The organism is Rhizobium mesoamericanum STM3625 (assembly GCF_000312665.1).
GTDB classification, from domain to species: domain Bacteria; phylum Pseudomonadota; class Alphaproteobacteria; order Rhizobiales; family Rhizobiaceae; genus Rhizobium; species Rhizobium mesoamericanum.
In genome coordinates this window covers 2725344-2838289 of record NZ_HF536772.1, presented here as the reverse complement: position 1 = coordinate 2838289, position 112946 = coordinate 2725344, and the positions used below count along the sequence as shown (strand labels likewise).

Below are 112946 nucleotides of genomic sequence, written 5' to 3'. Positions count from 1 at the left end.
CGATTGCCGCGTCCTGGCCGAAAGGATCAAAGAACACCGTTGCCTCGGGGAAGATACCGTCCTCGTGCTCGTGACCGCCTTGTACCGATGCGGACGCGCCAAACCGCAACTCGTCAAAAATCTGCTCGCCGGCATGAGCCGGCATGCCGGCGACATTGGCAACGATTGCCGTCAGAAACGCGATTGACGAAGGTCGCACAATCTTTCGAAATCTAATCGCCATTCAATTCCCGTCCGACTCGCGCCAGGTTTCTGATCTGAATTTCGTAGCATCGTTGCGGCCTCGTAAAGCGACTTTTGCTGGCGGTGGTGGTTTTATTTCAGACTGCGGCCTTTCTGCCGCAGTCTCAGATCTCGCCGTCATAGCCGGCGCCGCCGCTTTCTAGCAGACGTCGCAATATCATCAGGCCCGCAACCAAGCCTTCGCGATTGCGGGGCGAGGAGAAGCCTATCCGCACACGATGGTAGACCTTCTCGGCGCGCGCCGCTTTAAATTCATCCTCGTCATCAATCAGGACCCCATCTCTAAAGGCTGCGTTCTTGAATGTCCCGGAGAGCCAGGGATCGGGCAGCTTGAGCCAGAGAAAGGGCACATGCGGATGTGATATGAAGTCGTATCCTTGCAGTTGTTCCCGTGCGAGGCGCTCGCGGATGGACAGTTCCGCCGTGCTTGCCTTGCGAATTTCATGTGCCTGGCCGCTTTCAACGAGACGAGCGCAAGCCTCGGCGAGAATGAAGGGCAGCCCTCCAGTGATCATCTTGTGCGTTACCTTGATCCGCTGCGCAAAATGCGGCGGGCAGGCAACCCAACCGCCACGCACTCCGGCAGCAACCGACTTCGAAAGGCCGCTGATAAGAAACGTGCGATCAGGTGCGAGCGATGCAAGCAGAGGATTCTCGTCTCCGGTCATTCCACCGTAAAGGTCATCCTCGATCAGCCAGACACCGTGGCGACGTGCGATTTCCGCAATGCGCGCCCGGCGCTCATGCGGCATGGTTGCCAGCGTCGGATTGTGGGCGGTTGGCATCAGGAATGCAAGTTTCGGATGCTGCTGAAGGCAGAGGCGCTCGAAGTCGTCGGGGATCACACCATTCTCGTCAGACTCCACGGTAATGGTGCGCCGCCCAAGAATGCGAGCGCTGCGACTGACCTGCGTATAGCTCAGATCTTCGAAGACGATCTTGTCACCTGGCGATGACACGGCCGAGATGACCGCGACAGCTGCCGCATGTGCCCCCAGGGTAGGGACGATGTTTTCCGTCTCTGGTGTCCAATCGTTCCTGGCAAGCCAGCGCCGGCCGGCTTCGTACCAATTCTTTGGAAAGACGCGGGAATAGGAGGAGATCTCGGAAAGCTGCTCCTCACCGATCGCCGCGAGCACGCTGCCAATGATCTTGCCTTGACCGAGATCCGGAGCGGCCGTGGTATCGAAGCGGATCTTGCCAGCGGGCGCATCAATCGCACGCGTGCCGCCGAGTGCGATGGTCAGTGGATCTGCCTGGTTGCCGGGTGCGGTCTCGGCCCGATCCAGCACGTATGTTCCGCGGCCAACCTCGCCCGCGACCAAGCCGCGCTCATGCACCAGCGCATATGCTCGGCCGATTGTCCCGATTGTTACGCCAATATCGTAGGCGAGGTTTCGCTGCGGCGGCAATTTGCTACCAGCGGGCAAAGTGCCGCTGGCAATGGCTGATTCAATACTGTCCGCAATCCGGAGGTAGACCGGACCGGAACCGCGCGAAATGTCTGGTAGCCAAGTTGTCATGATGACAATTCCCTATATTGTCACCCTCAACCCGTCAAGATTATCTAAACGACAGATACAATCCGCTTGGAGAATGATATGTCTGCCGTTCAAGAGAACGAGCCGCAGATTGCACCTTTTTCTTCTCAGGTTCAATCGATGCAATACCGCGTTTCGGAACGCTCGGACGTCCTGAGTTACACCTGGAGTCTGCTGCAATTCCTATGGCAACGGCTGTCACTGTGGCACGAGAAACGGCAGAGCCGCAGGACCCTGCTTAATCTGACGGATGACGAACTGTTGGACGTCGGTATTACGCGTGCGGATGCACGCAAGGAGGCCAGCAAGTCGTTCTTCTGGGATTGATCAGCCGCAAGCCTTGCCGCCGGAGGCCCAGCGGGTGACATCCTTAACGATCCGCGGTCCCGAAGCGCCTTCCATCATCGGACCGAAGGCATCGAGCTTGGATGGATTGCCTTCCGCTTGAACGACGAGCAATGGGCGGCTCTCTGGGCTTCCCTTGTGCACAACGAGAATGCGCGGGCGACCGGAGAAGGAGTTCAGCTCCGGCGCCAGCCTGTATGCGGCAAACGCTGCGTCGCCCGATTTGAACCAGCAGGCGTTCGCCCCAACAGCTACGCGTTCCATGGTGGAAAGCGCGCTGCGATCAGGACCCTTGGCCGGCGTGTTCGATTGGCAGGAGGCGACCAGCGTTGCAGTTGCGGCAATCGCGAAAACACGTGTCGTCGGAAGGCGAAGGCGCATCAACTTGCTCCAATGGACGGATGGATGGCCTCTTACGTGCCGAAGGTTAAGCAGCGATTACCTCAAGGGCGGAAGCGAACAGACCACGACCGTCGGAACCGCCGTGCGCTGCTTCGATGAGGTTTTCGGGGTGCGGCATCATGCCGAGGATGTTGCCCTTGTCGTTCATGACGCCGGCAATATCGTTGATCGAGCCGTTCGGGTTGGTGCCTTCCGCATAGCGGAAAACGACCTGACCGCGGCCTTCGATCTTTGCCAGGGTCTCGGCGTCGGCGAAGTAGTTGCCGTCGTGATGGGCGACTGGGCTGCGGATGATCTGGCCCTTGGAATAGGCACGTGTAAAATCCGTGTCAGCGTTGACAACTTCGAGCTTGACCTCGCGGCAGACGAATTTGAGGGAAGCATTGCGCATCAGCGCACCCGGTAGCAGCCCTGCTTCGAGCAGGATCTGGAACCCGTTGCACACGCCGAGAACCTTGACGCCCTTGCTGGCCTTTTCGATGATTGCCTGCATCACGGGCATGCGCGCGGCTATGGCACCACAACGGAGGTAGTCGCCATAGGAAAAGCCGCCAGGAATGACGATGAGGTCGACGTCCGGAATGTCCGTCTCCGTTTGCCAGATTGTCACCGGTGCGTGACCGGAGATTTTCGTGAGAGCAGCGATCATGTCGCGATCGCGATTGAGACCCGGAAGTTGAACGACGGCTGATTTCATGAGTGCGACTAAAACCTTGTTTGTGCTTCTGCAAGTTCTCTGAGTACGAGACGCTTTTCAATACGCTCCAGCCGGCCTTCGTGCCGACCAAGGACACCGTAAATGCTGTGTATTTCCTGCTGCATCGAGGTCATTGTGTCGCGCATGCAATGCATTTCGCTCCTGATATCATCAAGAGAGGCATCCAATATATCGATGTGCTCGTGCATTTTCGTCAACAACTCAAGCATGAGCTCTTGCGTTAATTCAGCCATCGAGTGCGCTCCACGACCAGATTAGTCGACGGAAATATTATAGTTCTCGATCACGGTATTTGCGAGGAGTTTCTCGCACATTGCCTTAAGGTCGCTCTCCGCTTTCGCCTTGTCAGCGCCATCGAGTTCGACGTCGAAAACCTTGCCCTGACGGACATGGCCGACACCATCGAATCCGAGCGCGCCGAGAGCGCCTTCGATTGCCTTGCCCTGCGGATCGAGAACGCCGTTCTTCAGCGTGACGGTTACACGAGCCTTGATCACTTTATCTTCCCTGTCTTATCTGGCCTGAGAGTCTTACTTTACGAGCACCGGACCGGTGCCGCGCACAGGCTCGTTCTCGTTGATGATGCCGAGGCGGCGCGCAACTTCCGAATAGGCTTCGAGAAGCCCGCCCATGTCGCGTCGGAAGCGGTCCTTGTCCATCTTCTCGCGGGTATCAATATCCCAAAGACGGCAGGAGTCCGGCGAGATCTCGTCGGCCAGGATGATGCGCATCATGTCGCCTTCGTAGAGGCGACCGCATTCGATCTTAAAATCGACAAGCTGGATGCCAACGCCCAGGAAAAGGCCGGTCATGAAATCGTTGACGCGAATGGCGAGCGCCATGATGTCATCAAGCTCGGCGGGGTTTGCCCAACCGAATGCCGTAATGTGCTCTTCCGAGACCATCGGATCGTCGAGCGCATCGGACTTGTAGTAGAACTCGATGATGGAGCGCGGCAGAACCACACCTTCCTCGATGCCGAGGCGCTTGGACAGAGAGCCGGCGGCAACGTTGCGCACGACGATCTCAAGCGGGATCATTTCCACTTCGCGGATCAGCTGTTCGCGCATGTTAAGACGGCGAATAAAGTGCGTGGGAATGCCGATCTTGTTCAAATGGCTGAAAATATATTCTGAAATGCGGTTGTTCAGAACGCCCTTGCCATCGATAACTTCATGCTTTTTCTTGTTGAAGGCTGTGGCATCGTCTTTGAAGAACTGGATCAGCGTGCCCGGTTCGGGGCCCTCATACAGAATCTTTGCCTTGCCCTCGTAAATACGGCGGCGACGGTTCATTGCAATTGTTCTCTATCGTTGGCGCTCTTGGGATAGCGCGAGTGGATCGATCTCGTGGCGTCCCCTTAAAGGAAAAGCGAGGGTTTCACAATCCGCCTGTCACTCCTTCCCCGGAATCCGGGACTGCCGGAGTACCGCTAAGAGAATCGAAGACTTTCTGCAAAGCAGTCTACAGGTTTTTTGCGATCAACGGAATGTGACCCGTTCCTGTCGAGACAGTCATGCAGGCCTTTATCTTTGGCCGGAGCCGCTGACCGACTTACGCAGGTCCAGCTGCGAGCCGGCGACCGGGCCATCTGCGCCCCGCCAGGACGCGGCCCGGACGAAAGGCGCTATCTGTAGGGCGGGCATCGGACGGGCTAGCGCGTAACCCTGAAGCATATCGCAACCGAGATCGTAGAGAATGCGGACGTGGTCCATTGTCTCAACTCCCTCCGCAGTGACGAGGATATTCAGCGAACGGCCGATATCGATGATCGAACGGACCAGTTTCCGCTGCTCTGCCGAATGGGGCAGCATGCGGATCAGTTCGCGGTCGATCTTCAAGGTTTTCGGGCTCAACTTCAAAAGGCTGACGATGGACGCATGGCCGGTGCCGAAATCATCGATCTCTATATCGATACCGAGACGGCGCAGGTGCCGGAGATTGGCAATTACGGCTTCATCACAATCGTCGAGCGAGATCGATTCAAGCAGTTCGAATGAAATCGCGCGAGGTTCGATCTTCAGGCCGCGAAGTTTCTTCGAAAGATTTGGATCTGCAAGGCGACGCGACGAGACGTTGACTGCAATCTTCGGGATGCGGAGCCCCTCATCCTCCCATCGCTTCCGGTCAGCCAGTGCTTGCTCGAGGATAAGACCGTCGATCATGGAGACAACGTCCAGATCCTCGGCAATCGCCAAGAAGCGGTCTGGCGTCAGCAAGCCGTGTTCCCGGTGCTGCCAACGTGCCAGCGTCTCGACACCGGCAACATCGAGCGTTCTGGCATGAAACTGTAACTGGTAGAACGGAACAAATTCCCCACGTTCCAGACCCAACAGGATTTCGTCCGCCAGACGCTTGCTGGCAATGATGCGGCGTCGCTCATCGGTCGAGAAGAATTCGTGGCGATTGCGTCCATCGCTTTTTGCACGGTAGAGCGCGATATCTGCGTTGAGCAGAAGTTGCTTGGCATCCAGTGCTGGGCCACTATCCGTGGCGATGCCGATGCTTGCACCGAAACGGCAATCGTGACCCTCGTAGCGAATAGGCTTGCAGAGCTCGCGGATTATGCGCTCGGCAAGATTTGAGATCTTCTTGGGCGTGACGTCGAGGTTGCACAGGACCACGAATTCATCGCCACCGATGCGAGCGACGAAATCGGTCGAGCGGACATTTCTCTTCAAGACCTGTGCTGCATGCTTCAGCATCGCGTCACCGGCACGGTGACCGAGCGTGTCGTTGATCTGCTTGAATCGATCGAGATCGATGTGGAGGATCGCGAGCGTCAAGCCGGTCCGGCGACATTCGGCTGAGCGGTCGTCCAGCATACGGTCCAGATATCGGCGATTGGGCAGGCCAGTGAGATAATCGTGCAGCGCCAGGTGCTCGATGCTCTCCTTGGCACTTTCGAGTTCTGTGTTTCGGGCTTCTGCGAGATCCTTGGCGCGCTGCAACTCGTTATTGAGCCGCACTTCGGCGGTGACATCCCAATTTGCACCGATCAGCTTGCGGCGCCCATCGCTATCAAGGAAGAAGGCCGCCTTTGCGCGGATGACGCGCTCGATGCCGTCTTGCCTAATAATACGGAACTCATGCTGGAAATCAGTATTAGTAGCGACACATTCATTGATCGTCGCCAAGACGCGGTCTCGATCTTCGGGATGCAACGAGGCCTCCCAGGCACTCCCCGTGCCGGCCGGTGACGTATCAGTGATGCCGTAGATAGACAGAAGTCGGTCGTCCCAGTCGACCGTGCCGTTCTCAATGTCGGCCTCGAAGACCCCGATGTTGGAGATATCGAGGGCAAGATCGAGGCGTCGTGACACGTGTGCAAGCCGCTCCTGCGCCCCTTTGCGTTCGGTAATGTCGGTATCTGTGCCGACCAGGCGGGCAGGGGTGCCGGTTTCATCCCATTCCACGCACGCACCACGGCACTCGATCCAGATCCAGTGGCCATCCCTGTGGCGCTCTCGGTACTCAAAAATCCGGTAATTCGGATCGCCGGCATTCTGCCGATCGACGGCCTTTATGACAAAGTCCCGGTCGTCGGGGTGGATCAGTTCGATCCACGTGTCGAAGTCGCCGTCGGCATTCTCGTCGGGGGCCATGCCGCGTATGATCTTCCAGGTATCGGAATAGTAGCGTTTGCCAAGACGAAGGTTATGGTCCCATACGCCGAGGCCCGATCCGACGAGAGCGTAATTCCAGCGACTTTCGCGTTCCGAGAGCTCAGCACTGTTCGGCGGCACCGTGGCGCCGTCAACCGCCGCGGCGTCGACCTTCGTCTTGGATTTATCGGGCGACGCATGCTTCAATCTGAATACTCACATCTTCAGCGCGCATCTATTTTGCATCCGCTAAATTAAACAAGCGATTAATGCCGTGAAAATAATAAGCTAGAAAAAACAGTCACGTAACCGTTATAGGCTTGTGTTTGTGGCGCTATATGCGTGTAACTTTTCCCTAACGTGCGTACACTTGGCTGGGAGCACCCGAGATCGGATCGATTGGGGAGGGACCAGCGTGTCTCCAGAATGGCCAATGTTTATACTGCAATGCATTGTTCTTGTGGGCTTGGCGGGCGTTCTCTTCATTCGCGGCGAAGGCGACTGAGGCCGCCATTTTCTAGGTAGCCGCCTATTCCAGGGATGCTCGAACCGAGGCTCCTCGTCAACGGCGTTGCTGATCGCACAAAACCTGTTCTGTCCAGCAACTCAGCCGGTGCTCTCAGGATCGAACGGGTGTCTAGGACCGCTTCAAGCGGCTCAAGAACTGCGCAAATACCATTGTGCCTTCCGGCCAGGGTCCGTGGCCGGATTCGCTGTTGATGTGCCCGGCCTCACCGGCGTCGATGAGGAGCGAACCCCAACTGGCCGCAATGTCATCGGCGTGCTCGTAACTGCCGAAGGGATCGTTGCGGCTAGCGATCGTGATAGTCGGAAATGGAAGTGGATCGCGCGGATAGGGGCCAAACGTCATCAGATGCTTCGGCCGTATTGCAGGATTGGCAACATCGGGGGGGGCCACGAAGAACGCCCCTGCCACTTCATTGCGGAAATGGGGGATAGCGTGGATGGCAGAGGGAATGCCAAGCGAATGCGCAACCAGCACGACAGGTCGCGTAGCTGAGTTCACTTCTTCGGCAATACGCTTCACCCAATCGTCGCGGACGGGCTTCGACCATTCAGCCTGCTCGACGCGACGAGCGGTGCTGAGCTTGGCTTCCCAGCGGCTTTGCCAGTGGTCGGGACCGGAGTTCGTATAACCGGGGATGATGAGGATTTCGGCGTCTGAAGCTTTCATGATGGCCCGATGTGAGAAAGCTTGGCGGCGATGTCAAGGGAGGGTGGGACAAGGCCGGCGAAATTTGTTATGTTTTCGGCGGTGCCGGTTGCGTCTCGTATCGGTGATATCGCCGATCCCTTCGCTGCCGGCTATCTTGGCTGAGGAGGAGAAAGCCATGACGGCATTCCATGTTATGTCGGGTGCAAGCGATGTCTACACACGCCCGGTCGTCAACAAGATCAGCGTTGCGGATGTCTTTGATGCGCTTAGGCGCGGGCTCGACGATTTTCGAGAAAAGCCATCCCACTATGTCTTTCTATGCCTGATGTATCCGATTGCCGGTATTTTCCTTGCGCTCGCAACATCAAGTGCCAACCTCCTGCCGATGGTATTCCCGCTGATATCAGGCTTCGCGCTGATCGGTCCCATCGCCGCGATCGGGCTCTATGAGATCAGCCGCAGGCGCGAAGCCGGCATGGACACCTCGTGGAAGCATGCTGTCGATGTCACGAGATCGCCGGCCTTCCCATCGATCGTTGCCGGCGGATTGCTGCTGTTCGGCTTCTTCGTCGTCTGGCTCGTCGCAGCGCAGACCCTTTATTCCAATGTCTTTGGCGATGTTTTTCCGCGCTCGATTTCCCTCTTTCTTTCCGAGATCTTCGGCACGCCTCAGGGTATGCAACTGATCATATGGGGACACGTGCTAGGTCTTGGCTTTGCCATCATCGTTCTGGCGACGACCGTCGTTACCTTCCCCTTGCTGCTGGATCGGGACGTTGGCCTCGTCTGTGCGATGGAAACTTCGGTGAGGGCAACCGTCGCTAACCCGATCCCCGTCTTCTGCTGGGGACTTATCATCGCCGTTTCCCTCATAGGCGGTACGATCCCGCTGTTTGTCGGACTAGCTCTGGTGATGCCAGTGCTCGGCCACGCCAGCTGGCACCTCTACAGGAAGCTCGTCGCCCCACCGGTCGTCTGACCGTCTGGACCGGGGAACTGGACCACCTCCCTTGGAGTTTCGCTGAGGCGAATACCGAGGAGGTTATGCATGGCTACGTCGCAACATCTGTTTACCCGCTTTGCCAGCAAGACGTCTGATTGGGCAGGGAGGCCGGTGGCGTTCGTGCTTGCCGTCGTGCTCGTCGCCGTCTGGGCAGCAACAGGCCCACTCTTCGACTTCTCGGAGACTTGGCAGCTGGTCATCAATACAGGAACGACGATCATCACGTTTCTGATGGTGTTCGTGTTGCAGAACGCACAGACCAGGGATGCTCGTGCCGTCCAGGCGAAGCTCAACGAAATTATTCTGACGAGCCACGCCGAAAACAAGTTCATCGGGATCGAGCACCTCGACAACGAGGATCTTGAGCGCTTGGATAGCCTTGTCGCCAAGGCCGCGAAGGGAGTGCAGGACGAGCGGACGAAACGAACGTCGGAAAAAACGAATGCCGGAAACGAGGCGAACGACCAAAGGGCATCGGCAAAGTCCCGTAGCCCAAACGGAAAACGGCGCCCTGGCGGACGCCGTTCCGGAAATTCAACTTAGGCAGCCCCGAAGACGCGCCGGAAGATCGTATCAACGTGTTTCGTGTGGTAGCCGAGGTCAAACTTCTCGCGGATTTCCTCTTCGGATAGCGCCGCCCGAACTTCCTGGTCCGCCAGCAGTTCCTCGAGGAAGTCCTTGCCCTGTTCCCAAACCTTCATCGCGTTGCGCTGAACGAGCCGGTAAGCGTCCTCACGCGAGACGCCTGCCTGCGTCAGCGCCAGAAGCACGCGCTGCGAATGCACAAGGCCACGGAATTTATCGAGATTCTTCATCATGTTGTCGGGATATACCACGAGCTTTTCGATGACCCCGGCCAAACGGTTGAGGGCGAAGTCGAGCGTGATCGTCGTATCCGGCCCGATAGCGCGCTCGACGCTCGAATGGCTGATGTCGCGCTCATGCCAGAGGGCGACGTTCTCCATGGCCGGAACCACGGACATGCGGACCAGGCGTGCGAGGCCCGTGAGATTCTCGGTCAGAACCGGATTGCGCTTATGCGGCATGGCCGAAGACCCCTTCTGGCCCGGCGAGAAGTATTCCTCGGCTTCCAGCACTTCCGTGCGCTGCATGTGGCGGATCTCGATCGCGACGTTCTCGATGGAAGACGCAATAACACCGAGTGTGGCAAAGAACATCGCGTGACGGTCGCGCGGGATGACCTGCGTCGAAACCGGCTCGGGGATCAGGCCGAGCTTGGCACAGACATGTTCCTCCACGCGTGGATCGATATTGGCGAAGGTGCCAACGGCGCCTGAAACCGCGCCAGTTGCGATTTCCGCACGCGCGGCCACCAGGCGCGCGCGATTGCGGCTCATTTCGGCATAGAAGCGGGCCAGCGTCAGGCCCATCGTGGTAGGCTCGGCATGGATGCCATGGCTGCGACCGATGCGGACGGTGTCCTTGTATTCGAAGGCGCGCCCCTTGAGCGCGGCAAGCAGGCGATCCATATCGGCAAGCAGAATATCGGCTGCGCGGACGAGCTGTATGTTCAGCGTGGTATCGAGAACGTCCGACGAGGTCATGCCCTGGTGAACAAAGCGGGCATCGGGTCCGACGATTTCCGAAAGGTGCGTCAGGAAGGCGATGACATCGTGCTTGGTGACGGCTTCGATTTCATCAATGCGCGCAACGTCGAACGTGGCCGCGCCGCCTCGTTCCCAGATCGTCTTGGCAGCGGATTTCGGAATGACGCCCAGTTCGGCGAGAGCATCGCAGGCGTGAGCCTCGATCTCGAACCAGATGCGGAATTTGCTTTCGGGCGACCAGATGGCGACCATCTCTGGCCGGGAGTAGCGCGGGATCATGGCTTCCTGCTTTCGTTCACAAAAGAAATGCTGGCGCCCCTGTAGCAAAGACAGGCGGCAATCTCAACGCATGCGTTTGGCAAGCGCAACACTGGTGCCGAAAAGGCAGAGGAGGCCTAGCGGAAGAAACAGGCGAATTCCGAGCACCGCAAACTGATAGACGGCGCTCGCTGCGGTGAAGACGAATTGGAAAACCCATGTCAGGGATCCAAAGGATGCGTGCCACGCTGAGTAGAAGACCCGGTAGTCCATAGCAAAAAGAAAGGCCGTCATCAGAATGGTGCCTGCGGCAAGTGTCAGGAAAAAGGCGGCAAACCGCGTTTCCAGGGGCCGTCGATGCGCAAGGAAACGCCCCAAGGGCAACATGAACAGCCAAGCGAGCAGCCCGCCTGCAAAATAGAGGATCGCGAGGTCGCGTACATGCGCCGTCTCCATCCCATTTCGCAGATAGAGCGCAGCCATAGCAGACGCGAGCATCTGCATGCCCCAGAGAATGGCGCCTGCGAAGAGATCGGAAAGGGGCGGACGAGCCGCCTTGAGCCGCTCTGAGATCAAGGACGGCTCACTTTCGTCACGGCTTGGTCTTGCCTTCGGCGGCACTGCGCAGCGCGCTGATCGCGGACTTGTAGGTGTCGACCGAACCGCCCTTGAAGATCGCCGAACCGGCGACGAGAACGTTGCCGCCGGCCTTTCCGATGATTGGCGCGGTGTCGACCGTCACGCCGCCATCAACCTCGAGATCGATTGGCCTATCACCGATCAGTGACCGGGCGGCGGCGATCTTGTCGGCCATTGCGGGGATGAATTTCTGCCCGCCGAAGCCAGGATTGACGGACATGATGAGGATCAGGTCGACGTCGTCCAGCACGTTCTCGACTGCCGAAAGCGGCGTGGCCGGATTGATCGTCACGCCAACCTTCTTGCCCAGGCTTCGCACCGTCTGCAGCGAGCGGTGGAGATGTGGCCCGGCTTCTGCATGGACGGTGATGCGATCGCATCCCGCCTTGGCGAAGGCCTCGAGGTATGGGTCGACAGGGGCAATCATGAGATGGCAATCGAAAACCGCATCCGTGTAGGAACGCAGCGACTTGATCATATCAGGACCGAACGAAATGTTGGGCACGAAATGACCGTCCATAACATCGAGATGGATCCAATCGGCGCCGGCCGCTACCACGTCGCGGACTTCCTGGCCAAGTTTGGCAAAATCGGCAGCCAGGACGGATGGCGCGATGCGAATGGGCGTAGTCATTGAAGTCTCTCCGTATGACCGATGTCGCGGTGAAACGTCCTATTCGATCGGCGCACTTGGCGGGACGAACGAACCGGCGTGCCACTGCAGCATACGGTAGGGGTTATCGGCCAATTCATGGCCGGCATTGAAGGCAACTTTTCCGATGACCGTCTCGAAGGACGTGCCGCCAATGTGCTGCGCGACGGGCCGGTCGTCCGCGCTTGCGTCCTGGGCAGCTTTCGCAGCGATCTCCACTGCGGCATAGGCAGGCAGCACATAGCCCTCGGGCTCGACACCGCTCGCTCGAAACGCATCGACCACCGGCTTGGCTTCCGGTCGGGCGGAATAGTCGGGTAGTACCACCGCGAGAACGCCATCGGCAAGCGAAAGAGGCTGGTCGGCCGCACGCATGGTATCGCCGCCAAGAATATCGAGATGGATCTTTTCCGCCAGCGCATCACGCGCAATGACGGCAACGTCGCTGCGATCGCCGCCGACAAACACCTTTGTCGCCCCGGCTTTCTTCAGTCGCCGCACGAGCGCGACCTGCTGCTCCTGGCCAGGTCGATAGGTGTCGGTGAAGACGGGTTTGAGGCCCTTTTCCTCAAGGGCGTTGCGGATTGCTTCCGTAAGTTCCCGACCATGGATTGTGCCATCCTCGATCAGGGCGATCGGAAAGGCCGCCCATTCGCGCAAGATCACCTCGATGATCTTCTCGGCTTCGGCGCCATCGGCTGGCGTCAGCCGGTAGACCGGCCAGCCATTTTTTAGGGCATCTTCCATGAGGATGCGTGAGCGTACGGAGACGGTGATCGCCGGAATATTGGCGTCCTTCAACTTCGGCAAGGCGCCCTCGAGCGTCTCGCTGCAGAGAAAACCGATGGCGACCTGGACCTTCGCATTGATCAGCGCATCGGCAATGGCCGCACCGCTGTTTTCCTCGCAGGTCTCTCCGACCGTAACGATCGCGTTGCCGTCCTGCTTTATCTTGGCAGTGGCACCCGCGATGATCTGCGCTCCAATTGGCGCGAGGTTGCCACTCTGTGGCGCTACGACACCAATCGTAAGCCCGGCGGCATGGCATTCTGCGGCCGCAATGAGCAGCATCGGCAGAAGTGCTAGGCCACGCATAGTATTCATAAAAGCTGCAGGTCCCTGTCGTTTGTCCTGCTCTTTTATCCGTCCGGCATCGATCGTCAAAGAAAAACGCACAATTGGCAAGCTTTTCGCCCGGCTTTTGTAGAAAAGGTAACCGATCACCTTCATATTACGGGAAACAGCAAGCTGGCGAACGCCGGATGGAGAATGCATTTGTTGAATAAGCAACCAATCGATCCGCGTCTCTACCGGGATGCGATGAGCCGTTTTGGAGGCCACGTGCAGCTCGTGACGACCGCAATCAGCGAGGAGCGCCGGGGCGTTACGATCACCGCCGCTTGCTCGGTAACGGATAGCCCTGCCACCGTCCTCGTGTGTCTAAACAACAGCAATCCGAAAAACGACATCTTCTTCCGCAGCGGTATCTTCGCATTGAACACGCTTGCGGCGCACCATCAAGCGCTTGCCGACGCTTTTTCCGGCCGTATGCAGATCACAAATGAAGAGCGTTTCGCGACGGGCGTCTTTGACAAGCTCGTCACCGGCGCGCCCATTCTTCACGACGCTCTTGCCTCCTTCGATTGCCGCGTTAGCGAAATCAAGGAAATGTCGACACACCATATCATTTTCGGTGAGGTGGTGGCGGTGCGATACAACGAGGCGAAGCCGGCGCTTGTCTATATGAACCGGGACTATCACACGCTATAACTCCTTACAAAAAGGGAGGAAACATGCCGGATCAAGCGTGTCAGCCGCTGCCTTCGTCGATCGACGAGACGATCGCGATGCTGGGTGATCAGGACTATTTGGCAGGGCGGGCGCTTGGAACGGTGCTCTTCCTGGCCCTAAAGATGAAGCGGCCTCTCTTTCTTGAGGGGGAGGCGGGCGTCGGTAAGACGGAGATTGCCAAAGTTCTGTCGAAGGCTTTAGGGCGACCGCTGATCCGCCTGCAATGCTACGAAGGGCTGGATATTTCATCCGCTGTCTACGAATGGAACTACCCCGCACAGATGCTGGAAATTCGGTTGGCCGAAGCGTCCGGCTTGACCGACCGGGACAGAATAGAATCCGATATCTTCTCCGAGCGATACCTGATCCGCCGGCCCGTGCTGCAGGCTTTATCCAGTGCCGATGGTCGGGCACCCGTCTTTCTAATCGATGAGCTCGATCGTACCGATGAGGCGTTCGAAGCCTTTCTGCTGGAGGTTCTTTCCGACTTTCAGGTCACGATCCCCGAGCTTGGCACCATCCGCGCCGCCGAACCGCCGATCGTCATCATCACCACGAACCGGACGCGCGAGGTCCACGACGCTCTAAAGAGACGTTGCCTCTACCATTGGGTCGATTATCCCAATGCGCCGCAGGAGCTGGAGATCATTCGCCGGAAGGTACCGGATTGCAATGCCGCACTGTCCGCGCAGATCGTTGCCTATGTGCAGAAGCTTCGGACATTGGATCTTTTCAAAAACCCCGGAGTTGCCGAAACGATTGACTGGGCGACGGCGCTGACGGAACTCGACCGTCTTGCGCTCGATCCGGAAACGATCTCCGATACGATCGGAACACTGCTCAAATACCAGGACGATATCGCGCGCATTCAAGGCAGCGACGGCGTCAAAGTTCTGGACGATATAAAGAGCGAACTGCAGGCGGCAGGGTAGCTGATGGATCCGACAAGCGGACAGGATGTGATCGCCGTTGCGCCCCTTCCGGTCGGCGACCGACGGTTTGCCGACAACGTCGTTTTCTTTGCCAGAGCATTGCGAAAGGCCGGCATGAAAATCGGGCCGGCGGCGATCGTCGATGCCATTGATGCGGTCGAGGCAATCGGCATCGGGTCGCGCGAGGAATTTCACGCCGCCCTGTCGTCCGTCTTCGTTAAGCGGCACGAAGACAAGCCGGTCTTCGACGAGGCGTTTCGCCTTTTCTGGCGCTCGCGCGACCTTGTCGAAAAGATGATCGCGATGATGTCACCACGGGCGCCGGATACACGCGCAAGGGAGAAAGCAAAGCCCGGCGCAAGCCGCGCCGCGGACGCCTTGCTCGGCGAGCGTCGGGACAACAAGCCGCCGCGCGACGAACCCGACATCGAGATCGACGCGCGCTTCACCATGTCCGGCAATGAGGTCTTCCGGCGAATGGATTTTGCCCAAATGTCCGCGTTGGAGACTGCTGCTGCCAAGAAGGCTCTCGCGAAACTGCAGTTGCCATTGGATAAGGTGCCCACTCGGCGCTTTCGGCCATCGCATGTCCACACTCGTGTCGACCCGCGTGCGACAATGCGGGCCGCACTGCGCAGCGGGGCAGGTCTCATTCTTCCGCGATATCGTGAAATCCGCGAGGTCCAGCCGCCCTTGGTGGTTCTTGCCGATATCTCCGGCTCCATGAGCCAGTACACGCGAATCTTTCTACACTTTCTCCATGTCCTGACAGAGAAGCGCCGGCGGGTTCATACCTTTTTGTTCGGTACACGCCTCACGAACGTCACCCGGCAGATGCGACATAAGGATCCCGACGAGGCAATGGACGAATGTGCAGCTGCCGTAAAGGACTGGTCCGGAGGAACTCGGATCGGGGAGACGCTGAAAGAGTTCAATCGGCTCTGGGCTCGGCGTGTCCTCGGGCAAGGCGCGATCGTGCTGCTTATCACCGACGGGCTGGAGCGCGAGGGAACGGATATGCTCGCAACCGAGATTGACAGGCTGCATCGTTCCTGCCGGCGTCTCATCTGGCTCAATCCACTGCTGCGCTTCGATGGCTTCGAGCCGCGGGCACGTGGCGTGCGCGCGATGCTTCCGCATGTTGACGAATTCCGACCGGTTCACAATCTATCATCCTTGAGCGACCTCGCGGCGGCACTCGGCGCGACCAGATCGACCACGTACGATCCGCGCCGGTATCTTGAAACCTTGAAAGGCATCGCATGACAGTGACGTCCTTTGACCTTGATCCACTGATGTTGGCGGAAGCCTGGCAAAAGGGCGGCCGGGACGTTGCTGTTGCCACGGTGATCGAGACGTGGGGCTCGGCGCCACGTCCGGCGGGAAGCCATCTGGTGATTGACCGCGATGGCAATTTCGAAGGGTCTGTATCTGGCGGTTGCGTCGAGGGTGCCGTTATTGCCGAGGCTCTAGACGTGATCGCCGACGGCAAAGCAAAGATGCTCGAATTTGGCGTGGCGGATGAAACTGCATGGCGGGTCGGCCTTTCCTGTGGTGGCCGTATTCGCATTTATGTTGAAAGGCTCGATTGATGGATGCCGCAAATCTTGCGCGGCTCAATGACGCTCGGCGGGCTCGCCGGGCTGCCATACTGCTGACCGATCTCGATAGCGGTCGCGACAGCGTCGTCATCGAGGGAGATTTGGTAGAGCCTCCGCTACAGGATGCCGTCGAGGCAGCCTTGCGCTCCGGTAGATCGACGGCAATCGACGTCGAGGGACATCGCTACTTTCTGAACGTGCATCTGCCGCCGGCCCATATCGTGATCATCGGTGCCGTTCATATCAGTCAGGTCCTCGCGCAGATGGCATCTCTCGCCGGTTTCGATGTGCGGATCATCGACCCGCGAACGGCATTCGCCACGCCAGAACGGTTCCTCGGCATCGATCTGACTGCGGATTGGCCCGTTGATGTGCTCAAGGATCGTCCGCTGGACGCCTATAGCGCGCTCGTCGCAGTGACGCATGACCCGAAGATAGACGATTACCCGATTGCCGAGGCGTTGCGGATCGGCTGTTTCTACGTCGGAGCCCTCGGAAGCCGCAAGACGCACGCGGCGCGATTGGAACGCCTGCGCGCCGATCGCGTAGACGAGGCGGCACTTGGCAGGATCAGCGCGCCGATCGGGCTGAACATCGGTGCGGCGAGCCCCGCCGAAATCGCGCTCGCCATTCTCGCCGAGATCGTCCAGACGCTGCGGACACGGGCCATATCGCCAATTGGTGACAAGAAATGAAATTCGGTTCGTTTTCCGTCGACGTCGCAGACGGCTTGATTCTCGCGCATGCGCTGAAGCTTGCAGGCGGCAGCTTGCCGAAAGGTCACAGGATCGACGCCAGTGATGTCGCCAGGCTGCGCGGCGAAGGCATAGAGCATGTGATCGCGGCGCGCATGGAGCCGGGCGACATCGGCGAGGACGAGGCGGCGAAACGACTTGCCCAGGCCGTTGCGCCCGACCACCTGCGCTTCTCGGAGGCCTCCACGGGGCGGGTGAATGTGTATTCGACCGTTGACGGGCTGTTCATTGCAAGCCGCACTTCGGTTGACCGACTGAACAGGATCGACCCGGCCATAACGCTTGCCTGCTTGAACGACCATGTGCCCGTTCGGAAGGGCGATATGGTTGCAACATTCAAGATCATTCCGCTCGCCGTTTCCGGCGCAAAACTCGAAATTGCGTGCGAGGTACTGCGGGCCACATCCGCATTCGAGGTGAAACCCTTTGCCAGTCGATCAGTCTCACTGATTGCGACCGAGCTGCCATCGCTGAAGCCAGCGGTGATGGACAAGACGGCGCGGGTGCTTTCCCGCCGGTTGATTGCATCCGGCAGTCATCTCGTGAGGGAAGCCCGGGTCGCTCATCGAGTGGAGCCGGTTGCAAAGGCGCTACGAGACGTCGTGGGTGTGCCCGATGAGGCGCCAAAACTGCTCGTCCTTTTCGGAGCGTCCGCCGTAATCGACGACGAGGATGTAATCCCCGAGGCTATTCGACAGGCGGGGGGCGAAGTGGTGCAAGTCGGCATGCCTGTGGATCCGGGTAACCTCCTCGTTCTCGGGCACATTGGCGACATTCCCGTAATCGGGGCACCGGGATGTGCACGCAGCCCGAAAGAGAATGGCTTCGACTGGGTACTGGATCGGATCCTGGCCGGTGAACAACCGAGCGCAATCGACATCAGCGGCATGGGCGTGGGAGGTCTTCTGATGGAAATTCAAACACGGCCGAGCATTCGCGAGGCAGAGGCGCGCTTTGTCCCTGCGGGCAATGTTGCGACGGTCCTTCTCGCCGCAGGCAAAGCCAGCCGGATGGGCGAGGGCGGTCCACACAAGCTGCTCGCAGAGTTTGACGGTGTGCCGCTTATTCGGCGATCGGCGATGAACGCGATCGGCAGTCGGTCGTCGTCGGTCATCGTCGTGACCGGACATCGCAAGAACGACATCGAAGCGGCACTGTCCGGGCTGAAGGCGACGACAGTCCACAATCCGGACTATGCCTCTGGCATGGCTTCGTCGCTCGCCACAGGATTTTCCGTTGAGCAGGCGCGGGAGGCGGATGGAATCCTGGTTATGTTGGCCGATATGCCGGGCGTCTCCAGTGGCGATCTCGATGCACTGATTACGGCATTCAGGCAAGCAAACGGCCAGTCGATCATCCGTGCCGTCTCGCGCGGCAAGCGGGGCAATCCCGTGATTATCCCGAAGTCGCTATTCGATGAGGTCATGAGGCTGGAAGGTGACGTCGGGGCGCGACACATCATCGAAACGTCGGGAGTGCCTGTGGTAGACATCGACATCGGCGACGCGGCTCATCTGGATGTGGACACGCCCGAGGCCGTCATTGCGGCAGGTGGAATTTTGAAGGGTTGAGGGATGGACGCGGCGGCGATCGAAGAAATATTTCAGGGGCTTGGCCCCGTCACTATCAAACGGATGTTCGGCGGCAAAGGAATCTACCACATGGGCCGGATCGTTGCAGTCGAGGTGCGAGGCGAGATGTTGCTGAAAGCCGACGAGCAGAGCGCGCCCGAATTCGCCGCGGCAGGGGCGACGCAATGGGCTTATGATGGCAAGAAGGGAAATCCGGTGAAAATGCCATACTGGTCGATCCCCGATGATGCCTATGACGACCCCGATCTTATGGCGCGGTGGGTACGCCTTGCCTATGAGGCAGCGCTCCGGTCGGAATGAGGCCTAGAGAAGTTCGTCGGCTTTCAGTCTGGCCATGGCGGCCGCCGCGAATGCGGAGAGAGGCTGAGGGAGGTCGGAACGGCTGAACCAGCCGAAGTCAGAGAGCTTTTCTGGCTCTGTGAGATTCGGTTCGCCGTCGAATTCTGAGGCAATATAGAGCAGGGAAACCCAGTGCTGTCCATCGGCGTTGCTGATGACTTCCGCGGGGCCGAGGAGACTGACGCGGCCAATCGATAGGCCGGTCTCTTCTTCCGCTTCACGACGCGCCGCCTGCTCGGTCGGCTCCATGTGATCGACCTTGCCGCCCACGATGCTCCAGTGGCCGGCCTCTGGCGGGCGGATACGCTTGTAAAGCAGGATCTTGCGGTCACGCAAAATCACAAGGCCAACACCGACCCCTGGAAAATCGATGCCTGGCGTGCCCATAACGCGTCAGATCTTGGCGTTAGCCGTGATCAACATGAAGGCAGGAATTTCATCGCCGAAGCCGACTGGCGTCGGGCCGTCGTCGTGGTCGCGGTAGCGGCGGCGGTCTCGATTGTCATCATTTGCCGGGTAAGGACGGCTGACGCGCGAGCTCTGCTGCGGCTTGTTCTGTTCTGCTTTGCGCTCTTGCTTCACGCTTTCGACCTTTGCTGGTGCTGCTGTTTCCATCGTCTCGACGTCATTATCCGCGACGCCGATATCAGATTTATGACCTCCACGGCCCTTGCCGCGGCCGCGGTCCTTGTCTCGACCCTTGCGACGCGAGCGATCGTCGTCGCGGCTAGGTTCGGCAGGGGGCAAGGCAGATAGGTCGCCGTTCAACCACTCGACCTTCTCGCCGATCAGCTTTTCGATTGCGTCGGCGTGCTTCTGGTCGTGGCGGGTGACGATGGTGAATGCAGCCCCGGAACGGCCTGCGCGGCCGGTACGGCCAATGCGATGAACATAGTCCTCAGAATGGATCGGAACATCGAAATTGAAAACGTGGCTTACATCAGGGATGTCGAGACCGCGAGCGGCGACATCGGAAGCCACAAGAAGCTGGAGATTACCGTCCTTGAAGTTCTGCAGCATGGTCATGCGCGAGCGCTGATCCATGTCACCGTGCAGAGCGCCGGCAGAAAAGCCATGACGATCCAGGGACCGGAAGAGATCGGATACGTCCTTCTTACGGTTGCAGAAGATGATCGCGTTCTTCAGATCGGTCTGCGACTTGACGAGGTCGCGCAAAACGGCGCGCTTCTCGTAATCCTTGCCATGCGAGGCAACGAAACGCTGCGTTACGGTCTTTGCGGTCGACGCCGGCTTGGCAACCTCGATGCGTTCCGGATTCTGCAGGAAGCGATCGGCCAGCTTCTGAATCTCAGGCGGCATGGTGGCTGAGAAGAACAGCGTCTGGCGGGTGAACGGAATGAGCTTGGCGATACGCTCGATATCGGGAATGAAACCCATGTCGAGCATGCGGTCGGCCTCGTCGATGACCAAAATCTCAACACCGCTCATCAGGAGCTTGCCGCGCTCGAAATGGTCGAGCAGGCGGCCAGGTGTGCAGATCAGCACATCGGCGCCGCGCTCAAGCTTGCGATCCTGATCTTCGAAGGAGACGCCACCGATCAGCAGGGCGACATTTAACCGGTGATTCTTGCCGTACTTTTCAAAGTTCTCCGCGACCTGCGCAGCCAACTCGCGTGTCGGCTCAAGGATGAGCGTGCGCGGCATTCGGGCGCGGGCACGTCCCTTTTCCAACAGCGACAGCATCGGCAGGACGAAGGATGCGGTCTTCCCCGTTCCGGTCTGTGCAATACCGCAAATATCGCGGCGCTCGAGCGCAAAAGGAATCGCGCCAGCCTGGATCGGAGTTGGCGTCGTGTAGCCCGCGTCAGTCACAGCGGAAAGCACTTTTTGGCTCAAGCCAAGATCAGCAAATGTCGTCAAAGGGAAAACTGTTTCCGTTCCGGTTCGGCCGTACTCTGGTTGAGTCGGCATGATTGCGTGCCGCAATGCAGCGCGACATAAGCCGAAACTGCCCTTAAGTCAAGGAATACAGGCTTTGCGACCAGTGCAGAGGTAAAGACGTGGTTATTGCGTGTCGTTACTTCATGTAACTGGCAAGCTTCAAGCCCGCATTCATGAAGTAAATAGGGTCGAGGGCGCGCCCATCTTGACGGACCTCGTAGTGCAAATGCGTGCCGGTGGAGCGGCCGGTGCTGCCGGCGAGGCCGATCACGTCATTGCGGTCTACCTTGTCGCCGACTTTCACGAGAATTTCCGACATATGGCCATAGCGGGTGGAAATGCCGTTGCCATGGTCCACCTCGACCATGTTGCCGTAGCCACCCGTCCAGCCGGCGGCGATCACCTTGCCCGGCGCTGTCGGGCGCACTTTCTCGCCCGGGGTAAAGCGGAAGTCGATGCCGGAGTGCAGCGCCAGGCGCCCAAGGAAGGGATCGCGCCTGTTGCCGAACGAACTGGTGATCTCCTTTCCGACAGCAGGATTTTGGAAGGGCAGCGAATCCGCCGTGATGCGCACCATCTCCAGGCGCGTGAGGGCATCATCGAGCTGTGAAAGCGAGCTGTCGAAATCATCAGTGGTTTCCGGTTCGACATAGGGACCGCCGATTGCGCTGTCGTCTTGCTTCACGCGTTCGGCCGGCACCGAAATGCGGAAACGCGTGAGCACCCTGGATATAGCATCGGCTGCGCCTCCCGCATCGCTTGTCAGCTGCGCGATGCGAGTGCGCTGCTTCTGCTCGATGTCCTTCAACGACAGCGTCACCTTGGAGAAAACCCGGTCGGCACGATCGCCGACGGTCTCCCTTGGCGGCAGAGCGCCCAGCGTATCGTTGTCAGGCGTCACGTCGGCCGGTTCGTCATTGCCGGCAAGCTGATTTTCAATGGCCTGAACAGCCCCCGAAAGCGAGGCTCGCTTGTCTTTGGTTTCAGGAGCGTAGGACTGCAGTGGTGTCGTCTCCTTGCCACCCAGCCCAGAATTCTCGGCGCGATCGAGAAGGGAGTCCAGCTTGCCGTGGCGCGTGGTGAGCGCCAATTGCTGCTCCATGAGTTTGTCGACCTTGTCTTCGACAACCTGCTGATCGAGCAACTGACGCGACGTAACGCGGTCCACCTGAGCGCGCAGGGCGGCGATTCGGTCTTCGTAGTCATGCTGCATGCGCGCCTGTCTTGCCATCGTCGCACCGATCAGGTCGTCACGCAGCACGAGATAGGACGTGGCCAGAAGATAGCCGATTGCAAAGACGCCGACGAAGCAGACGACGAGTGCCACCATCCAGGGCCTGACAGTCAGATGACGGACCCGATCGCCGCTCGCCAGGATCAGTATATGCTGTTGTTTTCTCTGACCGAATACGCGGCTTTGCTGTGCATGCGTCACGGAGTATCTCCCAATTGACGGCTGATGCCTCAATTGCCGCAATTACGCATGATTATGGTTAATATTTACTTAGGTCAGCATGGCTGTCGCTATGAGATCAGGCGTTGCTCGTCGATGTCAGCGAACGATAGAACGACGGCGTCAGGCCGGCTTCGGCTCGCGCGATGTCGTTGAAGGGAGGCTTTAACGGACCACGGAAATTGGCGCGCACAAGTTCGTGGAATGTTCGTGCCGGATCCCGCCTTTCGCGTACGCAGAGAAAACGGAACCATTTGGCGCCAATCGCAACGTGACCTTTCTCGTCGTTGTAAATGACATCGAGCACAGCCGCACTCTCGAAATCTCCGGTTTCGCGCATTTTTGCTTGCAGCGACGGCGTCACGTCCAACCCGCGCGCCTCGAGGATGAGCGGGACAACGGCCAGTCGCGCCGTCAGGTCATTCCTGGTCGAATGCGCAGCCTGCCACAGACCATCGTGGGCGGGCAGGTCACCATAGTCTGCTCCCAGGTCTTTCAGGCGGGCACGCACCATGCGGAAGTGTTTTGCTTCCTCGAAAGCGACCTGCATCCACCCGTCGAAGAAGGAGTTCGGCACCGGTTCGGTCGCGAATCGCGCCACGATATCAAGCGCCAAGTCGACCGCATTAAGCTCGATATGGGCGATGGCATGCAGCAACGCGATGCGCCCTTTGACGGTATGCAAGGAACGCCTCTCGACCAGGGTCGGCGGTATCAGAACTGGCTTGTCTGGACGGCCTGGCCTCTCGGGAACCGGCGCGTCGAGCGGCGAACGCAGTGACAGCGTGCGACCGAACCAACGTATGGCGGTTTCCTGGGCAAGCGTGGTCTTCTCATCGAGATCCGCCGCGCCGATCGCACCGATCGCTCCCCCACGCAGGGATGTGATGCTGGAGCGAGGCGTCATTGCGACAGGTTCTGCACCGCGGCCAGCACGATTTCAGCGTGACCAGGCACCTTCACCTTCTGCCAGATCGTTCCTATCGTCCCGTCCTCGCGCACCAGAAATGTCGTGCGCTCCACACCCATGAAATGGCGACCATACATGGTCTTCTGCTTCCACACGCCATAGGCCTGAAGTGTCGTCTTTTCTTCATCAGACGCCAGGACAACCGCAAGATTGTGCTTCTTGATGAACCGGTCATGGCATTTCACGGAATCCGGGGACATGCCGATGACGGCAGCGCCAGCTTTTTCAAACTCATCAGCAAGTGCGGTGAAGGCAAGCGATTCTGCTGTGCATCCCGTCGTGTCGTCCTTGGGATAGAAGAAAAGCACCAGCGGCTTGCCGCGGAAATCAGCCAGCGAAACGCGGCCTCCACCGTCGCGCGGAAGATCGAAGTCGGGCGCCGCGGCGCCGATGCTGATATCCGCCATGGAGAGACCTTTCTTTTGCCGAGTTTATGGATAACAGGTGATTTGCCAGATATATACTGAACGAACAATCGTCCAGCCAGTCTGGTCCAGACCACAAATTGAGGCGTTAGGCGAGGCGCATGTCGGCGATCCGCGGCGAGAAAATTACATTCCGCAAGAAAGATATCGTCGCACTGCATGAGCTCCCCTCCGCGCAGGCCGAGGATCCAATCATTGTCAGCTGCCCGCCGTCGCGTTCGCGCATGCGCCGAACCGCCGGCGTTACGGGTGGTTGCGTTGCCGTCATCCTCTTCGTGCTTGCAGCGATTGTCTTCACGGTGGAAAGCGGCATGTTCGATGCGCCGCTCTCGCGTCAGGCGCAGGTTGCGCTGAACTCCGCCATCGGACCACGCTACCGGGCGGAGGTTGGCTCTACGGTCATCCGCTTCACATCGAACATGCGCCTTGCGCTAGAGGCACGCGACGTTAACATGATCGACGAGGAGAGCGGCCAGCACCTGTCGACGACGCATGCCATGCGCATCGCGCTCGACCCGCTTCAACTCTTTCGCGGTCGCATAGCGATCGCGCAGATCGAGGCGGAAGACATCGCGCTCGACACAGCGCTGCTGCCATCTGGAAAACCGCTCAAGCTCGATGATGTCAGGATCGACGAAATCCCAGCCGCGATGGAAGCTGCATTCGCTCAACTCGACATGATCGACAGCTTCGTCGAACGGGGCGGAACGCGGTCGGTGAAGCTCTCCGGTATCGACATCAAGCTGGCCGACACGGCAAACGGTCCGCTTTCAATCATGGTTGACGGTCTGGTTCTCTCGAGGACACGCCAGGGTAGCCTGGCGCTTGACGGCGAGGTTGCAATCAACGGCAAACCGGCAACGCTTAGAATTGTCGCGGAAAGGGCAAGTGGGCACACCTCGAAACTGACCGGGCAGATCTCCGGTGTCGATCTGGGGCCGTTCACGCTCAAGCGGAATGGAGAGGGTCAAATCCGGGAGGGGATTGATGGCTCTGGCGACCTGACGATTTCGGCCCTTCGCTCCGGCAATCAAGCTTCGCCGGCCCTTGGCGTCTCGATCGCGCTCGGACCGGGGCAGTTCTATATGGACGGCGACCAGCAGGAGCTCAGCGGCGGCCACATCAACCTCGCCTATGATTTCTCCAAGCAGACGCTTGAGATTGCCCAGTCGCGCGTGCAATTCGGCGCAACGTCCGTGCCGCTCAACGGGGCTCTTATCGATCTGGACAAGATCGATGCGTCCGCAGGAAAGGGTTTCGGCATCGATTTGCTAGTCAGCGGCGGTACCGCGGCGCCGAGCTCGTCGGGCGAGCAACCGCTCGCCTTCGACGTCCAGGCGACCGGTCGCTACCTCGTTGCAAGCCGCGAACTGCAATTCGAGAACATGCGGGTTTCGAGCCCGGCGGGTGGCCTATTCGGCTCCCTGCATGTCCGCTTCGGCGATGTTTCACCGGAGATCAGCTTTGCCGGTCAGTCAGAGCAGCTACAGACGACGGCGGTCAAGCAATTATGGCCATTCTGGATGGCATCGAAGGGCCGCGAATGGGTTCAACACAACCTCTTCGGGGGAACCGTCACAAACGCCTCCATCTCCGTCTTCATACCCTTCGGACGCTTGGACGAGGCTGTCGGCAAGGGGCTGAAACTCGACGAGAACCAAATTCGCATTGCGTTCGACATCGCCCATACACGGATGAACGTAGCCGGCGACATCCCGCCAATCCGTGATACGAACGCCCACTTTGATCTGAGTGGTCCGCGCGCGACAATCTCGATCAAGAGCGGGACCGCGTTCTTTCCCTCGGGACGATCGGTGAGCGTCGGTGAGGGAACCTTTATCCTGCCGTCGACGTACGACAAACCGCTCATGGCCGAACTCGATCTTTCGATATCCGGTGCAGCGGACGCGGTCGGCGAACTGTTGACCTACAAGCCCATCCAAGTATTGCAGCGCGCGGGCTTTATGCCCGAGGATCTGAAAGGCAAGGTGTCGGCGAAAGTGCAGGCCCGCCTCGGACTGATCTCGTCGCAAAATCCTCCACCGGCCGAATGGAAAGCTGTGCTGCAACTGCAGGATCTCGATATCGCAAAGCCGTTTTCGGGCCGCAAGATCACGGATCTCGACGGGGTGCTTACTGCCAATCCGAAGCAGGTGAGCGTTGACGGGAAGGGGCTGGTCGACGGTATTCCCGCTGGCATCAAGCTTGTCGAGCCGACAGATAAATCTTCGGACGTTCAGCCGCAACAGACTGTTACCGCTACCCTCAACAACGATCAGCGAAATAAGGTGCTACCCGGTCTCGGCGATATCATCGATGGCAGCGTGGATGTCGAGCTCAACCGTATCGATGAAGATCGACAGGCGGTCACGGTCGACCTTGGAAGGGCGCGGTTGTCTCTCCCTTGGATCGGCTGGTCGAAGGGAAGTGGCATCGGCGCGACAGCGACGTTCGAGGCTTCTGGCCCAACTGACAACACGGAGTTGAAGAACTTCGTCCTTAAGGGGGACGGATTCGGCGCAAATGGATCCCTTGTGATCGGCAACGGCAATCTCATGAAGGCGGATTTCGACAGCGTCAAACTGTCTTCGCTGGACGACTTTTCCGTTTCGGTGAAGCGCAGCAAGGGAGGGCTCGATCTTTCCGTGTCGGGCGATAGCGCCGATGCCCGTCCAATCATCGCCAGACTGAAAGCCAGCGGCGGAGGAGCCGACTCCGATCGCAGCGGCAGCGTATCCGTTCGAGCCAAGCTCGGTCGCCTTATCGGCTTCAATGACGAGAAGATGCGAAATGTAGACATGCTTTACGTTTCTGCAGACGGCAGGATGCAGGCCCTGAACTTTACGGGCGTCACCGACAGCGGCGAAGCGTTCGTGACCCAGACGAAAGGCAATGGGGTCATCAATGTCACGAGCGGTGATGCCGGCGCCGTTTCGCGCTTCGCCGACCTCTATCAGCACATGATGGGCGGCTTGCTCAATACGCAAATCCGCCTCGGCGCAGGCGATAGCTGGGACGGGTCGATTGACATCAGACGCTTCTCTCTGGTCAACGAGCAGCGCCTTCACTCGATCGTCTCGACGCCGGTCGGGAGCGAGCAACGGAGCCTGAACTCGGCGGTCAAACGGAATATCGACACCACGGCGCAGCGCTTCCAGCGCGGCTTTGCGCGCATTGTTTCGAAGAACGGGGTGATCAGCATCGAGAATGGCGTCGTGCGAGGCGATCAGGTCGGCGCCGTGTTCCAAGGCATGCTGCGGGACCAACGCGGTAATATGGACATGACGGGCACGTTCATGCCCGCCTATGGCCTGAACCGGCTCTTTGCCGAGTTGCCTCTTATCGGCATCATCCTCGGCAATGGCACGGACCGCGGCCTGATCGGCATTACGTTCAAACTGACAGGGAAATTGGAATCGCCCGATATGATCATCAATCCGCTCTCGATCATCGCGCCTGGGGTCTTCCGCAACATCTTCGAGTTCCAATAGGCACAAAAAAGCCGGCGCGAGGCCGGCTTTCCGCTTAAGAGGTCGGCCGCGCTCAGGCAGCGCGACGGATCAGGATGTGCTTCTTCTTGCCGAGTGAGAGCTTGATGACGCCATCAGCGGTGATCTCCCCGCTGCCAACGATTTTGCGCTCATCGCTAACGGCCTGGTCGTTGATGCGTACGGCACCGCCCTGAACGTGCCGGCGTGCCTCGCCGTTTGAGGCTGCAAGGCCGGCGCGGACGATGAGCGACAGAAGCCCAATGCCGCCGTCGAGTTCGGCAGCAGGGACGTCGACCGACGGAAGGTTCTCGGCAAGACCGCCCTCCTCAAAGGTCTTTCGGGCGGTTTCGGCAGCCTGTTCGGCGGCCGGCCGGCCATGCAGGATCGCGGTGACCTCCGTTGCCAGGATCTTCTTGACTTCGTTGATCTCTGAACCGGCAAGCGCAGAGAGGCGTGCAATTTCGTCCATCGGCAGCGTTGTGTAGAGCTTCAGAAAGCGCGAGACGTCGGCGTCTTCCGTATTGCGCCAGTACTGCCAGAAGTCGTAGGCAGACAGCATATCGGAGTTGAGCCAGACAGCGCCGGTCGCAGACTTGCCCATCTTGGCACCAGAAGCGGTTGTCAGCAGCGGCGAGGTCAGCGCGTAGAGCTGTTTCGTCCCCATGCGGTGACCGAGATCGATGCCGTTGACGATATTGCCCCACTGGTCCGAACCGCCCATCTGCAGTCGGCAGTCATAGCGCTTGGCAAGCTCGACGAAGTCGTAGGCCTGCAGGATCATGTAGTTGAACTCGAGGAACGACAGCGACTGCTCGCGGTCAAGCCGCGTCTTGACGCTGTCGAAGGACAACATGCGGTTGACCGAGAAGTGTCGGCCGACGTCCCGCAAAAACTCCAGGTAGTTGATCGAACGCAGCCACTCGGCGTTGTTGATCATCAACGCGTCCTTAGGGCCTTGGCCGTAGGTCAGATAGTTTGAGAAGACCCGCTTGATCGAAGCAATGTTGCTCTCGATGGTGTCAATCGTCATCAACTGGCGTGCTTCATCCTTGAACGAAGGATCCCCAACCATGCCCGTGCCGCCACCCATCAGCGATATCGCGCGATGTCCGGTCGCCTGCATCCAGTGCAGCATCATGATCTGGATTAGCGAACCGGCGTGGAGGCTGGGTGCAGTCGGATCGAAGCCGATATAACCGGTTACCGTTTCCTTGGCGAAGAGTTCGTCGAGGCCGGATTCATCGGAAATCTGATGAATGAAGCCGCGCTCTTTCAGCGTACGGAGGAAATCGGATTTAAACTCGGACATGACCTTTTGCTCTCGGATGCGGATTTTCGGATTGGCTATTGTTGAAGTGACGCGGCGCGTTTAGCACTGTTTTACCGAACAGTCACCATTTGGCGGGAATCTTCCAGTGCGAGGCTCCATGGAGAAGATCAGAACCGCGATCGGCTTGATGAGCGGAACATCGATGGATGGTATCGATGTGGCGCTGCTGCGCACCGATGGCCGCACCGTCGTCGAGCGCGGGCCGTTTCTCGGTATCCCGTACGAGCCCGCCTTCCGTGACAAGCTAAAGCTTGGGCTGGAGCAGGCGAAAGTCATGACGCAACGTGAGCGGCGGCCGGGCGATCTGGCATCGATCGAGCGCGAATTGACGCTACGTCATGCAATTGCCGTAAGGGAATTTCTCGCCGCGAACGCGCTGGATGCGTCTTTGATCGACATTATCGGATTTCATGGGCAGACAGTGCTGCACCGGCCCGATGAAGCACTGACTGTCCAGATTGGTGATGGGCCGCTCCTGGCGCGGGAGACAGGGATAACGGTCGCCTACGACCTCCGTGCCAACGACATGGTCCACGGCGGCCAAGGCGCACCGCTGGTACCAGTCTATCATGCAGCGCTCGCAGCCAACGTACCTGACGCCATCTTGCCGGTGTGCTTCGTCAATATCGGCGGGATCTCCAACCTGACCTATATCGGCGCGGATGGCGTGCTCGTCGGCTATGACAGCGGGCCGGGCAATACGCTGATCGACCAGTGGGTCGAGACCCACGCGGGTGTTCCGTTCGATCAGGGGGGCATGATCGCCTCGGAGGGGCGGGTTATCACAGAACTGGCAGATCGCTATTTGAATAGCCCGTTCTTTACCGCGAAGAAGCGGCGATCGCTCGACCGCAACGACTTTCCGCCACCATCGGGTGCAGACGCAGAGCTTGCCGACGGTGCGCGCACGCTCGCCTATGTCGCGGCCGCTTCGATCATCAAATCCGCCAGTCACTTGCCGGTGACGCCAACGCTTTATGTCGTTTGCGGCGGTGGTCGGCTCAATCGCGTGCTGATGCAGGATTTGAAGGATATCGCCCATCGCCAGGGCGCAGAAGTGACTGCAGCGGAGGAGGCGGGGTTCAACGGCGATTCGATGGAGGCCGAGGCCTGGGCTTACCTGGCGGTGCGGTCATTGGATGGCCTGCCGCTGACATTTCCGGGGACGACCGGCGTGCGCGCTCCAGTCAGCGGCGGTGTCGTGGCGGAGCCGTGATGCGACAGGTGATTCTTGAGACGCAGCGCCTGGTCGCGGTCATGTGGGAACCTGACGACGCTGGCTTGATCCAGGAACTTCACTCGACGATTGAGACGACGCGATATCTCTCAGGCGCGGCGCCATGGTCGCGAGAAAAGGCCGAGGAGCGGCTGCGCAGCTGGTTTGGTGAGCAGGCGCGGGACGGTACTACCAAATACAAGATCCTTAGTCGCGATGACGGCCGCTTCGTTGGTCGCGCGGGATCTCGCTGTTTTGCGGTGACCGGCAGGATTTTGAGCTCGGTTACTCGCTTCGGCACCCTGAATGGGGCAAGGGCTACGCGACGGAGATTGCGAACGGGCTGGCGGTTTTTTTGGACGCAACTTTGCCCAGCATTTCATCGCCTTCACGCAGCCGGACAATATCGCATCACAGCATGTCCTAACGAAAATCGGCATGCGAAGCCGCATGCCGATGGTCATTGACGGATTGTCCTGCCCGACGTTCGAACTGACCGCCGCAATGCGGTCGGCCTAGCGGATGCGCTTGGCGGCCGGCTCCGGCACCAGTTCTCCGTTCAGGCGGCGATCGAGGTAATCCTCGCATTCGCTCATTAAGCTCTCCACCTGGCCATTGAAGAAGTGGTTGGCGCCGGGCACCGTGCGGTGGGTGATCAGGATACCCTTCTGCGTCTTCAGCTTTTCGACGAGGCCGTTGACGTCTTTTTCGGGTGCAACCTTGTCGGCTTCGCCGTTGATGATCAGGCCGGAAGACGGACAGGGCGCGAGGAAGGAGAAGTCATAGGTGTTCGGCTGCGGCGCGATCGACATGAAACCTTCAATCTCCGGGCGGCGCATCAGGAGCTGCATGCCGATCCACGAACCAAAGGAATAGCCGGCAACCCAGCAGGTCTTCGAATCAGGATGCAGGCTCTGGACCCAGTCGAGTGCCGAAGCAGCGTCCGACAGCTCGCCCGCCCCGTGGTCGAATTCGCCCTGGCTACGGCCGATGCCCCGGAAGTTGAAGCGCAACGTCGTGAACCCGCGCTTCTGGAACATGTAGAAGAGCTGGTAGACGATCTGGTTGTTCATCGTGCCGCCGAACTGGGGGTGCGGGTGCAGAATGAGGGCAATCGGTGCGCTCTTTTCCTTGGAGGGCTGGTAGCGGCCTTCAAGGCGGCCTGCGGGGCCGTTGAAAATGACTTCGGGCATCGGTACTCCGGCGTTTTTATTTCTTCGGGTTCGCGCTGCGCAGACTTGACGAATGTTGTCAGCTTTTCTAAAACGCAGTTTAGAACAATTCGAAACTTGCATGGCGCTCCACGCATTGTGGGATGTGTCATAAGGCAAGCCCGGCCGAAATTTCAAGGAAAATGAGCCGAGCCGCCCAGCAAGGTTTTAGCGCAGGACGAAAGATCATGGCGCCGCCACGTCTTTATCTCGATTGGAACGCGACTTCGCCGCTGCATCCGCGTGCGCGCGATGCGGTTCTGTGCGCGATGGATCTGTTCGGCAACCCGAACTCGGTGCACCGCGAAGGCCGCGGCGCGCGAGCTGCAATCGAGCAGGCGCGTCGGCAAGTGGCAGCGCTTGCGGGCGCTGATAGCGCGAATGTGATCTTTACCAGTGGCGCCACGGAAGCAGCCAACATGGTGCTGACGCCTGATTTCAAGATGGGTCGGACGCCGCTTACAATCAGTCAGCTTTACTATTCGGCGGTCGAACATCCCGCGGTGCGCGAAGGCGGCCGGTTCGCCAAGGAACAGACGACAGAGATCCCGGTTACCCAAGCGGGCGTCGTCGATGTCGATGCGCTTGGCACCTTGCTTGCCGCTCACGACGCATCGACCGGACTGCCGATGATTGCGGTCATGCTTGTTAACAACGAGACCGGGATTGTTCAGCCAGTGACCGAAGTCGCAAATATCGTGCGGGCACATGGTGGTCTGCTCGTCGTCGATGCCGTACAGGCAGCAGGGCGCTTGGAACTGGACATCAACGCACTCGGGGCCGATTTCATGATCCTATCATCGCACAAGATCGGCGGTCCAAAAGGCGCGGGCGCACTCGTCACGCGTGGCGAAGCGTTGATGCCGCGGCCGCTGATTCATGGTGGTGGCCAGGAAAAAGGACACCGTTCGGGGACGGAGAATTCGCTTGCGGTGATCGGTTTCGGAGCTGCGGCCGAAGCTGCCGTCGCGGAACTTGAGACCCGCAACGAGGCCATTTCGGCGGTGCGCGATCGACTTGAAACCGGAATGCGAGGCGCTGCGCCCGATGTCGTCATCTATGGCACGGAGGGCCAACGCGTTTCGAACACGACGTTCTTCACCCTTCCGGGGCTGAAAGCCGAGACCGGCCAGATCGCCTTCGATCTCGAAGGTGTGGCCCTCTCTGCCGGATCCGCCTGCTCGTCCGGCAAGGTCGGAGAGAGCCATGTCCTGGTCGCCATGGGGCGTGACCCCAAGCTCGGCGCTTTGCGCATTTCGTTGGGCTTTGCCACGACCGAGGAAGAGATCGACAAGGCGATTTCCGTCTTTGCGAAAATTGCCGCTCGGCGCAAGCCGGCCGGAGAGGCGGCTTGACCGTCTCATAAATTTGCGGAAACGCAATTTTCCGCTTGCCATTCGGGCTGAAAAGTCCCTTTTGGCCACCTACATACGGGGCAAACGATACGCCCGAACGACAAGCTGCCGGACCTTTTCTCCGGCGAGATTGGAGAATGACATGCCCGCCGTCCAGGAAACGGTAGATCGCGTCCGCCAGATTGACGTCGATCAGTACAAATATGGTTTCGAGACCGTCATCGAAATGGACAAGGCGCCCAAGGGCCTGTCCGAAGACATCATCCGTTTCATCTCCGCCAAGAAGCAGGAGCCGGAATGGATGCTCGAATGGCGGCTGGGAGCCTACAAGCGTTGGCTGACGCTGGAAGAGCCAACCTGGGCGCGCGTTGATTACCCGAAGATCGATTTCAATGACATCTACTACTACGCCGCGCCGAAAAGCACGCCTGGTCCGAAGTCGCTTGACGAGGTCGATCCGGAGATCCTCAAGGTCTATGAAAAGCTTGGCATTCCGCTAAAAGAGCAGGAAATCCTGGCTGGTGTCGAGAAGCCGAAGATCGCGGTCGATGCCGTTTTCGATTCCGTCTCCGTCGTTACGACCTTCAAGGAAGAGCTGAAGAAAGCCGGCGTAATTTTCATGTCGATTTCGGAAGCCATCCGCGAGCATCCGGAACTGGTGCAGAAGTACCTCGGTTCCGTCGTTCCGACTACCGACAACTACTATGCGACCCTAAACTCCGCTGTCTTCACCGATGGTTCGTTCGTGTTCGTTCCGAAGGGCGTTCGCTGCCCGATGGAACTGTCCACCTATTTCCGCATCAACGAGAAGAATACGGGCCAGTTCGAGCGCACGCTGATCATCGCCGAGGAAGGCGCATACGTCTCCTACCTCGAGGGCTGCACTGCGCCGCAGCGCGACGAAAATCAGCTGCATGCCGCGGTCGTTGAGCTCGTTGCACTCGATGATGCCGAGATCAAGTACTCGACGGTCCAGAACTGGTATCCGGGTGATGCCCAGGGCAAGGGCGGCATCTACAACTTCGTCACCAAGCGCGGAGATTGCCGCGGAGCGCGCTCGAAGATCTCGTGGACGCAGGTCGAAACCGGCTCCGCGATCACTTGGAAGTACCCATCCTGCATCCTGCGCGGCGACGATAGCCGCGGCGAGTTCTACTCGATTGCGGTCTCGAACGGCCATCAGCAGGTCGACAGCGGCACCAAGATGATCCATCTCGGCAAGAATACGTCGAGCCGCATCATCTCGAAGGGTATTGCGGCCGGCGTCTCGCAAAACACCTATCGCGGCCAGGTATCGGCGCACAGGAAGGCGAGCAACGCGCGCAACTTCACGCAATGCGATTCGCTGCTGATCGGCGACAAGTGTGGTGCGCATACCGTTCCGTATATCGAGGCGAAGAACTCCACGGCGCAGTTCGAGCACGAGGCAACCACCTCGAAGATCTCGGAAGACCAGCTCTTCTATTGCCTGCAGCGCGGCATTCCCGAGGAAGCGGCGATCGCCCTGATCGTCAACGGCTTCGTCAAAGAAGTCCTGCAGGAGCTGCCGATGGAATTCGCCGTCGAGGCGCAGAAGCTCATCAGCATCTCGCTCGAAGGCAGCGTCGGCTGACGCAACACGACATTGAATGCGCGAGGGCGCGTGGATCGCGCCTTTCTCCGATTGCTTTATATGGGACAAGACCATGCTTGAGATTAAGAACCTGCACGCCCGCATCGCCGAAGACGGTACCGAGATCATCCGCGGCCTGAACCTTAGCGTGAAGGCTGGCGAAGTCGCCGCCATCATGGGCCCGAACGGCTCCGGCAAGTCGACGCTTTCCTACATCCTGTCGGGCCGTGAAGATTATGAAGTCACCGAAGGGGACATCCTTTACAACGGCGAAAGCATCCTGGAACTCGACGCCGCCGAGCGTGCGGCCAAGGGCATCTTCCTGGCTTTCCAATATCCGGTCGAAATTCCGGGCGTTGCCACGATGCAGTTCCTGAAGGTTGCGATGAACGAGCAACGCAAGGCGCGGGGCGAAGAGGAGCTGAAGACGCCTGACTTCATGCGCCTCGTCAAGGACGCAGCCGGCAAGCTCCAGATCAATACCGAAATGCTGAAGCGCCCGCTGAATGTCGGCTTCTCCGGCGGAGAGAAGAAGCGTGCCGAAATCCTGCAGATGGCACTGCTGCAGCCGCAGCTTTGCGTACTCGATGAAACCGACTCCGGTCTCGACATCGATGCCCTGAGGATCGTTGCCGATGGCGTCAACGCGCTGCGTTCGCCTGATCGCGCTGTCGTCGTCATCACGCACTACCAGCGCCTCCTCGACTACATCGTGCCGGATACCGTTCACGTTCTCTACAAGGGGCAGGTGATCAAGTCGGGCGACAAGACGCTCGCGCATGAGCTGGAAGCCAATGGCTACGCCGACATCATCGGGGCGGCAGCCTGATCGAGGCGGAAAGGACGAGTCTCATGAACATGCAGACGACGAGCCGCCAGACCGCCGCGGAAGCGGCGCTCATTGAGGCTTTCAACAACCAGATCGGCGAACTGCCGGGCGACGGTTCGGTCATCGCCATCCGGGACAGGCTGCTTGACGACCTGAAGAGGGCCGGTTTGCCGACGCGCCGCATCGAGGCCTGGCACTATACCGACCTCAAGACCCTGCTGCGTGCGATTCCGGCCCAGGCTGGCGATGCTGGCTCCGAAGCTCGCGACCCGCTGGTCGAACAGTCTTCGGTTCTGTCGGTTATTCAGGGCGTTCCCGATCTCAGGGCTTCGGTCGACGGCCTCGACATTTCCGACTACGCAGCGCTGCTCTCGAATGGGACGGCTGCCACCAGCCTTGGCGCACTCGGCAGTGACGATGCGATCGGCCGCATCAACGGCAGCTTCGTTCGCGACGGTTATGTCATTGACGTTCCAGCCGGAGCCGATCTTGAAGCACCGGTTGAGATCCAGTTCGTTCACGCTGGCGGGCAGACGCATACACGCCTGCCGGTCAACTTCGGAGCCAACGTCAAGGCAACTGTCATCGAACGCCACCTTGCAGTGACGTCAGACGCCGCTCTCGTGTCTCACGTCAGTGACATCACCGTTGGCGAAGGTAGCGAGCTTACCTGGATTATCATCCAGCAGCAGGGTGCAGACGATACGCACCTCGGCCAGATCCGCATCGATCTCGGCGCCGATGCCAAGCTGAAGCTTTTCGTCATCAATGCCGGTGGCAAGCTCGTTCGCCAGGAACTGCACATCAAGGTGACGGGCGAGGGCGCAGATCTGACGCTGCGTGGCATCAATCTGCTCGGTGCTGAGACGCATACCGACGTGACGATGGTGCTCGGCCATAACGTCCCGCATACTGGTTCCACCGAAGTGATCCGCAACGTCGTCTTCGACCGCGCCAAGGGTGTCTTCCAGGGCATGATCCGCGTCGCCCCCGATGCGCAGAAGACCGACGCGAAGATGGCCTGCAACACTCTTCTGATGTCCGACGACGCCGAATTTTCGGTGAAGCCGGAACTCGAGATCTTCGCTGACGACGTTCAGTGCGGCCACGGCGCCACCGTTGCCGACATCGACGACAACCATCTGTACTATATGATGGCGCGCGGCATTCCCCGGGCGAAGGCACGCGCCATGCTTGTCAACGCCTTCGTTGCCGAGATCGTCGAAGAACTGGAAGACGAATCCCTGGTCGAATCGCTGGAAGGCGTCATCTCGGCCTGGCTCGAAAAGCACGCCTGATCGGATTAGTGTCATGGACAAGATAGTTCCGGCCACAGCATTTGACGTCGAAGCCATTCGCAAGGATTTCCCGATCCTTGCGAGGGAAGTCTATGGCAAGCCGCTGGTCTATCTCGACAACGGCGCTTCCGCTCAGAAGCCGCAGGCGGTCATCGACGCGATTTCGCACACCTATTCGAATGAGTATGCGAACGTTCACCGTGGTCTGCATTTCCTCTCGAATGCCGCAACCGATGCCTATGAGGGGGCGCGCGAGAAGGTCAGGCGCTTCCTGAATGCCCCTGATGTCAACGACATCGTATTCACAAAGTCTTCGACGGAAGCCATCAACACCGTCGCCTATGGCTGGGGCATGCCAGAGCTCGGCGAAGGCGACGAGATCGTCATCTCGATCATGGAGCATCACTCCAACATCGTGCCGTGGCATTTCATCCGCGAGCGGCAGGGTGCCAAGCTGGTCTGGGTGCCGGTTGATGACGAGGGCGCTTTCCACATCGAGGATTTCGAAAGGAGCCTGACGGACCGGACGAAGCTCGTCGCCATCACGCATATGTCGAATGCGCTTGGCACCGTTGTGCCGGTAAAGGAAATCTGCCGTATCGCGCATGAGCGTGGCATTCCGGTTCTGGTGGATGGTTCGCAGGGTGCTGTCCACATGCCTGTCGACGTGCAGGATATCGATTGCGACTGGTACGTGATGACCGGCCACAAGCTCTATGGGCCCTCGGGTATCGGCGTACTCTATGGCAAGAAGGAGCGGCTTCGCGAGATGCGGCCCTTCCAGGGCGGCGGCGAGATGATCTTCGAGGTGACGGAGGATGCCGTGACCTACAACGACCCGCCGCATCGCTTTGAAGCCGGGACGCCGCCAATCGTGCAGGCGATCGGGCTCGGCTATGCGCTCGATTACATGGAGAAGGTCGGCCGTGAGGCGATAGCGCGCCATGAGGCAGATCTCGCCGCCTATGCCGCAGAACGATTACGAGCGGTCAATTCGTTACGAGTGTTCGGCACTGCGCCCGGCAAGGGCGGCATCTTCTCCTTCGAATTGGCGGGCCTTCACGCGCATGACGTGTCGATGGTGATCGATCGTCAGGGCGTTGCGGTTCGCGCGGGCACCCATTGCGCCATGCCACTCTTGAAACGCTTCGGCGTTACCTCCACATGCCGCGCGTCCTTCGGGATGTATAATACACGGGCCGAGGTCGATGCCTTAGCCGATGCGCTGGAATATGCGCGCAAGTTCTTTGCCTAAGGAGTGTCCATATGAGCCTGGACGAAAGCGAACAGAAGATCGACGTGCGCGAAGGCATCGTGCATTCCAGCATTCCGGCCGATGAACTGGCGCGTCTCAGCGACGATGTGATCTCGGCCCTCAAGACCGTCTATGATCCTGAAATTCCCGCCGACATCTTCGAGCTCGGGCTGGTCTACAAGATAGATATCGAAGACGACCGCATGGTGAAGATCATGATGACACTGACTGCGCCGGGCTGCCCGGTCGCCGGCGAAATGCCCGGCTGGGTCGAGAACGCCGTTGGTGCGGTCGAGGGCGTGTCCGGGGTCGAGGTTGAAATGACCTTCGATCCGCCGTGGACGCCGGAGCGCATGTCAGAAGAAGCGCAGGTCGCGGTCGGCTGGTACTGAGCATGATCCCGAAATGTCGCAGATTTTTCCGATCAGACCATGCGACGCGGCTGGTATTGATCGGTTAAGGTGCTGGCACTACATTTGAATCGTGAAACGCCGGACCTTTAATCCGTGCGCGGAAGGAGATGAAGCCGATGGGCTTTGCAATCATGAGTATGACGGAAGCCGCCGCGAGCCGCGTGAAGGCAATCGTTGAAAACGCCGGACCGGAGGCCAAGGGCATTCGCGTCGGGATCAAGAAGGGTGGTTGCGCGGGGATGGAGTATACCATCGACCTAGTGACCGATCCGAATGCAAAGGACGACCTGATCGAGCGCGACGGCGCCAAGGTCTGGGTCGAACCATCAGCGGTGCTCTACCTTCTCGGCACGGAAATGGGCTTCGAGAGCACGACGTTGCGGTCTGGTTTTACCTTTACCAATCCGAACCAGACGTCCGCCTGCGGCTGTGGGGAATCCGTCGAGCTGAAGCCGGCGGATCTCGCGGCGCTCGCCGCAAAGGGCAACGCTGTCGCTCCCGCGCACTGATTGTCACAATCTTCGAATTATCGATGAGGCTGTCGGTTTTCGGCAGCCTTTTTCATTTTACCTCTTCGCGATGGCGCTCTAAGGGCTCTTTTTCGAATAGTCCGCGGGATTGTCTCCTGCGGAAGGAAAGTGACTGAACAATGCTACTGCTGTTTGCGAAGGGCGCTCTGCTGGGTGTCATTATCACGGCGCCACTAGGGCCGATTGGTGTGCTCTGTATCAAACGCACATTGGAGCGCGGCTTTACCGCCGGCTTTTCCTGTGGCCTCGGGACTGCAATCGGTGATGCCACTTATGCACTGGTCGCTGTAACCGGCATTGCGGTTTTCGAACAGACCATGTCGGCAGCAACGTTGCCTTTGGCGATTGGTGGGGGCTTATTGCTCGTCGCGCTGGGCTATCGAGGGCTCACGCACGATCCGGTCCGGGCCGCAAATGTTAGGGCCGTGGGTCTGATGGGCACGACGCTTGCAACGTTCTTGCTGACCGTCTCCAATCCCGCCACGATTCTTTCGTTCGGCGCTCTGTTTGCCGGTTTCGGTTTGACAGAGGAAACACGACGTTTTAGCTCGGCTGTGATCGTCGGCGGTGTCTTCAGCGGATCGCTTGCATGGTGGTTCCTCTTGAGCGGTACGGTCAGCCTGGCCAGGGACAGATTGCCAAGCGATTTCACAGCAAAGGTCGTGCGGGGAACAAGCTACCTACTGATACTCTTCGGCCTCGCTGCCCTCGCTTCTGCAGCCTACTCGCTTGTCTAGCGGGCGGCCTTGTCTGCTCCCTTGAAGCCGATTCGATCCGCGATAGCCTGCACCGTCAGAAACAAGCGCAAGGCATTATAAGCAAACGCATTCTTGTTAGAGGGACCACCGGCTTCGGGGGCACGCATCTTTGCAACAGGTTGCTCGGCGGAGAAAAAGGGTTGTTTGCATGGACAATTTCGCGGGCCGGCTCCACGCAATACGAACATTTGGCCGTATGGCGCCGACTTGGTCAGCTCTTGAGGTCGATGCCTGCTTCGACAGCCGCTTCGATGAAGGCACGTCGGGCATCCTCGTTGGTGCGCTTGCCCTTGATGACATCAGCGCAGATCAACAGGGCGCGGTCGAGTGCCGGACCATCCTCGGTCGGCCAGTCTTCGATCATCGCCCATGAGGCTGCCTGAGTGGTCGCGATGGTCACGTATTTTCCCGGCTCTTCAAGAGCGAGCAGAACCGGCTTCGGCCACGGAGCCTGCATCACAGAATCGCTGTCGTCCTTGGGCATCCGTGTCTACCTCATTTTCAGTGTATATGGGAAAACGGCCCTCCCCGAAAAGGGAAGGCCGTTGGGGTGTTATTCAGCCGCTTCCGCGTAGCTCTCAACCGGCGGGCAGGTGCACACCAGGTTGCGGTCACCGAAGACGTTGTCGACGCGGTTGACTGGCGACCAGTACTTGTCGACGCGGAAGGCGCCGGGCGGGAAGCAGGCCTGTTCTCGCGAATAGGGGCGGTCCCATTCGCCGACAAGATCTTCCACCGTATGCGGGGCGTTCTTCAGCGGGTTGTTCGCCTTGTCGCAACGGCCTTCCTCGATGTCGCGGGCTTCCTGACGGATCGCCAGCATCGCCTCGCAGAAGCGGTCGAGCTCAGCCTTGGTTTCCGATTCTGTCGGCTCGATCATCAGCGTTCCGGCAACCGGCCAGCTCATGGTCGGGGCGTGGAAGCCGCAGTCGATCAGACGCTTGGCGACGTCGTCTACGGTCACGCCTGCGCTGTCGACCAGAGGGCGGGTGTCGATGATGCACTCGTGCGCCACGCGGCCAGCCTCGGACTTGTAGAGCACGTCATAGGCGCCCTTCAGCCGTGCGGCGATGTAGTTGGCATTGAGGATCGCAACCTTCGTCGCCTGCGTTAGTCCTTCGCCGCCCATCATCAGGCAGTAGCTCCAGGAGATCGGCAATATCGACGCCGAGCCAAAGGCTGCCGCAGAGACCGCACCTGAGCGTCCATCGGTTTCTGGATGGCCTGGGAGGTAGGGTGCCAGATGCGCCTTGACACCAATCGGACCCATACCGGGACCGCCCCCGCCATGTGGGATGCAGAAGGTCTTGTGCAGGTTGAGGTGGGACACGTCGGAGCCGATGTCACCAGGACGGGACAGGCCGACCATGGCGTTCATGTTGGCGCCGTCGAGATAAACCTGACCACCGTGGTTGTGGACGAGGTCGCAGATTTCCTTGACGGTTTCCTCGAACACGCCGTGCGTCGACGGGTAGGTGATCATGCAGCAGGAGAGGTTTTCCGCGTACTGCGCCGCCTTGGCGCGGAAATCGTCCATGTCGATATCGCCGTTCTCGCGAACCTTGACGACCACGACCCTCATGCCGACCATCTGTGCCGAGGCAGGGTTTGTGCCGTGCGCGGAGGTCGGGATGAGGCAGACGTCGCGGTGACCATTGCCGTTGGCGATATGGTAGTTGCGGATCGTCAGCAGGCCAGCATATTCCCCTTGCGCACCGGAATTCGGCTGCATGGAGAAGGCATCATAGCCGGTCACGGCGCATAGCTTCTCTGTCAGGTCATCGATCATCTCGCGATAGCCGAGTGCCTGATCGGCCGGAACATATGGATGGATATCCGAGAACTCGGGCCACGAGATCGGCAACATTTCCGCCGTCGCGTTCAGCTTCATCGTGCAGGAGCCGAGCGGGATCATGGCGCGGTCGAGCGCCAGATCGCGGTCCGAGAGCCGGCGGATGTAACGGGTCATCTCGCTTTCGGCGCGGTTCATGTGGAAGATCGGATGCGTCAGGTACTCACTGGTCCGGGCGAGGCCCTTCGGCAGGCGGTAGCTCGGCTCGAAATCGGCGACCGCGAAGTTGCCGCCAAAGGCACGCCAGACGGCTTCCAGCGTTGCGGGGCGGGTGCGCTCGTCAAGGCTCATGCCGATCTTGGTGCCACCGACCTTACGCAGGTTGACGCCTTCGGCGACGGCTGCGCGCAGGATGACGCCCTGCATGTGGCCGACATCGACGGTGATCGTGTCGAAGAAAGTCTCGGGCTCGATCGTATAGCCGAGCTTTTCAAGGCCCTTCGCCATCAGAACGGCCTTCTGGTGGACCTGCTGTGCGATCGCCTTGATGCCCTTCGGGCCATGGAAGACGGCGTACATCGAAGCCATGACCGCAAGCAGCACCTGCGCGGTGCAGATGTTCGACGTCGCCTTTTCGCGGCGGATATGTTGTTCACGGGTTTGCAGTGATAGGCGATAGGCGCGGTTACCGCGTGCATCGACCGAGACGCCGACGAGGCGGCCAGGCATCGAGCGCTTGTGTGCGTCCTTGACCGACATATAGGCCGCATGCGGGCCACCGTAACCAACAGGGACGCCGAAGCGCTGCGACGAGCCGATGGCAATGTCAGCCCCCATCTCGCCGGGCGACTTCAGCAGGGTCAGCGCAAGTATGTCGGCAGCGACGATGGCGACGGCGCCGGTCTGGTGCAGGCGCGAGATCAGGCCGGTGAAATCATGCACATGGCCGTGCGTGCCCGGATATTGGAAGATGGCGCCGAAGACGTCCACCGGATCGAGATCGGCGAAGGGGTTACCGACGATGACACTCCAGCCAAGCGGTTCGGCGCGGGTCTTGATCAGCTCGATCGTCTGCGGATGGCAGGCGGCATCGACGAAGAAGGCCTTCGCCTTCGATTTGGAGACGCGCTCGGCCATCGCCATGCCTTCGGCCGCAGCGGTCGCTTCGTCAAGCAACGAGGCGTTGGCGATGTCGAGACCGGTGAGGTCGCAGATCATCGTTTGATAGTTGAGCAGCGCTTCGAGGCGGCCCTGCGAAATTTCCGGTTGGTATGGCGTATAGGCCGTGTACCACGCCGGGTTTTCCAGGATGTTGCGCTGGATGACCGGCGGCGTGATCGTGCCATAATAGCCCTGGCCGATCAGCGAAGTCAGGACCTTGTTCTTATTGGCGGTTTCGCGCAGTTTGTCGAGTGCTTCGCGCTCGGTCATTGGCGCGCCCCACACGAGCGGCGCCTTCTGACGGATCGATGGCGGCACGGTGGCGTCGATCAGTGCGTCAAGGCTGCCGTAGCCAATGACCTTCAACATGTCCGTCATTTCGCTCGGGGAGGGACCGATATGGCGACGATTTGCAAAGTCGTAGGGCTGGTAGTCGGTAAACTGGAATTCGGTCGGCGTGGTCATTACGCAGTGAGCTCCTTATAGGCCGCTTCATCAAGCAGGCCATCGGCATCAGCGGCATTTGCAAGCTTCAGCTTGAAAAACCAGCCGGCGCCCTGAGGATCGGAATTGACCAGTGACGGATCGGCGACAATGGCCGGATTGACTTCGGTAATCTCGCCCTCAAGCGGACAATAGACGTCGGAAGCAGCCTTCACGGATTCGACTGTTGCAGCATTGTCGTTCTTTGAGAAGGTGGCGCCGACTTCCGGCAATTCGACGAAGACGAGGTCGCCGAGCTGTTCAACGGCGTAGGTGGTAATCCCAACCGTCGCAACCTCGCCTTCAATCTTCAGCCACTCGTGTTCTTCGGTAAACTTCAGCATGATTGTTCTCTCCGGAAAAATGTTTCAGCGTTTGTAGGTCGGCGTAATAAAGGGGAGGGTACTGACGGTGACCGGCAGAAACTTGCCGCGCACTTCAGCGTAGACTTGCGTTCCAACGCCTGCTTGGCCGACGGGGACGTAGCCCATCGCGACAGGGCCATCGACGGTCGGGCCAAAACCACCCGAGGTCACTTCCCCAATCTCAGTCTTCCCGTCGGGATCCGCAAAAAGCTTCGAGTGGCCGCGAACAGGGGCCTTGCCCTCGGGCCTCAGGCCGACGCGGCGGCGCGCAGCACCCCTTTCAAGCTCGGCCAATATGCGGTCTGCGCCGGGAAAACCGCCGGCACGCGCGCCGCCGGTCTTGCGAACCTTCTGGATGCCCCATTCGAGCGCTGCTTCGACCGGAGTCGTGGTGGTATCAATGTCGTTGCCATAAAGGCAAAGGCCGGCCTCGAGGCGAAGGCTGTCACGGGCGCCGAGGCCGATCGGCTGCACGTCCGGGTGCTCAAGCAACCGCTTGGTGACATCCTCGGCCTTGTCCGCCGGGATCGAGATTTCGAAACCATCCTCGCCGCTGTACCCGGAGCGCGAGACAAGACATGAAACGTCGTGCAGTCGGCAGTGGCGCACATCCATGAACTTCATCGCGGCGACATCGGCCCAAAGCTCCGCGAGCACTTCGACGGCGCGCGGCCCCTGCAGGGCGATCAGAGCACGATCGAGCAGCGTGATATCGCAGGTGTCACCCAGATGCTTCTGCAGGTGAGCAAGGTCGGCATCCTTGCATGCGGCATTGACGACGACGAAGAGGTGATCGTCAAGATGGGTGATCATCAGGTCGTCAAGAATGCCGCCGTTTTCGTCGGTGAAGAATCCGTAGCGCTGGCGACCTTCGCCAAGACCGAGGATATCGACCGGGACGAGGCATTCCAGAGCAAGAGCAGCGTCCTCATACTTTCCCGACTTTGCCTTGATGACGACCTGGCCCATGTGAGACACGTCGAACAGGCCGGCGGACGTGCGGGTCTGGATGTGCTCTTTCATCACGCCGGCCGGATATTGCACCGGCATGTCATAGCCCGCAAAGGGAACCATGCGGGCGCCAAGCGACAGATGCAGCGCGTGAAGCGGGGTTTTCTTGAGGGCAGCAGTATCGTCCAACGACGCCTCCGGGGTTTGCGCCTGGAATTCCATGCGCGGGCTCAAATCTTCAGACGCGGTTGCGCCTTGCTTTCGAGCCCCCTCTGTCCCTTTGCCTGAGATTGTTATCCCTTCGGCGAGCGTTTCGAGAACGCCTCTCTCCAGAGTTCCGTCTGCCCCTTGCTGGTCCTTTGGCCTGAGAGTTTCCGGGGCGGTTGCTCCTTCGGCACCGGTCACAGACGAACCGGCTTCTCCCAACAAGGTCGAGGGCAATTATCTGGCCAAGGCTATACTTGGCAAGGGGGGAATGTCGCCACCGAGCAAATTTTTGTCGCGTGCTTTTGACGGCGGCCGGCCGCGGGCGCGTCCACGAACGGTTCTCAGCTGTCGCTGTAGAGCTCTAGGGCCTGTTTCAGCCCAGCTTGCGGCTGCCTTTGTCCCATCGTCATAAGATCCAAGGCGACTTCCGTCGATCGGATAATATTGGCTGGCTCTTCCACGTCTTGGCCGCTTGCTGCTTTGATTTGACGATCGACAGCCCGACGCGCCTCCTTCGCAGCCGTACTTGCGGACACGCGCTGCGGAATGCGAAGTGTTTCGAACGCTGCGGCGGCGGTGTTCGCGGATATGCTACCTACCAAGACTGTCATATTGTGAGAATAGGACGCCCTACGTTCTTAACTCGCTAAATTAACCGCCGGCATTTTATCCATCTTGATCTTCTCCGGAGATGATCGGAGTTTCCGGCACGTAAGAAAGAGACGACTCATGATTCAGGCCATACTCGTCGCCGTCGGCGGCGCAATCGGTTCCGTCCTTAGATACTACGTCAGCCAGTGGGCTCTAAAGCTCGCAGGCCCGGCGTTTCCGTGGGGAACACTGACCGTCAATGTTGTCGGCTGCTTCGTCATTGGCGTATTCGCGGAAATGATCCTTAAACGCTTCGACGCATCGCCGGAATTGCGCTTGCTGCTGATCACCGGCTTCCTCGGCGGCCTGACGACATTCTCCTCATTCTCGCTCGATGCAATCACGCTTTTTGAGCGCGGCGCGGCGCTGTCGGGCGCCCTCTACATCGTTGCGAGCGTCGGCCTGTCGATGGCCGGTGTGATCTGCGGACTGGCGCTCATGCGCGCGATCTTGTGAATACGGTTTCCGTTTTCAGCGAAAATGCTCTAAAGCCAGCCGCAAAGTCCGCGTGGCGGGCGGATGACCATTTTCCGAAAGATGACGTATGGCGGGTATCGAACACATAAAGGTGGAGCTGGATGAGGCGGGCATGCGGCTCGATCGCTGGTTCAAGGTGCACTTCCCCGGTCTCGGTTTCGGCCCACTCCAGAAGCTTCTCCGATCTGGGCAGGTCCGCATTGACGGCGGGCGTGTGAAGAGTGACACCCGCGTGCAGCCCGGACAGATGGTGCGCGTGCCGCCCCTCGATGTCGACAAGGTGAAAACGGGGCCGATCGCCAGCCGCGATCTGAAGCACTCCGGCGATTTCGAACTGTTGTCGCGGATGGTGCTGCACGAAGACGACAAGGTCATCGTCCTCAACAAACCCGCCGGTCTTGCGGTGCAGGGCGGCTCGGGCGTGACGCGCCATATCGACAAGATGCTCGAAGCCTGGACCAGTGCGAAAGGCGAAAAGCCACGTCTGGTGCACCGTTTGGACCGGGATACATCGGGTGTCCTCGTCGTGGCACGTACCCGCGGCGCTGCACAAAAGCTCACAGCCGCCTTTCGTGAGCGCGATACCAAAAAGACCTACTGGTCGCTTGTTAAAGGCGTTCCGCGCAAGCACGAGGACAAGATCTCCACCTGGCTTGTCAAGGAAGCAACGCCGGACGGCGATCGCATGCGGATCGCCAAGCACGGCGAGGACGGCGCCGACCACGCCGTTTCTTACTACCGCGTCATCGAAACAGCGGCGCAGCGCCTCGCCTGGCTCGAAATGGAGCCCTACACCGGCCGCACGCATCAGCTTCGCGTCCATGCCCTTCATATTGGTCACCCGATCATTGGCGACCCTAAGTATTTCGACGACGATCCGAATTGGGACTTCCCCGGCGGCGTTCAAAAGCGACTGCACCTGCACGCACGTCACATCGATATCCCGCATCCGTCCGGCGGGCGCTTGCGCATAACCGCGCCCCTGCCGCCTCACATGCTGCAAACCTGGAATCTGTTGGGATTTGATGAGAACTCCGCCGACGGAGCCGACGACGAATGAAACTGGCACTCTTCGATTGCGACGGCACTCTTGTCGACAGTGCGGCATTGATCCATGAGGTGATGACGAGGACCTTCGTGCATTTCGGATACGACAGGCCTGATGTCTCGCTAACCAAGTCGATCATCGGGCTGACGCTTGATATCGCGATCACGCGGATGCAGGGCAAGCCCCATGTGGACGACGAAGCGATCGCGATGACGGAGCACTACAGGGCGATCTACTCCGGTGTCCGTGACAAATCCGGAATGGATGTGCCTCTGTTCAATGGCATCAAGCCGCTGATCGATGAATTGGCGCGCAATGATGATGTCCTGATCGGCGCGGTGACCGGCAAGTCGCGTCGCGGACTTGTCCATATTCTCGAAACACACGGTCTTGCCCCACATTTTATCGTTACCCGCACTGCGGATGACTGCCCATCGAAGCCACATCCGGCTATGGTAGTGGAGTGCTGCGACGAGACCGGTATGAACCCCACCGACGCCATCGTTATCGGCGATGCCGTGTACGATATGCAAATGGCCAAGGCCGCCGGCGCGAAAGCGGTAGGCGTATCGTGGGGTTATGCCAGCGTGAATGATTTGATGGCTGCCGGTGCCGACGGCATTGTTCACCACCCGAGTGACCTATTGAGCTATTTTTCCGAGGTGAAACATGCGTGATCTGTTGAACGACATGGCCGAAGGATTGAGCCATCCAGATCCGATCCGTCGTGCTCAGATCCAGATGAAGAAGCCGTTGCCGAAGCGCTTCTACAAGACAGTCACAGTTGCCAAGCTCGACGAAGGCTTTTTAATCGAACTGGATGGCAAGGCGATCCGAACGCCAGCCCGTAAACTGCTGGTCGTCGCAACCAAGCCGCTCGCAGAACTTGTTATGGGTGAGTGGGAAGCCCAAGCCGAGCACATAGACCCGTCGGCCATGCCCGTGACGCGGCTTGTCAACACCGCCATTGACGGGGTTGCGACCGACACCCAGGCCGTCTTTGAAGACATCCTCCGTTTTTCTTCGAGCGATCTTCTTTGCTATCGTGCGGACGGGCCAGAAGCGCTCGTAGAGCGTCAGAAGGAGCTTTGGGACCCGGTGCTTGACTGGGCCGCGAATGCGCTCGGTGCGCGCTTCATCCTTATTGAAGGCGTTATGCACCACGATCAACCGCGCGACGCCATTTCCGCATTTTCATCGGCATTAAGACGACACGACAACGCGACTGCGCTGGCGGCCCTGCATACCATCACGACCTTGACTGGCTCCGCACTGCTTGCGCTCGCCTTTGCCGAAGGCGTGTTTCCGGCGAAGGAAGTTTGGTCTCTCGCGCATCTCGACGAAGACTGGACGATCGAGCATTGGGGCAGCGACGAAGAGGCCGAGGAACGGCGCAAGAAGCGCTTCGAAGACTTCAAGGCCGCTGCCGACGTTTTTTTGGCCCTGAAGGGCTAAAACATGTTGCGTTGACGCCGGTTATCGCGAAAATCTGCGAGTCTATCGGGGGTGGATGCGGATAATCTGAATGAACTGGCTCAAGTCGTGCTTTTTTCGGGTTGCGCTTGTCTGCACCGCCCTGGCGTCCTGTTCGATCTTCGCAAAGCAGCAGCCCGGCCCCATCTATGATGTCCGCAGCGCCGTTGTGGTCAGCTCGCAGAAGATACCGCCGGCAATCCTCTCTGGTGTCGGCGACCGGGTAAATTCCGCAATCAACGCGACGGTGCGAACAGAGGTCTATCCGCGCGTCGTATTGACGATACGGATCCTCTACGTCGAAAAAGGTCAAGGCTTGGACAAGAGCCGGAATATCGCGAAGGTCAGCATTGATGCCGCTTCCGTCGACGATGGATCGGTTATTGCTGTTAGCTCGTTCGAAGTGACCAGCTTCTCCAACAGCCCGACAGCAGCCGATGAGATCCTTGCTGAAGATATCTCCGCTCGCATCCGTTCCGCTTTCTCACTGCGCGCCGGCAGCGCCTGAACCGGCCGCGAATTCCGCGGCGAGGAGTATCCATGAAGGAAATTCTTGAAGAACTCGAACGTCGCCGTGGCGTGGCTCGGCTTGGCGGCGGCAAGGCGCGCATCGATGCACAGCATCAACGAGGCAAGCTGACGGCGCGCGAGCGGATCGATCTTTTCCTGGATGAGGATTCCTTTGAGGAGTTCGACATGTTCGTTGAACATCGATCGAACGACTTCGGGATGGACAAGGCCCGAATTGCCGGCGATGGCGTGGTCACCGGCTGGGGAACGGTGAACGGACGAACCGTCTTCGTCTTCGCCAAGGACTTTACGGTGTTCGGGGGCTCGCTCTCCGAAGCACATGCCGAGAAGATCATGAAGGTACAGGACATGGCGCTGAAGAACAGAGCGCCAATCATCGGCATCTACGATGCCGGCGGTGCTCGTATCCAGGAAGGCGTGGCCGCGCTTGGCGGCTACGCCGAGGTGTTTCAGCGCAATGTGCTCGCCTCTGGGGTCATTCCACAGATTTCCGTCATCATGGGACCGTGCGCGGGCGGCGACGTGTATTCCCCGGCGATGACCGATTTCATCTTCATGGTCCGCGATACGTCCTACATGTTTGTGACCGGGCCAGACGTGGTGAAAACCGTTACCAATGAAACCGTTACAGCCGAGGAACTCGGTGGCGCATCGGTGCATACGACCAAATCTTCGATTGCCGATGGTGCCTACGACAACGATGTCGAGGCACTGTTGCAGGTCCGCCGGCTCATCGACCTGCTGCCACAGTCGAACACCTCGCCAGTCCCCGAAATTGAATGTTACCAGTCAGTGACGGACATCGACGCATCGCTGGATACACTGGTGCCGGCGAATGCGAACAAGCCCTACGACATCAAGGAATTGATCCTCAAGACAGTGGACGAGGGCGATTTCTTCGAGATCCAGTCAAGCTTCGCTAGAAACATAGTTTGCGGCTTCGGGCGGATCGAGGGATCGACGGTCGGCTTTGTGGCAAACCAGCCGATGGTGCTCGCCGGCGTGCTCGACAGCGATGCGTCGCGAAAGGCAGCAAGGTTCGTCCGCTTCTGCGACTGCTTTAACATTCCGATCGTGACATTTGTCGACGTGCCTGGTTTCTTGCCCGGAACCGCGCAGGAGTATGGCGGGCTGATCAAGCACGGCGCAAAGCTCCTGTTTTCCTATGCCGAAGCGACCGTGCCAAAGCTAACCGTGATCACGCGCAAAGCGTTCGGGGGGGCTTACGATGTCATGGCATCCAAGCATCTGAGGGGCGACCTGAACTACGCCTGGCCGACGGCGCAGATCGCGGTCATGGGTGCCAAGGGCGCCGTCGAGATCATTTTCCGCAAGGATATCGCCGATCCTGAAAAGATCGCCGCGCATACGAAGATGTATGAGGATCGGTTCCTTTCCCCATTCGTGGCGGCCGAGCGTGGCTATGTTGACGAGGTGATAATGCCGCATTCTACGCGGAGGCGCCTGGCGCGAGGCCTCAAGATGCTTCGCAACAAAGATCTGAGCAATCCCTGGAAGAAGCACGACAATATTCCGCTTTGAGAAGACGGGAGTGGGAAAGCTTGAGGAAAATCAAGAAGAAGTGATCGGCCGTCAATGATCCGTGTCTTCTTTCCTTTTCGCGAAGCATCTAACGCTCCGCTGTCTTTACTCAAAAGGAGAGTCTCCATGGAACGACTGAGCGCATATCAGCCCTACGGGCTTGCGGCTTTGCGCGTCATTGCAGCGCTGCTGTTTATCGAACACGGGACGATGAAGCTTTTCGCGTTCCCGGCCGCGCAGATGGACGGCCCGTTGCCGCCCTTGCTGCTGGCCGCGGCTTTGCTCGAATTGGTCGGTGGCCTTCTCGTGCTGATCGGCCTGTTTACGCGACCAGTCGCCTTCATCCTCTCGGGTCAGATGGCCGTTGCCTATTTCATGGCACACGGACAGAAAGCGTTCTGGCCGGCACTGAATGGTGGCGAAGCTGCAATTCTGTTTTGCTTCATCTTCCTGTTCATCTTCTTCGCCGGACCTGGCGCGCTCTCGATTGACCAACGCAAGGCGACCGCCTAACAGACAGTGCCGTGGTCGGCCTTGCCGATCACGGCACTGCGGCTCATGCTGTCGCCTTCAAGCCGGCGATCCCGGCGACAATCATTGAAATGCAGAGCAGACGTGGAGCAGTGGCGGCATTACCGAGCAGCCAGATGCCAAGCAACACCGTGCCAACAGTGCCGATACCAGTCCAAACCGCATAGGCCGTCCCGAACAGCAAATCAGATGCCCAGGACTTCGAAGCCGTTCAGGTAGGGTAGGAAACATAGTGGCGGAGCTACCAACCGTTTCTTGCGCCTTAAGCAAGCCGCTCGGCGTGCCACCTCATGTGATCATCCATGAAAGTTGAGATGAAGTAGTAGGAATGGTCATAGCGCTCATGCATGCGCAACGTGACCTTGATATCCGTATTCTTCACGGCGTCTTCGAACAACCAGGGACGCAGCCCGTTCTCCAGGAAACCATCAGCCTTCCCCTGGTCGATCAGGAACTCGGGAAAACGTGCTCCATCGCTTACCAAGGCACAGGCATCATACTTGCGCCATGAAGCGCGATCTCGGCCCAAGTACTTCTCGAATGCCGGTGCCGACCAGTCCGCGGTGCAAGGCTCCACGATCGGCGCAAAAGCCGAGCAGCTCTTGAAACGATCCGGGTTCTTGAGCGCAATGGTCATGGCGCCATGACCACCCATCGAGTGACCAAAGATGCCCTGGCGAGTCATGTCCATGCGGAAATGTTGGCTGACATAGGCCGGTAGCTCTTCGGCGATGTAGGTGTACATCTGGTAATGTTCCGACCAAGGTTCTTCGGTCGCGTCAAGGTAGAAGCCGGCGCCCTTGCCCATCTGCCAGTTCGTGAGTTCATCCGGTACGTCATTGCCGCGGGGGCTTGTGTCCGGGCAGACGATAATCAGGCCGAGTTCTGCAGCCATACGCCGATACTCACCCTTTTCTACGACGTTGGCATGCGTGCAGGTTAAGCCCGAGAGATACCAGACAACCGGGCAGGGCTCTTTGATTGCCTTTGGCGGAACGAAGACGGCAAAGGTCATATCGCACTTGCAGGCGTCGGATTCATGCGTGAAAACACCCTGCATGCCGCCAAAGGCCGTTGTCTGTGAAATGATGTTCATTCTTTTTAATCCATTCTTGGGGTGAGCGCCTTGGCCCGGCGGCACAGGCGGTCGAAGGTTTCGAGAAAACGGGAGCGATCCTTCGGGGCAAAGGCGGCATTGTACCCCTTGCTTTCGCCGGTCTCTCTTAAGTGAGCGCCGAGATCACGCATGGCACTCGCCAATCCGATATTCGTGTCGTCAAAGACCCGGCCTGTCGGGCCGCTAACCAGCGCGCCGGTCGCCACGCAGCGCACAGCAAGTGGGACGTCCGCGGTGACAACCACGTCACCGGCGCCGGCGTGCTCTGCGATCCAGTTGTCGGCAGCATCAAAAGAGGCCGAGACAATGACGTTATGCACCATCGGGTCGCGCGAGGGCCGCAGACCCGAATTTGCGACGAAGGTCACTTCGATGCCGTGGCGCTCGGCGACCTTGAGGATTTCCGGCTTCACGGGGCAGGCATCTGCATCGACATAAATCATGAATTTCAATCTTCGGCTGGAACGCTACGCGGCCCAAGGGCCGCGTAGCGGTGGTTCGTTCGGGTCTCATAGTCCGACGGCTGCCATGCGTTCAAGATGTCACGCTTCTCTCAGCGTGCCTGCCTTCTTCGCCACCCAGGTTGCAATCACATCCATCAGTGTAGGGTTCAGGCAATCATAGGGCGTCAGGCCGAGTTCGTTTAAGCGACTGCGGACGCCTTCCATTGCCGAAGGCGGGGTGCCCGATTCAATGATCGACGAGACGAAGGCGGCGAATGTTGGCTCCGGCCAACCACCTTCCTGAAATCGCTCCGGATGAATGAAGTCCAGCGCTTTGAATGCATGTTCGCGCTCCACCGGCCCGTACATGTGAACGCCACAGGCATTGCAGGCGTGGCGGCGGATCAATGCATCGGGATCGACGACCTGAAGCTTGTCGCCGTTCTCCAACACCGTGACGTTTTCGTGCGGGGTCACTGCGACGATGGAAAAAGCCGCTCCGTTCGGCTTCCAGCATTTCGTGCAGCCGCAGGCGTGATTGTGAGCGATGGCGCCCTTGATCGCGACCTTCACCGGACGGTCAATGCAGGCACAGACGAGCGTGCCGCCATTGAAACTGGCCTCGCCTTTCTTCACCCCGCCATCGAGCGCGGGATGTATCGATACTTGACTTGGCATGTTCAGCTCCTCCTCCTAAGCTGCCCACAGCTCCCAAATCAGGATCAATTTGCGCAAAAGCCGCGGGCCATTTCAAAGTTGCGCCGCATTCCGTCGTCTTTGCTCAATACAGTACCACGCTTCTGATGCTCTCGCCGGAATGCATGAGCTCGAAGCCCTTGTTGATGTCTTCGAGGGCCAGGGTGTGGGTGATCATCGGGTCGATCTCGATCTTGCCCTGCATGTACCAGTCGACGATCTTAGGCACATCGGTGCGGCCGCGCGCGCCGCCGAAGGCGGTGCCCATCCAGGAGCGGCCGGTAACCAGCTGGAACGGCCGGGTGGAGATCTCCTGGCCGGCGCCGGCAACGCCGATAACCACCGACTTGCCCCAGCCGCGATGCGAGGCTTCCAGGGCCTGCCGCATCACCTTGGTGTTGCCGGTGCAGTCGAATGTGTAGTCGGCGCCACCGATGAGGTCGGCACCGCGCTTCGTCATGTTGACGAGGTAGGGGACGATGTCGTCGCCGACATCCTTCGGATTGACGAAATGCGTCATGCCGAAGCGCTCGCCCCAGGCCTTCTTGTCGTTGTTTAGATCAACGCCGATGATCATGTCGGCACCAGCAAGCCTGAGGCCCTGGATGACGTTCAAACCGATTCCGCCGAGCCCGAAAACGATGGCGGTCGCGCCGATCTCCACCTTGGCGGTGTTGATCACCGCACCGATGCCGGTCGTCACACCGCAGCCGATATAACAGATCTTGTCGAAGGGGGCATCGGGATTGACCTTGGCAACGGCAATCTCCGGCAGCACTGTGAAATTGGCGAAGGTCGAACAGCCCATGTAGTGATGGATCTTGTCCTTGCCGATCGAAAACCGCGAGGTGCCGTCCGGCATCAGGCCTTGCCCTTGCGTTGAGCGGATGGCGGTGCACAGATTGGTCTTGCGCGACAGGCAGGACGGGCATTCGCGGCATTCCGGCGTATAGAGCGGAATGACGTGGTCGCCCTTCTTCACCGAGGTGACACCCGGGCCGACATCGACGACAATGCCGGCACCCTCATGGCCGAGGATTGCCGGAAACAGCCCTTCCGGATCGGCACCCGACAAAGTGAAGTCGTCGGTATGGCAGATGCCGGTCGCTTTCACCTCGACCAGTACTTCCCCGGCCCGCGGTCCCTCCAACTGCACGGTCATCAATTCAAGCGGCTTGCCAGCCTGAACGGCAACGGCGGCACGAACGTCCATGTCGAGTGTCTCCTGCTGATTTGATTGCGCCGACCTTCGCATGCAGGACGCGGCCGGCTCAAGGAAAAACTGCCCTCAAACGTGCGTTTCAGCCCCAAATAGGCTGATTGCGTCGGCGACTGCACAACTTGCGCCAGGGGAGCTTTTCAGTCGCGAAACTAATGGCATAGCCATGCACGGCAATCGCAGCGCAAAGGCCGAAGGCGACCAGCATACGTTCGCCATCCTTCATCTCATGGAGCATCTGGCGCGGTTTGAAGGGCCGCCACTGATGACGCTCACAATCGTAAAGACCCAGCAGGGCTACCGTCAGTATGTGGGCAGGCAGACCGATCTCCAATCCGATTCCGAGAATGTAGCCCCCTTGCCACAAAGATAGCCGCGACCTGCAGTCGTCTCGTGCGGAAAAACTGCCTCGACAGGTTGCTTAACAACGTCCTAGCGATCAATCAGTGCGCGACTTGCTTTTGGACCAGCGGGATTCCTCGCCTTCCACAGCATATCGGGAGCGCATCGATAGATACGGCCGAGAGGGATCGTTTCTGCGCGCAAGCGCTCGTCAGGCAAATTCGAGGATGATAGCGTCGACCGCCAAGCTCTCTCCCGGCTTGGCGTTTATCTTGCTAACGACAAGATCTCGTTCGGCGCGCAGGACGTTCTCCATTTTCATGGCCTCGACGACGGCCAGCGTTTCACCCGCCTTGACCTCCTGGCCCTCGACTACAGCGATAGAAACCACAAGTCCGGGCATCGGGCAGAGCAAGAGTTTCGACGTATCCGGCGGAAGCTTTATTGGCATCAGCTTCTCGAGCGCAGCATGGCGCGGCGTGAGCACCTTGGCTTTCAGGGATATTCCTTGCCAGTCCATCCGAAGACCGTTGAGAACGGGGCGGATCTGGGCAATCACTCTTTGGCCCGCGATCTTGCCACGCCAAACGGCGTCGCCAGGTCGCCAGTCGGTGACGACGTTGGAAACCTTGCCTTCGATCTCGATGTCCATGTCGAACGGGATCGTCACGAGGCCCTCCAGCAAACGCGCCTCGACGTAGTTGTCACCGAGTTTGATAGTCCATTCCTCGCGGCTCGCGCCAGATGAGGCGCGCAACCGGTCGATGAAACGTTCCCTACGATTTTTTTCGATGAGAGAGGCTGAAAGAGCAACGGCCGCCAAGACGGATTCTTGGCTCGAATCCGGGATCGGCGGGGAAAACCCGTCCGGATACTCCTCGGCAATGAAACCAGTCGACAGGTGTCCTTCCCGCCAGCGAGGATGCTTCATCAGTGCAGCGAGGAAGGGAACGTTATGTTCGATTCCGTCGACAACGAAGCCGTCCAGCGCCTCGCCCATCGCTTCGATCGCCTCCAGGCGTGTTGCCGCCCAGGTGCACAGCTTGGCGATCATAGGATCATAATACATCGAAATCTCGGCGCCCTCGAAGACGCCTGTGTCGTTACGCACGATGGCGTTGGCAGCCTTGCCTTCGGCGGGCGGGCGATATCGCGTCAATCGACCGATTGAAGGCAAGAAGTTGCGATAGGGATCTTCGGCGTAGAGCCGGCTCTCGATCGCCCAGCCGTTGAGCTTTATGTCGCTTTGGGCGAACGGAAGTTTTTCACCGGCAGCAACACGGATCATTTGCTCGACCAGATCGATGCCAGTGACCAGTTCGGTCACCGGATGCTCGACCTGTAGGCGTGTATTCATTTCCAGAAAATAGAAGTTCCGGTCGCGATCCACGATAAACTCCACGGTGCCAGCGCTCTGGTATTCCACCGCCCGGGCCAGGGCGACAGACTGCTCGCCCATCGCCGCACGTGTCCTGGCATCCAAGAAAGGCGAGGGCGCTTCTTCGACAACCTTTTGATTGCGGCGTTGGATCGAGCATTCGCGTTCGCCGAGATAAACGACGTTGCCATGTGCGTCAGCGAGCACCTGAATCTCGATGTGACGAGGCTCTACGACGTATTTCTCGATGAATACGCGATCGTCGCCAAAGGAGCTTCTCGCCTCGGAACGCGCCCGATCGAAACCGTCGCGCACTTCTGCTTCGCTCCAGGCGATGCGCATGCCCTTGCCGCCACCGCCGGCGGAGGCCTTGATCATGACGGGATAGCCGATCTCGGCTGCGATCTTTTCTGCTTGCTGCGCATCGTCGATCACGCCGAGATAACCGGGGACGGTGGAGACGTTGGCGGCATTGGCGAACTTCTTTGACTCTATCTTATCGCCCATCGCCCTGATCGCTTTTGGCTTCGGACCGATGAAAACAATGCCTTCCTTCTCCAACGCTTCACAAAACGACGCCCGCTCGGACAGAAAGCCGTAGCCGGGATGGACCGCTTCCGCGCCCGTCCGTTTGCAGGCTGCGATGATCTGATCGGCGACGAGATAGCTTTCGGCGGCTGCCGCCGGACCAATATGAACAGCCTCGTCAGCCATTTCCACGTGGAGGGCATCCCGATCCGCATCCGAAAAAACCGCCACCGTCGCGATTCCCATTCGGCGCGCGGTCTTGATAACGCGGCAAGCGATCTCGCCGCGATTCGCGATCAGGATTTTCTTGAACATGAAGACTCCACCCAAAACATGCGTTCCGGAGTTTTACGCATAAAATCCCGGCACGCACAATCAGCGGAAAGAATATCGACGGGCGTCAGGCGACGGCGGTTTCGTTTCCGAAGTTGTCGTCAACGATCCTCAGCCAACGGCTGCGCCGAGGGACTGTGGCATATTCCACGAGCTGGAGCGCCGAGAGGATGTCAGCCCAACGCGGATGATTTCCGGCCGGGAGCGTTTCCTCGGCGATTTGCATCAGGACGCTCCAAGTGAGAGGCGGAGCATGGATGACACCGCCATCGCTTATCCCACGCAAAACCCGCATCACATAGTCGATGTCCTGGCGGCTGATGCCCTTGCGATCGACCGCGCGCAACAGCTTGTAGCCGCCAATGTCTTCGCCCAACGCGAGACGCAGCTGGTCGAGTGCGAAGGCGCGCAGCTCATCCGGCACATTCGCGGAGATCTCCATCGCATGCAAAACCAATTCGAGCTCCAGGGCTGAATTGACTACGCCGGCGGTTGAGACCATGCGTATAAGCCAGGCCACGTTTATCTCGTCGAGCGATCCTTGAGGGTAGGTATAGTTGACGATGAAATCCGCGAGCTGCTCAACGAAAAAGGAGCTCCACTCCGGGCATTTCTCTGGGCAAGAATTGTTCAGCGCCAGCATGGCGACCACGTCGTCCGAGGTCCGTATCCCTTCCGGGAAGGTGTGCTTGCGCAGCAGACTGATATCTTCGGCCGTCAGCCGATGCTTCCCGGCAATCACACATGCCGGAAACGCGAGACGGAATTCGCTCATCTTTTATCTCCAGACCTCATCATGAGGCCGAAGGCCCTTCTACCGCGAGCGAATTGATGATCCCTCAATAAGCAGTGTTAACGGCGCGCTCAATCAGTCACGACGATTTTAGCGATCGCGCCTGCACGCGTTCCCGCCAGATGATGAAGAGACCGGACGCAACGATGATCAAGATGCCGATCCACTTCGAAAGGTTCGGAAAGTCGCCGAACAGTGCGTAGCCGAGCACCGTTGCGGAGATGATCTCGAAATACTGGAAGGGTGCAAGCAGCGATAACGGTGCCAGCCGGAAAGCTCGTACGATGATCATATGGGCATAGCCCGAAATCGTCCCAAGGATCAGCAGCAACGCGAGCGCCAGCGCGGAGGACGGCAAGGAGAGGTGAAAATCACCGACTCCGAGCCCATTGCCCACGATCAGTGCCGCCGCCATGAAGGCCGTGCCGCCAATGCCTGCCATCGTCTGCATCGTCAGCGGCGAATCGGCATTGCCGATTGCCCGGTTCAAAAAGAGATAAAGCGAATAGAGAAACGCACAGAAAACGGGCAGGAGCGCTTTCAGGCCAAAGATTTCGTAGCTCGGCTGGATGACGATCATCGCGCCGCCGAAACCGACGAAGATCGCCATCCACCGACGCCAACCGACTCTGTCACCGAGGAAGATCGCCGAAAGCGCAGTGAGCATGAGCGGCTCGACGAAATAAATCGCGAACACGTCCGCGAGCGGCATGTATTTCACCGCAACGAAGAAGAGCAGGCTCGCAGCACCGTGAAGAACTCCGCGCAACAGATTCATCCAGGGCCGTTTGGCGTGTAGAGCCTTGCGGCCGAAAATCAGGAATAGAAACGGCAGCGTGCAGACGAGCTGGAAGAAGAACCGGTAGAATGTCACCTGGCCTGGCGACATCGCCTCGAAGGTCGCCATGTATTTCGCGATTGCATCCATCGCCGGCAGCACCAGCATGGCGCCCGCCATCAGGGCCATTCCCTGGAGAGGATTATGATGTTCGGGAGGATTGCGCATCGGTAAGATTCTATATCAGGTCCAAGGCCCTATACAAAAAGTCACGGTTTGGGTGAAGGGTCGAAGACCCACTAACGGATGCCGTTCGGCGATTGGAACAACGCTCTTGGACTTCGACTATCGAGGGCCATCAATGGCTGGTGATGTCCTCCTCCGAGAGTGTAGATTGTCCCACTGCGCGCCCAGGCTGTCGATTCAGTTCGATTGAAGGAAATGGGTAGGCATGCGCAGAAGACCAAGAGGCAGAGCGCCGGCGACACGCCGAGGAGAAGTCAGCGGATGATAAGGGGGCGGTGAAGGAGCCTTAGCGCGGCGTCCCAGAGCATCAGGCAAGCAAGATCATCGGCAACGGGTAGAGCACGGCTACCGCCATGGCCTGAGTTACCACCGATGGCTGTCACATTCTCGGTCTTCGACCGCATACCGCATGGCCTGCTCTCGGCTACAGCCCAACTTCTGTATGTGATAGTCAATGAGAGACTGTCGCTGCCCTTCGCTCATGATCGAGAAGACTGCACGGAACCGACGTTCAGCCTCTGACGCGCTGGACTGCCTCGGTGCGGGAAGGCGCATACTCTGGAGCAACGGCGCAAATAAACAGAAAGCGAGGAAGCCGATACCCGCGCCGACCACGGCAGCCATCACGTATTGCATTGCGACCCTCCAACAACCGAGGAGGGTATCGGCATTTGCTAATTCTTTGGCAAGCTGCAATATCGAAGAGAATTACTGTCGCCTTAGTCCTGAAGTCTTATCGTGCTGAGCGATGAACCATCCACACACCATTTGCCACTGGGGCGATGATCTGTGGAGGCGTGAGCCGGATGCTCTCACGAGCTGCCGATGTCCTGAGAGAACCGACCCGTTGCAAGATGGCCGCATACCAGTCTCTCAGCTCCGCTTTGGCAACATCCAGGCTTAGCCGAGGTCTAAGGAGGCGTTCCCGTTGGGATATCATAGGTCAGCTTGTGCGCTTGCTTGATGTCAGCTGGCGCGTTTGTAGCACCCTTTGTAACAAGAGGGCGACGCAAGGCGCTGAAAGCCAATAAAGATTGATTGCCTCACCAATGTAAGTGAGATGGTGCGGTCGAGAAGACTCGAACTTCCACGGGTTGCCCCACAGCGACCTCAACGCTGCGCGTCTACCAATTCCGCCACGACCGCATCGTGGTAGGTGCCGATTTGTGCCGGCGGGGCAGCATGTAGCAAAAGCGTTTGGGGTACACAAGGGCGATATGACAGATTTTTTCAAAAGAAATCACAGCATTTGAATCGCCTGTGAAACGGGGCCATATAGAGCTCCGCAACGCTACCTATCGAGCGGCGGCGACAAGGAATGGCCATGCTACGCACAGATCTCGAATACTCCATGTTGCCACGGGAAGGCTCACGGCCGATCCGATGGCGCATCGCTGATGGCCTCGTACCTTATCAAGAGGCTGTGGAAAACATGGAGCGCGAGGTCGCCGCGATTGGCGAGGGCGGCGACGAGCTCGTCTGGCTCGTCGAACATCCGCCTCTTTACACTGCCGGAACCAGCGCCGACGCCAAAGACCTTGTACAGCCTGATCGGTTCCCGGTCTTCGCGACGGGACGCGGTGGCGAATATACCTATCACGGCCCTGGCCAGCGTGTTGCATACGTCATGCTGGACCTGAGGCGCAGACGCCAGGACGTGCGGGCATTTGTCACCGCGCTCGAAGAGGTGATTATCCGAACGCTTGATTCGATGAACGTCCGCGGCGAGCGGCGCGAGGACCGCGTTGGCGTCTGGGTGCGAAGACCTGAAAAGGCAGCTCTGCCCGATGGTACGATGGCAGAAGACAAGATCGCCGCGTTGGGCATCCGGTTGCGGAAGTGGGTGACCTTTCACGGGCTGTCACTGAACGTCGAACCTGATCTCGATCACTTCAGCGGAATCGTCCCGTGCGGAATTTCCGCCTATGGCGTCACGAGCCTCGTCGATCTCGGCCTCCCGGTTGTGATGGCTGACGTCGATATTCCTCTTCGGCAAGCATTCGAATCGGTCTTTGGCAAGACGGTCAGCGATCGCTGATACCAAGGCTTCGCGACGAAAGCCCCAAGGGCCGGATGACCGGCCCTTGGGAGTAAATTCTATTTGTCACCGACGTCACGGCAGGCGTCCGTATGTGATGCTCCGCTATCTCCACCGGCCGTATGCACTTTAGAGTTCGTCTTCATGTAGTCGCAGTCGGGTAGGGGCTTGATGCTGGCCGTTGTCATCTTGTCAACGGAAGGAGACATCCGGCTCGGGGCGAATCCATCGCTGTCGTTCGTGTAGTCGTCGGAATATTCCGGTGCCTTGCGATTGACATAGTGAACCGGCTTCTTAGGCGCTGTCTGGACGGGCGCAAACCCGTCGCTGTCGTTACCGTAGTCATTCGAGTACTGCTGTTGGGCGAAGGCCGCACTTGCAAGGCCGAAGGCGAGAATGGAAGTGGCGGCAGCAAATTTGAAGCGCATGGCAGATATCCTCAATTCTTCGTTGCGGTGACAACGATACCAAACCCTCCGGCAAAGGTGAGTTCGCTCTCGAATTGCGGCAAGAATGCGGGCAGAAAATCATGCAGACGCGGTAACTTTATCAAATGAAATCACAGGACCGCGACCAAATTTGACACCTTCGTGATGGAACTTTGTTTCTAAGTCCGCGACAGCCTTTGTCGATCTTTACGCAACTAACGGGAGAGATAATTCCCTGGAAAATAGTGTTTATTTTCGGACTTTATCCCAGCGTTTGATCAGTCGCTCGCGCTTCAGCCTGGAGAGGCGTTGTATCCAAAAGATACCGTCGAGCTGGTCGATCTCGTGCTGGATGCAGACTGCGCGGAAGCCCTCTGCTTCTTCCTCGCACTCCTCGCCGTTCAGGTCACGGTAACGGACTCGGATTGCTTTGGACCTCTCGACCTCGTCGGTCAATCCGAGCATTGAAACGCTCCCTTCGACGTGCCGAATCATTTGATTGGAAGCAAAAGTGATCTCCGGATTGACGTAGAAACACGCGCCCTCTTCGCGGTCCAGCTCGATCACGAAGAGCCGAAGGAAGACGCCGATATGCGCCGCTGTGATGCCAACTCCAGGCGCGGCTCGCATCGTTTCCAGGAGGTCATCCCCGAGCCGATGCAACTGCTCGTCAAAGACGTCTACGGGCTTGCAAGGGGTTCTAAGACCGACGCTTGGAAACTGCAATATGGGGCGGACGGCCACTGGGGGGATCCTGGTTTCAGTTACACGGAAGCTGTCGCTACGCGCGCGCATTGTCATCCACGCGATCGGCGTTTGCGGCTGGACTGGCTTGGAGGTTTCAGCTAGCACAAAACTCCTATATTTCGACGCTTAATCGTTGAACTTCAACCGGATGCGAGGGCGGCAAATCATGACGAACGATGCAGAAGAGCTCGTCCGCCCGCGGCCAGACAGCGGCGACGCCGATATCTACGACGAAGACGGCAACGTGCGAGGCGACTTCCTGGCGCTCGTAGGCGCAGCCATCGCTGATCGCGATACGATCTTCCTTCGCCTGCATGTCGCTCGCCTGCACGAATCTGAAATAGGCGATCTTCTCGAATCGCTGCAGCCAGACCAACGGCTCGCGCTTGTTCGTCTCCTTGGCGACGAATTCGACATGACGGCGCTGACGGAGGTCGACGAAACAATTCGTCGTGAGATCGTCGACCAGTTGCCGAACGAACAGATTGCCGCGGCGATCGGCGAACTCGACTCGGACGATGCTGTCTACATTCTCGAAGACCTCGATACCGAGGACCGCGAAGAAATCCTTGCGCAGCTTCCGTTTACCGAACGGGTGCGACTACGGCGCGCGCTCGATTATCCGGAAAGCTCGGCTGGACGCCGTATGCAGACGGAATTCGTCGCGGTGCCGCCGTTTTGGACGGTCGGCCAGACGATCGACTACATGCGCGACGAGGAAGACCTACCGTACTCCTTTTCGCAGATCTTCGTCATTGACCCGACATTCAAGTTGTTGGGTGCCGTCGATCTGGACAAGATTCTTCGTACAAAGCGACAGACGAAGGTCGAGTCTATTATGCGGGAAACAAACCATCCGATCCCAGCGGAGATGGACCAGGAAGAAGCGGCCCAGCTTTTTGAGCAGTACGACCTTCTTTCCGCCGCCGTCGTCGACGAGAACGACAGGCTGGTCGGTGTGCTCACGATCGATGACGTGGTCGACGTCATTCACGAGGAAGCCGACGAAGACATCAAGCGTCTGGGCGGTGTCGGCGACGAAGAGCTGTCGGACAATGTTTTCTCGACCGTCCGCTCTCGCTTTCTCTGGCTGGTGATCAACCTCGGAACGGCTTTGCTGTCTGCAAGCGTTATAGGGTTGTTTGACGAATCGATCGAGAAGATGATCGCGCTCGCGGTGCTAATGCCGATCGTTGCGTCGATGGGCGGCAATGCGGGCACGCAGACGATGACCGTTACGGTCCGCGCATTGGCGACCGGTGACCTCGACATCTATAACGCAGGGCGCATCGTCCGTAGAGAGGCGGGAGTCGGTGTCGCCAACGGTGCTCTCTTCTCGGTCATCATGGGTGTTATTGCAGCCACATGGTTTCACGACTATCAGTTGGGCTTCGTGATCGGCGCTGCGATGATTATCAACCTATTTGCGGCAGCTCTCGCCGGCATTCTGCTGCCTTTGCTGTTGCATAAGGTGGGAGCAGACCCGGCCATAGCGTCATCAGTTTTTGTCACGACGGTAACCGATTGCACGGGCTTTTTTGCCTTTCTCGGCATCGCCACATGGTGGTTCGGAATTTAGCCGGCCCGCGTATCGCCGCAGAAATTGACTATTACGTAAAAGTCAATATTATTGGCCGCCTTAATGGTGGGGAGCCTATGCCGGTCAGTAAGTACTATAGCATAACCGAATTGACGCGCGAGTTTGGAGTGTCGACGCGTACACTCCGGTTCTATGAAGACGAAGGTTTGATCCACCCCGAGCGGCGTGGACGCACACGGTTGTTCCGTCCGGCAGACCGCCGGCTGATCCAGGAGATTCTGCGTGGTCGACGCATCGGCTTCACCATCGCGGAAATCCGCGAGATCATTCAGGTTTACAAGGAGCCACCGGGCGAGTTGGGCCAGCTGAAGCTCCTGATGAAGCGCGTCGACGAGAAACGGGAAGATCTGCGCCGGAAGCGCAAGGATATCGACGACACCCTGGCCGAACTCGACAACATCGAAGAGGCATGCCTCGGTCGTCTGGCCGATATCGGCGTCGGCACCTGAATTATTGCGTGTTGGCGCTGCATTCACTCGCCAGCGCCAGTATCCGCCCGTCATCCGGCTTGACGGTACCAGACCGGAATTCGGCAAAGAGATTTTGGGTCTGCAGCTTGTCGAGTGTGCATTGGCAGAAGCTGCGGCATAGTGCTTCGCCTTCCTGCATGATGCACGAAGCATTGCATTGCTTAAGGTAGGTTTCGACGGGGTTCGGTTTTTCCGGCGGAACGATCACGAACAGTCCGTAGGCAATTGCGATCAGCACCGGCTGGTGAATGAGGTAAAAGGCGAGGCTATGACGCCCCGCTTTTGCTGGCAGGCTTGAGCCCGTGCCAAGTTTCGCAAGCCTCTCGAGGATCCGCGTCCTCATTGCGATCAAGGTCGCCGTCATGCCAAGCAAAAATGGCACAGCCCAAGGAAAGATCGGAACATAGTCGTTCGATCGCTGCGGCATCTCCGCCAGACCGATCCACGCAAGGTAACGCGGATTGAAAATCGGGGAACGCAACAGAGCCGGGTCAATCCAGGTATCCACCACCCATGCCACTGTAAGAGCAGCGGTCGCGGCGACGGTGACAGGCAAGGGCAGACGCAGGAAGACAAGGCCAAGCAGGCTGAGGACCGCGATGCAATGGAGAATGCCGAAGAATATCCATTCCCCGGGAAAGACGAACCGCGTCACCACGGAGATTGCAAGCGCGGCAGCAGCGATCATGGCAAACCGCTTCCAGAACGAGCGCCAGCGAATCTCCGGTGTATTTGCAAGGACCAGGCTGACGCCGACAATGAACAGGAACGTCGACGCGATAGCGCGGGCATAGAGCTTCAGCCAGCCGGTTTCGGCAGTGCCTGGCGCAAGGTAGCCCATGAACTCCATATCCCAGGTGAAATGATAGGTCGCCATCGCCAGCAGGGCGACACCGCGTGCGGTATCCAGCAAGCCGATGCGAGGCGGCTTGACGCTCGCATTTGTTTCCGTCGCCAGAGCCGTCATTCACAATCCCTCGGATGGTTCGTTGCCATCATTCGATGGCACGGCGCGGGGAATAGGAGAAAGGTGGAGATTTGATGGCGGCTGGGCGTCCATAATCGCCAGACGCGCCTCCGAGAAGAACTGCCGCCTCGTCAGGACGACAATGACAACTGTCGTCGTCAGCATGAAGACATACGGGTTGATGAACCAGCCGAGGTAACCAATCGAAAGGAAGATCGCGCGCAGCCCCTCATTGAAATGGCCAGCGGCAATAATGTTCATGCGGATGACGCGTTCGGCCGCCCGCTCAGCGGCAATCACATCCTGTTCGCTGTCACGCATCATCGGGATCGAGCCGAAAAGAATGGTGCAGTAGTTGAAGAGGCGATATGACCAGCCGAATTTAAAGAAAGCATAGCCGAAAAGCGCTGCCAGACCACCGACCTTCATTTCGAAGGCGGCGTGGCCGCTGTGAAAGACGAAGGGCAAGTCGGCAAAGACCGCGTCGACCTTCTCTGTTGCGCCCAACAGGGCAAAGCAGCTGCCTATGGCAAAGATCGACGTCGAGGCAAAGAATGCGGTTCCGTTCTGCAGGCCTGCCATGATCTGGGTGTCGATCATCTTCAGATCGCGCCGCAGCGAATTGTAGATCCATTCGCGCCGGCGCTCCCGCATCGCATGAGTGAGGCTGGTCCTGCCAAAGAAATTCGCGCCCTGCAGCAGGCGCGCGTAGCAAAACCAGATCGCCGCAAAGAACACCAGTGCAATGTAATCGGCTGTCGTCATCATTATATTAAATCAGGTTCCTGTCGACGCGCCACTCTACAGATGCGGGAGCACGCTGCAATGACTGGCAAGCCGCAGCACTTCGTTTTACAGATGTCGCATGCGTGAAATGCCATGTCGGTCCATCGCAGTGATCACGAGAGCCGGTAGCGTAGATTTACGCAGCAACTTTATAGGACGCAGTCATGTTCCTTTCCGTTTTCGACGTATTCAAGATCGGTGTCGGGCCTTCCAGTTCGCACACCATGGGTCCAATGACTGCGGCCAATCGATTCCTTGATCTCATTCTATCGGACGATTGGCCGCGTCCGACCTCCGGCGCCCAGGTTGCGTCCATCAAGGTTAGCTTGCACGGCTCGCTGGCGCATACCGGGATCGGACACGGAACGGGCAGGGCCGTGATCCTCGGGCTGATGGGCGAGCAGCCTGACAGCGTTGATCCCGACAAGATGGACGGCATTATCGATCAGGTGGAGCGTTCCGGCCGCATTTCGCCGCCCGGCCACCCGAGCTACAGCTTCCAACCCAAGAACGACTTGATATTTGACAAAAAGCAGCCTTTGCCAGGCCACGCCAACGGCATGTCCCTTTCCGCTTTCGACAAGGACGGTCGGATGCTGATCAAGCGCATCTACTATTCCGTTGGTGGGGGCTTCGTTGTGACTGACACCGAGCTCGAGCAGATGCGCGCAAAGAAGAAGGCACCGTCCGATTCGCGCAAGGTTCCCTATCCTTTCTCCTCAGCCAAGCAGATGCTCGACATGGCCGCGCGTTCCGGCCTCTCTATCGCGCAGATGAAGCGAGCCAATGAGGAAACGCAGCGCAGCCGCGAGGAACTGGACGCAGGCCTTGATCGCATATGGGAAGCCATGCGCTCCTGCATCGAACGCGGCCTCAAGGTCGATGGCATCATGCCAGGTGGACTGAACGTTCGCCGCCGCGCCCGTGCGATTCACGACAAGCTGCAGGAAGAATGGCGCAGCAACCGCATTAACCCGCTGCTCGCGAACGATTGGCTGAGTGTATACGCCATGGCAGTCAACGAGGAGAACGCCGCTGGCGGTCGCGTGGTGACGGCTCCCACGAACGGTGCAGCGGGCGTCATCCCGGCGACGATCCGCTATTACGAGCATTTTCACGACGATTGGGACCAAAACGGAATCCGCGACTATCTGCTGACTGCCGCCGCGATTGGCGGGATCATCAAGCACAACGCCTCCATTTCCGGTGCAGAGGTCGGCTGTCAGGGCGAGGTAGGGTCCGCGGCGGCCATGGCGGCAGCCGGCCTTGCGGCGGTCATGGGCGGCACCCCGGAGCAGATCGAGAACGCGGCCGAAATAGCCCTGGAACATCATCTTGGCATGAGCTGCGACCCCGTCGCGGGCCTCGTGCAGGTTCCCTGCATCGAACGAAATGCGCTCGGCGCGGTCAAGGCAGTGACAGCGGCGTCGCTGGCGATCAAGGGAGACGGCAAGCACTTCGTTCCCCTGGACGCCTGCATCGAGACAATGCGGCAGACCGGTAACGACATGAGCGAGAAGTACAAGGAGACATCCACCGGCGGGCTTGCCGTCAACGTCGTGGAATGTTGACTTTGTGAGAATGCGACTTGTCGCTTGACGTTGCCCGACAAAAGGATTTCAACGGCGGCATGGCATTGCATCTCATTAAATTGTGCGTGGGCGCGGACTCGATTGACGATCTGCGCGAATGGGTAGCAGAACGCTCTCTCAGGGCAATTGCGGCCGGGCTTGAGCCGCATTCCGTGCATACGACAAGGATGGTCCCGAAGCGTGTCGAAGAACTACTCGACGGTGGTTCGCTCTATTGGGTGATCAAGGGGCAGGTGCAAGCACGCCAAAAGCTGCTCGACATCCAGAGCTTTACAGATAGCGAAGGGATCTCGCGGTGCCATCTTGTGTTGGGCCCCGAGGTCATCGAAACGGCCGTGCAGCCAAAGAGAGCTTTCCAGGGCTGGCGCTATTATCCGCAGGACGATGTACCGCGCGACCTGAACAGCCTGGGAGAAGGGATTGCAGAAATGCCCGCGGATCTTCGCCGAGAGCTCTCCGAACTCGGCCTGCTCTGATCGGATCAGCGCAGGCGCAGCGTTACCGGTGCCCGACCTTCCGGACACGTGACATGAAGGTGGATACTGGCTTGCGCCTGTGAGCAGCGCCACGCTCGCGCGCCGTGGCACAACAGCAGATTAATCAGGTCCTTGGTCTTTGCCGATTTTGGCTTCTGCCGCTGCAACCCCACCTCTGCCAGTCGCAAAGCCGCTTCATGTAGCGGGTGCAAACCGGCGCGCGGATTCTTGCCGGTTACCCGGCCATGTGGCGGAAACTCCGGATGATTCTCGTTGATGGCCATTTACATCCCCGTACGCATTACAAACCGAGTCTCAAAACTCCGTCGGATCAAACACACCGATCACGACGCCTTGGACTGCCGCCTCTACAACATCAGGCGGCATGTCCTGATCATTGGGCCATGGCCCAGCACTTCACACCTGCCCGCTTCAGAGCGTTGCATGCATTCACAGCGGCACGCTGGTCATCAAAGCCGCCGAATCGCGCACGATAGCTTCCCGCATTGGCGACTGCGATAGGCTTTGCCGAGCGCAGCGCCTTGCCACCCTTGCTCTTGGCACTGTCAAGAAGATCCATCGCACCTACCTTGCTGGCAGAAACACCAATCTGGACAGCCCAACCCGTCGGTTGCGCCTCCTTGGTCGAGGCAGTCGTCAGCTCGTCAACAGAGGTGTCGCCCTGTTCGGGCGGCACATAGGCCGGCGCAGGTGCCGGTGCGGCCACGGATGCCTGCTTGATGGCCTGCGTCTTGACCTTCTTCACCGCCGGCATTTCCTGCTGGAGCAGCGGATTTTCGGACTTCGACTGGGCGACATCGGCAAACGCGACCTGTGCAGATGCCGGCTGAGAGTGGGTGTCGGGAGCCGACGCAGTGCGCGACAGGCTGGCTTCAGCCACGGCCGAAGAAACCGGCGTTTGCGCGACAGGCGCAGCGGGTTGCGGCGCGGTCTGGGCGATCAGATCCGAAGAGCCGCCGCGGCTGGATGCCTTCGGCAGATAGGCCGCAATCAGCTTGCGCATCTGATTGTCGCGGGCAGGGGTCGACGCACCGCCGAGAACAACGCCAACGATCGACTTGCCGTCGACCTGAACGGAGCTCACCAGGTTGAAACCCGCCGCGCGGGTATAGCCGGTCTTGATACCATCGACGCCGCGCACAGAACCAACGAGACGGTTGTGGCTCCGGATGATCCGATTGCCGAACTTGAAGCTTTGCGTGGAGAAATAGCCGTAATACTGCGGAAAATGCTGGCGAAGTGCGATACCGAGGCGGGCCTGGTCGCGAGCGGTCGTCATCTGAGCGGTATTCGGCAAGCCGTTGGCGTTGCGATAGGTTGTACGTGTCATGCCGAGCGCATGTGCCTTGGCTGTCATTATCTGTGCAAAGCGCTCCTCCGAGCCGCCGAGCAATTCGCCGAGTGCCGTAGACGCATCATTGGCTGATAGCGTGACGAGACCGAGGATTGCCTGTTCGACAGTGACCGTGCCGCCGGGGCGCACGCCGAGCTTGGTCGGAGCCTGGCCGGAAGCGTGTACGGAGAAGGGAACTGGAGTATCCAGGCGAATGCGACCCTGCTCCAGGGCTTCGAAGGTCAGATAGAGCGTCATCATCTTGGTGAGGGACGCCGGATACTGCAGACGATCTGCGTTTTCACTGTAAAGAACATTGCCGGTCTTCGCATCGACAACGATGCCGGCATATTTCGGGTTGGCAGCCTCAGCATCGGCATCGATCGTGTCGGCCATGACGATACCGGTCGCGAGAGACAACGCCGTGATCGCTCTTATCAGGAAATTGCGGGATCGCGATGGGGATACGGAGGAGACTGACCTTAGCACTATTCTACTCTTCGCTTGCATTTCGGATATTGGAGAGACCGCCCGCCTCCCGGCGCGATCGCTCTCTCGCCAAATTATCCTTCCGGGGTTACCAATCCGTTTATGATTAATCGTTTGTTTCGCCACATCGGATCATTCTAGCGACCTGTCGCAGAAGTGTTCACAAGCCGCGTTTCCACAAAATGGCGAATAGCGGCGTCAATATGGTCCCAATCGGGCAGATGCGTGCTTGAGAAGCGATAAAGCACAGTTAAGTCGCGACCGACTCTTATATCGCGCTGGCAATCGCCGCTGGTGGCCATTTGCGGCATTATTGGCAAGGCGCAACGCACCACGTAAACCGGGGCGCCGGCGCGCGGCGCGGTCAACAGAACTTCGTCAGCATAGCCCGCGTCCGCACGCAGGTGGTGCAGCGTCATGCCATTGGCAAAGGGCACGCCGTCGCCCTCAATCAGATGGGAGTAGATCGGCTCAAGCCGACCCGACATATCCCGGGACATGGTGCTTTGCGCGATCTGAAGGAAGATCAATCCGGACGACTGGGTGATATCGTCGAATCGCTCGCGATGGGCCTTGCTGTAGCCCTGCATTTCCGGCCACGTGAGGTAGAGGTCGGCCCGTTCGGATGGGCCGTTTTTCCGCTGGCTGGGAAAGCGCAGTGTGTTTTCGGGAAGAGTGAGCGTGTCGCGGCCGATCGTCAGGGTTATTGGAGTGGTCGAAGCGGTATTGCCGGCGAGCGAAATCCGAGCACCGAACCAACGGCCTCCGAAGCTGATAATCATCGTCAAAGCCGCAAGGCAGCCGACAGCGATCGTAAGGCGGATGATGAAACGCGTCGAAAGAAGGGGCGATTCCTCAATCTCGCGGACAGTCTGCATGGCGACCTTCAGATGTCAGACCGCCGCGAAGAGAACAGAGTCGCCGGTGCCGTTGATAATTTCGGCGATGATCCGGCCACCACGGTTAACGAACAATTAAGGCGCTCATCAAGGCGCGATAAAAAGTGAACCGCTCCCGGGACAGCGGGAGCGGTTCTGTGGCACCGGTCAGGGACGGGGATGCGGGGGACGACCGGAGCCGTATGGTTGTCGCCATCTATCCGGCGACGGGCGACCTACTTGACGCTGCCGACCGCCACTGCACGGCCATCCTGCAGCTTGACCCAGCGGGTCGGATCATCAGCCGACTGACGTTTCAGGTACGTGTATTCTGTGTCAGCCCAGAGCATGACCTTGTTGCGCATATTATCGAGAATGAAGTCGCCGCGGTCCGTGCGGACCGTCAGCACCGCATGGCCTTCGCCATTTGGCTGCAGGACGACGGTCATCAAGAGATCAGAAGGCGAAAAACCGGCATCGATCAGCATCTTGCGCTTCAGCAGCGCATAGTCTTCGCAATCGCCAGCCGTGCGGGGATAGGCCCAGCGCTCTTCAACGCCGTAGATTTCCTTGTCGGTCAATGGCGTGATCGACGAATTGACCTGGTAGTTCACCTTGAGGATCGTCTTCCAACGCTCCTCCGTCAAAAGAAGTTCGCCTTGGTCGCCAGCCGCATTTGTGCAATCGGCAGGTATCTCCTTGCAGAATTGATAGGCGCCGATCGGTGGGCTCGCATTGCCAAGTACCGTCATGTTGAGGGGGCTTGCTTGTCCCGAACCCACCATCGCAATCAACATCGCACCGACGGCTAAACTGCCTTTGATGAAAGTTTCTATCGTCATTCGTCGTCTCCCCGTTGTGAGAAGAACCTGACACAGACGCTTTTATTCAGCGCAAAATTACGCAGTTAAATTAGAGGCTTAGTTGATTCAAACACACAGAGAAATCGACTAAAAACAAAGTCGAATACACATAAAATTCGAAGCGCTTTCGTGCTAATTTCGATTAAAATTGTTCCTTCTCCGGAAAGGCGTCCGGGGCGTTGTCTGGAGCATTTTGGGACAATTTGTTAACGGCGCGACCAGACCCGCAATTTTTGCAGACCTTTGTTTACCATCCGAGATGACTTCGGCACGAACCTGCACTTCGATGGAACCCTGGGAACCGGCGCTATAAGTGGCCGGTTTGCCCAGCAAATTCGATTTCGGCGGCAGAACTATTTTCGAAAAACTTCGAAAAAAATGTCTATCCTATCAACGGTCGCGCTCCCCAAACGTTCATGCAACGCCGAATGACCGCCACGCTCCACGATGACAAGCATGCTTTGCTCCAGGCTTTCGACATACATGCCGTTACGTGCGGCGCTTCCAGGGCCAGCCGGCCCTGAATAGGAACCCAGGTACGCCTGACGGTCTTCCTTCATTGCGGAGCAGGACACCATCGTCCAGCCAAGCGAGATTGCGGACGTAGTACGTTACGATCCCGGTCAGCAAGTAGCCGGGATCTTGCCATAGCGGCGAGAAAGACCCTTGGATTTTGTCGGGGCGCGTTTTGAAGACTGTGATCGCCCTCAGGTATGCCAGCTCCCTGACACCGGGAGGAAGCGCGTCCAGCAAACGGTCACATTTCGCGGGGAAAGCCGTCTCATTCCATGCCCGAGCCAATCGATTTTCGAAAGCCGCGTGGCCTGCAAATAGAGCTTCTGCCCGTCGACCCCGAGAAAGACATGCTCCTAGAGCTCTATTTCAGGATGGAGACCCCTCATGTGGCACCTGTCCGGCGGCCTCATGGACATGTGCGCGAGGCACCAATCACAGGGATCAGAGAAACTCGCGAAGCGTTTCCCGCGACTGGATGGAAAGGAACTCGATCGCGACGCCTTCCACGAAATGGCGAACAACGCGACCGCGCATGTTGCCGAGACGGAGAGAAGTGCCAATCGGCGGACGCACCTCAACATCAATCGCAGCGCCAGAAAGCGACAAGTCCATGATGCGGCAGCTATAGCGGGCGCCGTCTTCCAGTGTAATTTCGGTTTTGGTCTCGCGCGGCGTCAGGCGGTCGTGGCGGCGGTCTTCCGGAAGGCCGAGCTCATGCTTGTTTGCAAGCCAAGTGAGCTGTGCCGCGAGCTTCTCCCGCTTGCGTTCGGTCGCATGGATCGACATGGAAAAACCACGGCCATCTACTGCCTGGACATAGCCCTCAACGCGACCGAGGTGATCGATATAGGCGACAACGCGCTCGTTGGCGCGAGGACGACCCTGGCAAGTCACATACATGTCGCCCGGCGACATATCGATCACCAGGCATTCAAATTCCTCGTAGTTCGCCAGCATCAGCCGGCCCTGCATATTGATGGGAACACGTTGAAAGGCACCTTGTTCGAGGCGAGGCGCAGTCCTTGGCGTCTGAACTTGCTGGAACGCGTGCATCAAAGGGCTTCTTCATGAAATACAACAGCCCGATAATTACCCGCAATCCCTTAACAGAAGGTTGTTCAGGTTCGTCCTCTATGCACGCATTCGGTTGTGCCGAACCGGAACACCTGGAGCGTCGGTTTCGGCAAACAGGCTAGACATGACCCGCCGCATTGTATCGGCGATCGATAGGGGACGCGGGTAGAGCGTCAGCTCGTCCTCGAGCACTGCGTCCCTACGCGCGTCGTCGCCAAGCCGTTCGTGCAGCAATCGGCTGCGATCGAGAGCGAGGAACTGCAGCGGCACAACTTCGAGCCAACTTGCCGCGATCGCGGGAGCGATCGCGCCCAACAACTTGTCATATTCCCCGTCATCAGAGCGCAGCGGCAGCAGGATAATTTCAAAGCAGGCACGATGACCGGCCGCGGTAAAACCCGTCGCGTTAAGCAGCGCGGGGATCGCGTGGCTCATGACACCGCCCGCGGTGTGTTCGATGTCGTCATGTCCATGCGCGAAGAGTTCGGCAAATGGGATGCCACGAAGATCGCGACCAAAGAGATCACAAATTCGCGTGCCGGCAAGACGAAATGTAACGCGGCCGGCGTCGCTTGTCTCGAGGAGAAACACACTCGACAAAATCTGCCGCAAATCCGTCGGCTCGACCTGTGATCTCAACGGCGCCAGGTCTTGGCCCCGAATGCGATTCCAATATTCGAATAGGTCGATCGTCGTTTTGATACGCATTGCGGCACCAGCTGTTTCATTTCAGTTCAAAACATGTCCGTCATGGCCATGCACTGTGATGCGGTGCGTATTTCGTGCCAACCGACGACAGTTAAGGTTAAGGGATGGTTTCGATTGAGCGAGCATCTGTGCCGTGGCAGTGTCTGCCCATCGCTTCCTGGTTTCGGGGAGTTCAGCACAGACTGTCGAGTGTCGAGGTATCCTTGGAATGCTCGAGCGCCGTCCGGACTTTGCCGGACGGCTTTTTTTTTGACCTGTCGTCCTGTAAGGCTGTGCCGCAATCAAGCGAGGACGAAGATGAACGAGCACTCGGTCGAGCCGGAAGCGGAGATGGAGCCCCCCGCGACACCGCCGCCACCAATCTTCAACCTTCCAGGGCCGGTGCTTGCAGCGCTGGTACTCTTGGCGACGATTTATGCTGTCCAATCACTTCTTTTATCCAGCAATGGTCTCGACTGGCTATTCTTCAATTTCGGTTTCATTCCGCTGCGCTACATCACGCCGTTGTCGGAACAGGGGCCGCAGCTTTTCTGGACGCCAATCAGCTATTCGCTCCTTCACGGCAGCATCGAGCATATCGTTTTTAATGGGCTGTGGCTCATGGCGTTCGGCACGCCGGTAGCGCGCCGGATTGGTGCGTTTCGCTTCATTGCTTTCTGGGTCCTGTCCGCGACCGCGTCGGCTGCTCTCCATGCGGCGCTGAATTGGGGGGAGGCTACGTTGCTGATCGGGGCATCTGGCGTGGTGTCCGGCCTGATGGGCGCCGCCTGCCGCTTTGCCTTCCCGCCGGAGCAGCGAATCGCCCGGCCGACGCATCTCCATCCCCGTCTTTCAATGGTCGAGGCGTTTCGCAGCCGTACGGTCGTCGCATTCATTCTCTTCTGGTTCGTGGGCAATCTACTGATAGCCGTCGGCGTCCCCCTGGTCGGTGATGGATCGCAGGCAATCGCCTGGGACGCTCATATTGGAGGGTTCATTTTCGGCTTCGTGCTTTTCGGTTTTTTTGATCGGGAACCGCCCATCGTGCCGCCAATTTCAGAGACATCGGATATATTGCAATCTTGAGAGTTGGAGTGCACCATTCGAACTGATCCGCGATGGGAGGAGAAACCGCAGCGGATGCCTGTGATCAGTTGAAGTGCTTCACTTTCGGCATAGGAGGTTCAAAATGTCCAATTCAGTCAAGGCCATACTCGATGCAAAGGGCAGAGACGTCGTAACCGCTGGACCGAACACGACCGTTTCCGAAGCGGCTGTGATTCTCAGTAAGAAAAAGATCGGCGCAATTGTCATCGTCGGGATGGAGAACAAGATTTCCGGAATTTTCACGGAACGTGACGTGGTGCACGCGATCGCCAAGGCGGGTGCCGCCTGTCTTGATCAGCCCGTTGCCTCGTTGATGACCGCAAAGGTTTACCGGTGCCATGAAGATTCAACCGTATACGATTTGATGGGGCTGATGACAAGCCGTCGCTTCCGCCACGTTCCAGTTGAAACGAACGGCAAGCTCGCCGGCATCATCTCGATTGGCGACGTCGTGAAGAGTCGTATCGCGGAAGTCGAGCTGGAAGCTGAACAGATCAAAGCCTACATCGCAGGCTGAACCGCTTCGCCGGCGCTCAGACCGGGCCGGCGAAAATCTCCTGCATTCGCTTCAATTCAGGAAGCCGCAGCTTGGCTTCCTCGTAGCCGCGCTCGATCGCTTCTCCTGCGCGATGGAACTCCGATAAACCGATATCGCCGAGACGCGGCTGAAGCGATATATCCGGCGGATCCCCCGCCAGGCGCGCACGCGCAATCCTATCCTGAATGATGTTGAAAGCCTGCACCATCACGCCGGTCATCCCAAGCTTGGCATACGGAGCTTCTTCGCGTCGGTGGACTTCGGACGGTGATAGGCTCGCGTTGTGCCGGACAACAGCGGACCGACCGTAGAGATCGTAGTTCAGGTTGACAGCGACCACGAGCGGTTGCTCATAGGCGCGGCATACAGAAACGGGGACCGGATTGACCAAGGCACCATCGACGAGCGTCCGTTGGTTGCTGCGAATGGGTTCGAAAATGCCGGGCAGGGCATAGGAGGCGCGCAGTGCCGTAATCAGCGATCCGTTGGCAATCCAGACCTCATGCCCGGTGTTGACCTCGGCAGCGACCGCCACGAACGGTCGGTCCAGATCTTCGACATTCAGGCCTTCCAGATGCTCCTGCATGCGCTTCGTCAGCCGCATGCCTCCAAACAAACCGCTGCCGCCAATCGTCAGGTCAAGCAGACTGGCAATACGCCGCATCGTCAGCGAACGGGCAAATCCTTCCAGTTCGTCAAGCTTGCCGGCCAGGTAGCACCCCCCGACCAAGGCTCCGATCGAGGTTCCGGCAACCATGCCAATCTCGATCCCTTCTTCATCCAGGGCGCGCAGAACACCTATATGCGCCCAACCGCGCGCCGCACCGCCGCCGAGCGCGAGAGCAAGCTTGGTTTTCTTGGGAGCAGGCTTGGGAGTGACGGGGACGCTCATATCTGGAAATGCCGGGGTGCTTGTGTTGGACGCGCCTGCCTCAGAGCTTTGGCGGTACAAACCCCAATTAAGCATGGCTCGCCTCCCTCCCGGCATACAATCAGATCACTATATTAGTGTCCCGTCTCCCTTTCCAATTCGTATATAGGCGTAGCTTTTGGCCCAATAAGTGGCAAATGGGCGCTCTTACGATTCTTTTCCGTAAACTTCGTTCGGATCGAACTGGAGCTCGTCATCGACGATTTCGAGCATCGGCTTGCCGTCTTCGAGGTTGACGGTTCTGTAGAAGCAGGACCGGCGGCCAGTGTGACAGGTGGCATCGTGGCCAGCTACCTCGACTTTCAACCAGATAGCATCCTGATCACAATCCGTGCGGATTTCCTTGACCATCTGGGTGTTGCCCGAGGTTTCGCCCTTGATCCAAAGCTTCCCGCGCGAGCGGCTGAAGTAATGAGCCTTTCCCGTCTGTATCGTCAAGGCGAGGGCCTGCGCATTCATATGCGCCACCATCAGCAATTCGCCATCGGCAGCATCAGTGACGATCACAGTGATCAGGCCGCGATCGTCAAAGCGCGGAGTGAAGTCGCCCGCGTCCTCGAGTTCTGATTTGTCATCGGACGGCGCATTGAACGCAAAGGGCATCATCGCGGCTTTCTCATTCGAAGCCGTCTTCAGCGGCTCCGGACCATGGACATGAATCGGGCTTGATCAGCCGGCTCAGTTTTGAACGTTCCGGTAAATGTTGTCGTCAATGTGGTCGAGCCCTGTTTTTGCACACCGCGCATCGCCATGCACATATGTTCGGCCTCGATCATGACGGCGACGCCGCGAGGAGCAAGCGTGTCGTCGATGGCCTTCGCGATCTGGGCTGTCATCGTTTCCTGCGTTTGCAGGCGGCGACCGTAGATCTCAACAACGCGGGCGATCTTCGACAGACCAAGCACCTTGCCATCGGGCATGTAGGCGACATGAGCCTTGCCGATGATCGGCACCATGTGGTGTTCGCAATGGGAGAAGAAGGGAATATCTTTCACCAGAACCATGTCGTCATAGCCGGCAACCTCCTCAAAGGTGCGGCCGAGCACATCTTCAGGCTCCATATCATAGCCGGCGAAGAGCTCACGATAGGCTTTGGCCACGCGCGCTGGCGTGTCGAGCAAACCTTCGCGCGATGGATCGTCGCCAGCCCAACGCAGGAGCGTGCGTACGGCGTCCTCCGCCTCTTTCTGGCTGGGGCGATCTGCATCGAGATCGACTGGTGTCTGCGGAAAATTCTTGATGATGGCGTCCATATGTAACAGTCTCCTGATCCGTTTTGTCGGATCGTCTTTCGGACTAGCCACTGGCAATTCCACTCAAGGGAATTCTTGCACCTTTGGCAGGCTCCGGGGCTTTCAGGGCTTGTTTTTGCCCTTCCGGCACGGTTTCCCAATCAAACTTAGCCGAGGCCATTGCATTTTTCTGGCCTTCGAACGACATACATATAGGAAAACGGCATCCTTATGTAAGTCTTCTGGCACGACACGCTGTGTTTTTCTTTCGTGCTACAATGAGTTTCGAAGCGCCGATCCGCATGAGTTCTGGAGCGGAATCCACGATGGACGATATCTACAACAGCAAAATCCTCGAATTTGCGGGCAATATTCCACTTATCGGCGATCTGCCGGATGCGGACGCCAGTGCCCAGGCCCACTCCAAACTTTGTGGCTCCAAGGTGAAGATCTGGCTGAAGATGGATGGCGAGACCGTGACGGGATTTGCGCATGACGTCAAAGCCTGCGCGCTTGGGCAGGCTTCCTCTTCGATCATGGCGCGCCATGTAATTGGCGCCAATGCGGGTGAAGTACGCAAGGCTCGCGAAGACATGCTGGCCATGCTCAAGGCGGACGGCCCCGGGCCGGAAGGCCGGTTCGAGGACATGCGCTATCTCCGCCCGGTGAAGGATTACAAGGCCAGGCATGCCTCCACGATGCTGACGTTTGACGCCGTCGTCGATGCGATCGGCCAGATTGAGGCCAGGCGTGCCGAAACAATCGAGGCCTGAGCGGCATAGTCGATGTGCGAATTCTGTTCGATAAACGATGGAGACGAGGACGAAGGTGGCGCCGCCGCGCCCCGTAGGCCCGCGCTATCCTACTCCCGCAATTACTCCGGTCCGTATCGCAAAACACCTGGCAGGTTGATCGGAATGGGCGTCATTCGCGCCTATCAGCTGACGCTCTCCGGTTTCATAGGCAACTCCTGCCGTCACATCCCGACCTGCTCGGAATATGGCTATGAGGCGCTTGCGCGCCATGGGCTATGGAGCGGTGGATGGATGACGCTGTTTCGCGTCGCGCGTTGCGGACCGGGAGGTACGAGCGGGCTTGATCCGGTTCCCGAACAGCTCGGCGAGCGCTTGCACTGGTGGGCACCATGGCGTTATCTCGCGTTGGGCCGTAAGGCGGAAGAGAGATGACGCAGCGCGCATCTCGGGCATTTTGCGGTCGTCACGATCTTGCCGGTGCCATCCACAAGCGCATCGATGCGGCCCATAGCATTGACGATCTTCTCAAGGCGAGACGGGGTTCTGAATAGCATGATCTACGTAGCGTTGCTGCACAGTGTCGTGCTTGCGCCAGGTCGCCGCGTTGTGATGTCCGACCTTCGCGACATGGCCACGAACATCGGTTACCGGAATCCGAGAACGCTGGTCTCGACCGGCAATATCGTCTTTGAGACTGAGGCTTTGCCGCTGGCGGACATTGAGGCGAAGCTTGAAGCCGCGTTCCAGGCAAGGTTCGGCAAGCCGGTTGACATCATCGTGCGCAGGGGTGCCGACTGGCAGGCGCTTGCGACGTCAAATCCCTTTCCGGAGGGCGAGGGCAGTCAGGTAATCGTGCGCGTCATGCGCAAGCCACTTTTGCCGTCCGCCATCGAGGCGCTTCACCCTTTTGCCGATCCGAAGCAGCGAATGGCGCTCACCGGAGGCGATCTCTGGATCGATTTTGCCGGCAGACCAAGCGAGTGGAAGCTGCTTTCGGCACTGACAACCAAGCGCATTGGCGTCGGCACGCTGCGAAACTGGAATACAGTTAGCGGCCTTGCCGAAATGATCGGCTAAGCCGGCTTTTTCTTTACTCAACCAGCAAATCTCGGTATCACCCGGCGGCGCATTCGTGCGGACGAAGCGCTTCATTGCAACCACCCGCATTCGTTGGCGGGACTGGACAAGGAGAATTCTAGATGTCCCAATCCGTTTCCCTGACATTTCCCGATGGTTCCGTGCGCAGCTATGATGCTGGCGCAACCGGTAAGGATGTCGCAGAATCCATTTCCAAGTCGCTTGCCAAGAAGGCAGTCGCGATCGCCATCGACGGGCAGGTCCGGGACCTTTCCGACCCGGTGACGACAGGCGCAATTGAAATCATTACCCGCACCGACGCCCGCGCGCTCGAGTTGATCCGGCATGACGCAGCCCACGTGATGGCCGAAGCCGTGCAGGAACTCTGGCCCGGAACGCAGGTCACGATCGGCCCCGTCATCGAAAACGGATTTTACTACGACTTTGCCAAGAACGAGCCCTTCACACCGGACGATCTGCCAAAGATCGAAAAGAAGATGAAGGAAATCATCGCTCGCAACGCGCCGTTCACCAAGGAAATCTGGTCGCGCGAGAAGGCCAAGGAAGTGTTCGCCGCCAAGGGCGAAAGCTACAAGGTCGAACTCGTCGATGCGATTCCGGCTGGTCAGGATCTGAAGATTTACTATCAGGGCGACTGGTTCGACCTCTGCCGCGGGCCGCATATGGCGTCGACCGGCCAGATTGGCACCGCGTTCAAGCTTATGAAGGTGGCCGGCGCGTACTGGCGCGGCGACAGCAACAATCCGATGCTGACCCGCATCTACGGCACGGCATTCGCCGAGCAGAGCGATCTCGACAATTACCTGCACGTTCTTGCCGAAGCCGAGAAGCGCGACCATCGCCGCCTCGGCCGCGAAATGGATCTCTTCCACTTCCAGGAAGAAGGTCCGGGCGTCGTCTTCTGGCACGGCAAGGGTTGGCGCATGTTTCAGACGTTGGTTGCCTACATGCGGCGCCGTCTCGCCGAGGACTACCAGGAGGTCAATGCACCGCAGGTGCTCGACAAGTCGCTCTGGGAAACCTCAGGTCACTGGGGCTGGTACCGCGACAACATGTTCAAGGTCACGGTTGCCGGCGACGATGCAGACGACGACCGCGTCTTCGCGCTGAAGCCGATGAACTGCCCCGGCCACGTGCAGATTTTCAAGCACGGCTTGAAATCATATCGTGAACTGCCAATCCGCCTTGCCGAATTCGGTACGGTGCACCGTTACGAGCCGTCGGGCGCGCTACATGGGTTGATGCGCGTGCGTGGCTTCACGCAGGACGATGCGCATATCTTCTGCACTGACGACCAGATGGCCGCCGAGTGTCTGAAGATCAACGACCTGATCCTGTCGGTCTACAAGGACTTTGGCTTTGACGAGATCACTATCAAGCTATCGACGCGGCCGGAAAAGCGCGTTGGCTCGGATGACCTGTGGGATCGCGCCGAAAGCGTGATGACCGAGGTGCTGGAAACGATCCAGCACCAGTCGAACAACATCAAGACCGGCATTCTGCCGGGTGAGGGAGCGTTCTACGGTCCGAAGTTTGAATATACGCTCAAGGACGCGATCGGCCGAGAATGGCAATGCGGCACGACGCAGGTCGACTTCAATCTGCCTGAGCGCTTCGGCGCCTTCTACATTGACAGCAATTCGGAGAAGACGCAGCCGGTGATGATCCACCGCGCCATCTGCGGCTCGATGGAGCGCTTCCTCGGCATCCTCATCGAGAACTTCGCGGGACATCTGCCGCTGTGGGTATCGCCGCAGCAGGTCGTCGTCGCAACGATCACCTCCGAGGCGGATGGTTATGGCGCCGAGGTCGCGTCAGCGTTTCGCGAGGCAGGCCTGACAGTAGAGACCGACTTCCGTAACGAGAAGATCAACTACAAGATCCGCGAGCATTCCGTTACGAAAGTTCCCGTCATTGTCGTCTGCGGCAAGAAGGAAGCGGAAGAGCGCACGGTCAACATTCGTCGCCTTGGTAGCCAGGAGCAAACCTCGATGTCGCTTGACGAGGCAATCGCGTCCCTCGGTCTCGAAGCAACGCCACCGGATATCCGCCGCAAGGCGGAAGCCAAGAGGGCCAAGGCGGCCTGAGCTCGCGTACCGGCCATATAAGCCCTCCAGATACAAAGCCGCCCGGTCTGAACAGGACCGGGCGGTTTTCTTTGTCTGCGATCGTCTGAAGATCGATCAATCCGCGTCGTCGCCAATGCCAGCACCACTCTGCAGTTGATCATAGGAGGGCAGCGGTGCCTGGCTCTGGGATGAGACGCCACCCGCCGGCGGCTGCCGATCCGGCTGAACCTGAACCGTTTTGGCGGCCTCAGTCGGCTGTTCGGGCTGCACGTCTTTCATCAGGACTTCGACATTGGTGTTCTTGCCGGCCTCCACTTTGAAATCCCGTTGGTAGATCTTGTCCTTGTTTCGGGCGACGGCGGAATATTCGCCTTCGGCAAGAACCATAGTTGGGAAGGCGCTGACACTCTCGCCGACGCTGTCGCCAGCGGCCGTCAGAATCGACCAGGCCGTATCTGCAATCGCTTCGCCACCGGAGTCGGACACGAGTTTGAACGTGATCTGCGCGGCTTTGTGCTGGATCGTCGCCTCTGTGAGCTTGCCGGCCTCCACCTGGATGTCGGCGCGGATCGACGCGTTGGTGTCACCATATTCAGAGACGATGTGGTAGGTTCCGGCATTCAAGCGAACCACGGTGTTTGGCGGCACATCAGCCATCACAAGACCGCGCTCTCCATCCTCACGCACCTCGGCGGAGTAAATCGAGAAACTAAGCTGATCTGGCCGAATACGGACGTCCGAGCCGGACACCGCGTTCAGCAGCAATCCACCGGCTTCCAGCACCATCGTCTGCTTGTCGACTTGGCCATCTTCGGGAACCGTTAACTTGCGGGTGACGCCGGCACGGCCAAAGGACACGTTGACGAAATAGTCTCCTGGCGCGAGCTGGAAGTCCGCAGAACCACCTTGCGACGATGCGATCAGCGGGAGTTTGCCATCCGCGCCCGGCAAGGAGCTAAACACATACCAGGAAAGTCCGTCCTGCACGGCGTCGCCATTTGCTGTAAGCTTCGCCTCAATGGCGATCTCATGCAGCTTCTTGCCCTGCGGCGCCGTGCCTGGCGCGATGAAGGCGTTCAACTTTGGCATCTTCGCAGTCGTATCCAACTGCTTGAAGCTCTGAAAGGCGTCCTGCGCCTGGCTGCTCAAAGGCAGTAGCGCCGTGAAAGCCAAGGTCAGGCCTATGCGTGCATATGGCGAAATGCCAACCATGTGTCGTGCGAACCAATTGACATCTGAAATCACAGAGGCCACTTCAAGACCAACGCGATGGCAAATTCAAGACCCATCCCAATGCTGTCATGAAAATGGAAGTCTCTCCCGCATGAAATCCGATATCAAGCTAATCGACTATCTCAGTGTCCGCCGTTCTATTCCCGCGTTTCAGATGTGCGAGCCGGGGCCTGACAAGGCGGAGATCGAAGAGATTTTGCGGCTGGCGTCCCGTGTCCCTGATCACGGCAAGCTCGCGCCATGGCGCTTCATCGTCTATCGCGGCGACGAGCGTGCCCGGATCGGCGAAGAGCTCCTTAAGCTTGCACTCGAGGCCAAGCCGGAGCTTTCCGACGAAATGATCCAGGTAGAGCGTACGCGCTTTACCCGTGCTCCCGTCGTCGTTGCCGTCGTCAGCAAGGCTGGACCGCATGCCAAGATTCCCGAGTGGGAACAGATGATGTCCGCCGGCGCGGTCTGCCTCAATACCATCTTTGCCGCCAATGCCCATGGATGGGTCGCTAATTGGTTGACAGAATGGTTCGCCTACGACGAGCGCGCCTATGATCTGCTCGCCGTCAAACCGGGCGAAAAGATCGCCGGTTTCATTCATATGGGATCGACGACGTTTCCTGCCGTCGAGCGCCCTCGTCCGGAGCTGATCGAGACGGTCACCTGGATCGGCGGAGAAAACTGATGTTCTACACCACCGATACGAACCGGCACGGTCTGGCGCACGACCCTTTCAAAGCAATCGTCGCGCCACGCCCGATTGGCTGGATCGGCAGCAAGGGGAGGGATGGCTCGATCAACCTCGCGCCATATTCCTTTTTCAATGCGATTTCAGACAGGCCGAAAATCGTGATGTTTTCTTCCGCTGGTTTCAAGCATAGCCAGAGGAATGCGATCGAGACCGGAGAGTTCACCTGCAACTTCGTAAGCCGGAACCTGGTCGAGGAGATGAATACCTCATCGGCTGCTGTTGACTACGGTTTCGACGAGTTTGCGCTTGCCGGCTTGACGGCCAGAAAGGGCGAGCTTGTGGATGCGCCTTATGTCGCCGAAGCCTTTGCCGTCCTCGAATGCAAGGTAACGGAAACCCTTGTGCCGAAGTCACTCACCGGTGAAGATTCAGAAAATATCATGGTCTTCGGGCAGGTCGTCGGCATCCGCATCGACGAAACGATCGTTCGCGATGGCCGCCTCGATATGGCGATCGCCAGGCCGGTCGCGCGCATGGGTTATATGGACTACAGCGAAGGTAGCGATGTTTTCGAAATGTTCCGACCCCAGGTTTAACGCTTGCGGTCACAGCTTAACGAACATGGTGAACCAATCATAAACTTTTTGCGCATACCGTAATCCTACTGATTGGAGTGCGAGAGAATCGCATTCGGGCATGGGGCACACGGGTGATCGTAGAAGCATTTCTTCGTTGGGCGGAAACCGCCAAGGCCGGAGACAGGGCCCGTGCGGCCAACGCCCTCGGCAGAGCCTATTTGCAATCCGAGATGGCTGTAGCAGAGCGTGCCGCCGCCGAGATGGCAATGACTTTTCTGCTCGACGACCCGTCCCCCCAGGTCAGACTGGCGCTTGCCGAAGCAATCGCCTTTTCCCCGGACGCGCCACGGGCGGTCATTCTCTCACTGGCAGCCGATCAGCCGGAAATTGCCTGCCATGCCGTCACATGCTCGCCCTTGCTCATGGATGCGGATCTGGTGGATCTCGCCGCCGGCGGCAGCGATATCACGCGACTTTTGATTGCGGCGCGCGGCACGATCTCCCGGCCAGTTTCAGCTGCGCTTGCCGAAATCGGCGACGAAGAGGCTATCCTCTGCCTTCTCGAAAACGACGGCGCGGCAATTGCACCTTGCTCGCTGAAGAGAATGGCCGAGCGGTTCGGCCACTGCTGCGAAGTCCGCAGCCTGCTCCTCGATCGCGGCGACTTGCCGGTCGAGGCGCGCCAGCTGTTGACGCAGCATGTCAGTGTTGCTCTCTGCAATCTGGCATTGGTGCAAGAAACAATCGATCCGAGCCGACTGCATAGGATCAGCCGGGAGGCCAATGAAGCCGCTATCGTGTCGATTGCCGGCGAGATTACGTCGCGCGAGATTTCGGATCTTGTCGAACATTTGCGCACGAGCGGTCACCTGACGCCGTCCTTCCTGATGCATGCCCTATGTTCCGGAAAGGTGGAGTTCTTTGCAGGCGCCATCGTCAATCTGACCGGCTGCGAGGAGCGACGCGTTCGCTCAATTCTGGCGACCGGACGCATGCACGCCGTGCGTGCCCTTTACGAGGCGGCAGGCCTCTCGCGCGAGATCAGCGCGCTCTTCGTCGAAGCAACGCTTTTGTGGCGCGATGCATCGAAAAAGCTTTCCGCAACCATGCTCGGTGATGTCTGCGGCAAGCTGCTTGAGAGGTTTCGGAGGCATGCAACGCATGGACCCCAGCGAGAACTCCTCGAGATGATCGAAAGGCTGTACATTGCTGAGCAGCGCCAGCAGGCACGCGTTTACGTCCAGGTGGCGTCGCTCGCGGCAGCCTAGTAGTGCAGCCGCTTCGCGACCCAGGAATAGCTGCCCGAGACGAAGTGGACGGGTGAAGCCAGCACCGTTTTCATGTCACTGCCGGACGGCAGATGCGCACGCACCTGACCCGCCACCCGTTCGGTGAGCGCCGACAGCCGACGCCGCGTTTCGGCTGGAACGGTCGGCGCTGTGTTTTCGGTGACAGCCTTCGGCGCTTCCGGGGTTGAAACCGGCTTTGGTGGCTCGCAGACGGCCATGACCGTCGGATAGCTGACATTCGTATAGTTCTTCAGCTGCCTTTCCGAGGCCGCGTCACAGAGCGCAATGGTTTGCCACTGTTTCTCGACCGTGGCGATGTAGTTGCATTGGGTGACCGCATCGTTGCACCCCAAGATGGTCATTGCCACCAATATCGTTTGCATAGTATCGCCTTTTAAATATTGAAACGTCGCTTCTTAGAGGCTGAAATTCCAACAGAATGAAGGCGCACGAGCATTAACTTTTCGCCATGTAGGCGCGCCAAGACAGGAATTCCCGTGCCCATTACGATCGCTTTGGAACCACCGCGCCAAGAAGGCGTGCTCCGTCTCCTCGACATGTCCGACGCCTACGCGCAGTCTCTGTATCCGCCTGAGAGCAACCACCTGGTCGACGTCTCCACGCTGGAAAAGCCAGCCGTTAGCTTCTTCGTCGCCCGCAACGACAATGTGGTCGTCGGCTGCTGCGCACTGGTGGAAGCAGCCGATGGAACCGCAGAGATCAAGCGCATGTTTGTCGATCCGGACACGCGCGGCTTGAAAGTGGCAAGCAAGTTGATGGAGGCACTCGAAGCGATTGCCACGAAAAAAAGGCTCCGGGCCATTCGGCTCGAAACCGGCATCTACCAGCCGGAAGCGATCGCTCTTTACCGCAAGTACGGCTATCTCGAAATCGAAGCGTTCGGCAGCTACAAGCCGGACCCGCTCAGCCTGTTCATGGAAAAGCGGCTGGGCTGATCATTCGGCCGCGCGAGACGCTCGTGGAGCTTGTTCGTCGATCATGACCTGCGGGCCGGTTTCGGCATTGCGGACCTCATGCATCCACTCTCGCCATATCGCGACAATGAGGGCCATCAGCACAGGCCCGATAAAGAGGCCAAGAAAGCCCATGGTCTTCACGCCGCCGACAAGACCGAAGAACGTCGGCAGGAATGGCAGTTTGATCGGACCGCCAACGAGCTTCGGACGCAACGTCTTGTCGACGATAAACAGCTCGACCGTTCCCCAAACGAAGAGGCCGATGCCGGCGATATGTGAGCCACTGGCGAGCAGATAGACGGACACGAGGGTAAAGGAGAGCGGCGCGCCGCCCGGTATTAAGGCCATGATGCCGGTCAGGACACCAAGTGTGACGGGTGAGGGGACGCCAGCGATCCAATAGGCAACGCCAAGCACGATGCCTTCGCCGATTGCGATCAGCGTCATGCCCATGACAGTCGAGCTGATGGTCGCCGGTACGACCCTTGAAATCCGCTCCCAGCGGTTCGGCAGAATGCGCTCGCCCAGCATGTCGATCTGCTGCGAGAAAGCGGATCCGTCACGGTAGACGAAAAACAGCGCAATTAGCATGAAGAGCAGCGTCAGCAGCAGGTGAAAGGCGCCACCGCCCGCGGCCAGGATTGCCCGATAGATATTGCCGATATTGGCGCCACTCACCGCCTGGATCACTTCACCCATGGAGCCGGGGCTGCCGATATATTTGGTCCATAGCTCGTCGAGGTATGGACCAGCAATGGGAAGCGCGATGATCCACTGCGGCGTCGGCGCGCCCGACCTGTTTGCATGGACAGCCCAGGCGACCCACTCTCGTACCTCGCCTGTTGTGTAGGTGACGGCGAAGACAATCGGCAAGACTAGGAACGCGATGATCAATACGATCGCGATGGTGGCGGCAATCGTCGTGTTTCCGCCAGCGCGAGCAAGAAGCCGGCTGTAAAGGGGCCAGCTTGCGAAACCGATTACGAGCGCGGCAAGCACGGGGACCGCAAAGCCGTAAAAAAAGTAGACGCCAGCCGCAACAATAAGGACCAGCAGCCAGCGCGCTGCGGAAATAGAGGGAATTAATGGCGTGCGGGCAGGACCCGAAGGGCCGAGCCATCGCGACTCTCGCTGGATATTGTTGTTCGGAAGGCTCACGTCGTTCATTTCCCCCTGTTTTGAATATGGATATGGGCCATGCATCCGTCGGGCGCAAGCGCCACGACGCATTTATGCCGTCGACTTGCGCGCCTGGACCCACGGCGATCTATACGACGCTCCCTAGTCTTATTCTCCGTAATCGAGATAACGGAAATCCTGCAACAGCGTTGCCAGAACTTACTTCGACAGGTAGTTTGGATCCATGGATACCAACAAGATTGCAACGGCACTTCGGCGCGAAATAGAAGGCGGCAGCTTGCCGCCGGGTACAGTCTTAAAGCAGGAGCTTCTCGCAGGACGATTCGGTGTAAGCCGCCAGCCGGTGCGCCAGGCGCTTGATCGGCTGCTTGCGTCGGGCCTGGTCGACCGGCGGCCAGACCGGAGCTTGGCGGTTGCCGGTTTGACCGACGAGCAAGCCCGGGAACTCGCCGAGATCCGCGCAGCGTTGGAAACCATGGCCCTGCGCGCAGCGCTACCAATGCTTGGCGATCGCGACCTGCGCAAGGCTTTCCGGCTCAATGAAGACCTGCTCGAAGAGGAAGATCCCGCCACATTGGAAGAGCTGGATGTCGCGTTTCATCGAACGCTCTATGGCCCATGCGGCAATGCCCGCCTTCTTTCTATGATCGACGATCTGCGCGGTGAATCGCGTCGCGCCTATCTGAGGCAGCCGAAGGGCTCGGATGAACGTGTCATCCTCCACGCGGAGCATCGCGCCATCATTGAAGCCTGCGCACGTCGCGATGAAGCTGCGGCGCTGCAGGCACTGTCTGACCATTTGCAGCTGACAACAGCGCACCTGACGCGCGAAGGAGAATGACAGATGACGACTTTTTCCGCAGAGGTCGCGTGGGAGCGGGGCGCCGCAAGCTTTACCGATGGACGCTATAGCCGCGGACACACCTGGAGCTTCGACGGTGGCGCGATCGTCGCTGCCTCCGCCTCACCACACAACGTGCCATTGCCCTACGCCCTTGCTGAAAACGTGGATCCGGAGGAGGCCTACATTGCAGCGCTGTCGAGCTGCCACATGCTGTTCTATCTCTGGCTTGCCTCAAGGAAGGGCATCATCATTGACAGCTATGTCGACGCCGCAACTGGCCTCATGGAGACGGTTCAGGGCCGTACCATGGTCAGCCGCGTCGAGCTTCGGCCACATGTAACCTACGCCGGCGATGTTCCAGGCCGCGAAATCGAACGCAAATTGCACCACGAGGCACATGAGCTGTGCTTCCTCGCCAACTCCGTGAAGACAGAAATTACGGTGCGCCTCGACTAGCTGTTTCAGATGTCGAGGTTTTCAGCAAAAGCAGCACGTTCCTGAATAAAGCGGAAGCGAGCTTCCGGCTTCGTTCCCATCAGGTCGTCGACGGCCGTGCGCGTACCCTCGAAATCCACCTCGTCGATCACCACACGCAACAGCGTGCGATTGCTTGGGTCCATGGTGGTTTCCTTAAGCTGGGCTGGCAGCATTTCGCCGAGACCTTTGAAGCGGCTGATTTCAACCTTCGCTTTGCCCTTGAACTCGGTCTCCATCAGCTCGGCCCGATGCGCATCGTCTCGGGCATAAGCTGACTTTGCACCCTGGGTGATCTTGTAGAGCGGCGGCACAGCAAGGAAGAGGTGACCGCCACGGACCAACTCCGGCATCTCCTGATAGAAAAAGGTGATCAGCAGCGAGGCAATGTGAGCACCGTCGACATCGGCATCGGTCATGACAATGATGCGTTCGTAGCGAAGGTCCTCTTCACGATACTTCGAGCGCGTGCCGCAACCAAGCGCCTGCACGAGATCGGCGAGCTGCTGGTTGGCGCCAAGCTTTTCGCGACCGGCACTGGCGACGTTGAGGATCTTGCCGCGCAAGGGAAGGATAGCCTGGTTGGCACGGTTGCGAGCCTGCTTGGCCGAGCCACCTGCCGAGTCACCTTCGACGATGAAGAGCTCGGCACCCTGGGCGGTGTTCTGCGCGCAATCGGCAAGCTTGCCCGGCAGACGTAGCTTGCGCACGGCCGTCTTGCGGTTGACTTCCTTTTCCTTGCGACGGCGCAGGCGTTCTTCCGCCCGCTCTATGACCCAATCCAGCAGCTTGGCTGCCTCGTTCGGATTGTCGGCAAGGTAGTGGTCAAATGGGTCACGAAGTGCGTTTTCAACGATGCGCTGAGCTTCGACCGTCGCGAGCTTGTCCTTCGTCTGTCCGACGAATTCAGGCTCGCGAATGAAGACCGACAACATGCCGACGGCGGAGATCATCACGTCGTCGGTGGTGATCTGGGCCGCGCGCTTATTCTGCGTCAGCTCGGCATAGTTCTTGAGGCCCTTGGTTAACGCAATGCGCAAACCCGCCTCGTGCGTTCCGCCTTCGGGCGTCGGGATAGTATTGCAGTAGGAATGGACCTGTGGATCGCCGCCGTACCAAGTGATCGCCCACTCAAGCGAGCCGTGACCACTGGTCTTCTCCGTCTTGCCTGCGAATATCTCGCGGGTGACAGTGAATTCCTTGCCCATCGTCGCCTGCAGGTAATCCTTCAGGCCGCCCGGGAAGTGGAAGACAGCCTTATCCGGTATCTCCGAGCCTTGAGGCAGCACACCTTCTTCGCAACTCCAGCGGATTTCCACGCCGCCAAAGAGGTATGCCTTGGAGCGTGCCATACGGAACACGCGCCCTGCATCGAACTTCGCGTGCTCGCCAAAAATCTGAGCGTCCGGGTGAAACCGGACGCGCGTGCCGCGCCGATTGTGGACATCGCCAAGCTCTTCCAAGCCACCTTGGGGCAGGCCGCGCGAAAAGCGCTGACGATAGAGCTTGCGATTGCGCGCAACTTCGACCTCCAGGAAATCGGACAGGGCGTTGACGACCGAAACACCGACACCGTGCAGACCGCCTGACGTCTCATACGCCTTGCCATCGAACTTGCCGCCCGCGTGCAGCTTCGTCATGATGACTTCAAGGGTCGACTTCCCGGGAACCTGTGGGTGGTTCTCGACGGGGATACCACGGCCATTGTCGCTAACCGTCAAGTAGCCCTGCAGATCCAGGTGAACCTCGATAAAGTTGGCGTGGCCGGCGACCGCTTCGTCCATCGAGTTGTCAATGACTTCGGCGAAGAGATGGTGCAGAGCCTTTTCGTCGGTGCCGCCGATGTACATGCCCGGACGCATGCGCACGGGCTCGAGCCCCTCGAGAACGCGGATCGAGGAAGCTCCGTAGTCTTCGGATGTCGAACTCACAGGCGCTGCACGCACGGCCGGAGCCGGCGCCTCGACGGGTGTGGCCGTTTGCCGCTCGGCTGGCTTTGGCGCCTCCTCCTGTTTCAGGGGCAGTCCGGAAAAGAGGTCGTTGCTATCGTCCATGGGGCCGTTCAGATCTTCATCCTGTCGGGGCAGGCGGGCTACGCCAAACCTGACCCAAAATCACCGCATTTGATATCATGTTTGCGAATCAGGCAGATTCTGCCAGAAAGCGCCTTCTTATGCGACGCCGCCCAATTCGGCGGACGTTCTCGGGAAATGGTTTGCGTTGATGGGCGTGGATTGGCAAGCGGCCAGAAGGCTCAGGGAACCATAGGCATGCAAATGTCCACAAGTCATTGCACCATTAACGCCGCAATTGCGGCCTTTTTCCTGATGACTACGGCGAGCGGTCAAGCCGCGGAGCGACTAGCGCCATACAAGGACGAGCTCTTTTCCACACAAAATGTGCTTGAGACCAGCGACGGTGGCTCGCTTGACATCATTGAATATGACGAAATGCGTGACATCAACGCTCGTGATCAGATACCCGAAAAGCGCGCCCAACAAAAATACGTTTCCCTCGGGATCAGGAAGCAGCAGTCGGACGAAACCCTACAACTCGGTGACCAAAAGCTCGATGTCACCAGGGTGGGACCAAGCTCCGGAGCGGCATTTACGGTCATCTTCATTCACGGACGCAACGGCGACCGGCGCCTTGGAGCGAATGACTACAGCTTCGGGGGAAATTTCAATCGCCTGAAAAATCTTGTCGCCGGCAATGGCGGCGTCTACTACTCGCCGTCCGTCAAGAGCTTCGACACCGCTGGCGTCGCAGCCATTGCGGGCCTCATCCGCTATGTTTCCGAACAATCAAGCGGCAAGCCAGTCATTCTGGCATGTGCGTCGATGGGCAGCCAGGTGTGCTGGGGCGTGAGCCGCGACGTGGATAGCGTCAAGCGCCTGAAGGGGATGGTGTTCCTGAGCGGCGTTACCGATCCAGACTTTGCCAAAAGTCCGTCCTTCAAGGCCAAGCTGCCGCTCTGGTTTGCGCACGGCAGTCGGGATCCGGTCTACGCGGCAACCAACCAGCAGGCACTTTTCGAAAAGCTGCTGAAGGCCAATTATCCTGCGCATTTCACGCTCTACCAAACAGGAAATCACGGAACTCCAATCCGGATGATCGATTGGCGCCGTACGTTGAACTGGATCTTGGGTTCCTGACAATCGTCCCGACTGGAAGGGCGCTTGCCGTTCCATGACGCTCCGGCCCCAGATCCTCATCAGCATCGATCGCAAATTTTAAGCATTCGCGGACAAAAGGCCGTTATTTCCCTCAGGTAAGAGCACGAAACCTTTTCATTGACTCCCGCTTTTGCTATGGCCGCTCGACACGTGAAAGATTGGAAGGCCGGCATGACACCTGACGTGCGCCCGCTCGTTGCGGGAAACTGGAAAATGAATGGCACGCGTGCCTCCCTAGACCAGATCAAGGCGATCGCTGAAGGTGTTCAGGGGCCGCTTTCGGCAAAGCTGGAGGCGCTGATCTGCCCTCCGGCAACCCTGCTCTATGTGGCCACAGCACTCTGCACCGACAGCCCGCTGGCGATCGGTGCACAGGATTGCCACCAGAATGCGTCTGGTGCCCACACCGGGGACATCTCGGCCGAAATGATTGCCGATTGCTTCGGCACGTATGTCATCGTCGGCCACTCTGAGCGTCGCACCGACCATGCCGAGACCGATCATCTCGTTCGCGCCAAAGCAGAGGCTGCCTTCGCGGCGGAACTGACGGCGATCGTCTGCATCGGTGAAACAGCTGACGAACGCAAGGCGGGTCAGACGCTCGACATTCTCAAGCGCCAGCTTTCGGCCTCGGTGCCCGAAAGCGCGACGCCGGAGAATACCGTCATCGCCTACGAGCCCGTCTGGGCGATCGGCACTGGCGTCACGCCAACGGTGGAGGACGTCGAGAAGGCGCACGCCTTCATGCGTTCCGAACTCGTCACCCGCTTCGGCGATAACGGCAAGAAGATCCGCATCCTCTATGGTGGCTCGGTCAAGCCCAACAATGCGAGGGAGTTGATGCGCGTCGCGAATGTCGATGGAGCATTGATTGGCGGCGCAAGCTTGAAAGCGACCGATTTCCTCGCCATCTACGGCGCATACGAAGCGTTGCTTGCTTAGAGCCGTGTATATTCCGAGCCCAAGGGCTTGGAATACCGGATTACCTCATGTAAAGAGCGCCAGAATTTTTACTTTATGCCCGCCGCGCGTGTGGGCAGGACTGGACCCATGCAGACCGTTTTGATTGTCATCCACCTCATGATCGTGCTGGCGCTTGTCGGCGTCGTGCTCATTCAGCGCTCTGAAGGCGGCGGCCTGGGCATTGGCGGCGGTTCGGGCTTTATGTCTGCGCGCGGCACTGCCAATGCGCTGACGCGCACGACCGCGATCCTGGCGGCCCTGTTCTTCATCACCTCGCTCGGTCTCGGTGTCCTCAACCGCTATGAGAGCCGTCCGACGGATATTCTGAACCGTATTCCGGCGACGAGCGGGCAGGGCAAGGGTATTCTCGATTCGCTCGGCGGCCAGAATGGAAACGCCGCTCCGGCCGCTCCGGCCCCGCAGAGCAATAACGGCGTTCCGACCGGCGGTGAGGCGGCTCCGGCTCCGGCGGCGACCACGCCCGCGGCCCCGGCTGCATCGGCACCTGCTGAGACGGCGCCGTCCACTCAGACTGCGCCGGCTGCTCCACAGGCTACCACGCCTGCCGCTCCGGCACCCGCGACCGTCCCAAGCGGACAATAAGCGGCACACAGAATAAACCGCCGGCAGGCCCTCGGGTCTGCCGGTTTTCTTTTGTTCAGATTTCGCGCTGGCGCCAAAAATTCAGGAAATGAATTTTTGGGCTGGTGGAATCATTTTTGAAAAGGTATCCGGTGACTCCCATGGCGCGATACGTATTCATCACTGGCGGCGTGGTTTCCTCTCTCGGTAAAGGAATTGCGGCCGCGGCTCTCGGAGCGTTGCTGCAGGCCCGTGGTTATCGGGTGCGGCTGCGCAAACTCGACCCCTACTTGAACGTGGATCCGGGCACAATGAGCCCGACCCAGCACGGCGAAGTCTTCGTCACCGACGACGGCGCCGAAACCGACCTCGATCTTGGCCACTATGAACGCTTCACCGGGCGGTCGGCGACCAAGACCGACAACATCACCACTGGACGCATCTACAAGAACATCATCGACAAGGAACGCCGTGGCGATTACCTCGGCGCGACGGTGCAGGTCATTCCGCACGTTACCAACGAAATCAAGGACTTCGTCACCGAAGGCAATGACGACTACGACTTCGTCATCTGCGAGATCGGCGGCACGGTTGGCGACATCGAGGCGATGCCTTTCATGGAAGCGATCCGCCAGCTCGGCAACGATCTGCCGCGCGGCACTGCCATCTACGTCCACCTGACGCTGATGCCCTATATACCGGCCGCTGGTGAGTTGAAGACAAAGCCGACCCAGCATTCAGTCAAAGAACTCCAAGCCCTCGGTATTCATCCCGACATCCTGTTGGTGCGGGCAGACCGCGAGATTCCAGAAGCAGAGCGCCGGAAGCTCTCGCTGTTTTGCAATGTCCGCCCGTCCGCCGTCATCCAGGCGCTCGACGTCGCCAACATCTACGATGTGCCGATCGCCTACCACAAGGAAGGCCTTGACAACGAAGTGCTCGCAGCTTTCGGCATCGAGCCGGCGCCAAAACCGCGCCTCGACCAGTGGGAAGAGGTCTGCAACCGGATCCGCACGCCGGAAGGGGAAGTCACGATCGCGATCGTCGGCAAGTATACCGGCCTCAAGGATGCCTATAAGTCGCTGATCGAAGCGTTGCATCACGGCGGCATCGCCAATCGCGTCAAGGTGAAGCTCGAATGGATCGAGTCAGAGGTCTTCGAAAAGGAAGATCCGGCGCCTTACCTTGAGAAGGTACATGGGATCCTCGTTCCCGGTGGCTTCGGCGAGCGCGGCTCGGAAGGCAAGATCCATGCGGCTCGCTTTGCGCGCGAACGCAAGGTGCCGTATTTCGGCATCTGCTTCGGCATGCAGATGGCCGTCATCGAAGCAGCCCGTAATCTCGCCGGCGTGGAAAGCGCCTCGTCAACCGAGTTTGGCCCGGCGAAAGAGCCGGTCGTCGGTTTGATGACCGAGTGGGTGAAGGGCAACGAGCTGCAGAAGCGGACTGCGTCGGGCGATCTCGGCGGCACGATGCGCCTTGGCGCCTACAAAGCTGCGCTGAAGAAGGACACCAAGATCTCCGAGATCTACGGTTCAACCGACATTTCAGAGCGCCATCGCCACCGCTACGAAGTCAACGTCGATTACAAGGATCGGTTGGAAGACTGCGGCCTCGTCTTCTCGGGAATGTCGCCGGACGGAGTCTTGCCCGAGACGATCGAATATCCCGACCATCCCTGGTTCATCGGCGTCCAGTACCATCCGGAACTGAAGAGCCGGCCCCTCGACCCGCATCCACTCTTCGCGAGCTTCATCGAAGCAGCGACAGAACAGAGCCGCCTGGTCTGATTACCAAGAGACCGCCTCGTCAGTCGACGCGGCGGTCTTTTCAATTGATGTGCGGTCGCTAACTTGCGGGCATATCAGCCAGAACCGCAGCCCGACGATTTCCCAAGCTTTTTTGTTACAACGATCACGCCGCTTGCCGCAGCGGCGGCCATACGTGAACCGAACGTGGCCGGATCGGCCGGCCCCGCCAGCGCCTGCTCGTGCGCACGCGCGATTCACCTTTTCGTCCCGTCGATCGCGAAGACGCCGGTCAAGGACGAATGCGGAACGCCGCGCACAGCAGAAGCAATATGAAAGTCGTTGACGTTTTGGCATGCGTGCTGCAGCAATCAACGCATGATGGCCGTCACATGCTATGTCGTTCGATCGTGTATTCAGGTAGGGGACGGATATGCTTGTAAACTCGAGACTCCTTGTTGTCCTATTAGCGTGGGGTAGCGCTAGCTGTCTGTTCGCCTCGGATACGGCGTTGGCACAAACGGGCGGATGCGCCATGGAGCCGGTGACCGGAACGTCACGGCAAATCATGCGCTGCGCCGATGGCGTCACCATCACAGCAGAAGGTGGGGCTCGCTTCAACCTCGTTGATCGCAACCACGACGGGCGGCCGGACGCCATCTCCTTGCTGAACAAGGCCGTCCTCGTGGATGTTGACCGTGCCCGGCGCCCCCAAAGTTTCGAGGTAATCACACCCCAAGCAATCGCGGCCGTGCGCGGCACACGCTGGGCTGTCGATGTCAAGAACGGCACCACGTCGGTCTTTGTTGTCCGGGGACGCGTAGCGGTCGGTCGTCCTTCGGCAGCTGCGCGTGTGGTGTTGAATGTGGGTGAGGGCGTGGACGTCACGAAGGGTCGCGCCCCGCTCACCGTCCGCCGCTGGCCACCAGCCCGTGCCGCCGCCCTACTTGCACGACTTGGCCAATAGCGCCGATGCAGGCCAGACCGCTCCTGATCACGATCTCGCTGTTGCTGTCCGCACTTTGGGGCGGCTTTCTCGGCTATAGGCATCTTTCGGGTGGAATTAGCTTCCTCGACAGCCTGGAAGCCTCTCTCACCGATCTGCGGAGCAAAGTCATCGGCGTGAGGGAGCCTCCGCCGATTACCAGCATTGTTGCAATCGACGACCAGACCGCCGCCGACAACGGCTATCCGCTCAATCGTGCGACGCTCGCCCGCGTGGTAGCGGCCGTCACCTCCTTGAAACCGAAGGTGGTTGCTCTTGATCTTTTGCTGGTTGATCCCGGACCAGAAGAGGGCGATGCCACGCTTGCAGCGGCGCTCCAGCAGACCTCCGGCGTGATAGCCGCCGCCGGCGTCTTCCCGAAGGAGACGCAGGCCGTTGGTTCAGACGCCAACGATCCGCTGGCGTCGATACCGACAGCCGGCAAGATGCTATTGCCGCTGCGCCGTTTTTCCGACGTTGCCGCCATTGGCGTCGTCAACGTCGCCACAGATGAGTCGGGCACACCACGGTTCATTCCCTTGATCTCCCGAGGTGGCGAGCGGGTGGACGCCTCGTTTCCGTTGCGGGTGGCGTCTCTGGCGCTCGGTATCAATCCCGCATTTTCGCCCGGCAGTCTTGCACTCGGCGACCGCCATTTGCCGACTGACAATGGACAGCGGCTGCCGATCACTTTTTATGGCCCGCGTGGCACCATTCCAACATTCAGCGCGACGGAAGCGCTGGCTGGCACGCTTCCTGCCAAGGCGATTGAGGACAGGATTGTCGTGATCGGCTCGACGGTGACCGGTGGCGGCGACGTCTTCCCGACCCCTTTCGATCCGGTGCTTCCTGGCGTGGAGGTGATGGCGACGGCAGCTACGCATCTGATCGCCGGCGACAGCATCATCAGGGACCGCAACGTGCGCCTGCTTGATTCGTTGGTCGCCCTAGCCCTGCCGCTGCTCCTGATCAGTTTGCTTGCGTGGCGGCGCAGCGCGATCGGCTATGCCATCATTGCCTCCGTGGCTCTTGCGTGGGCCGCCCTGAACATCGCTGCCTTCGCGCATGGATACTGGTTCAGCGCAGCACTGCCCATTGCGGCGGCACTGCCGCCCGTTCTGCTTTTTGGCGCAGCCGAAATCTGGATCGACCGTCGGCGGGCGGCGCACTTTGCGGCGCAAAGCGATCTCCTTCAGCGTATCGAAGCACCGGGGCTGAGCGAATGGCTCGCGCGTGATCCGAACTTTCTTGCCAAACCGGTCCGGCAGAATGCCGCGGTCGTCTTCGTCGACCTCTCCGGCTTCACAGGCTTGAGCGAAGCAATCGGCGCAACAAATGTCCGCGATGTTCTAAGCGATTTTTTCGAGATCATCGACGAGGCGGCCCGCTCGCATGGAGGCGCAGTCACAAGCTTCATGGGTGACGGGGCGATGCTTCTCTTCGGCTTGCCGCGCCCGGCCGATGACGATGCCACGCGGGCTGCCGCTTGCGCTGTTTGTCTGTGCGAGCGAATGCGGCCATGGCTCGCCGGCCATCCCACCGCGGGCGCACGAAAGATCGGCTTCAAAGTCGGGGTTCATGGCGGTCCGGTCGTGGCCTCGCGCCTTGGCAGCGGCGACCGCCAGCAAATTACCGTCACCGGCGACACCGTAAATGTCGCCAGTCGGCTGATGGAGGTCGCCGCAGAACAGGGTTTCGAGTTGGCGTTAAGCGCTGCTTTGATGAAGAAGGCTGGGCCGGACAGCGCGCCGCTTCACTCTGGTCAGCTCGAAGGCCCGGCGCGAGCACGCATTCGGGGCAGAAACAAAGGCATCGATGTGTGGCTCTGGCGGGGACATCCGCTTTGACATTTGCTGCCTGAACAAGTAGGAACGGCCAACTTCTCTACCGGCAACTGCCGGTCAGGGCGCAGCATGCGCGTGAGACTTCCGAAAGATAGACAACATGACAGATTTTAACGGCGTCGTTCCGGCGATCGCCAGGGCGTTGGTGAAGCGCGGTTACACCGACCTAACGCCGGTTCAAAAGTCCATGCTCGACCCGGCTCTCGCCGCGTCGGACGCCCTCGTTTCTGCCCAAACCGGCTCTGGCAAGACCGTCGCCTTCGGCCTCGCGCTCGCGCCTACCTTGCTGAGGGATATGGACCGTTTTGGCCCCGCAGCCGAACCGCTGGGCCTCGTGATCGCACCGACGCGCGAACTCGCGCTTCAGGTCAAGCGCGAACTTGAATGGCTTTACGAAGCGACAGGCGCGCTGATTGTCAGCTGCGTCGGCGGCATGGACATCCGCAGCGAGCGCCGCGCGCTGGAACGTGGTTGCCACATAGTTGTCGGCACACCGGGTCGCCTCTGCGATCATGTCCGTCGCGGCGCACTCGATATTTCCGCGCTCAAGGCTGTCGTGCTTGACGAAGCAGACGAGATGCTCGACCTCGGGTTCCGGGAGGATCTCGAATTCATTCTGGATTCCTCCCCGGATGATCGTCGTACGCTGATGTTCTCGGCAACGGTGCCGGCAGCCATCGCGAAGCTCGCGAAGAGCTATCAGAAAAATGCCGTGCGAATCGCAACAGCAACCGAGGAAAAGCAGCACGGCGATATCGAATATCGGGCTCTTGTCGTGTCGCCGAGCGACCGCGAAAACGCGATCATAAACGTCCTGCGCTACTATGAAGCGACCAACGCCATCGTGTTCTGTTCGACGCGCGCGGCGGTCAACCATCTGACTGCGCGTTTTCACAATCGCAACTTCAACGTTGTCGCCTTGTCGGGCGAACTGACGCAGAACGAGCGCAGCCATGCGCTGCAGGCAATGCGGGATGGACGTGCGCGTGTCTGTATCGCAACGGATGTTGCCGCCCGCGGGATCGACCTTCCAGGCCTTGACCTTGTCATTCATGCCGACCTACCGACCAATCCGGAAACCTTGCTTCACCGCAGCGGCCGCACCGGTCGAGCCGGCCGCAAGGGCGTCAGCGCACTGATCGTACCGCTGAACGTGCGCCGCAAGGCAGAGCGCCTTCTCGCCAATGCCGGCATCTCGGCCGCCTGGGCGCGTCCGCCATCAGCGGAAGAGGTCATAGCACGTGACGAAGCGCGGCTGCTTGCGGATCCCATCTTCGGCGAAGCCCCGAGCGAGGAAGCCGAGGACCTGGTCAGGCGGCTCCTCGATACGCACGGAGCCGAAAAGCTCGCCGCTGCCTTCGTCAACCTCTATCGGTCCAACCAGTCCGCGCCGGAGGATCTGATCGAGGTCTCGGTTCAGGATAACCGCGGCGGCAAGCGCCGCGAGCACGTCGAGGCTCCACGCGAACCGTACCAGAAAGGTCCGCGCGATGATTTTGGCGCGAGCGTCTGGTTTTCGATTTCGGTCGGTCGCAAGCAAAATGCAGAACCACGCTGGCTGATCCCGATGCTTTGCCGGAACGGCAATCTGACTAAGCGGGAGATCGGCGCGATCAAGATGCAGCCCGACGAAACCTACGTCGAGATTGCAGCGGCCAGCGCCGACGGCTTCCTGCAGTCGGTGGGTCCAAACAAGACGATGGAGCGCGGCATCCGCGTCACGCCTCTCAACGGAACGCCCGATTTCAACAAGCCCACAGCGTCCAAGCCGTATGCGGGCAAGAAGGCCTTTGGCGAGCCTCGTGAATTCAGCGATGAGCGCCCAAAGGGAAAGTTCCACAAGGAAGCCCGCAACGAGGGTGGGAGCGACGAACGACGCGATTCAAAGCCCTGGGGCAAGAAGCCGGGCAAACCGAAGTTCGAGGGCAAGGGCAGTAGCGGCGCGAAGACCAAGTTCTCAAAAAAGAAGGGATGACAGTCATCCCGCCGGCGGCGCAGCTACTACGTCACCGCTAGAGACAGGGGGAAAGGATAATGGCCGATACCATCGTCTTGACGGTTCCTATTTTCAGTACCCTTTGCAACGAAGCTTTCAAGCTCCGACGTGCGGTCTTCATCGCCGAACAGAATGTTCCTGACGATGAAGAGTTTGATGCGTTTGACCTGACGGCGCATCATATCGTCGCCGTTGCAGGCGGCGAGGTCTGCGGGACGCTTCGCATCATCCATACGAACGAGCATGTGAAGATCGGTCGCGTCGCGGTAGGCAAGGCATGGCGCGGACATGGTGTCGCGAGCGCGATGTTGACGTATGCGATGAAGGAGCACCAATCCGCCCGTGAGAACCGATTTTACCTCACGGCACAAAGCGATAAAATAGCACTTTACGAACGCTTCGGGTTTGTAGCCTTCGGTGACGAGTTCCTCGATGGCGGCATGCCACATCTGGCGATGAAAAACTATTGATTGGTCGAACGGAAGAAATGAGTGGAAAGCACCATCGTGAGGATAGGCCAAATCGCGATGCTTTCCCCCGACGAGATGTCCGCGCCTTTATCTGCCAAAACCTTCACCTAAAACCAGCACCCGGCCTGTCGGAGATCGTCCTCTATACGGCTCATCCCGGCAGTGGGCTGTCGCGCTTACGATCCAATGATATGGATGACGCGCCGCCGTACTGGGCGTACAGCTGGGCGGGAGGAACGCTGCTTGCTCGGCACATTCTGAATCATCCGGACATTGTCCGCGGTCGCCGCGTCCTCGATCTCGGCGCAGGCTCCGGTATCGTCGGGATCGTAGTTCGAAAGTGCGGAGCATCCCGCGTACTTGCCGCGGAGATCGATACCAACGCCATTGCCGCAATCAGTCTCAACGCGGAAGCGAACGGGGTCGCAATCGAAGTGACGAGCGGAGATGTCCTCAACGGCGCCCCACCGGATGTCGATGTCGTTGTTGCGGGGGACGTCTTCTACGATGCCCAGCTGGCAGCGCGGGTTTTGCCGTTCCTTGTTGCCAGCCGCAAGGCAGGCATTGACGTGCTAATCGGAGATCCACGCAGGAAGGCGCTGCCACTTGCAGCCCTAAGGCTGGTGGCTGAATACGCTGTTCCCGATTTCGGCGACGGTTCGACCGGGCAGGGATCGATCGGCGGGGTGTTCACTCTAGTCGAGTCCGATTGATCAAAGAGGGCGCTCGTTCGACGAACGTTTCTTGCAGCTTCAGCAAGACCTCGAGCGCAACACCCGCCATGGCTGCAGGGATGAAAACCGCCGTGTGCGGGCCCGGCTTCAATTGCGACACGTCGATGCGACGGGGATCGTCCTCGAAGTTTCTTCGTCGCTGGACGGTGTTGGCCTGACGGCGGCCGCGATCGTGATGGCAAGCAACTGCCATGTTGCACTGGAGAGTTGCCGGCCAACACGGAAGCAACGCTTGGAGAAGATCCGGAGATTCCTTCGCGCTCGCGAAAACCAGGCGAGTGGATCAGGCCCCGCAGGCCGACCGACATCCTCGTCAGATGTCACACAGAATGAGAACGCACCCTCCATGAATGTCGGCGTCATGCCGGGAGCAAGGCACCTATGTCCCGCCTCCGTCGTGATCTCAATCCAGCTTCTGTTCTCAGGAAAATACTCAGTAGCGCAAATGAGGCTCAACGGCGTCAGTCGAGAAGATCGGGCCTTAGCAACATCACCGGGCAGGGACTACCCGCACGGAGTTCCGGTGCATAAGGCGGTCGAACGATCAAGCAGTCTGCCTCGGCGAATATCTTCATCATCGACGAATCCTGCTTGACGAAGGGCTTTGCCGCCAACACGCCAGATGACGATCGCGACAGTGTGGCGCGGACATAGTCCTGCCGCTGGTCGTTCGCACGAAGGGTCGCAGCCGCCTCGACAGTCGCATTGCGTCTGACCGGCGGAAACGAGGCCAGCTTGCGGATCAACGGCTCCAGGAACAATAGCCCGCAGACCAGGCTCGATACGGGGTTTCCGGGCAAGCCAAGGACATGCACTTCGCCGAGGCTACCCACCATCAAGGGTTTGCCCGGCCGCATCGCAATGCGCCAGAAATCGAGCTTCATACCCGACCCCAGGAGCGTCGCCTGTACCAGATCGTGGTCGCCGACCGAAGCCCCGCCGAGCGTCACAATAACATCGACCTCGGCCTGCATTGCGCGCCCAATCGCCGCCGAAATCGCCGCCTTGTCGTCGGGCACGATCCCGAGATCGAAAACCTCGGCTCCAGCCTTGCGCGCAAGGGCAGCGATCCCGAAGGTGCTCGATGCAATGATCTGCGCGGGACCTGGCAAGCTTCCGGGCGGCAACAATTCGTCGCCGGTCGCAAGCAACGCGACCACCGGCTTGCGCCAGACCTCAAGGGTGCCGTGGTTCATTCCAGCCGCCACGGTTAGGCGGGAAAAGTCCAATGCGGTCCCCGCCTTAAGCACCACTTCGCCTTCAACAAAGTCCTGCCCGCGCGGTCGGATGTGCTGGCCAAGGCGAACTGGAAATGTGGTGCAGATGCCGCCTTCGATCTTCTCTGTATCCTCCTGCAGCAACACGCTATCGGCGCCCGACGGAACCGGGGCACCGGTGAAGATCCGAACAGTCTCACCCTTGCCGATGACACCCTCAAACCCATGGCCTGCGGAGGAAGTGCCGATCAGCCGCAGCTTGGCGCCAGGTTCCGGGGCGTCGTCGCGGCGCAGCGCATACCCGTCCATCGCCGACGCGTCGAAAGGCGGTTGGGTCAATTTCGCTTTAACGTCAGCTGCCAGTACACGGCCCTCGGCCTCCGGCAAAGCAACAGTTTCGATCGTCCGAACCGGTTTTGCACGCGAAAGAAGGCGATCCTGCGCCTCGGCAACGGGCAGCATGCTCATTTGCCGTGCTCCGGATGACGAAAGGCTCCAGACTTGCCGCCCGATTTTTCGAGCAGCCGGATGCCCCCGATTTCCATAGCCTTATCGGCAGCCTTGGCCATGTCGTATATCGTCAGGCAGGTAACGGAAACGGCTGTCAAGGCTTCCATTTCCACGCCGGTCTTGCCCGTTAGCTTCGCCGTTGCAGTAACACGCAAGCCGGGCAGGTTGGCATCCTCCCTGATATCGACCGAAACGTTCGTCAGCATCAAGGGATGGCAAAGCGGGATGAGATTGCTCGTCTGCTTGGCCGCCATGATCCCCGCAAGGCGGGCCGTGCCGATCACGTCACCCTTTTTCGCGTTGCCGGCCCGAATGAGATCTAGCGTTTCCGCCGCCATCCGCACATGGCCTTCGGCTGTCGCAACCCTTGTGGTCTCCACCTTGTCGCCGACATCGACCATGTGCGCCTCTCCGGAGGCGTCAATGTGAGTGAGACCAGGTTGGCCGCCGCTCATATCACTCGGCCGCCTGAGCGGCTTCGGCAAAGAGCAGTGCGCGCGTGGCCGCTGTAACGTCTTCCTTGCGCATCAGGCTCTCGCCAACCAGGAAGGTGTTGATGCCGACTGCCTGCAGGCGCCTGCAATCCGCATTCGTGAAAATGCCGCTTTCGCCCACCAGCAGACGATCCCCAGGAACCATCGGCGCGAGCTTCTCGCTAACCTCGAGGCCGACTTCGAACGTCCGCAGATTGCGATTATTGATGCCCACGAGCGGGGAGGTGAGTTTCAGCGCACGCTCCATCTCCTCGGCATCGTGGACTTCCGCCAGCACATCCATGCCTAGTCCAAAAGCTTCATCCTCCAGGCGCTTGGCATCATCATCCGACAGCGAGGCCATGATCAGCAGAATGCAATCGGCGCCCCAGGCGCGCGCTTCCTGCACCTGGTAGGTCTCGAACATGAAATCCTTACGCAGTGCCGGCAGCGAACACGCCGCGCGCGCTGCCATCAGAAATTCCGGCGCGCCTTGGAAGCTTGGTGTGTCAGTTAGTACCGATAGACATGCCGCGCCTCCAAGTTCATATGCCCTTGCCAGCGAAGGCGGATCGAAGTCGGGTCTGATCAGTCCTTTGGAGGGACTGGCCTTCTTGATCTCGGCGATCAAGCCGTACTGGCCTGCCTCGCGTTTCGCAAGGAGCGACCGGTAAAAGCCGCGGGGCGCCGATTGATCCGCCTGCATCGCCTTTAGATCGGCCAGCGAAACCTTCGTCTTTGCGGCAGCGATCTCTTCCCGCTTGTAGAGTTCGATCTTCTTCAGGATATCGGTCATGGATCTATCCTAGTCGATGTCATTCGACACGGCGACGAGTTTATCAAGGGCTGCCGCCGTCGCACCGCTGTCCAGGGACTGCATTGCAAGCCGCATGCCATCCTCGAGCATCTCAGCTTTGCCTGAGATCACCAACGATGCTGCCGCATTGGCAAGGGCGATATCACGGTAAGCGTTCCTTGCACCGCTCAACACGTCGCGCAGGGCCGCCGCATTCACCACACCATCGCCGCCCTTGATGGCCTCTAATCGGCAAGGCTCAAGGCCGAAATCTGCGGGAGACAGTTCGAAGGTTCGGATCTTACCGCCCTCAAGTGCCGCGACGCTCGTCTTTCCTGTTGTGGTGATCTCGTCGAGGCCGTTGCCATGGACGACCCACACGCTTTCCGAGCCGAGATCGCGCATCACCTCGGCAATTGGAACGACCCACTGCGGCGCGTAGACGCCAAGCAACTGGCGGCGGACACCTGCTGGATTGGAGAGGGGGCCAAGCAGATTGAAGATGGTACGCGTACCGAGCTCGACGCGCGTAGGCCCAACGTGACGCATGGCGGAATGATGTTGCTGGGCGAACATGAAACCCACACCAGCCTCGCGAATACAGCGCGAGATCACCTCAGGGGTGACATCCAGCTTGACGCCGAGAGCGGCGAGGCTGTCGGCTGCACCCGATTTCGAGCTCAGGGCTCGATTGCCATGCTTTGCCACAGGTACGCCAGCGCCGGCGACGATAAGGGCGGCTAGCGTAGAGATATTGTAGGTCCCGCTCGCGTCGCCACCAGTTCCGACGATGTCGATGGCATCAGCCGGCGCGTCGACGGTCAGCATCTTGGAGCGCATCGTAGTAACAGCGCCGACAATCTCGTCGACTGTTTCCCCGCGGACGCGCAAAGCCATCAGGAAGCCGCCGATCTGCGAAGGGGTCGCCTGACCGGACATCAGAATGTCGAAGGCCTCGCGGGCCTCCTCACGTGTCAGCGGCTCGCGGCTCGCAGCCTTCGCCAAAAGCGGCTTCAGATCGGTCATGCGCTTGTGTTCCCCTTAGCGGACTGCCGCCTGATCGGCGAGAGACTGATTGATCGATGCGCCGTACTGCGTTTGCAGCAGGTTGACCATCTGATCGAGAATGTCGTCGCCAGCGGCGTTTGCCGCTGCCGTGATCTGCTGATCCTGGTTGTTGAGCACGTCACCCGTCGGTTCCGTGTTCACCTCCGTGACCTTGAGAAGGATCTGCGTCGTCGGGTCGCCGCCAACGGCATTGGCAACCGTGTTGATCGGGCCGGAGAATGCGGCGTTGACGCCTGCTCGGCCAAGAACAGCGTCCTCCGTGCCTCGGGTGATACCACTCTTGCTTTCGACCGTCATGCCAAGCGGTGCGGCGATATCGGCAAGCGACGTACCCTTCTGGGCCTGCTCTCTCAGTTCCTCGGCCTTCTTGGCAAGTTCGAGCTTCTGCTGTTCGGCGGTCCAGTCGGCGACGACCTTATCGTGCACTTCGCTCAGCGGCCGATCACGCTCCGGAATTACCTCCCGGACGTCAAACCAGAGATAGCCGTCGGTTCCGATCGACAGGGAAGGGGCGTCCGCGCCGGCGTCGGTTCTGAAGGCCGCGCCAAGAACCTGCTGCTTTGCCGGAATATCCTTGACCTCGTTACCATCCTTGTCGAGACCAGTGGCGTCAACGGCATCGACTACGACTGCCTTAAGCTTAAGCTGCTCAGCAATCTGCTCCAGCGTCGAGCCGGAGGCGCGCAGATCCTCAATCTGATCGTGTACGTTGATAAGTTCTTGCGAAGCGTTGGAAACGGCCAACTGCTTGCGGATCTCTTCCTTGACCTCGTCAAGGCTCTTCACACTCTCGGGCTTGATGTTGCTGACGCGGACAATGACCGGGCCGAACGTACCGTCGACGACAGGCGTCGTTCCACCGTTCCTGGATACTGCGAAGGCAGCATCGGCAATAGCCTGGTCCGGAACCTTGTCCTTGGCAAAATCGCCCAGGAATACGTCAGTTGCCGTCTTGCCCTGATCGGCCACCAGCTGGTCGAACGTCGTGCCGGTCTTCAGAGCCGCGACCGCGGCATTGGCAAGGTCCTTGTTCTGGAAAGTCAGCTGCTCGATCGTGCGGGTCTCGGGCGTGCGGAAGCTGTCCTTGCGCTTTTCGAAATCCTCGCGGATCTGATCATCCGTGACAGAGGCGGCATCGGCGATATCCTCAGGCTGAAGCTTGAGGAATGCGATCTTGCGGTATTCCGGTGCACGGTAGCGCGTCTTGGCGCCTTCGAACCACTTGGTGAGCACATCCTCAGCAGGCGCCTTGATCGGCTCGATATTGGCATTGGTCAGCAGTAGGTAGTCGATGCCGCGGCTTTCCAGGCGGTGGAGCTTGAGCGCGTCGACGAGGGTCTTCGGCGCGGTGAAACCGTTCGAGACGGCATCGACGATCTGGCTGCGCACGGCAACCTTGCTGCGCTCCTTAATGTAGTCATCCTCGCGGATGCCGGCATTGCGGAGCCGCGACGTAAAGAGCGTGCGGTCGAACTGGCCGTTGACCGCCTTGAAGGCCGGATCGTCACCAATCAACTGCGCAAGCCGATCCTGCGACAGGCCGAGATTCATGTCGTCTGCCAGCTGATCGAGTGACGCGCCGGCGACGAGCTGTGCCAGCACCTGCTGCTCAACGCCAAAGGCACGGGCCTGGTCGGGCGTCAGGCGCATACCGAACTGCTGACTGAGATTTGCCACCTGCCGCTGATAAGCCAGACGAAATTCGTTGACGCCGACGTGCTGGTCTCCAACGCTGACGACCGTCGTGCTGCTGCCACCTGATATCAGCGACCGTGACACGCCCCATATGCCGAAAGAGGCAACCAGAAGCAGCATGAGGAGCTTGGCAACCCAAGTGTGAGCAGCTCTTCTCAGAAGATCGAACATCGAAACGCAAACCTCGCATTATATTCGCCCGTTCGCGGGCAAAGCATTCGACGTTCCTTAGAACAAAGCCGGCAGGAAATGAAGGGTTATCGCGCGAAAACATCTGCGCTATATCTGCTATCATGCGTGAGCGCCTACGCCGCAAAAGATGCCGGATATCGGAACCTTTCTCAGGATAAATTCGTTGAACAGCATCCGGAAAAAGAGGAGCAGACCATGGCCGATATGAAAACCGCCTCCGCCCAGTCCGCAACCACGCGCGTGAAGGCGGAGATTGCGGCAGACGATCTTTCCGCACAAGTCGTCGCATTGCGTGAAGACCTCGCACGCTTATCGGAAAGTGTGGTGGCACTTGGCCAAAGTGCCAAAACCGCCGTCGCCGACGAAGCCTCGGTGATGACGGAGCGTTTGCGCGAAAGGATAAGAGAGGAGCCTATCTTCGCGGTCGCCGTGACCGCCGGTGTTGCTTATCTTTTCGGACTGATGAGCCGTCGATAACATCGACCGGCAGTGACCGGGCGAGGGCCGGGCGCGTTCGCACCCGGCTTTGATTTTTGTTGCCTAGCGGCGGATGACCCGCCCGACAGCAATGAGCAGGCAAGCGCCGACAAAACCTGCAACCAGATATCCCAGCCAGCCGGCAAGCACGATTCCCAATCCCGAGAGTATGGCATTGGCGACGATCGCGCCCACAACTCCCAAGATAATGTTCATCAACAGCCCCATATTGCTGTGCATGAACTTTTCCGCGAGCCACCCGGCGATACCGCCGATAATGATTGCGGCCACCCAACCTACGCCTGCGTCTTCCATATGATCTTCCCTCCAGAGAAACTACGAAGTCAGCGCTCAGGGCAGAATTGGGCCATTTATGAGAGTCAAGCGGTACTCCGTACGAGAGTTCGTGACTTCGCTGAATACAGGCTCGCGACGCAAATGTTAGTGCCTGTACGCAGGCTCAATTCCCCGCGAAAAGATAGGCGATCCGTTTGCTTTCGCAACACAAATGTATTCGACTGAACATAAAGGCGGCGGCAAAGAATTCTTCAGGTTTCGTCCGTCCGACGATGCCGAATGACGACAACAATCAGTGGAGTCAAGATAATACAACCAGCAGACGTTTTTAGAAAATCACTCGACGCTTTGTCGAGTACGCTGATCCAGCGTAACGCCCTCCCAGTGCGCATTTTCGACACATAGATCTTTCAGCGATATAGGCGGCCAGTCTGCCGCATGAGGCCGGCGGCGAAGGTTACCTTCTTTGACCGCCGCAACGATGCATACCAATTTCCATACTGTCCATCATATCAGCCGGGTACGATCAATACCAATTGCAGTCAACTTTGCTCCGGCATAAGCACGTGGACATCGCAGGTAACTCACAAGAACGGCGGCGCTCGGATGACGGTTCAAAGGTTGATTATGCCGTAAATCGTTTTGCCGACGTCGCATGTGTAATCGAAAAAGCTCATTCTCAACGAAATCGCGCCTTTCTTTAAGCATTTGCTTGCTCAACCTGCAATCTATGTCATGGTAGCTTCCTTCACATGAGAGAGGGGTTCTAGCCATGATTGATCTACAGACCGTTAGCAATGACACTACTCACGATCAACGTCTGCTCGACTGCCGTGCTGATGTTGAGCCCGCACTCCATCAGATCATCCGTGATGCGCAGCAAAAGGGGTGGGCGCCGGCGGAAGTGGCAATGGCAATAGCGGATGCGGCAGACGACTACATTCTGCTTTTGGCCAGCCGGAAGGCGACGTCACATTGATAATGTGTCGTATCGGTAACGGGGACAACACGAAACAACCTGCGGACAGGTGACAAGACGAAAGCCAGCATCTGCCCGCACCGGGCGATCCTATCTGCAGGGGTCGCGGGCGAATGCGATGAATTTGAATACGTACGGGGGAGAATCTCAACGCTTTCTCGCACTCCTGCGACGGAATACTCATTACTCTTCGTGATCATTCCAGAGTGCGCTGCAACTCGCGATCAGAGGATATGGCTCGTGTCGTTAATCAGACAGCCGAGCTGAGAGGTTGCATAACGCACCCGCCGCTTCCAACATCTACTAAGCCTTTGATTTCGTGGCGAGACCGTCGGGGTCTGACAGTGCCAGAACTTTTGCTTCGATGAGCCGAATACAGGACCACGTGCGCAGTCCTGTATGCTCTTGGGACGAAACTACGTAGCCAATGCCAGTGCATCCGCGCCGGCAGGGATGCGCATCGGCGCTGACGGATCGGTCGCGGCACGCCAGACGGCTTCGACCACATCCGCTGGTCGCGTCACGTCGGCATCCTGCTGCTGCCCGCGTGCAGCGAAAAGAGCCGCGACATACGAAGAATAAGCTTCTGGAATATCGCCCTGACCTTGCACGCGGGAGCGTGCAGTAGCGCTGAAGCTGGTTTCGGGAGAGCGGCCCGGAAGCACGATCCTGACCCGGACGTTGAAGGGTTCAAGTTCCAACGCAACGGATTCGGTGAAGGCGTTAATCGCTGCCTTGCTCGCGGTGTATACGCAAAGCAGCGGGAGAGGTTTCATCGTCGTGCTGGACGAGACATTGACGATGACACCCGATTTTCGCTCCCTGAACTGCGGCAACGCTGCCCGCATTATGGCCATTGCGCCGAACGTATTGGTTTCAAAAATATCACGCACGGTCTCGATCGGTGTTCCTTCCAAGGGGTTCATCCATCCAATGCCCGCGTTGTTCACCAGCACGTCGATCGGACCAGCGTCGCGAAGCGCCTGGCGGATGCTGTCGGGATCCTTCACGTCGAGTGCAAGAACCTTGAGGTTTTCCGAACGCGGCAAGATGTCCTCACGTGGTGTGCGCATGGTCGCCACCACTCTCCAGCCCTTATCGAGGAAGAACTTGGCGATTTCCAATCCAAATCCCGACGAGCAACCCGTTATGAAGACAGTCTTCATGGCTTTCTTCCTTTGCTGAAATTGCAGGAATACTCTACCGCGCATCCCAGAACTGTATATAATGGATCGTCCGCAATGCATTATCAGGAGTATCAATTGGGTGATCCTTTGTCCGAGATGGTAGAACTCTTGCAGCCGAGCGCACCGCGCTCGAAGGTTGTCAGCGGCGCTGGTTATTGGCGCGTGGCCCGCGAGGAGAACGGCCAACCCTTTTACTGCGTGATATTGGACGGCGGCTCGCTCCTGACGGTAGAAGGCCACCCACCCGTGACCCTGCGTGAAGCCGACTTTGTTCTCGTTCCCGCGCTCTTCAGATTCACAATGTCGAGCCTGGAGGAGGCGGCGAAGGCAGGGGGCGATCCCCTGACCGTCACGATGCTGCCGGGCGAGACCAGACACGGAAATCCCGACGGTCCGACGAACGCCCGCCTCCTCGTCGGCCATTTCGAGTTCGCCTCACCGGACGCAGCACTGCTGGTCCGCCTCCTGCCACAACTTCTTCATATCCGCGACGACAAAAGACTTGCGGCCCTCGTTCGTCTGGTTACGGACGAGGCTTGCGCGGAGCGACCGGCGCGCGACATGATCCTTGCGCGGCTGCTGGAGGTGCTTCTCGTGGAGGCGCTACGTTCAACCGCTGGCGAGACGGCACCAGCCGGCATCCTCCGCGGTCTTGGCGATCCGCGTCTCGCCGCCGCTATCCGTCTGTTGCACGAGCAGCCGACAAAGGACTGGACGGTTGAACAGATGGCACAGGAGGCGGCGCTGTCGCGCTCCGTTTTCTTTAACCGGTTTCGTCGCATCGTGGGCGTCACCCCGATGGAGTATCTGATCTCCTGGCGCATGGCCTTGGCGAAAAAACTACTGAGACATAGGGACGTCGGACTACAGGAAATTGCCGAGCGCATCGGATATGGATCAGCGAGTGCCTTCAGCACAGCCTTCACTCGCTTCGTCGGCGTGCCGCCGTCGAGATATGCCGAGCAGGCGATCTCGCGCTGATCGCGGAAGCCACCAAAAGGCAGCTTTGGGCGGATAGCTGCCATCCATGGAACCTTCCGGGCCCGCGTACCGGCTCATCTTACGATGGGCAAGCCCGCCGCCTTCAGGAAAACCTCGGCGGATGGTTCGCGGCATTGGTTGGTTGTCGTCCGGGATAGGGTCGCGAGCGAAACATGGGACACGGTGAGGACAACGGGCGGCGTGCCCACAAACTCGCGTGTGCCCGCGTTTGTGCCCGTGAACGCGATTCCTCACCTCTGGCGCTCCCGGCCAGTTATGCAATTCATTGTTTTTCTTAATTAATTTGGTGAGAGCGTCGGGGTTCGAACCCGAGACCTACTGATTAAAAGTCAGTTGCTCTACCGGCTGAGCTACGCTCTCCCAATTGCCGGGCAGCACGCCCGTCTGGAAGTGCGCGGAACATATGCAGGTGCCCCATTGCGGTCAACCAAAAAATCATCTGTTTCCTTCGCATTAGGCACATTTCTTGCGCCTCGGGCTCAAAACCCAGCTCGCCGAGGCGCATGGGTCTAGTCGACGGGCTCGTGAACATTGACGGTCACAAAAGAAAAGCGCCCGAAGGCGCTTTGTAAAAGTTGGGGGAAACGAGATCATGAACCGGGCGAAAGCTAGTTTGCCGTTTGGTTGGCCGCCCGGGGAAAGCGGAAAAATCCGGGCATCCCTTCGCGCCGCCGCGTCCGCTTGGCGCGGCTCACAATCTCGCCTTATAAATGCATGAGGTGTCAGAAGGTTCCCAAAAAAAATTTAATCGAATCAAACCCTTCCGGAGACTGCTCAACGTCTTCACAAAGTCACGCGATGCTCTAGCTAGACCTTATGCAACCAAGGAGAATACGAATGACCAGCGTGACTGCACCGGCGACCCGAAAAGTGTTGCGAGGGCGACCTTATAGTCTCGGTGAGTTTGCCAGGAAATATCGCCTGGAGGAGAGCGAAGCAAAGCGGCTCTATGAAAAGTTCGGGCCATCTGCCACGGAGCTTGATCTGCTGATGGCCGCCAAGCGTCGTCTGCCGGCTCACTGATGATTCTATTGCGCGCATGCGGGAGGAAACCGACTCGACTGCGCGCCACATGAGTTGGGGGCGACCATTTAACCGCGGACGGTCCAACCGTCACGCGCCGCGCGAGAGATACAATTCGGCGGCGGGCGATCTCTTGCGAAGGTCGGTACTGGCGGCACTGCGAAGCAGATGCTGCTGCAGATCCTGAGGAAAACTAAACTATCATTACCAAGATTTCATTTCGTTCCACGACCATTTCGTGCCAATCCGGGCCGATGCTAATCTGCCGTTCAGTTTCGAGATGGTCATCTTGCTGAAGGCTGCGTTGGCAACACGTTGATCGGGGCCGGAATGAACGACGTCCAGAATATGCACGAAACCAAGCCGATGAAGGCGGGCGCCGATCTGGCGACCGTTCTTGCTGCCTCACGCAAACAGTCCAAGGGTCGCTGGCGTGGTCGACTGTTGGGACTGCTTCTACTGGTCCTGGCAGCCGCTGGACTGGCCTACTTCTATTCGCGGCAAGAGAGCAACCAATACAGCTACGCTACTCAGCCCATCAAACGCGGCGATCTGACTGTGCTGGTTACAGCAACGGGATCCGTTCAGCCGACCGAGCAAGTGGATATATCAAGCGAGTTGTCCGGAACGGTTCGCGACGTCAACGTCGACTACAACAGCGAAGTCAAGGCGGGTGAAGTCCTAGCCGCTCTCGATACGAACAAGCTTGAAGCCGACGTCAAGAGTTCGCGTGCAAAACTTGATTCGGCCAAAGCAAACGTCGTGAAGGCGACAGCCGATCTCGAGTCGGCACAGAGCTCGTTCCAGCGCTCTCGCAACCTGGTTCAAAGCAATGTGTCCACGCAACAGAGCCTCGAGGATGCGCGATATAAATTCGATTCGGCCGTGGCTGCAAAGGACATCAACGTTGCCGCGGTGCTCTCTGCTGAGGCCGACCTCCGGCTCGCCGAAGTTAACCTCGCTAAGGCAAAGATCGTCTCGCCGATCAACGGCGTAGTTCTCACTCGTTCCGTCGACCCCGGTGCGACGGTCGCGGCGTCGCTCTCAGCACCCGTCCTATTCGTCATCGCCGGTGATCTGAGGAAGATGGAGCTTCAGGTCGATGTCGACGAGGCTGATGTAGGCCAGATCGCGGTCGGCCAGAAGGCAACGTTCACAGTCGATGCCTATCCCAATCGGACGTTTCCGGCCGAGATCAAGCAGATCCGATTCGCTTCCGAGACGACCAACAATGTAGTGACCTACAAGGCGATCCTGTCGGTCGATAACGCTGATTTGTTGCTGCGTCCGGGCATGACGGCCACTGCTGACGTTACCGTCGAGGCA

115 protein-coding genes, 2 tRNA genes, 2 pseudogenes and 1 riboswitch (2 of these 120 cut by a window edge) are annotated in these 112946 nt (G+C 59.0%); of the genes and pseudogenes, 59 read left to right on the top strand and 60 right to left on the bottom strand.

The window, feature by feature from the left end; all coding sequences use genetic code 11:
• Together BN77_RS14005 and BN77_RS14000 are read right to left on the bottom strand one after the other, a co-directional pair.
• On the bottom strand, positions 1-223 hold the 5' portion of the coding sequence (locus tag BN77_RS14005; protein ID WP_007532902.1) for an acyloxyacyl hydrolase. Its footprint begins 353 nt before the window's first position; the window shows 223 of its 576 coding nt (coding positions 1-223); the start codon lies at positions 221-223; its stop codon lies beyond the left edge, outside the window.
• 124 nt (positions 224-347) lie between these two features.
• On the bottom strand, positions 348-1766 hold the full coding sequence (locus tag BN77_RS14000) for an aminotransferase-like domain-containing protein (protein ID WP_007532900.1): 1419 nt from the start codon (positions 1764-1766) through the stop codon (positions 348-350).
• Positions 1767-1844: 78 nt separating this feature from the next.
• Here BN77_RS14000 and BN77_RS13995 point away from each other — a divergent pair, with 78 nt between their 5' ends.
• Positions 1845-2111, top strand: a complete 267-nt coding sequence (locus tag BN77_RS13995; protein WP_007532898.1) for a DUF1127 domain-containing protein — start codon at positions 1845-1847, stop codon at positions 2109-2111.
• On the opposite strand, the gene BN77_RS13990 is transcribed toward BN77_RS13995, so the two are convergent.
• The 7 genes from BN77_RS13990 to BN77_RS13960 all read right to left on the bottom strand — a co-directional run bounded on the left by BN77_RS13990 (position 2112) and on the right by BN77_RS13960 (position 8049).
• On the bottom strand, positions 2112-2510 hold the full coding sequence (locus BN77_RS13990; protein WP_007532896.1) for a hypothetical protein: 399 nt from the start codon (positions 2508-2510) through the stop codon (positions 2112-2114).
• Positions 2511-2556: 46 nt separating this feature from the next.
• Positions 2557-3228 carry a phosphoribosylformylglycinamidine synthase subunit PurQ gene (purQ, locus tag BN77_RS13985; protein ID WP_007532895.1) on the bottom strand — a complete coding sequence of 224 codons (672 nt, stop codon included), beginning with the start codon at positions 3226-3228 and terminating at the stop codon, positions 2557-2559.
• Between the two features lie 8 nt (positions 3229-3236).
• Positions 3237-3482, bottom strand: coding sequence for a hypothetical protein (locus BN77_RS13980; protein ID WP_040677183.1), 246 nt, complete (start codon positions 3480-3482; stop codon positions 3237-3239).
• 21 nt (positions 3483-3503) lie between these two features.
• Positions 3504-3746 carry a phosphoribosylformylglycinamidine synthase subunit PurS gene (gene purS, locus BN77_RS13975; RefSeq protein ID WP_007532894.1) on the bottom strand — a complete coding sequence of 81 codons (243 nt, stop codon included), beginning with the start codon at positions 3744-3746 and terminating at the stop codon, positions 3504-3506.
• A 33-nt stretch (positions 3747-3779) separates the two neighbouring features.
• The gene (purC, locus tag BN77_RS13970; RefSeq protein ID WP_007532892.1) at positions 3780-4544 is read right to left on the bottom strand and encodes a phosphoribosylaminoimidazolesuccinocarboxamide synthase; all 765 of its coding nucleotides are present in this window, start codon (positions 4542-4544) and stop codon (positions 3780-3782) included.
• 231 nt (positions 4545-4775) lie between these two features.
• On the bottom strand, positions 4776-7061 hold the full coding sequence (locus BN77_RS13965) for a putative bifunctional diguanylate cyclase/phosphodiesterase (RefSeq protein ID WP_007532890.1): 2286 nt from the start codon (positions 7059-7061) through the stop codon (positions 4776-4778).
• 430 nt (positions 7062-7491) lie between these two features.
• The gene (locus BN77_RS13960; protein WP_007532889.1) at positions 7492-8049 is read right to left on the bottom strand and encodes an RBBP9/YdeN family alpha/beta hydrolase; all 558 of its coding nucleotides are present in this window, start codon (positions 8047-8049) and stop codon (positions 7492-7494) included.
• Between the two features lie 157 nt (positions 8050-8206).
• Between BN77_RS13960 and BN77_RS13955 the strand changes: the two genes are divergently transcribed.
• Together BN77_RS13955 and BN77_RS13950 are read left to right on the top strand one after the other, a co-directional pair.
• Positions 8207-9010, top strand: a complete 804-nt coding sequence (locus tag BN77_RS13955; protein ID WP_007532888.1) for a DUF2189 domain-containing protein — start codon at positions 8207-8209, stop codon at positions 9008-9010.
• A 69-nt stretch (positions 9011-9079) separates the two neighbouring features.
• Entirely contained in the window at positions 9080-9577 is a 498-nt protein-coding gene (locus BN77_RS13950) for a low affinity iron permease family protein (RefSeq protein ID WP_007532887.1), read from the top strand.
• Here BN77_RS13950 and purB read toward each other — a convergent pair.
• From purB to BN77_RS13930, 4 genes are all read right to left on the bottom strand, one after another.
• On the bottom strand, positions 9574-10881 hold the full coding sequence (purB, locus tag BN77_RS13945; RefSeq protein WP_007532885.1) for an adenylosuccinate lyase: 1308 nt from the start codon (positions 10879-10881) through the stop codon (positions 9574-9576). The genes BN77_RS13950 and purB overlap by 4 nt on opposite strands.
• A 63-nt stretch (positions 10882-10944) precedes the next feature.
• Positions 10945-11436 (bottom strand): hypothetical protein, encoded by a 492-nt coding sequence (locus BN77_RS13940; protein WP_007532883.1) that lies wholly within the window; start codon positions 11434-11436, stop codon positions 10945-10947.
• A 16-nt stretch (positions 11437-11452) separates the two neighbouring features.
• Positions 11453-12133 (bottom strand): ribulose-phosphate 3-epimerase, encoded by a 681-nt coding sequence (gene rpe, locus BN77_RS13935; RefSeq protein ID WP_007532881.1) that lies wholly within the window; start codon positions 12131-12133, stop codon positions 11453-11455.
• 39 nt (positions 12134-12172) lie between these two features.
• Positions 12173-13255 (bottom strand): branched-chain amino acid ABC transporter substrate-binding protein, encoded by a 1083-nt coding sequence (locus tag BN77_RS13930; protein ID WP_040677786.1) that lies wholly within the window; start codon positions 13253-13255, stop codon positions 12173-12175.
• Between the two features lie 171 nt (positions 13256-13426).
• On the opposite strand from BN77_RS13930, the gene BN77_RS13925 reads away from it, so the two are divergent.
• From BN77_RS13925 to BN77_RS13895, 7 genes are read left to right on the top strand one after another with little or no spacing between them, the layout of a single operon-like run.
• Positions 13427-13921 carry a flavin reductase gene (locus tag BN77_RS13925; protein WP_007532877.1) on the top strand — a complete coding sequence of 165 codons (495 nt, stop codon included), beginning with the start codon at positions 13427-13429 and terminating at the stop codon, positions 13919-13921.
• A gap of 23 nt (positions 13922-13944) precedes the next feature.
• Complete coding sequence (locus BN77_RS13920; RefSeq protein ID WP_007532875.1) at positions 13945-14874, top strand: AAA family ATPase; 930 nt, start codon at positions 13945-13947, stop codon at positions 14872-14874.
• A gap of 3 nt (positions 14875-14877) precedes the next feature.
• Positions 14878-16140, top strand: coding sequence for a vWA domain-containing protein (locus BN77_RS13915; protein WP_007532873.1), 1263 nt, complete (start codon positions 14878-14880; stop codon positions 16138-16140).
• On the top strand, positions 16137-16466 hold the full coding sequence (locus BN77_RS13910; protein ID WP_007532872.1) for an XdhC family protein: 330 nt from the start codon (positions 16137-16139) through the stop codon (positions 16464-16466). Before BN77_RS13915 ends, BN77_RS13910 begins: the two co-directional genes overlap by 4 nt.
• On the top strand, positions 16466-17170 hold the full coding sequence (locus BN77_RS13905; protein WP_007532871.1) for an XdhC family protein: 705 nt from the start codon (positions 16466-16468) through the stop codon (positions 17168-17170). Before BN77_RS13910 ends, BN77_RS13905 begins: the two co-directional genes overlap by 1 nt.
• A complete protein-coding gene (locus BN77_RS13900) occupies positions 17167-18801 on the top strand; it encodes an NTP transferase domain-containing protein (protein WP_007532869.1) in 1635 nt (544 codons plus the stop codon). Before BN77_RS13905 ends, BN77_RS13900 begins: the two co-directional genes overlap by 4 nt.
• 3 nt (positions 18802-18804) lie before the next feature.
• Complete coding sequence (locus tag BN77_RS13895; RefSeq protein ID WP_007532867.1) at positions 18805-19122, top strand: TfoX/Sxy family protein; 318 nt, start codon at positions 18805-18807, stop codon at positions 19120-19122.
• Between the two features lie 3 nt (positions 19123-19125).
• Here BN77_RS13895 and BN77_RS13890 read toward each other — a convergent pair whose 3' ends face one another.
• The 5 genes from BN77_RS13890 to BN77_RS13870 form a co-directional block, all read right to left on the bottom strand.
• Positions 19126-19548, bottom strand: a complete 423-nt coding sequence (locus BN77_RS13890) for an NUDIX domain-containing protein (protein ID WP_007532865.1) — start codon at positions 19546-19548, stop codon at positions 19126-19128.
• A 6-nt stretch (positions 19549-19554) separates the two neighbouring features.
• Positions 19555-21042, bottom strand: coding sequence for a DEAD/DEAH box helicase (locus tag BN77_RS13885; protein ID WP_040677181.1), 1488 nt, complete (start codon positions 21040-21042; stop codon positions 19555-19557).
• Between the two features lie 157 nt (positions 21043-21199).
• Positions 21200-22498, bottom strand: a complete 1299-nt coding sequence (locus tag BN77_RS13880; RefSeq protein WP_007532861.1) for a M23 family metallopeptidase — start codon at positions 22496-22498, stop codon at positions 21200-21202.
• Positions 22499-22595: 97 nt separating this feature from the next.
• Positions 22596-23423 (bottom strand): ferritin-like domain-containing protein, encoded by an 828-nt coding sequence (locus BN77_RS13875; protein WP_007532858.1) that lies wholly within the window; start codon positions 23421-23423, stop codon positions 22596-22598.
• Positions 23420-23893, bottom strand: coding sequence for a peroxiredoxin (locus tag BN77_RS13870; RefSeq protein ID WP_007532855.1), 474 nt, complete (start codon positions 23891-23893; stop codon positions 23420-23422). The genes BN77_RS13875 and BN77_RS13870 overlap by 4 nt, the downstream gene beginning before the upstream one ends.
• A gap of 119 nt (positions 23894-24012) precedes the next feature.
• Between BN77_RS13870 and BN77_RS13865 the strand changes: the two genes are divergently transcribed.
• Complete coding sequence (locus BN77_RS13865) at positions 24013-27402, top strand: YhdP family protein (protein ID WP_007532854.1); 3390 nt, start codon at positions 24013-24015, stop codon at positions 27400-27402.
• A 52-nt stretch (positions 27403-27454) separates the two neighbouring features.
• Here BN77_RS13865 and tyrS read toward each other — a convergent pair whose 3' ends face one another.
• A complete protein-coding gene (gene tyrS / locus BN77_RS13860) occupies positions 27455-28711 on the bottom strand; it encodes a tyrosine--tRNA ligase (protein ID WP_007532853.1) in 1257 nt (418 codons plus the stop codon).
• Positions 28712-28829: 118 nt separating this feature from the next.
• Here tyrS and BN77_RS13855 point away from each other — a divergent pair, with 118 nt between their 5' ends.
• Positions 28830-29948, top strand: a complete 1119-nt coding sequence (locus BN77_RS13855; RefSeq protein ID WP_007532852.1) for an anhydro-N-acetylmuramic acid kinase — start codon at positions 28830-28832, stop codon at positions 29946-29948.
• Positions 29948-30467 (top strand): annotated as a pseudogene (locus BN77_RS13850) (GNAT family N-acetyltransferase). The gene BN77_RS13855 and the pseudogene BN77_RS13850 overlap by 1 nt, the downstream one beginning before the upstream one ends.
• Here BN77_RS13850 and BN77_RS13845 read toward each other — a convergent pair.
• On the bottom strand, positions 30464-31141 hold the full coding sequence (locus BN77_RS13845; protein WP_007532850.1) for an alpha/beta hydrolase: 678 nt from the start codon (positions 31139-31141) through the stop codon (positions 30464-30466). The pseudogene BN77_RS13850 and the gene BN77_RS13845 sit on opposite strands and share 4 nt — an antisense overlap.
• A 206-nt stretch (positions 31142-31347) precedes the next feature.
• Between BN77_RS13845 and BN77_RS13840 the strand changes: the two genes are divergently transcribed.
• From BN77_RS13840 to BN77_RS13805, 8 genes are all read left to right on the top strand, one after another.
• Positions 31348-32514: a cysteine desulfurase family protein gene (locus tag BN77_RS13840; RefSeq protein WP_007532841.1), complete on the top strand. Its 1167-nt coding sequence runs from the start codon at positions 31348-31350 to the stop codon at positions 32512-32514.
• 142 nt (positions 32515-32656) lie between these two features.
• Positions 32657-34126 carry a Fe-S cluster assembly protein SufB gene (gene sufB / locus BN77_RS13835; protein WP_007532840.1) on the top strand — a complete coding sequence of 490 codons (1470 nt, stop codon included), beginning with the start codon at positions 32657-32659 and terminating at the stop codon, positions 34124-34126.
• A gap of 73 nt (positions 34127-34199) precedes the next feature.
• On the top strand, positions 34200-34955 hold the full coding sequence (sufC, locus tag BN77_RS13830; protein ID WP_007532839.1) for a Fe-S cluster assembly ATPase SufC: 756 nt from the start codon (positions 34200-34202) through the stop codon (positions 34953-34955).
• A gap of 23 nt (positions 34956-34978) precedes the next feature.
• A complete protein-coding gene (gene sufD / locus BN77_RS13825) occupies positions 34979-36253 on the top strand; it encodes a Fe-S cluster assembly protein SufD (RefSeq protein WP_007532838.1) in 1275 nt (424 codons plus the stop codon).
• Between the two features lie 13 nt (positions 36254-36266).
• Positions 36267-37508 carry a cysteine desulfurase gene (locus BN77_RS13820; RefSeq protein WP_007532837.1) on the top strand — a complete coding sequence of 414 codons (1242 nt, stop codon included), beginning with the start codon at positions 36267-36269 and terminating at the stop codon, positions 37506-37508.
• A gap of 11 nt (positions 37509-37519) precedes the next feature.
• Entirely contained in the window at positions 37520-37900 is a 381-nt protein-coding gene (locus BN77_RS13815) for an SUF system Fe-S cluster assembly protein (protein ID WP_007532834.1), read from the top strand.
• Between the two features lie 137 nt (positions 37901-38037).
• On the top strand, positions 38038-38430 hold the full coding sequence (sufA, locus tag BN77_RS13810; RefSeq protein ID WP_007532832.1) for a Fe-S cluster assembly scaffold SufA: 393 nt from the start codon (positions 38038-38040) through the stop codon (positions 38428-38430).
• A gap of 140 nt (positions 38431-38570) precedes the next feature.
• Positions 38571-39188, top strand: coding sequence for a LysE family translocator (locus tag BN77_RS13805; RefSeq protein WP_007532829.1), 618 nt, complete (start codon positions 38571-38573; stop codon positions 39186-39188).
• A 232-nt stretch (positions 39189-39420) separates the two neighbouring features.
• Here the strand turns inward: BN77_RS13805 and BN77_RS13800 are convergent, their stop codons facing one another.
• The 5 genes from BN77_RS13800 to BN77_RS34790 all read right to left on the bottom strand — a co-directional run bounded on the left by BN77_RS13800 (position 39421) and on the right by BN77_RS34790 (position 44779).
• Entirely contained in the window at positions 39421-39666 is a 246-nt protein-coding gene (locus BN77_RS13800; RefSeq protein WP_040677784.1) for a DUF982 domain-containing protein, read from the bottom strand.
• A 96-nt stretch (positions 39667-39762) separates the two neighbouring features.
• Entirely contained in the window at positions 39763-42627 is a 2865-nt protein-coding gene (gene gcvP / locus BN77_RS13795) for an aminomethyl-transferring glycine dehydrogenase (protein WP_007532818.1), read from the bottom strand.
• Complete coding sequence (gcvH, locus tag BN77_RS13790; protein ID WP_007532816.1) at positions 42627-42989, bottom strand: glycine cleavage system protein GcvH; 363 nt, start codon at positions 42987-42989, stop codon at positions 42627-42629. The genes gcvP and gcvH overlap by 1 nt, the downstream gene beginning before the upstream one ends.
• A 24-nt stretch (positions 42990-43013) precedes the next feature.
• The gene (gene gcvT / locus BN77_RS13785) at positions 43014-44150 is read right to left on the bottom strand and encodes a glycine cleavage system aminomethyltransferase GcvT (protein WP_040677781.1); all 1137 of its coding nucleotides are present in this window, start codon (positions 44148-44150) and stop codon (positions 43014-43016) included.
• Between the two features lie 153 nt (positions 44151-44303).
• A riboswitch (glycine riboswitch) is annotated at positions 44304-44396 on the bottom strand.
• 113 nt (positions 44397-44509) lie between these two features.
• A complete protein-coding gene (locus BN77_RS34790) occupies positions 44510-44779 on the bottom strand; it encodes a hypothetical protein (RefSeq protein WP_007532809.1) in 270 nt (89 codons plus the stop codon).
• 118 nt (positions 44780-44897) lie between these two features.
• Here BN77_RS34790 and crcB point away from each other — a divergent pair, with 118 nt between their 5' ends.
• From crcB to BN77_RS13745, 7 genes are all read left to right on the top strand, one after another.
• Positions 44898-45275: a fluoride efflux transporter CrcB gene (gene crcB / locus BN77_RS13775; protein WP_007532806.1), complete on the top strand. Its 378-nt coding sequence runs from the start codon at positions 44898-44900 to the stop codon at positions 45273-45275.
• An 88-nt stretch (positions 45276-45363) separates the two neighbouring features.
• Complete coding sequence (locus BN77_RS13770; protein WP_007532804.1) at positions 45364-46356, top strand: RluA family pseudouridine synthase; 993 nt, start codon at positions 45364-45366, stop codon at positions 46354-46356.
• On the top strand, positions 46353-47021 hold the full coding sequence (locus BN77_RS13765) for an HAD-IA family hydrolase (RefSeq protein ID WP_007532802.1): 669 nt from the start codon (positions 46353-46355) through the stop codon (positions 47019-47021). The genes BN77_RS13770 and BN77_RS13765 overlap by 4 nt, the downstream gene beginning before the upstream one ends.
• Positions 47014-47799 carry an ATP12 family chaperone protein gene (locus BN77_RS13760; RefSeq protein ID WP_040677179.1) on the top strand — a complete coding sequence of 262 codons (786 nt, stop codon included), beginning with the start codon at positions 47014-47016 and terminating at the stop codon, positions 47797-47799. Before BN77_RS13765 ends, BN77_RS13760 begins: the two co-directional genes overlap by 8 nt.
• Before the next feature lie 70 nt (positions 47800-47869).
• A complete protein-coding gene (locus tag BN77_RS13755; protein WP_007532799.1) occupies positions 47870-48325 on the top strand; it encodes a hypothetical protein in 456 nt (151 codons plus the stop codon).
• 32 nt (positions 48326-48357) lie between these two features.
• On the top strand, positions 48358-49890 hold the full coding sequence (locus tag BN77_RS13750) for an acyl-CoA carboxylase subunit beta (RefSeq protein WP_007532797.1): 1533 nt from the start codon (positions 48358-48360) through the stop codon (positions 49888-49890).
• Between the two features lie 126 nt (positions 49891-50016).
• The gene (locus tag BN77_RS13745; protein ID WP_007532794.1) at positions 50017-50403 is read left to right on the top strand and encodes a DoxX family protein; all 387 of its coding nucleotides are present in this window, start codon (positions 50017-50019) and stop codon (positions 50401-50403) included.
• 43 nt (positions 50404-50446) lie between these two features.
• Here BN77_RS13745 and BN77_RS13740 read toward each other — a convergent pair.
• From BN77_RS13740 to BN77_RS13690, 10 genes and pseudogenes are all read right to left on the bottom strand, one after another.
• Positions 50447-50605, bottom strand: a pseudogene (locus BN77_RS13740) (DMT family transporter); the annotation flags it as partial.
• 78 nt (positions 50606-50683) lie between these two features.
• On the bottom strand, positions 50684-51517 hold the full coding sequence (gene fghA / locus BN77_RS13735) for an S-formylglutathione hydrolase (RefSeq protein WP_007532791.1): 834 nt from the start codon (positions 51515-51517) through the stop codon (positions 50684-50686).
• Between the two features lie 5 nt (positions 51518-51522).
• A complete protein-coding gene (locus BN77_RS13730) occupies positions 51523-51981 on the bottom strand; it encodes a YaiI/YqxD family protein (protein ID WP_007532789.1) in 459 nt (152 codons plus the stop codon).
• Between the two features lie 99 nt (positions 51982-52080).
• Positions 52081-52659, bottom strand: a complete 579-nt coding sequence (gfa, locus tag BN77_RS13725; RefSeq protein ID WP_007532787.1) for an S-(hydroxymethyl)glutathione synthase — start codon at positions 52657-52659, stop codon at positions 52081-52083.
• Between the two features lie 103 nt (positions 52660-52762).
• Complete coding sequence (locus tag BN77_RS13720; RefSeq protein WP_007532784.1) at positions 52763-53890, bottom strand: S-(hydroxymethyl)glutathione dehydrogenase/class III alcohol dehydrogenase; 1128 nt, start codon at positions 53888-53890, stop codon at positions 52763-52765.
• Positions 53891-53978: 88 nt separating this feature from the next.
• Positions 53979-54230: a hypothetical protein gene (locus BN77_RS32125; RefSeq protein ID WP_244426181.1), complete on the bottom strand. Its 252-nt coding sequence runs from the start codon at positions 54228-54230 to the stop codon at positions 53979-53981.
• A gap of 219 nt (positions 54231-54449) precedes the next feature.
• Positions 54450-56459, bottom strand: a complete 2010-nt coding sequence (locus BN77_RS13710) for an acetyl-CoA carboxylase biotin carboxylase subunit (protein WP_007532782.1) — start codon at positions 56457-56459, stop codon at positions 54450-54452.
• 85 nt (positions 56460-56544) lie between these two features.
• Positions 56545-57252 carry a hypothetical protein gene (locus tag BN77_RS13705; protein ID WP_007532780.1) on the bottom strand — a complete coding sequence of 236 codons (708 nt, stop codon included), beginning with the start codon at positions 57250-57252 and terminating at the stop codon, positions 56545-56547.
• 97 nt (positions 57253-57349) lie between these two features.
• Positions 57350-58276: a DMT family transporter gene (locus BN77_RS13700; RefSeq protein WP_081593549.1), complete on the bottom strand. Its 927-nt coding sequence runs from the start codon at positions 58274-58276 to the stop codon at positions 57350-57352.
• Between the two features lie 1079 nt (positions 58277-59355).
• A tRNA-Leu gene (locus BN77_RS13690) sits at positions 59356-59440 on the bottom strand.
• Positions 59441-59612: 172 nt separating this feature from the next.
• Here BN77_RS13690 and lipB point away from each other — a divergent pair.
• Positions 59613-60332, top strand: coding sequence for a lipoyl(octanoyl) transferase LipB (gene lipB, locus BN77_RS13685; protein WP_040677176.1), 720 nt, complete (start codon positions 59613-59615; stop codon positions 60330-60332).
• 59 nt (positions 60333-60391) lie between these two features.
• Here lipB and BN77_RS13680 read toward each other — a convergent pair whose 3' ends face one another.
• On the bottom strand, positions 60392-60760 hold the full coding sequence (locus BN77_RS13680) for a hypothetical protein (RefSeq protein WP_007532769.1): 369 nt from the start codon (positions 60758-60760) through the stop codon (positions 60392-60394).
• Between the two features lie 249 nt (positions 60761-61009).
• The gene (locus BN77_RS13675) at positions 61010-61504 is read right to left on the bottom strand and encodes a peptide deformylase (protein ID WP_007532768.1); all 495 of its coding nucleotides are present in this window, start codon (positions 61502-61504) and stop codon (positions 61010-61012) included.
• A 169-nt stretch (positions 61505-61673) separates the two neighbouring features.
• Between BN77_RS13675 and mgtE the strand changes: the two genes are divergently transcribed.
• Complete coding sequence (gene mgtE, locus BN77_RS13670) at positions 61674-63086, top strand: magnesium transporter (RefSeq protein ID WP_007532767.1); 1413 nt, start codon at positions 61674-61676, stop codon at positions 63084-63086.
• Between the two features lie 77 nt (positions 63087-63163).
• On the top strand, positions 63164-63556 hold the full coding sequence (locus BN77_RS13665) for a MerR family transcriptional regulator (protein ID WP_007532766.1): 393 nt from the start codon (positions 63164-63166) through the stop codon (positions 63554-63556).
• 1 nt (position 63557) lies between these two features.
• Here BN77_RS13665 and BN77_RS13660 read toward each other — a convergent pair whose 3' ends face one another.
• Complete coding sequence (locus tag BN77_RS13660; RefSeq protein WP_007532765.1) at positions 63558-64544, bottom strand: heparan-alpha-glucosaminide N-acetyltransferase; 987 nt, start codon at positions 64542-64544, stop codon at positions 63558-63560.
• The gene (locus tag BN77_RS13655; RefSeq protein WP_040677776.1) at positions 64545-65309 is read right to left on the bottom strand and encodes a DUF599 domain-containing protein; all 765 of its coding nucleotides are present in this window, start codon (positions 65307-65309) and stop codon (positions 64545-64547) included.
• A gap of 185 nt (positions 65310-65494) precedes the next feature.
• Here BN77_RS13655 and BN77_RS13650 point away from each other — a divergent pair, with 185 nt between their 5' ends.
• Positions 65495-66901 carry an L-serine ammonia-lyase gene (locus BN77_RS13650; RefSeq protein WP_007532763.1) on the top strand — a complete coding sequence of 469 codons (1407 nt, stop codon included), beginning with the start codon at positions 65495-65497 and terminating at the stop codon, positions 66899-66901.
• A 59-nt stretch (positions 66902-66960) separates the two neighbouring features.
• On the top strand, positions 66961-67398 hold the full coding sequence (locus tag BN77_RS13645) for a DUF1489 family protein (RefSeq protein WP_040677773.1): 438 nt from the start codon (positions 66961-66963) through the stop codon (positions 67396-67398).
• Positions 67399-67403: 5 nt separating this feature from the next.
• On the opposite strand, the gene BN77_RS13640 is transcribed toward BN77_RS13645, so the two are convergent.
• The 6 genes from BN77_RS13640 to BN77_RS13605 all read right to left on the bottom strand — a co-directional run bounded on the left by BN77_RS13640 (position 67404) and on the right by BN77_RS13605 (position 73280).
• Positions 67404-67682 carry a hypothetical protein gene (locus BN77_RS13640; protein WP_007532761.1) on the bottom strand — a complete coding sequence of 93 codons (279 nt, stop codon included), beginning with the start codon at positions 67680-67682 and terminating at the stop codon, positions 67404-67406.
• Between the two features lie 110 nt (positions 67683-67792).
• The gene (locus tag BN77_RS13635) at positions 67793-69262 is read right to left on the bottom strand and encodes a D-alanyl-D-alanine carboxypeptidase (protein WP_208856434.1); all 1470 of its coding nucleotides are present in this window, start codon (positions 69260-69262) and stop codon (positions 67793-67795) included.
• A gap of 116 nt (positions 69263-69378) precedes the next feature.
• Complete coding sequence (locus BN77_RS13625; RefSeq protein ID WP_007532759.1) at positions 69379-70119, bottom strand: hypothetical protein; 741 nt, start codon at positions 70117-70119, stop codon at positions 69379-69381.
• A 236-nt stretch (positions 70120-70355) separates the two neighbouring features.
• Positions 70356-70961 (bottom strand): transglutaminase-like cysteine peptidase, encoded by a 606-nt coding sequence (locus tag BN77_RS13620; protein WP_007532758.1) that lies wholly within the window; start codon positions 70959-70961, stop codon positions 70356-70358.
• Positions 70962-71939: 978 nt separating this feature from the next.
• On the bottom strand, positions 71940-72551 hold the full coding sequence (locus BN77_RS13610) for a PilZ domain-containing protein (RefSeq protein WP_040677170.1): 612 nt from the start codon (positions 72549-72551) through the stop codon (positions 71940-71942).
• A 78-nt stretch (positions 72552-72629) separates the two neighbouring features.
• Positions 72630-73280 (bottom strand): PAS domain-containing protein, encoded by a 651-nt coding sequence (locus BN77_RS13605; RefSeq protein WP_007532753.1) that lies wholly within the window; start codon positions 73278-73280, stop codon positions 72630-72632.
• A 297-nt stretch (positions 73281-73577) separates the two neighbouring features.
• Here BN77_RS13605 and BN77_RS13600 point away from each other — a divergent pair, with 297 nt between their 5' ends.
• Together BN77_RS13600 and BN77_RS13595 are read left to right on the top strand one after the other, a co-directional pair.
• Positions 73578-74345, top strand: coding sequence for a rhomboid family intramembrane serine protease (locus BN77_RS13600; protein WP_007532752.1), 768 nt, complete (start codon positions 73578-73580; stop codon positions 74343-74345).
• A gap of 103 nt (positions 74346-74448) precedes the next feature.
• Positions 74449-74883: a CBS domain-containing protein gene (locus BN77_RS13595; RefSeq protein WP_007532749.1), complete on the top strand. Its 435-nt coding sequence runs from the start codon at positions 74449-74451 to the stop codon at positions 74881-74883.
• A gap of 16 nt (positions 74884-74899) precedes the next feature.
• Here the strand turns inward: BN77_RS13595 and BN77_RS13590 are convergent, their stop codons facing one another.
• From BN77_RS13590 to folE, 3 genes are all read right to left on the bottom strand, one after another.
• Positions 74900-75871 carry a patatin-like phospholipase family protein gene (locus tag BN77_RS13590; protein WP_007532747.1) on the bottom strand — a complete coding sequence of 324 codons (972 nt, stop codon included), beginning with the start codon at positions 75869-75871 and terminating at the stop codon, positions 74900-74902.
• 111 nt (positions 75872-75982) lie between these two features.
• Entirely contained in the window at positions 75983-76441 is a 459-nt protein-coding gene (hisI, locus tag BN77_RS13585; RefSeq protein ID WP_007532744.1) for a phosphoribosyl-AMP cyclohydrolase, read from the bottom strand.
• Positions 76442-76467: 26 nt separating this feature from the next.
• Entirely contained in the window at positions 76468-77088 is a 621-nt protein-coding gene (folE, locus tag BN77_RS13580) for a GTP cyclohydrolase I FolE (RefSeq protein ID WP_007532742.1), read from the bottom strand.
• Between the two features lie 305 nt (positions 77089-77393).
• Between folE and BN77_RS13575 the strand changes: the two genes are divergently transcribed.
• The 4 genes from BN77_RS13575 to thrS all read left to right on the top strand — a co-directional run bounded on the left by BN77_RS13575 (position 77394) and on the right by thrS (position 81007).
• Positions 77394-77840, top strand: coding sequence for an iron-sulfur cluster assembly scaffold protein (locus BN77_RS13575; RefSeq protein ID WP_007532739.1), 447 nt, complete (start codon positions 77394-77396; stop codon positions 77838-77840).
• A gap of 12 nt (positions 77841-77852) precedes the next feature.
• Positions 77853-78254 (top strand): membrane protein insertion efficiency factor YidD, encoded by a 402-nt coding sequence (yidD, locus tag BN77_RS13570; RefSeq protein WP_007532738.1) that lies wholly within the window; start codon positions 77853-77855, stop codon positions 78252-78254.
• Positions 78255-78374: 120 nt separating this feature from the next.
• The gene (locus BN77_RS13565; RefSeq protein ID WP_007532735.1) at positions 78375-78899 is read left to right on the top strand and encodes a DUF1697 domain-containing protein; all 525 of its coding nucleotides are present in this window, start codon (positions 78375-78377) and stop codon (positions 78897-78899) included.
• Positions 78900-79021: 122 nt separating this feature from the next.
• Entirely contained in the window at positions 79022-81007 is a 1986-nt protein-coding gene (gene thrS, locus BN77_RS13560; RefSeq protein ID WP_007532733.1) for a threonine--tRNA ligase, read from the top strand.
• A 96-nt stretch (positions 81008-81103) separates the two neighbouring features.
• Here thrS and BN77_RS13555 read toward each other — a convergent pair whose 3' ends face one another.
• Positions 81104-82201: a hypothetical protein gene (locus BN77_RS13555; RefSeq protein WP_007532731.1), complete on the bottom strand. Its 1098-nt coding sequence runs from the start codon at positions 82199-82201 to the stop codon at positions 81104-81106.
• Between the two features lie 112 nt (positions 82202-82313).
• Here BN77_RS13555 and BN77_RS13550 point away from each other — a divergent pair, with 112 nt between their 5' ends.
• From BN77_RS13550 to BN77_RS13540, 3 genes are all read left to right on the top strand, one after another.
• Entirely contained in the window at positions 82314-82898 is a 585-nt protein-coding gene (locus BN77_RS13550) for a nitroreductase family protein (RefSeq protein WP_007532729.1), read from the top strand.
• Entirely contained in the window at positions 82898-83500 is a 603-nt protein-coding gene (locus BN77_RS13545) for a flavin reductase family protein (protein ID WP_007532726.1), read from the top strand. Before BN77_RS13550 ends, BN77_RS13545 begins: the two co-directional genes overlap by 1 nt.
• A 113-nt stretch (positions 83501-83613) precedes the next feature.
• On the top strand, positions 83614-84750 hold the full coding sequence (locus BN77_RS13540) for a DUF2336 domain-containing protein (RefSeq protein ID WP_007532724.1): 1137 nt from the start codon (positions 83614-83616) through the stop codon (positions 84748-84750).
• On the opposite strand, the gene BN77_RS13535 is transcribed toward BN77_RS13540, so the two are convergent.
• Entirely contained in the window at positions 84747-85154 is a 408-nt protein-coding gene (locus tag BN77_RS13535) for a hypothetical protein (protein ID WP_007532722.1), read from the bottom strand. The two genes, BN77_RS13540 and BN77_RS13535, sit on opposite strands and share 4 nt — an antisense overlap.
• A 114-nt stretch (positions 85155-85268) precedes the next feature.
• Between BN77_RS13535 and BN77_RS13530 the strand changes: the two genes are divergently transcribed.
• Complete coding sequence (locus BN77_RS13530; RefSeq protein ID WP_007532720.1) at positions 85269-85727, top strand: GNAT family N-acetyltransferase; 459 nt, start codon at positions 85269-85271, stop codon at positions 85725-85727.
• Here the strand turns inward: BN77_RS13530 and BN77_RS13525 are convergent, their stop codons facing one another.
• Positions 85728-86915: an AI-2E family transporter gene (locus BN77_RS13525; RefSeq protein ID WP_051177136.1), complete on the bottom strand. Its 1188-nt coding sequence runs from the start codon at positions 86913-86915 to the stop codon at positions 85728-85730.
• A gap of 196 nt (positions 86916-87111) precedes the next feature.
• Between BN77_RS13525 and BN77_RS13520 the strand changes: the two genes are divergently transcribed.
• Both BN77_RS13520 and BN77_RS13515 read left to right on the top strand, forming a co-directional pair.
• Positions 87112-87729, top strand: a complete 618-nt coding sequence (locus BN77_RS13520; protein ID WP_007532716.1) for a GntR family transcriptional regulator — start codon at positions 87112-87114, stop codon at positions 87727-87729.
• A 3-nt stretch (positions 87730-87732) separates the two neighbouring features.
• On the top strand, positions 87733-88188 hold the full coding sequence (locus BN77_RS13515; protein WP_007532713.1) for an OsmC family protein: 456 nt from the start codon (positions 87733-87735) through the stop codon (positions 88186-88188).
• A 5-nt stretch (positions 88189-88193) separates the two neighbouring features.
• Here BN77_RS13515 and parE read toward each other — a convergent pair whose 3' ends face one another.
• A complete protein-coding gene (gene parE / locus BN77_RS13510) occupies positions 88194-90260 on the bottom strand; it encodes a DNA topoisomerase IV subunit B (protein ID WP_007532710.1) in 2067 nt (688 codons plus the stop codon).
• Between the two features lie 216 nt (positions 90261-90476).
• Between parE and BN77_RS13505 the strand changes: the two genes are divergently transcribed.
• The 9 genes from BN77_RS13505 (at position 90477) to BN77_RS13460 (ending at position 100683) form a co-directional block, all read left to right on the top strand.
• The gene (locus BN77_RS13505) at positions 90477-91361 is read left to right on the top strand and encodes a dienelactone hydrolase family protein (RefSeq protein WP_007532708.1); all 885 of its coding nucleotides are present in this window, start codon (positions 90477-90479) and stop codon (positions 91359-91361) included.
• A gap of 192 nt (positions 91362-91553) precedes the next feature.
• Positions 91554-92324: a triose-phosphate isomerase gene (gene tpiA / locus BN77_RS13500; RefSeq protein WP_028744510.1), complete on the top strand. Its 771-nt coding sequence runs from the start codon at positions 91554-91556 to the stop codon at positions 92322-92324.
• 108 nt (positions 92325-92432) lie between these two features.
• Positions 92433-92948 carry a preprotein translocase subunit SecG gene (gene secG / locus BN77_RS13495; RefSeq protein WP_007532704.1) on the top strand — a complete coding sequence of 172 codons (516 nt, stop codon included), beginning with the start codon at positions 92433-92435 and terminating at the stop codon, positions 92946-92948.
• A gap of 140 nt (positions 92949-93088) precedes the next feature.
• The gene (locus tag BN77_RS13490; RefSeq protein ID WP_007532701.1) at positions 93089-94717 is read left to right on the top strand and encodes a CTP synthase; all 1629 of its coding nucleotides are present in this window, start codon (positions 93089-93091) and stop codon (positions 94715-94717) included.
• Positions 94718-95108: 391 nt separating this feature from the next.
• Positions 95109-95642, top strand: coding sequence for a FecR domain-containing protein (locus BN77_RS13480; RefSeq protein WP_040677166.1), 534 nt, complete (start codon positions 95109-95111; stop codon positions 95640-95642).
• A 5-nt stretch (positions 95643-95647) separates the two neighbouring features.
• Positions 95648-97507, top strand: coding sequence for a CHASE2 domain-containing protein (locus tag BN77_RS13475; protein ID WP_007532696.1), 1860 nt, complete (start codon positions 95648-95650; stop codon positions 97505-97507).
• A 97-nt stretch (positions 97508-97604) separates the two neighbouring features.
• Complete coding sequence (locus tag BN77_RS13470; protein ID WP_007532694.1) at positions 97605-99479, top strand: DEAD/DEAH box helicase; 1875 nt, start codon at positions 97605-97607, stop codon at positions 99477-99479.
• A 59-nt stretch (positions 99480-99538) separates the two neighbouring features.
• Positions 99539-99970: a GNAT family N-acetyltransferase gene (locus BN77_RS13465; RefSeq protein WP_007532692.1), complete on the top strand. Its 432-nt coding sequence runs from the start codon at positions 99539-99541 to the stop codon at positions 99968-99970.
• Between the two features lie 191 nt (positions 99971-100161).
• The gene (locus tag BN77_RS13460) at positions 100162-100683 is read left to right on the top strand and encodes a class I SAM-dependent methyltransferase (protein ID WP_007532690.1); all 522 of its coding nucleotides are present in this window, start codon (positions 100162-100164) and stop codon (positions 100681-100683) included.
• Between the two features lie 482 nt (positions 100684-101165).
• Here the strand turns inward: BN77_RS13460 and BN77_RS13450 are convergent, their stop codons facing one another.
• The 5 genes from BN77_RS13450 to BN77_RS13430 are packed head-to-tail and all read right to left on the bottom strand — an operon-like array spanning position 101166 to position 106634.
• Positions 101166-102389 carry a molybdopterin molybdotransferase MoeA gene (locus BN77_RS13450; protein WP_007532686.1) on the bottom strand — a complete coding sequence of 408 codons (1224 nt, stop codon included), beginning with the start codon at positions 102387-102389 and terminating at the stop codon, positions 101166-101168.
• Positions 102386-102886: a cyclic pyranopterin monophosphate synthase MoaC gene (gene moaC, locus BN77_RS13445; RefSeq protein WP_007532684.1), complete on the bottom strand. Its 501-nt coding sequence runs from the start codon at positions 102884-102886 to the stop codon at positions 102386-102388. Before moaC ends, BN77_RS13450 begins: the two co-directional genes overlap by 4 nt.
• A 1-nt stretch (position 102887) precedes the next feature.
• Positions 102888-103700 carry an indole-3-glycerol phosphate synthase TrpC gene (trpC, locus tag BN77_RS13440; protein ID WP_007532683.1) on the bottom strand — a complete coding sequence of 271 codons (813 nt, stop codon included), beginning with the start codon at positions 103698-103700 and terminating at the stop codon, positions 102888-102890.
• Between the two features lie 9 nt (positions 103701-103709).
• Positions 103710-104726, bottom strand: a complete 1017-nt coding sequence (trpD, locus tag BN77_RS13435) for an anthranilate phosphoribosyltransferase (RefSeq protein ID WP_007532682.1) — start codon at positions 104724-104726, stop codon at positions 103710-103712.
• A gap of 15 nt (positions 104727-104741) precedes the next feature.
• The gene (locus tag BN77_RS13430) at positions 104742-106634 is read right to left on the bottom strand and encodes a peptidylprolyl isomerase (protein ID WP_007532681.1); all 1893 of its coding nucleotides are present in this window, start codon (positions 106632-106634) and stop codon (positions 104742-104744) included.
• A gap of 216 nt (positions 106635-106850) precedes the next feature.
• Between BN77_RS13430 and BN77_RS13425 the strand changes: the two genes are divergently transcribed.
• Positions 106851-107132: a hypothetical protein gene (locus BN77_RS13425; RefSeq protein WP_007532680.1), complete on the top strand. Its 282-nt coding sequence runs from the start codon at positions 106851-106853 to the stop codon at positions 107130-107132.
• Positions 107133-107195: 63 nt separating this feature from the next.
• On the opposite strand, the gene BN77_RS13420 is transcribed toward BN77_RS13425, so the two are convergent.
• Positions 107196-107447, bottom strand: a complete 252-nt coding sequence (locus BN77_RS13420; protein ID WP_007532679.1) for a GlsB/YeaQ/YmgE family stress response membrane protein — start codon at positions 107445-107447, stop codon at positions 107196-107198.
• Positions 107448-108201: 754 nt separating this feature from the next.
• On the opposite strand from BN77_RS13420, the gene BN77_RS13415 reads away from it, so the two are divergent.
• A complete protein-coding gene (locus tag BN77_RS13415; RefSeq protein WP_007532678.1) occupies positions 108202-108408 on the top strand; it encodes a hypothetical protein in 207 nt (68 codons plus the stop codon).
• Positions 108409-108824: 416 nt separating this feature from the next.
• Here BN77_RS13415 and BN77_RS13410 read toward each other — a convergent pair whose 3' ends face one another.
• A complete protein-coding gene (locus BN77_RS13410) occupies positions 108825-109574 on the bottom strand; it encodes an SDR family oxidoreductase (RefSeq protein ID WP_007532677.1) in 750 nt (249 codons plus the stop codon).
• 96 nt (positions 109575-109670) lie between these two features.
• On the opposite strand from BN77_RS13410, the gene BN77_RS13405 reads away from it, so the two are divergent.
• Positions 109671-110576 (top strand): AraC family transcriptional regulator, encoded by a 906-nt coding sequence (locus tag BN77_RS13405; RefSeq protein WP_007532676.1) that lies wholly within the window; start codon positions 109671-109673, stop codon positions 110574-110576.
• A 305-nt stretch (positions 110577-110881) separates the two neighbouring features.
• Here the strand turns inward: BN77_RS13405 and BN77_RS13400 are convergent.
• Positions 110882-110957, bottom strand: a tRNA-Lys gene (locus BN77_RS13400).
• Between the two features lie 477 nt (positions 110958-111434).
• Between BN77_RS13400 and BN77_RS13395 the strand changes: the two genes are divergently transcribed.
• Positions 111435-111620 (top strand): hypothetical protein, encoded by a 186-nt coding sequence (locus BN77_RS13395; protein WP_007532673.1) that lies wholly within the window; start codon positions 111435-111437, stop codon positions 111618-111620.
• A gap of 330 nt (positions 111621-111950) precedes the next feature.
• A protein-coding gene (locus BN77_RS13390) for an efflux RND transporter periplasmic adaptor subunit (RefSeq protein ID WP_007532671.1) crosses the window boundary here: on the top strand, positions 111951-112946 show its 5' portion. Its footprint extends 300 nt past the window's final position; 996 of the gene's 1296 nt are visible here — the first part of the coding sequence; its start codon is at positions 111951-111953; the stop codon falls past the right edge of the window.

Excerpts from the sequence above, each read along its gene's own strand:
- BN77_RS14000 (WP_007532900.1), bottom strand. The coding sequence starts at position 1,766 with ATGACAACTTGGCTACCAGACATTTCGCGCGGTTCCGGTCCGGTCTAC.
- BN77_RS13995 (WP_007532898.1), top strand. The coding sequence starts at position 1,845 with ATGTCTGCCGTTCAAGAGAACGAGCCGCAGATTGCACCTTTTTCTTCT.
- BN77_RS13990 (WP_007532896.1), bottom strand. The coding sequence starts at position 2,510 with ATGCGCCTTCGCCTTCCGACGACACGTGTTTTCGCGATTGCCGCAACT.
- purQ (WP_007532895.1), bottom strand. The coding sequence starts at position 3,228 with ATGAAATCAGCCGTCGTTCAACTTCCGGGTCTCAATCGCGATCGCGAC.
- BN77_RS13980 (WP_040677183.1), bottom strand. The coding sequence starts at position 3,482 with ATGGCTGAATTAACGCAAGAGCTCATGCTTGAGTTGTTGACGAAAATG.
- purC (WP_007532892.1), bottom strand. The coding sequence starts at position 4,544 with ATGAACCGTCGCCGCCGTATTTACGAGGGCAAGGCAAAGATTCTGTAT.
- BN77_RS13960 (WP_007532889.1), bottom strand. The coding sequence starts at position 8,049 with ATGAAAGCTTCAGACGCCGAAATCCTCATCATCCCCGGTTATACGAAC.
- BN77_RS13955 (WP_007532888.1), top strand. The coding sequence starts at position 8,207 with ATGACGGCATTCCATGTTATGTCGGGTGCAAGCGATGTCTACACACGC.
- BN77_RS13950 (WP_007532887.1), top strand. The coding sequence starts at position 9,080 with ATGGCTACGTCGCAACATCTGTTTACCCGCTTTGCCAGCAAGACGTCT.
- purB (WP_007532885.1), bottom strand. The coding sequence starts at position 10,881 with ATGATCCCGCGCTACTCCCGGCCAGAGATGGTCGCCATCTGGTCGCCC.
- rpe (WP_007532881.1), bottom strand. The coding sequence starts at position 12,133 with ATGACTACGCCCATTCGCATCGCGCCATCCGTCCTGGCTGCCGATTTT.
- BN77_RS13930 (WP_040677786.1), bottom strand. The coding sequence starts at position 13,255 with ATGAATACTATGCGTGGCCTAGCACTTCTGCCGATGCTGCTCATTGCG.
- BN77_RS13920 (WP_007532875.1), top strand. The coding sequence starts at position 13,945 with ATGCCGGATCAAGCGTGTCAGCCGCTGCCTTCGTCGATCGACGAGACG.
- BN77_RS13915 (WP_007532873.1), top strand. The coding sequence starts at position 14,878 with ATGGATCCGACAAGCGGACAGGATGTGATCGCCGTTGCGCCCCTTCCG.
- BN77_RS13910 (WP_007532872.1), top strand. The coding sequence starts at position 16,137 with ATGACAGTGACGTCCTTTGACCTTGATCCACTGATGTTGGCGGAAGCC.
- BN77_RS13905 (WP_007532871.1), top strand. The coding sequence starts at position 16,466 with ATGGATGCCGCAAATCTTGCGCGGCTCAATGACGCTCGGCGGGCTCGC.
- BN77_RS13900 (WP_007532869.1), top strand. The coding sequence starts at position 17,167 with ATGAAATTCGGTTCGTTTTCCGTCGACGTCGCAGACGGCTTGATTCTC.
- BN77_RS13895 (WP_007532867.1), top strand. The coding sequence starts at position 18,805 with ATGGACGCGGCGGCGATCGAAGAAATATTTCAGGGGCTTGGCCCCGTC.
- BN77_RS13890 (WP_007532865.1), bottom strand. The coding sequence starts at position 19,548 with ATGGGCACGCCAGGCATCGATTTTCCAGGGGTCGGTGTTGGCCTTGTG.
- BN77_RS13875 (WP_007532858.1), bottom strand. The coding sequence starts at position 23,423 with ATGACGCCTCGCTCCAGCATCACATCCCTGCGTGGGGGAGCGATCGGT.
- BN77_RS13870 (WP_007532855.1), bottom strand. The coding sequence starts at position 23,893 with ATGGCGGATATCAGCATCGGCGCCGCGGCGCCCGACTTCGATCTTCCG.
- BN77_RS13865 (WP_007532854.1), top strand. The coding sequence starts at position 24,013 with ATGTCGGCGATCCGCGGCGAGAAAATTACATTCCGCAAGAAAGATATC.
- tyrS (WP_007532853.1), bottom strand. The coding sequence starts at position 28,711 with ATGTCCGAGTTTAAATCCGATTTCCTCCGTACGCTGAAAGAGCGCGGC.
- BN77_RS13855 (WP_007532852.1), top strand. The coding sequence starts at position 28,830 with ATGGAGAAGATCAGAACCGCGATCGGCTTGATGAGCGGAACATCGATG.
- BN77_RS13845 (WP_007532850.1), bottom strand. The coding sequence starts at position 31,141 with ATGCCCGAAGTCATTTTCAACGGCCCCGCAGGCCGCCTTGAAGGCCGC.
- BN77_RS13840 (WP_007532841.1), top strand. The coding sequence starts at position 31,348 with ATGGCGCCGCCACGTCTTTATCTCGATTGGAACGCGACTTCGCCGCTG.
- sufB (WP_007532840.1), top strand. The coding sequence starts at position 32,657 with ATGCCCGCCGTCCAGGAAACGGTAGATCGCGTCCGCCAGATTGACGTC.
- sufC (WP_007532839.1), top strand. The coding sequence starts at position 34,200 with ATGCTTGAGATTAAGAACCTGCACGCCCGCATCGCCGAAGACGGTACC.
- sufD (WP_007532838.1), top strand. The coding sequence starts at position 34,979 with ATGAACATGCAGACGACGAGCCGCCAGACCGCCGCGGAAGCGGCGCTC.
- BN77_RS13820 (WP_007532837.1), top strand. The coding sequence starts at position 36,267 with ATGGACAAGATAGTTCCGGCCACAGCATTTGACGTCGAAGCCATTCGC.
- BN77_RS13815 (WP_007532834.1), top strand. The coding sequence starts at position 37,520 with ATGAGCCTGGACGAAAGCGAACAGAAGATCGACGTGCGCGAAGGCATC.
- sufA (WP_007532832.1), top strand. The coding sequence starts at position 38,038 with ATGGGCTTTGCAATCATGAGTATGACGGAAGCCGCCGCGAGCCGCGTG.
- BN77_RS13805 (WP_007532829.1), top strand. The coding sequence starts at position 38,571 with ATGCTACTGCTGTTTGCGAAGGGCGCTCTGCTGGGTGTCATTATCACG.
- BN77_RS13800 (WP_040677784.1), bottom strand. The coding sequence starts at position 39,666 with ATGCAGGCTCCGTGGCCGAAGCCGGTTCTGCTCGCTCTTGAAGAGCCG.
- gcvP (WP_007532818.1), bottom strand. The coding sequence starts at position 42,627 with ATGACCACGCCGACCGAATTCCAGTTTACCGACTACCAGCCCTACGAC.
- gcvH (WP_007532816.1), bottom strand. The coding sequence starts at position 42,989 with ATGCTGAAGTTTACCGAAGAACACGAGTGGCTGAAGATTGAAGGCGAG.
- BN77_RS34790 (WP_007532809.1), bottom strand. The coding sequence starts at position 44,779 with ATGACAGTCTTGGTAGGTAGCATATCCGCGAACACCGCCGCCGCAGCG.
- crcB (WP_007532806.1), top strand. The coding sequence starts at position 44,898 with ATGATTCAGGCCATACTCGTCGCCGTCGGCGGCGCAATCGGTTCCGTC.
- BN77_RS13770 (WP_007532804.1), top strand. The coding sequence starts at position 45,364 with ATGGCGGGTATCGAACACATAAAGGTGGAGCTGGATGAGGCGGGCATG.
- BN77_RS13765 (WP_007532802.1), top strand. The coding sequence starts at position 46,353 with ATGAAACTGGCACTCTTCGATTGCGACGGCACTCTTGTCGACAGTGCG.
- BN77_RS13760 (WP_040677179.1), top strand. The coding sequence starts at position 47,014 with ATGCGTGATCTGTTGAACGACATGGCCGAAGGATTGAGCCATCCAGAT.
- BN77_RS13755 (WP_007532799.1), top strand. The coding sequence starts at position 47,870 with ATGAACTGGCTCAAGTCGTGCTTTTTTCGGGTTGCGCTTGTCTGCACC.
- BN77_RS13750 (WP_007532797.1), top strand. The coding sequence starts at position 48,358 with ATGAAGGAAATTCTTGAAGAACTCGAACGTCGCCGTGGCGTGGCTCGG.
- BN77_RS13745 (WP_007532794.1), top strand. The coding sequence starts at position 50,017 with ATGGAACGACTGAGCGCATATCAGCCCTACGGGCTTGCGGCTTTGCGC.
- fghA (WP_007532791.1), bottom strand. The coding sequence starts at position 51,517 with ATGAACATCATTTCACAGACAACGGCCTTTGGCGGCATGCAGGGTGTT.
- BN77_RS13730 (WP_007532789.1), bottom strand. The coding sequence starts at position 51,981 with ATGATTTATGTCGATGCAGATGCCTGCCCCGTGAAGCCGGAAATCCTC.
- gfa (WP_007532787.1), bottom strand. The coding sequence starts at position 52,659 with ATGCCAAGTCAAGTATCGATACATCCCGCGCTCGATGGCGGGGTGAAG.
- BN77_RS13720 (WP_007532784.1), bottom strand. The coding sequence starts at position 53,890 with ATGGACGTTCGTGCCGCCGTTGCCGTTCAGGCTGGCAAGCCGCTTGAA.
- BN77_RS13710 (WP_007532782.1), bottom strand. The coding sequence starts at position 56,459 with ATGTTCAAGAAAATCCTGATCGCGAATCGCGGCGAGATCGCTTGCCGC.
- BN77_RS13705 (WP_007532780.1), bottom strand. The coding sequence starts at position 57,252 with ATGAGCGAATTCCGTCTCGCGTTTCCGGCATGTGTGATTGCCGGGAAG.
- BN77_RS13700 (WP_081593549.1), bottom strand. The coding sequence starts at position 58,276 with ATGCGCAATCCTCCCGAACATCATAATCCTCTCCAGGGAATGGCCCTG.
- lipB (WP_040677176.1), top strand. The coding sequence starts at position 59,613 with ATGGCCATGCTACGCACAGATCTCGAATACTCCATGTTGCCACGGGAA.
- BN77_RS13680 (WP_007532769.1), bottom strand. The coding sequence starts at position 60,760 with ATGCGCTTCAAATTTGCTGCCGCCACTTCCATTCTCGCCTTCGGCCTT.
- mgtE (WP_007532767.1), top strand. The coding sequence starts at position 61,674 with ATGACGAACGATGCAGAAGAGCTCGTCCGCCCGCGGCCAGACAGCGGC.
- BN77_RS13665 (WP_007532766.1), top strand. The coding sequence starts at position 63,164 with ATGCCGGTCAGTAAGTACTATAGCATAACCGAATTGACGCGCGAGTTT.
- BN77_RS13660 (WP_007532765.1), bottom strand. The coding sequence starts at position 64,544 with ATGACGGCTCTGGCGACGGAAACAAATGCGAGCGTCAAGCCGCCTCGC.
- BN77_RS13655 (WP_040677776.1), bottom strand. The coding sequence starts at position 65,309 with ATGACGACAGCCGATTACATTGCACTGGTGTTCTTTGCGGCGATCTGG.
- BN77_RS13650 (WP_007532763.1), top strand. The coding sequence starts at position 65,495 with ATGTTCCTTTCCGTTTTCGACGTATTCAAGATCGGTGTCGGGCCTTCC.
- BN77_RS13645 (WP_040677773.1), top strand. The coding sequence starts at position 66,961 with ATGGCATTGCATCTCATTAAATTGTGCGTGGGCGCGGACTCGATTGAC.
- BN77_RS13640 (WP_007532761.1), bottom strand. The coding sequence starts at position 67,682 with ATGGCCATCAACGAGAATCATCCGGAGTTTCCGCCACATGGCCGGGTA.
- BN77_RS13635 (WP_208856434.1), bottom strand. The coding sequence starts at position 69,262 with ATGCAAGCGAAGAGTAGAATAGTGCTAAGGTCAGTCTCCTCCGTATCC.
- BN77_RS13625 (WP_007532759.1), bottom strand. The coding sequence starts at position 70,119 with ATGCAGACTGTCCGCGAGATTGAGGAATCGCCCCTTCTTTCGACGCGT.
- BN77_RS13620 (WP_007532758.1), bottom strand. The coding sequence starts at position 70,961 with ATGACGATAGAAACTTTCATCAAAGGCAGTTTAGCCGTCGGTGCGATG.
- BN77_RS13610 (WP_040677170.1), bottom strand. The coding sequence starts at position 72,551 with ATGCACGCGTTCCAGCAAGTTCAGACGCCAAGGACTGCGCCTCGCCTC.
- BN77_RS13605 (WP_007532753.1), bottom strand. The coding sequence starts at position 73,280 with ATGCGTATCAAAACGACGATCGACCTATTCGAATATTGGAATCGCATT.
- BN77_RS13600 (WP_007532752.1), top strand. The coding sequence starts at position 73,578 with ATGAACGAGCACTCGGTCGAGCCGGAAGCGGAGATGGAGCCCCCCGCG.
- BN77_RS13595 (WP_007532749.1), top strand. The coding sequence starts at position 74,449 with ATGTCCAATTCAGTCAAGGCCATACTCGATGCAAAGGGCAGAGACGTC.
- BN77_RS13590 (WP_007532747.1), bottom strand. The coding sequence starts at position 75,871 with ATGCTTAATTGGGGTTTGTACCGCCAAAGCTCTGAGGCAGGCGCGTCC.
- hisI (WP_007532744.1), bottom strand. The coding sequence starts at position 76,441 with ATGATGCCCTTTGCGTTCAATGCGCCGTCCGATGACAAATCAGAACTC.
- folE (WP_007532742.1), bottom strand. The coding sequence starts at position 77,088 with ATGGACGCCATCATCAAGAATTTTCCGCAGACACCAGTCGATCTCGAT.
- BN77_RS13575 (WP_007532739.1), top strand. The coding sequence starts at position 77,394 with ATGGACGATATCTACAACAGCAAAATCCTCGAATTTGCGGGCAATATT.
- yidD (WP_007532738.1), top strand. The coding sequence starts at position 77,853 with ATGTGCGAATTCTGTTCGATAAACGATGGAGACGAGGACGAAGGTGGC.
- BN77_RS13565 (WP_007532735.1), top strand. The coding sequence starts at position 78,375 with ATGATCTACGTAGCGTTGCTGCACAGTGTCGTGCTTGCGCCAGGTCGC.
- thrS (WP_007532733.1), top strand. The coding sequence starts at position 79,022 with ATGTCCCAATCCGTTTCCCTGACATTTCCCGATGGTTCCGTGCGCAGC.
- BN77_RS13555 (WP_007532731.1), bottom strand. The coding sequence starts at position 82,201 with ATGGTTGGCATTTCGCCATATGCACGCATAGGCCTGACCTTGGCTTTC.
- BN77_RS13550 (WP_007532729.1), top strand. The coding sequence starts at position 82,314 with ATGAAATCCGATATCAAGCTAATCGACTATCTCAGTGTCCGCCGTTCT.
- BN77_RS13545 (WP_007532726.1), top strand. The coding sequence starts at position 82,898 with ATGTTCTACACCACCGATACGAACCGGCACGGTCTGGCGCACGACCCT.
- BN77_RS13535 (WP_007532722.1), bottom strand. The coding sequence starts at position 85,154 with ATGCAAACGATATTGGTGGCAATGACCATCTTGGGGTGCAACGATGCG.
- BN77_RS13525 (WP_051177136.1), bottom strand. The coding sequence starts at position 86,915 with ATGAACGACGTGAGCCTTCCGAACAACAATATCCAGCGAGAGTCGCGA.
- BN77_RS13520 (WP_007532716.1), top strand. The coding sequence starts at position 87,112 with ATGGATACCAACAAGATTGCAACGGCACTTCGGCGCGAAATAGAAGGC.
- BN77_RS13515 (WP_007532713.1), top strand. The coding sequence starts at position 87,733 with ATGACGACTTTTTCCGCAGAGGTCGCGTGGGAGCGGGGCGCCGCAAGC.
- parE (WP_007532710.1), bottom strand. The coding sequence starts at position 90,260 with ATGGACGATAGCAACGACCTCTTTTCCGGACTGCCCCTGAAACAGGAG.
- BN77_RS13505 (WP_007532708.1), top strand. The coding sequence starts at position 90,477 with ATGCAAATGTCCACAAGTCATTGCACCATTAACGCCGCAATTGCGGCC.
- tpiA (WP_028744510.1), top strand. The coding sequence starts at position 91,554 with ATGACACCTGACGTGCGCCCGCTCGTTGCGGGAAACTGGAAAATGAAT.
- secG (WP_007532704.1), top strand. The coding sequence starts at position 92,433 with ATGCAGACCGTTTTGATTGTCATCCACCTCATGATCGTGCTGGCGCTT.
- BN77_RS13490 (WP_007532701.1), top strand. The coding sequence starts at position 93,089 with ATGGCGCGATACGTATTCATCACTGGCGGCGTGGTTTCCTCTCTCGGT.
- BN77_RS13480 (WP_040677166.1), top strand. The coding sequence starts at position 95,109 with ATGCTTGTAAACTCGAGACTCCTTGTTGTCCTATTAGCGTGGGGTAGC.
- BN77_RS13475 (WP_007532696.1), top strand. The coding sequence starts at position 95,648 with ATGCAGGCCAGACCGCTCCTGATCACGATCTCGCTGTTGCTGTCCGCA.
- BN77_RS13470 (WP_007532694.1), top strand. The coding sequence starts at position 97,605 with ATGACAGATTTTAACGGCGTCGTTCCGGCGATCGCCAGGGCGTTGGTG.
- BN77_RS13465 (WP_007532692.1), top strand. The coding sequence starts at position 99,539 with ATGGCCGATACCATCGTCTTGACGGTTCCTATTTTCAGTACCCTTTGC.
- BN77_RS13460 (WP_007532690.1), top strand. The coding sequence starts at position 100,162 with ATGGATGACGCGCCGCCGTACTGGGCGTACAGCTGGGCGGGAGGAACG.
- BN77_RS13450 (WP_007532686.1), bottom strand. The coding sequence starts at position 102,389 with ATGAGCATGCTGCCCGTTGCCGAGGCGCAGGATCGCCTTCTTTCGCGT.
- moaC (WP_007532684.1), bottom strand. The coding sequence starts at position 102,886 with ATGAGCGGCGGCCAACCTGGTCTCACTCACATTGACGCCTCCGGAGAG.
- trpC (WP_007532683.1), bottom strand. The coding sequence starts at position 103,700 with ATGACCGATATCCTGAAGAAGATCGAACTCTACAAGCGGGAAGAGATC.
- trpD (WP_007532682.1), bottom strand. The coding sequence starts at position 104,726 with ATGACCGATCTGAAGCCGCTTTTGGCGAAGGCTGCGAGCCGCGAGCCG.
- BN77_RS13430 (WP_007532681.1), bottom strand. The coding sequence starts at position 106,634 with ATGTTCGATCTTCTGAGAAGAGCTGCTCACACTTGGGTTGCCAAGCTC.
- BN77_RS13425 (WP_007532680.1), top strand. The coding sequence starts at position 106,851 with ATGGCCGATATGAAAACCGCCTCCGCCCAGTCCGCAACCACGCGCGTG.
- BN77_RS13420 (WP_007532679.1), bottom strand. The coding sequence starts at position 107,447 with ATGGAAGACGCAGGCGTAGGTTGGGTGGCCGCAATCATTATCGGCGGT.
- BN77_RS13415 (WP_007532678.1), top strand. The coding sequence starts at position 108,202 with ATGATTGATCTACAGACCGTTAGCAATGACACTACTCACGATCAACGT.
- BN77_RS13410 (WP_007532677.1), bottom strand. The coding sequence starts at position 109,574 with ATGAAGACTGTCTTCATAACGGGTTGCTCGTCGGGATTTGGATTGGAA.
- BN77_RS13395 (WP_007532673.1), top strand. The coding sequence starts at position 111,435 with ATGACCAGCGTGACTGCACCGGCGACCCGAAAAGTGTTGCGAGGGCGA.